This window comes from Pseudomonas sp. PLB05 (genome assembly GCF_021106615.1).
GTDB classification, from domain to species: Bacteria; Pseudomonadota; Gammaproteobacteria; order Pseudomonadales; family Pseudomonadaceae; genus Chryseomonas; species Chryseomonas benzopyrenica.
The window spans coordinates 1,089,824-1,204,075 of sequence record NZ_JAJOHO010000002.1 but is presented as its reverse complement, the minus strand read 5'-3'; the positions used below and the strand labels follow the sequence as shown (position 1 = coordinate 1,204,075).

Here is a 114,252-nt window from a genome sequence, read left to right as displayed (position 1 = left end):
GGCCAGAGCGATTGCAAGGTCAGCCCGGCTTCTTCCTCGGCTTCCCGATGAGCGACCGCCTCGACGGCCTCGCCCTGCTTGTCCACCAAGCCCGCCACCGGCTCAAGCAGCCAGGGATGAGCGGTCTTTTCCATGACGCCGACGCGAAACTGCTCGATCAGCACCACTTCGTCACGCACGGCGTCGTAGGGCAGCACGCAGACGGCATCGGGACGCACGAAGACCTCGCGCTCCAGTTCCGGGCCCAAATCACCGGAGAACTGGCGATGGCGCAGCCGGAAACGGGCCATGCGGTAGAAGCCCTGAAAGCAGATCTCGCGGCTCAGGATTTCAACGGCGGGCGCCTGGGATTCATTGGCTTCGGTCATGGGCGCTCCAGCGCTGATTGCAGGTAATCAGATCATCGTAGCGTGCCGCCTGCGCTCGTGCAGCCCCCGGCGCGCCAAGTCGCGAAAAGGACAACAAGCCGGGAAACCTGCGCCCACCCCTGGCAAACTTATGGGGCCAGACGGGTTCGAAAGCCGTCGTTCTCTGTTTCCAGGACAAGGAATCCCATGCGTATCCGCCCGCTCCTCCTGCTCGCCGGCCTGCTGCTCGGTGGTTGCCAAAGCGTCTTCGGCCCCAACCTCGACAAACCCCTCACGCCTCGCCACCAGGCCTGGGAGCACCGCCCTGCCGGCTGCCAGGGCGAAGACTGCCCACTGATCAACATCGACTACGTGGAGTTCGGCGAACCGGCGCTGGACGCCCTGGTGCAACGCCACCTGCTGGGCCTGGCCCGTGCCGAGCCGGGCGCGCCCATCCCCGCCTCGCTGGCCAGCTACGAGCAAAATTTCCTCGCCAAGGCCCAGCCGCGCTGGAGCAGCTATCTGCAGGCCAAGGTGCGCGAACAGCATGACGGCCTGGTGATCATCGAATTCTCCAGCTACCTGGCCAACGGCGGCGCCCATGGCCTGGCCGGGCGCGACTTCGTCACCTGGGATCGCCACCTCGATCGGCAGATCACCCTGGGCGACATGCTGGTGCCGGGGCAGGAAGCCGAATTCTGGCGCCTGGCGCAGCTGTCGCGGGAGGCCTGGATGCTCAGCAACGGTGTCGGCGATGCCGAATTCCGTCAGCAGTGGCCCTTCCTCAAGACCAACAACGTGGCGCTGGACTTCGGCGCCCTGACGCTCAAGTACGACATCGGCAGCATCGCCCCCTATGCCATGGGCCATCCGGAGCTGAAGATCCCCTATCCCAAGCTCAACGGCATCCTCAAGGGCGAGTATTTCCCGGGGCGCGGGAAGAGTCGCCAGCCGTAGTCCGCTGTGTTGGGCTTCGACGGTGGAGCCGTCTCAGTCCAACCTACGGTGTCACCTCGGACCGCAACCGACGTAGGTTGGGTTGAGCGCAGCGAAGCCAACAGGCCCTATTCAGCAGCGCACCGTTGGGCTTCGACGATGGAGCCGTCTCAGCCCAACCTACGCCTGCTAGGCCAGCACACTGTTCCCGTAGGTTGCGCTGAGCGTAGCGAAGCCCAACAGGCCAGACTCTAAACTCGCTTCAACCCCAGCAGCGCCTGTGCGGTACCGGCCACCACGATGGCCGGCAGGGTCGCGCCCCAGGCCGGGAGCAGCGTTGGCAGCAGGTGGTAGACGGCCACGCCTAGGGTCCAGGCGATCAGGGATTCCAGGCGCAACGCCCGTACCCGCTGCGGAGCCTTGCGGCGGCGCAGCAGGAAATGATCCACCAGCACCACGCCGAACAGCGGGGCGAACACCGAGCCGATCAGCAGCAGGAAGTGCTCGTACTGGGCCAGGGGCACCAGCAGCGCCAGCAGGGTGCAGAGGATGCCGATGGCCAGGGTCAGCTGCCAGATCTTGACCTGAGCGAGAAAGCCCGTCGCCACTGCCGCCGAATGATAGGCGGCAAAGGCGTTTTCCGATTCGTCCAGCAGGATCAGCAGCAGTGGCAGGCCCAGGCCGGCCACGGCCAGGGCGCGTAGCAGAGCGTCGGCTTCACCGCCGCTGGCGAAGGCCAGGGTGTAGGCGAAGCCCAGGCCCATCAGCCAGAGGTTGCCGCAGAAATAGCCCAGCATGACGCCCCGGCCGGCGCTGCGTCCGGTGCGGGCGAAGCGGGTGTAGTCGGCGATCACCGGCAGCCAGGACAGCGGCATGGCCACCACCAGGTCGAAGCCCAGGGCCTGGGTCAGGGAGCCATCGCCCGGGCGCTGCCAGAGCGCGGCCAGGTCGGCGCGCAGGAACAGGTCCAGGGTCAACCAGCCGCAGGCGCCCAACAGCAGCCAGATACCCCAGCGGCTGAGGAAACGGCGCACGAAGGTCAGGGGACCGGCCACCGCCAGCGCCGTGGCCAGGGCGCCGAAGACCAGGGTCCAGAGCACCGGCGAGGCCCAGCTCTGCAGGCCCCAGCTGCCCAGCAGCACACTGGCCGCCTCGCGCATCACCACCAGTTCGAAGGCACCCCAGCCGATCAGCTGGGTGATGTTGAGCACCGCGGGCAACAGCGCGCCGCGCTGGCCGAGACTCTGGCCCAGGGCGGTCATGCCGGCCAGGCCCGTGTCGCTGCCCACCAGGCCGGCAGCGGCCAGCAACAGCACCCCGACCGCGGTGCCGAGCACCAGCACCAGCAGGCCATCGGCCAGGCCCAGTCCGGGCGCCAGCAGCGCGCCGGCCTGGGCCACCATCAGGCCGATGCCGAGGGAGAACCAGAGGGTGAAGAGGTCGCGCCCGCCAAGGATGCGGCGGTCCGCCGGAACGGGGACGGTGGGGGTATAGAGGCCGGGGGCCTGGGCCATGATGGGTCTCGTGAGCAAGGGGTTGAGGACGCCCAACGTCGTTGGGTGACGCCGGGCATTGTTGGGCTTCGCTGCGCTCAGCGCCAACCTACGGTGGTTTGTCTGGAACCGTAGGTTGGGTTGAGACGGTTCCATCGTCGAAGCCCAACGGTACGAGGTCGACCTGCGCATCGTTGGGCTTCGCTGCGCTCAGCGCCAACCTACGGTGGTTTGTCTGGAACCGTAGGTTGGGTTGAGACGGCTCCATCGTCGAAGCCCAACGGTACGAGGTCGACCTGCGCATCGTTGGGCTTCGCTGCGCTCAGCGCCAACCTACGGTCGTCAGACCTGCTTGTAGATCACCCCGCCTTCGTCCTTGAAGCGCGCCGCCTGTTCCTGGAAGCCGGCCTCGATGGCCTTCTGCTCGTCGGTCAGGCCGTTTTCCTTGGCGTAGTCGCGGACTTCCTGGGTGATCTTCATGGAGCAGAACTTGGGTCCGCACATGGAGCAGAAGTGCGCCACCTTGGCCGAGTCCTTGGGCAGGGTCTCGTCGTGGAAGGCGCGCGCCGTGTCCGGGTCCAGGCCCAGGTTGAACTGGTCTTCCCAGCGGAATTCGAAACGCGCCTTGCTTAGTGCGTTGTCGCGGATCTGGGCGCCGGGATGCCCCTTGGCCAGGTCGGCGGCATGGGCAGCGATCTTGTAGGTGATGATGCCGGTCTTGACATCGTCCTTGTTGGGCAGGCCGAGGTGCTCCTTGGGCGTCACGTAGCAAAGCATGGCGCAGCCGAACCAGCCGATCATGGCGGCGCCGATGCCGCTGGTGATGTGGTCGTAGCCGGGGGCGATATCGGTGGTCAGGGGGCCGAGGGTATAGAACGGCGCCTCGTCGCAGCACTCCAGCTGCTTGTCCATGTTTTCCTTGATCAGCTGCATGGGCACATGGCCCGGGCCTTCGATCATGGTCTGGACATCGTGCTTCCAGGCGATCTTGGTCAGCTCGCCGAGGGTTTCCAGTTCGCCGAACTGGGCGGCGTCGTTGGCATCGGCGATGGAGCCCGGGCGCAGGCCGTCACCCAGGGAGAAGCTCACGTCGTAGGCCTGCATGATCTCGCAGATGTCTTCGAAATGGGTGTAGAGGAAGTTTTCCTTGTGATGCGCCAGGCACCACTTGGCCATGATGGAGCCGCCGCGGGAGACGATGCCGGTGACGCGCTTGGCGGTCAGGGGCACGTAGTGCAGGCGCACCCCGGCATGGATGGTGAAGTAGTCCACGCCTTGCTCCGCCTGCTCGATGAGGGTGTCGCGGAACAGCTCCCAGGTCAGTTCTTCGGCGACGCCATCGACCTTTTCCAGAGCCTGGTAGATGGGCACGGTGCCGATGGGGACCGGCGAGTTGCGGATGATCCACTCGCGGGTCTCGTGGATGTGCTTGCCGGTGGACAGGTCCATCACGGTGTCGGCGCCCCAGCGGATGCCCCAGGTCAGCTTTTCCACCTCTTCCTCGATGGAAGAGCCCAGGGCGCTGTTGCCGATGTTGCCGTTGATCTTCACCAGGAAGTTGCGGCCGATGATCATCGGCTCCAGCTCCAGGTGGTTGATGTTGGCCGGGATGATGGCGCGGCCGCGGGCCACCTCGTCGCGGACGAACTCCGGCGTGATCTCCTGGGGAATGCTGGCGCCGAAGCTCTGGCCGCGGTGCTGGTTGCCGAGCAGGCCGGCGGCGCGGGCCTCCTGCAGCTTCATGTTCTCGCGGATGGCGATGTATTCCATCTCCGGGGTGACGATGCCCTGGCGGGCATAGTGCATCTGGGAGACGTTGCACCCGGCCTTGGCCCGGCGCGGCTGGCGCGCCAGGTCGAATCTCAGGGCGGCGAGGCTCGGATCGGCGAGCCGCGCCTGACCGAATTCGGACGAGAGCCCGGCCAGCAGTTCGGTGTCGCCACGCTCTTCGATCCAGCGCGAACGCACGTCCGGCAGGCCCTTGCGCAGGTCGATGCGGGCGGTCGGGTCGGTGTAGGGACCGGAGGTGTCGTAGACGAACACCGGAGCGTTCTTTTCACCGCCGAACGCGGTGGGGGTATCGGCGAGGGAGATTTCCCGCACCGGCACGCGAATGTCGGGACGCGAGCCGGTCAGATAGACCTTGCGCGAATTGGGCAACGGCTGGGTGGACTGGCGGTCGACGCGGGTGAAGTCGGTGACGTTGTTCTGCTTGTTCATCGAGGCTCTCCTGGTGGGCGCGTTGCCGAGGGAAGAACCTGGACGAAGGGTGGGCACGCAGGAAGACGCAAGCCCGGACGGATGGCGACCACGGAGACGAATGCGGACGCCCTCTTGTTCCCTACGCAGGTTGACGCACCGCCATGCGGCGCGCCTAGCCTGATCAGGTTCAACGGGATCCGGGACTACCCGATCTCAGCGCCTCGTAGCGCACCCCGACAAGAACGCGGCCAGTGTAAACCCAGACCGGCAGAAACTTCGACCGCTATTTCCTCTCCTATGGCGGATTCGGACGAAGTCACTACACTGGCCCGGTCTCTCAAGGAAGGCTCCCAGAATGCGAAGATTCCTGCTGCTCGCGGCGCTCTGCACCACGGCCGGTCTGGCCCAGGCCCAGGTGGCCGGCAGTGGCCTGCTCGACGTCTACCGCGAGGCGCTGGACAACAACGCCGACCTGGCCGCCGAGCGCGCCGGTCTCGGCGCCCAGCGCGAAGCGGTGCCCCAGGCACGGGCCGGCTTGCTGCCGCAACTCGGCCTTGGCGCCCAGTTCAACGACACCCACACCAGCCTGGAGCTGAAGGACAATCCCGCGCTGGGCGTCCAGGGTGGCCGCTACAGCAGCGATCGCAGCAGCCAGCTGATCCAGGCCACCCTCAGCCAGCCATTGTTCCGCGCCGACCGCTGGTTCCAGCTCAAGGCCGCCCAGGCCGCCACCGAGCAGGCCGAGCTGCAGTTTTCCGCCGCCCAGCAGCAACTGATCCTGCAGACCGCCGAGGGCTATTTCAGCGCCCTGCGCGCCCAGGACGCCCTGGCCACCGCCCGTGCCGAGGAAAAGGCGCTGTACCGCCAGCTGGACCAGTCCCGCGAGCGCTACAAGGTCGGCCTGACCGACGACACCGACGTGCTCCAGGCCCAGGCCAGCTTCGACAATGCCCAGGCCAACCGCTCGCAGAGCGAGCAGCAGGTGGCCGATGCCTTCCAGGCCCTGACTCGCCTGACCGATCGTGACTACGGCAGCATCGCCGGCATTCGCCACGACCTGCCGATCCTGCCGCCGCAGCCCAACGATGCGCGCCAGTGGGTGGACACCGCCATGCGCCAGAATCTGCAGCTGCTGGCCGCCGGCCAGGGCGTGAACGCGGCGCAGGAAACCCTGCGCCAGCGCCGCGCCGGGCACTTGCCGACGGTGGATGCGGTGGCGCGCTACAGCCACAGCGACAACGATGCGGTGAATCTGCCCAACGCCGAGCAGCTGGCGCTGTTCGGCAGCCCGGTTAACAGTCGCAGCATCGGTATCCAGGTGGAGCTACCGCTGTACAGCGGCGGCGCCACCAGCTCCCAGGCGCGTCAGGCCTACCAGCAGCTGGACCGGAGCGAACAGCAGCAGGAAAGCCTGCGCCGCCAGGTGGTACAGAACACCCGCAATGCCCATCGGGCGATCAACACCGATATCGAGCAGGTGCGTGCCCGACGGCTGTCCATCGCCTCCAGCCAGCGCGCCCTGAGAGCCACCGAGATCGCCTACCAGGTGGGCAGCCGCACCATCGTCGACGTGCTCGACGCCCAGCGGCTGCTGTACAACGCCGTGCGCCAGTACAACGACGCCCGCTACAACTACATCCTGGATACCCTGAGACTCAAGCAGGCGGCCGGCACCCTGGCGCCCAACGACCTGCTGGCGCTGTCGGGCTATCTCGACCCCCACTACGACCCGGATCGCGACTTCCTGCCGCCGGACCTGGCCAAGACCCGCGCCGACGTCCTGCCGGCGCGTTCGGCTCAGGGCGTGAGCAATTTATCCAGTCCGGAGAGCAGGCGCTCCAGCGCGCCCTGATTGGCGGCCAATACCGCCAGGCCGGCCTGACGGCGCCGCTCGGCTTCCGCCGGCTCGGCCCACAGTCGGGCCACGGCGGCGGCGATGGCCGAGGCTTCCGCTACCGTTTCCAGGGCGCCGGCGTCGCGCAACTGGGCGACGATGTCGAGGAAGTTGAACACGTGCGGACCGCTGAGCACCGGCACGCCGAGAGCGGCCGGCTCCAGCGGATTGTGCCCGCCGCGCTCGATCAGGCTGCCACCGACGAAGGCCACGTCGGCCAGGGCGTAGAGAAACAGCAACTCGCCCATGGTGTCGCCCAGCAGGACCTGGGTCTGCGGCTGCACCGCCTCCCCCGTCGAGCGCTGGATCACGCTGAAGCCTTCGCGGCGCACCTCGGCCAGCACCTCGGGAAAGCGTTCGGGATGACGCGGCACCAGGATCAGCAGGGCATCGGGGCGGGTGGCCAGCAGTTGGCGCTGGGCCTGGAGCAGGATCTCGTCTTCGCCGGCGTGGGTACTGGCGGCGATCCACACCGGGCGACGGCCCCAGCCCTGGCGCAGCGCAGCCGCGCGGGCCGGCAGCTCGGGATCGATGCGCAGGTCGAACTTGATGGAACCGGTCACCATGACCCGCTCGGCACGGGCACCGAGGGCGCGGAAGCGCTCGGCTTCCACCGGTGTCTGCACCGCCAGCCAGGCCAGTTCCGCCAGCATCGGTCCGGTCACCCCGCCCAGTTTCCCGTAGCCACGGGCGGAACGCTCGGACAGCCGGCCATTGGCCAGGGCGATGGGAATGTCGCGGCGCGCCGCCTGGTGGATGAGGTTGGGCCAGAGCTCGGTCTCCATCACCACGCCCAGGCTTGGCCGCAGCCGGTCGAGGAAGCGCCCGGCCAGCCCCGGCAGGTCGTAGGGCAGATAGCAGTGGTGGACGTCGCTGCCGAACAGGGCGCGAATGCGCTCCGAGCCGGTGGGCGTCATGCAGGTCACGGTGATCGGCAGATCGGGATGGCGCTGGCGCAGCGCACGGATCACCGGTGCGGCGGCGATGCTCTCCCCCACCGACACCGCATGCACCCAGATGCCGCCGGGCGGCACCTTTGGCAAGCCCAGCGCCAGGCGCTCGCCAATGCGTTGCCGATAGGCGGGCGCCTTGCGGCCGCGCCAGAGCAGGCGCAGCAGGATGAAGGGCAAGGCCAGGGTGAAGATCAGGCTATAGAGGGTACGGTTCATGGCGGCAGAGCTTAATGAAGCAAGGCCGCCAGTGCGAGCCTGTTCACTCTAGTGCGAGTGCCGCGGCACCCCGCCTTCGCGGGCGATCACCTTGAGATGCAGGGTGGCCGGTTCCAGGCAGCCGCCGGTGGAAAGCTGGCCCACCAGTTGCCGATAGAGCTCCTGCCAGGGGGTCTGGGCCGGCGGCAGGTTGGGCGTCCATTCAGCGCGACGGCGCTCCAGTTCGGCATCATCCAGCAGCACATCGACGCTGCGGGCATTGAGGTCCACGCGCAGCCGGTCGTTGGTCTTGAGCAGGGCCAGGCCGCCGCCCACCGCGGCCTCCGGCGACATGTTGAGGATCGAGGGACTGGCCGAGGTGCCGCTCTGACGACCATCACCCAGGCACGGCAGGGAGTCGATGCCCTTCTTGATCAGGGCCGCTGGCGGCGCCATGTTGACCACCTCGGCGCTGCCCGGATAGCCCACCGGACCGGCGCCGCGGATCACCAGGATGCAGCGCTCGTCGATGTCCAGGGCCGGGTCGTCGATGCGCGCGTGATAGTCCTCCGGACCCTCGAAGACGATGGCTCGCGCCTCGAAGCTGTTTTCCTTGCCGGGTTCGGCCAGGTAGGTCTGGCGAAAGGCCTCGCCCACCACCGACATCTTCATGATGGCACTGTCGAAGAAATTGCCGCTGAGCACGATGAAGCCGGCGCGGTGCTTGAGCGGCGCTTCGTAGGGCTGGATCACCGCGGGATCCAAGCTGGCCGCACCTTCGGCGATGGCACCGATGGTGCGCCCGGATACCGTCAGGCAGTCGCCGTGCAGGCGCCCCGCCTTGAGCAGTTCGTGGAGTACCGCCGGCACCCCGCCGGCGCGGTGGAAGCCCTCGCCCAGGTACTTGCCGGCCGGCATGCAGTTGGCCAGCAGCGGGATGTCCTCGCCCAGGCGCTGCCAGTCGTCCAGCGACAGCTCGATGCCCATGTGCCGGGCGATGGCGATCAGGTGCGGCGGGCAGTTGCTGGAAGCGCCCAGGGCCGACGCCACCACGATGGCGTTCTCGAAGGCCTCGCGGGTCATGATCTGCGAGGGGCGGACGTCGTCCAGCACCAGCTGGCAGATGCGCTTGCCGGTGGCATAGGCCATCTGGCCGCGCTCGCGATAGGGCGCGGGGATGCTGGCGCAACCGGGTAGCGACATGCCCAGGGTCTCGGCCAGGGCATTCATCGACAGGGCCGTGCCCATGGTGTTGCAGTGGCCCACCGAAGGCGAGGCGGCGGTGGTCAGGGCCATGAAGCCCTCGTAGTCGATCTCGCCGGTCGCCAGCAGGTTGCGCGCGTGCCAGAGCACGGTGCCGGAGCCGATCAGCTCACCCTTGAAATGCCCGTCCAGCATGGGCCCACCGGACAGCACGATGGCCGGCAGGTCGGTGGTGGCCGCGGCCATCAGGCAGGCCGGGGTGGTCTTGTCGCAACCGGTGGTGAGCACTACGCCGTCCAGGGGAAAGCCGTGGAGGATCTCCACCAGGCCGAGGTAGGCCAGGTTGCGATCCAGGGCCGCGGTGGGGCGGCGACTCTGCTCGGCGATGGGATGCACCGGGAACTCCATGGGGATGCCGCCCGCGTCGCGGATACCGGCCTTGACCCGCTGGGCCAGTTCCAGGTGATGACGGTTGCAGGGGGTGAGGTCGCTGCCGGTCTGGGCGATGCCGATGATGGGGCGACCGGACTGGAGTTCGTCGCGGGTCAGGCCGTAGTTCATGTAGCGCTCGACATAGAGCGCGGTCATGTCGGCGTGGGCGGGATCATCGAACCATTGCTGGCTGCGCAGCGGGCGTTTGGCGGAAGTCATGATGGTCTCTAGTTGTTATTAGGAAAGAGCGGTTAGCGACCCAGCAGGCCGCGGGCGGCCAGGTTGTGCATCAGGGCACCGAGGCCGAAGCGCCAGGCCGGGGCCTGGTCGCTGGTGGTCACCCTATTGTGCAGGGTTCCCAGCAGCGGGCTGGCGATGCTCACCACGTCACCCACCTTGTGGGTGAAGCCGCCGCCCGGGGCGTCACGGTCCTGGGTCGGGGCGAACAGGGTGCCGAGAAACAGCACGAAGCCGTCGGGATACTGGTGGTTGGCATTGAGGGTCTGGGCGGCGAGATCGGTGGGATCACGACTGATCTGCGCCATGGAGCTGCTGCCATTGAGGTGAAAGCCGTCTTCGCCCTGGACTTCCAGGGTCACCACGCACTGGCGGACCTGGTCGAGATCGAAGGTCTCGTCGAACAGGCGGATGAAGGGCCCCAGGGCGCAGGAGGCGTTGTTGTCCTTGGCCTTGCTCAGCAGCAGGGCGCTGCGGCCCTCGATGTCGCGCAGGTTGACGTCATTGCCCAGGGTGGCGCCATGCAGGCGGCCGCGGCTGTCCGCCACCAGCACCACCTCGGGCTCGGGATTGTTCCACTGGGACACGGGGTGGATGCCGATGGCGCTGCCGCTGCCGACCGCGGCCAGCACCGGCGCCTTGGTGAAGATCTCGGCGTCCGGGCCGATGCCCACCTCCAGGTATTGCGACCACATGCCCTTCTCGATCAGCAGCGTCTTGAGCGCCTGGGCGCGCGGACTGCCCGGCTCCAGGCCCTGCAGATCCGCGCCGATCACCGCCTGCACCTGCTCGCGGATGGCCACGGCGCGCCCAGCATCGCCGCCGGCCTGCTCTTCGATCACCCGTTCCAGCATGCTGGCGGCAAAGGTCACCCCGGCGGCCTTGATCACCTGCAGGTCGGCCGGCGGCAGCAGGTGCAGGCGGCTCGGATCAGCCTGTTCGCCGCTGTTGGCCAGCAGGTCATCGAGGCTGCCGAGGTAGCGCCCGGGGGTATCGCGCAGGGTCTGCAGCGGCGCCTCTTCCTCGAACAGGGCGCTCAGCGTGGCGAAGCGTGCCGAGACATCGAAGACGCCGTCCTCGCGCAGCACCACGGGCGAGGGACCGGCCAGCGGACCGGGCACCCAGGCACGACCGACCAGGGTGCCGGCCAGGCCATCGGTGGGAAGGGTGTTGCCAGGCGAGAGACGAAGGGACATGGGCAGGACTCCAGGGCTGATGGGTCCACGCTAGGCAGCCAGACTGATAAACTCAAATGGGCTTATTTCATCATTCGATAACCTGCACTTATCGCCTGGAGGCATACGTGTCCGAGCCGTCGTTCAGCCAGATCAGCCACTGGCTCAAGTTTCGCCACCTGCTGCTGATCGACACCCTGGGGCGCACCCGCAACATGCACCTGGCGGCGCAGCAGATGAACCTCAGCCAGCCGGCCATCAGCAAGATGCTCAAGGAGCTCGAGCACCTGCTGGGCTTCGCCCTGTTCGAGCGCCAGCCGCGCAGCATGCCGCCCACGGCGCTGGGCGAGCACGTGCTGCGCTATGCCCGGGTGGCGCTCAACGATGCCCGCGACTTCGCCGAGCAGATCGACAGCCTGAGACGCGGCGGCCACGGCCAGCTCAAGGTCGGCGGCATCTTCGCCGCCACGGCGGTGGCGCTGCCGCAGGCCATCGTCGCGATCAAGCAGCGCTGGCCGCTGCTGGCCATCGAGGTGGTGGAGCAGACCAGCGATCACCTGATGGAGATGCTCGACGACAAGCTGCTGCACCTGGCGGTGGCGCGCTTCACCGACGAAGCCCAGGCCCAGCGCTTCGACTTCCAGCCCCTGGCGCCGGAGCCCTTCCGCTTCGTGGTCAACGCCGATCACCCGCTGGTGGGCAGCGGGCCCGTGGGCCTCGACCAGGTGCTGGCCTGGCCCTGGATCCTCTATCCCAAGGGCACGCCCATCCGCGGGCGCATGGAGCGAGCCTTTGCCGCCGCCGGCCTGCCGGTGCCGAGCAACACCATCGACACCATCTCCATGCAGACCTTTCTCCAGGTGCTGCGCGCCGGCCCAATGATCGGCATGCTGCCGGAGGCCATGGTCGAGCCCTATCTCGCCAGCGGCGCGCTCAGTGCCCTGGAGCTGCCACTACACCTGCCGGCGCAGGACTACGGCATCCTCACCCGCAAGGGCGAACCCCTCGGCGAGGCAGCGCGGGAATTCGCCGCCATCCTGCTGAGCCATGCCGGTCGCGAGGAGTCCGCAGCCTAGACAGCTCGATAACGCACCGTTATCGAATGATCCGCAAATGCCATTGGGAAAGAATCGCTCCCGCTCCTAGAGTGGCCAGGCGATTCAGACGGCCACCCCGCATCCCCGGCCGCCTTCGACCTCTTCAATAACAACAACGGGCCCCAAGGCCCCGAAGGTCATTCCCATGTTCGAGACCACCGCTCCCCAGGGCGCCGCTGGCGACGCCTTCGAAGAACGCACCTACCGCAAGGTGGTGCTGCGTATCCTGCCGATCCTGCTGCTGTGCTACATCGCCGCCTACCTCGACCGGGTCAACGTCGGCTTCGCCAAGCTGGACATGCTCGACGACCTGGGCTTCAGCAACACCGTCTATGCCCTCGGCGCCAGCATGTTCTTCTGGGGCTACTTCCTCTTCGAGGTCCCCAGCAACCTGCTGCTGCATCGCTACGGCGCGCGCTTCTGGATCGCGCGCATCATGCTGACCTGGGCGATCATCTCCATGGCGGTGGCCTTCACCCAGCCGCTGGCGCAATTCTTCGGCCTGCAGTCGAGCACCCTCTTCTACGTGCTGCGCTTCCTGCTGGGCGTTTGCGAGGCGGGCTTCTTTCCCGGGGTGATCCTCTATCTCAACTACTGGTTTCCGACCCGCCGGCAGAGTCGGGTGATGTCGGGCTTTCTCATCGCCCTGCCCTTCAGTCTGAGCTTTGGCGGCGTGCTTTCCGGCTGGCTGATGAGCAGCCTGCACAACTGGCACGGCCTGGCCGGCTGGCAGTGGATGCTACTAGTGGAAGGGGTGCCCTCGATCATCATGGCGGTGGTGGTGTTCTGCTGCCTGAGCGACAACATTGACAAGGCGCCCTGGCTGAACGCCCGGGAAAAGGCCCTGCTCAAGCGCAACCTGGACCAGCACAACGCTGGCAAGGCGTCGCGGCTGAGCGAGGTGTTCTTCAACCCGCGGGTCTGGCTGCTGGTGTTCATCCTGCTGACCTTCAACACCGGCTTCTATGGCCTGGCCTTCTGGATGCCCTCGATCATCAAGAACGCCGGGGTCAGCGGCAGCCTGCAGATCGGCCTGCTCACCGCCATCCCCTACAGCGTCGCCCTGGTGGTCATGCTGCTCAACGCCCGTCATTCGGCGCGCACTGGTGAGCAGCGCATGCATGCGGCGGTACCGGCCTTCGTCGGCGCCCTGGGGCTGGTGCTGAGTGCCTGGTTCATCCACAACATCGTGCTGTCGATCTTCTTCCTCACCGTGGCCGCCTCGGGGCTGCTGGCGCTGATGCCGATCTTCTGGTCGCTGCCCGGCACCCTGCTCTCCGGCGTCGCCGCGGCGGCGGGCATCGGCATGATCAACGCCATCGGCAACCTCTCCGGCTTCACCGGCTCCATGATCACCGCGACCATGGAAACCCTCACCGGCGACATCAACAACGGCACCTATGTGCTCGGCGCCTGCCTGTTCGTCAGCGGTCTGCTGATCCTGGCGATCCCGGCGTCGATGCTGCAGCGCACGCCGACCGCCGTACCGCTCGACCTCAAGCCCGCCTAGCCCGCCTCGGGCACGGCCGCGCGCCCGGCACCCGCGGCGCGCGGTCGCCCGATCCCCAGCGCCATTACCGCCGCGACGATGCCGGTCAGCCCAGCCAATACCAGGGCCTCCTGGTAGGAACCGAAGTGCTCGCGCAGGGCGCCGGCGAGAAAGGCCGCACAGGCGGCGCCGAGCATGTGCCCGCAGAATACCCAGCCGAACACCACCGGCGCGCTCCTTTCACCAAAGCTCTGGTTGGTCAGCTTGACCGTGGGCGGCACGGTGGCGATCCAATCCAGCCCGTAGAAGATGCCGAACAGCAGCAGTTGCTCGGGGGCGAAGCCGGAGAACGGCAGGTAGATCAGCGAGAGGCCGCGCAGGCTGTAGTAGACGAACAGCAGCCGGCGCGGATCGTATCTGTCGGTCAGCCAACCGGAAGCGGTGGTGCCCACCAGGTCGAAGATGCCCATCAGCGCGAGGATGCCGGCGGCCTGCACCTGGGACAGCCCGTGGTCGTGGCCCATGGCGATGAAGTGGGTGCCGATCAGGCCATTGGTGGTGAAGCCGCAGACGAAGAAGGTCAGGAACAGCAGCCAGAAATCGCGCCGCCGACTGGCCATGGCCAAGGTGCCAAGGGTCACGCGAAACAGATTGCCCGGTGCGGTGGCGACCGGCGCCTGATAGTCCGCCGGGGCGCCATGGGGCTGCAGGCCGACGTCCGCAGGACGCTCCGGCAGCAGCCAGGCCACCAGCGGGATCAGCGCCGCGCTGGCCACGGCCACGGTCAGCACCACGGTCTGCCAGCCTTCCTGACTGGCGAGATGGGCCAGCAACGGCAGGAACACCAGGTTGCCGGTGGCGGTGCTGGCCGCTAGCAGGCCCATCATCAGGCCCCGGCGGGCGACGAACCAGCGATTGACGATGGCGGCGCCCAGCACCATGGCCACGCAGCCCGTGCCCAGGCCGCTGAGCACGCCCCAGGTGGCCACCAGGTGCCAGGGTTCGCGCATCAGGGTGCTCAGGGCGGTGGCCAGGCTGATCAGGGTCAGGCCGCCGAGCAGGGTACGGCGGATGCCCAGGGTCTGCATCAGGGCGGCGGCGAAGGGCCCGACCAGGCCGTAGAGGAAGATGCCCACGGCGGCGGCGAAGGACACGCTTTCGCGGCTCCAGCCAAAGGTCTCCTGCAACGGCAGCAGCAGTACACCAGGGGTGGACCTCACCCCGGCCGAAACCAGCAGGGCGAGAAAGATCAGCGCCAGGACGACGAAGACATAGCGCTGGCCGAGGGCGGGAGGTGTGGTCATGGCGATCATCCCGGATCGAGGAGGAATGACCTGAGTATCGCAGCGCTCGCGCCTTGGCGCGGGTCAAATTACCCCACGGATCTGGCCAGGATACAACTTTCATAGGAAGAGCCCGTGGGCGAGCGCTGAAGGTCCGTCTTGTTGGGCTTCGCTGCGCTCAGCGCCAACCTACGGGCGCTCCGCGTAGGTTGGGTTGAGCACAGCGAAGCCCAACACGTCACGCTCAACCAATCGCCCGCAACTCTTCGGCCAGCCGCTGCGCCAGCCAGCGCGCGGCCGGCCCCGGCGCGGCGTTGCGGCGCCAGGCCAGCTCCACCACCAGGGCCGGCGGCACCCAGTCGCAATCCAGCTCAGCCAGCAGGTCCTGGTACGAGGGATAGCGCGCCACGTGCCGCGGCAACCAGCCCCAGCCCAGGCCGCGCATCAGCAATTCGGCGAGCAGATAGAAGCTGTCGGCGCGCCAGACCTGGGGCGCGATCTGCTCGCCACCGGGATAGGGATTCTCCAGCGGCGCGATCAGCAGCTGACGGTGGCGGGCCAGTTCGCGCCGCCCTACCCCACGCTGGCTGGCCAAGGGATGCTGGGCGCCGCAGGCGGTGACCTGGGCGACATCACCCAGGGCCTGGCGCTCCAGGGCCTGGGGCATGTGCTCATGGCGAAACAGCAGGCCGAGGTCGGCCTGGTCGGTGAGCAGCTTGCGCGCCACGTCGCCCTGGGCGCCGCTGGTAAGCTGGACTTCCAGGTGTGGGAAGGCCGCCGCCAGGGCGTCCAGCGCATCGAGCACCGGCTGGTAGGGCATGGCCTCGTCCAGCGCCAGGCGCAATAGCGGTTCCTGACCGGCACAGAGCGCCTGGGCGCGACTGTCCAGCCGCTGGCACTGGCGCAAGACCTCACGCGCCTCCTCCAGCAGCGCCAGACCGGCCGCGGTGATGACCGGCGTGCGGCCATTGCTGCGCGCGAACAGCGCGACGCCCAGATCGGTCTCCAGCAGGGCGATGGCAGTGCTCACCGCCGATTGCGCCCGTCCCAGACGGCGTGCCATGGCCGAGAAACTCGCGCCCTCGGCGATGCCGACGAAGATCTCCAACTGCTCAAGATTCCACTGCACGACCCATCTCCCTAACAGATAGGTACTAACTTTCACCTATCGGCACGCAAGGCACAATGAGGGCACTCGACAGGAGGAATCATCATGAGCGGATACATCTACCTGGCCATCGCCATCGCCGCCGAAGTCGTCGCCACCACCTCCATGAAGGCCATCAGCGGCTTCAGCAAGCCGTTACCACTGTTTCTGGTCATCACCGGCTATGGCCTGGCCTTCTGGATGCTGACCCTGGTGGTACGCAGCATTCCCGTGGGCATCGCCTACGCTATCTGGGCCGGGCTGGGCATCGTGCTGGTCAGCATTGCCGCGGCGGTGCTCTACGACCAGAAGCTGGACCTGCCGGCCATGCTGGGCATGGGCCTGATCGTCGCCGGCGTGGTGGTGATCCAGCTGTTTTCCGGCAGCACCGGGCATTGAGACCAGCGGCGGCGAGGAGCGTGTAAAATCACTCCTTTGCCGATTATCCAGCAGGCCGTTCATGTCCCAACCCTGGTCCACCGATATCCTCATCGTCGGCGGCGGCGTCGCCGGCCTCTGGCTCAACGCCCGTCTCAGACGCGCCGGCTACGCCACCGTGCTGGTGGAGACCGGCGCCCTGGGCGGCGGCCAGAGCGGCAAGTCCCAGGGCATCATCCATGGCGGCACCAAATATGCCCTGACCGGGATGCTCACCGGTGCCTCCGAGGCCATCGCCGACATGCCGCGGCGCTGGCGCGAAAGCCTGGCCGGCAGCGGCGAGCTGGATCTTTCCGGCGTGCGCCTGCTCTCCGAGGCCCACTACCTCTGGTCGCCCGGCAGCCTGGCCGGCAACCTCACCAGCTTCTTCGCCAGCAAGGCGGTGCGCGGTCGGGTGGATGCGGTCAAGGGCGACGAACTGCCACCGGCCCTGCGCGACCGCGCCTTCAAGGGCAAGGTCTATCGCCTGGCCGAGCTGGTGCTGGACGTACCCAGCCTGGTCGCACGCCTGGCCGAACTGGCCGGCGACAGCCTGCTGGCCGGGCATGACCTCCAGCCCCTGCGCGAAGACGGTGAGCTGACCGGTCTGGTGGTGGACGGCCAGGCCATCCGCGCCCGCCGCATCGTGCTCACCGCCGGCGCCGGCATGGCCGATCTGCTCCAGGCGCTCCATCTGGAACAACCGGCCATGCAGCGCCGCCCGCTGCACATGGTGGTGGTCAAGGGCCCCATGCTCAAACCCCTCTATGCGCACTGTCTGGGTGGCGGCCCCAAGCCGCGGGTGACCATCACCAGCCACCCTACCGCCGACGGCCAGTGGCTGTGGTACCTGGGTGGCGACCTGGCCGAAGCCGAGGGCGTGGCCCGTGAGCCAGCGGCGCAGATCGCCACGGCACGGGAAGAACTGCAGCGCCTGCTGCCCTGGATCGATTTCGCGGGCGCCCAGTGGGCGACCCTCCGGGTGGACCGCGCCGAACCAGCGCAATCCGGCCTGGTGCGCCCGGACAACGCCTTCCTCGCCGAGGAAGGCCGCCTGCTAGTGGGCTGGCCGACCAAGCTGGCGCTGTCGCCGGATCTGGCCGACCGGGTCCTGGCCAATCTCGACCGCGATGGCATCGCGCCGGGACAGCACCCCGCCCTGCCCGTCCATCCGCACCCACCAGTGGCCGCGCCCTTCTGGGAGGAGCTGCTGCCATGAGCCTGCGCACCCTGCACGGTCTGCAACGTCCGCTGGGCAGCACCGGTCTCGAGATTTCCCCCCTGGGCCTGGGCACGGTCAAGTTCGGCCGCGACCAGGGCGTGAAGTATCCCAATGGCTTCACCATCCCCGACGATCGCACCGCCGCCGACCTGCTCAGCCTGGCTCGCGAGCTGGGCATCAACCTGCTGGATACCGCCCCGGCCTATGGCCGCAGCGAAGAGCGTCTGGGTCCGCTGCTGCGTGGCCAGCGCCAGCACTGGGTGATCGCCAGCAAGGTCGGTGAGGAATTCGAAGGCGGACTGTCCAGCTTCGACTTCAGCCCGGCCCATACCCGCCGCTCGGTGGAACGCAGCCTGAAGCGTCTGGAAACCGACTGGCTGGACCTGGTGCTGGTGCACTCCGACGGCAACGACCTGAGCATTCTCGAAGACAGCGGCTGCTACGAGACCCTGGCCGAACTCAAGCGCGAAGGCCTGATCCGCGCCTTCGGCTTTTCCGGCAAGACCGTCGCCGGCGGCCTCAAGGCCCTGGAGCGCGGTGATTGCGCCATGGTCACCTTCAACCTCAACGAAGACGCCGAGATCCCGGTGATCCAGGCCGCCGCCGCGCAGGGCAAGGGCATCCTGATCAAGAAGGCCCTGGCCAGCGGTCACGCCGTACTCGGCGCCGGCCAGGATCCGGTGCGGGCCAGCTTCGCCCGGGTCTTTGGCGAGCCCGGGGTGAGCAGTGCGATAGTCGGCACTATCGATCCCCTGCACCTGTCACATAATGTCCGTACCCTGGCCGAAGTGATCACCGCTCGGCCCTGATCCAGAGCGTTTCGCTGAAGCCTTGCCTTCGTCCACTGGACGCCCTGCCCGATCGCCCGGGACGGCGCGTCCGCGGCACACTACAACAGGAGTCGGCCATGCCCCAGCTCATCGCCCGCCACAATCCCAAGGCGTTCAAGACCCTGCCCCTTTCGGTCGAGGCCAATCATGACGGCCTCACCTACCAGGCCCTCGGCCAACCGCTGAATTTCAGCGAGATGCTGGAGCGGCGCAAGCCGATCGAGATTGAGGATGCCCAGCACTTCAGTGCGAAGCTCGCCAACCTGGGCGTCTCGGTGCGCCTGACGTTGAACTGGCAGGGCCAGGACCACTGGCTGCTGGTGCGCCAGCGCCGGCCCGATCGGGGCGACGTGGTGCTCAAGCTGATCTCCGGCTATATCCCGACCCACGAACTGGCCCTGCCGCTGCTCACCGCCGTGCAGGAAGTGGCCGAGGAGTGCCTGATCGAGACGCCGCGCGGCTGGCTGGCCGGACGCTTCGCCGACACCTGGCTGCCGACGCCCTATGCCCCGGCCCTGCCCTATCGCGAGGACGTGGCCTTTCGCCTGACCCCGCGCTCGGGCGCGGCGCGGCCGGTGCGCTGCGGCAGCCTGGCGCTGCTGGAGCGCCCACGCGCCTATGTGCACACCCCCACCGCATCGCTGCAACTGGTCTATGACCTGCTGCTGGAGCTGCCCAAGGAGTGCAAGGCGCCGAGTCTGTTCCACGTCGACGAGAAGATCGAGAACGGCCAGTTGCTCGCGCGCCTGGCCCGCCAGCGCCCGGATCTCTATCTGGTCGCCCTGGACGACGGCAAACCCACCGGCGAGCTCTACACTCTGTCGGTCGGCCAGCGTCTGCCGGTGTCGACCCGCGGCCTCTGGCTGTCGGAAAGCTTCGCCCGCCAGGACGGCTGGCTGGTCCACGACAGCCGGGTGCGCTGGCGCGACTGGCTGGAGCGCATGGCGCCGCAGAGCGCCCTGCAACGGGCCTAGGATACAGGGAGAACTAGTCGCCACCCGCGCGGCGTTCGCCGACACCGCCGCCGGCCGCGGCCTGGACCCGGCCGGCTAATCGCGAAAAGGGCAGTGTCTGGATCCACACCGTGCCGTGACCGCTCAGGGTCGCCAGCACCAGGCCTTCGCCGCCGAACAGCATGCTGCGCAGGCCACCGGCCAGCTTGATGTTGTAGTCGATGCCACTGGTGAAGCCCACCAGGCAGCCGGTGTCCAGGCGCAGTGTTTCGCCCCTGAGTTCCTTGCGGATCACCGTGCCCCCGGCATGCACGAAGGCCATGCCATCGCCTTCCAGCCGCTGCAGGATGAAGCCTTCGCCGCCAAAGAAGCCGGCGCCCAGGCGCCGGGTGAAGGCAACGCCGATACGGGTGCCCTTGGCCGCGCAGAGAAAGGAGTCGCGCTGGCAGAACAGGGTGCCGCCCAGGGCTGCCAGATCCAGGGGGATCACCTGACCCGGATAGGGCGCGGCAAAGGCGACATGGCGCTTCCCCCGGCCTTCGTTGGTGAAATGGGTCATGAACAGCGACTCACCGCCGAGCATCCGCTTGCCGGCACCCCAGAGCTTGCCGAGCAGTCCGTCGGACCCATCGCCCATACGTGCGGTGAAATCGATGTCAGCCTCCATGTAGGTCATGGCACCGGCCTCGGCGATCACCGTCTCGCCGGGATCGAGACCGATCTCCACCGCCTGCAGGGATTCGCCGAGGATACGATGGTCGAGGATATGGCTGGCCATGGTGAGCTTTCTCGGTAGCTGCGGAAGCGTCCAGCCTAGCAGTCACCGGCCGCCTTGGCGCGCCCCTTCAGGCGGGTGAACGGCGCTTCGCTGTCCGCTCGCACTCGTCGGCCCGGCAGCCAGATGGTGGAACGCCAGCCCGCTTCCAGGGTTCACCTCTAGGTACCCGCCGGCTTCCTGTCCGGCTCAGTTCCAGAGGTGAACATGACCAAGCAATCCGCCCATTCCCCCGCTCAACCCCTGCACGGCACCCAGGAGCACGGCAGCGCCGGGGGCTGGGGTGCGCTCAATGCCGTGACCCAGCACCTGAGCCGCCAGAAGGTGTTGATGCGCGGCAACAAGGCATTGCTGACCATGAACAAGCCGGGTGGCTTCGACTGCCCGAGCTGCGCCTGGCCCGATCCGAAGACCCCGCATACTTTCGAATATTGCGAGAACGGCGCCAAGGCAGTGGCCTGGGAGGCCACCCGTAAACGCACCACCCCGGAATTCTTCGCCGCCCATACCCTGACCGAACTGCGTACCTGGACCGACCATGACCTGGAAGACCAGGGCCGTCTCACCCACCCCATGCGGTACGCCGCCGCCAGCGACACCTACCGCCCGGTGAGCTGGGCGGACGCCTTCGCCGAGATCGGCACCGAGCTGCGCGCCCTGGACGATCCCTGGAAGCTGGAGCTCTACACTTCGGGCCGCTCGTCCAACGAGTCGGCCTTTCTCTATCAGCTGTTCGGTCGTCTCTACGGCATGAATAATTTCCCCGACTGTTCCAACATGTGCCACGAGACCACCACCACCGCCATGCCAGAGAGCATTGGCGTCGGCAAGGGCACCCTGGACCTGGAGGATTTCGCCCAGGCCGATGCCATCTTCATCATCGGCCAGAATCCTGGTACCAACAGTCCGCGAATGATGAGCGAACTGCACGACGCCGTGCACCGCGGCGTGCCCATCGTCACCTTCAATCCGCTGCGGGAAAAGGCCCTGGTGCGCTTCGCCTCGCCCCAGGCCGTGCGCGACATGGCCTTACCGGGCGGCGGCGTGGCCATCAGCTCCCAGTACCACCAGGTGCGTATCGGCGGCGACATGGCGGCCATGCAGGGGCTGTGCAAGGTCGTCATCGAGGCTGACGACGAAGCGCGCCGCAGCGGCGCCCCGCGCATCCTCGACGTGGCATTCATCGAACAGCATTGCGTCGGCCTGGAAGCCTTCGCCGAACACTGCCGGGGGCTGAGTTGGGAGCGCCTGGAGCGCTATTCAGGCCTGACCCAGGCGGCCATGCGGGACGCGGCTCAGGTCTACATGAAGGCCGAGCGGGTGATCGCCTGCTGGGGCATGGGCGTGACCCAGCACCGCCGCGGCGGCGATGTCCTGCAGCAGATCATCAATCTGTTGCTGCTGCGCGGCAATGTTGGCAAGCCTGGCGCCGGCCCCTGTCCCATACGCGGCCACTCCAACGTCCAGGGCGACCGCACCGTGGGCATCTACCAGAAGCCCAAGGAACCCTTCCTGGCGAGGCTGGACCAGGCGTTCGACTTCCAGGCACCACGCGAGGGCGGCGACGACGTGGTGGAGTGCTGCGAAGCCCTGCTGCGCGACGAACCCCAGGCCTTCATCGGCCTGGGCGGCAACTTCTTCCGCGCCATTCCCGACATCGACCGGGTAGCGCCCCATGTCGCCAACCTGCGCCTGACAGTGCAGATCGCCACCAAGCTCAACTGGAGCCATACCCTGCACGGTCGCAGCACCTTCCTGCTACCCTGCCTGGGCCGCACCGAACGCGATGTTCAGACCAGCGGGGTGCAGACCATCACCGTGGAAGACTCCATGTCCATGGTGCACGGCTCAACCGGTAGCCTGGAACCGGCCTCGCCGGAACTGCTGTCGGAGATCGCCATTGTCGCCGGCATCGCCAAGGCGACTCTGGGCGAGCGCTATCCCCATATCGATTGGGACGCCCTGGTTGGCAATTACGCGCTCATCCGCGACAAGATCGAGGCGGTGCTGCCCGAACAATTCGCCGACTACAACGCCCGTATCGAACAGCCTGGCGGCTTCCGCCTGCCCAATGCGGCCCGTGAACGGAAATGGGACACCCCCAACGGCAAGGCCAACTTCCTCTTTCCCGGCGACGTGCTGGACGAGGACGACAGCCCGCCGGATGCCGAGCATCTGCAGCTGATGACGATCCGCAGCCACGACCAGTTCAACACCACCATCTATTCCAATCGCGATCGCTACCGCGACATCGACGAACGCATGGTGGCCATGCTCAGCCCGGAGGACATGCGCCGCCATGAGGTGCAGGAGGGTGACTTCATCGACTTCGTCGGTGATGCCCTGGACGGCTATCCGCGTCGGGCCGGGCCCTTCAAGGTCATCGCCTTCGACGTACCGGCCGGTTGTTGCGCCGCCTACTATCCCGAGACCAACAGCCTGGCGCCGCTGGCCAACCACGACACCCGCAGCCATACCCCGGCGTCGAAGTCCTTGCCGGTAAGAATTGAAAGGCTGAGTCAGGAACAGGCGATGCAACGGCGGGGGTTGATTGCGGCGGGATAGTCCTACGCGGCTACAGATCAACTCACGGAGTTCTCTTCACGCCGCCAGAGACTCAAGGTTTCCAGAGACTTGGTAGTCCTGAGCTGATTGGTTAAGTCAACTGCACTGCCTGGCAAAAGACCAACAAGATCCAGGCTGTGATTGCTGATCCTGGATAACCCTGGCGTAAGACGCCACATGCGGTGATAAGGAGGCCGCGGCCATGCGAGGCGCTTCCGTACGCCTGTAGTCCCCTGGCCATTGATTAAGGCTCAAGGGTAGGCGCAAATGAAGAGAGGGCGGGCTCTGGCGTTGTCGTGTCCAGAAAGGTCCCCATGCCTGCCTACGCTTCGCCTTGTTTGATCTCGAAAAACCTAGTGCGAATATGAGTTAGGGACCAATCACCTGGCTTCGGTCGGGAATGAATTTTCGCACACTTACATCAGGTCTTCTGCATATCTTGCCGGCCTAACCAGAGCCTTGTTCATAAGCTTGCGAAACAAGGAGCAACGCTCTGGATGCAACTGCGTAAACAATTGCCAAGCCTGTCATCATGAATGTTAAAAACCATGCCATCGTATTAATGGAATCAGGTGCCACCAAGTTAGTGACACCAATCATGAACGCCCCATAAAGCAGCGGGATTAATGAAAGGCAGAAGGCAATTTTAACCAGCCTCTTGAACTTTAAAATAGATTCGAATTTTTTCACCGCACTGCGCCACTCTGCCAGCAGCATTCAGCTTTAGCAAAGCTCGAATCAAATCATAAATTGAAGCGGCGCCACCTATAAAGCAAACCCAAGCCATAGGGTCGTTCAGCATAAACTTAGACTGAGAGCCGAAGAAATACAAAACCAAGTAACCAATGGGTGCAACCAATAGGAAAAACACAACACCATACATATCGAAGGCGACATCGATGAATTGCTTCCTACTGTCTCCGCTCAGCTTTCGACTAATACGCCAGTACATAAGCGGCGTGATCAATATCACTATCACAAAGACAAAGACAAAGGCTGTAGACACCTGAACCCATTCCTTGGCATAGAAGCTTTCGAACATCAGAACCTATCCTTACAGAAATACATAGAAATTAGCATCAGGAGGCACTATTGTTCTGATACAGCATGTGGTGTCTGCCTCTGACCTGTCCGTTCGCGAACCCCGTATCACCGGAGAGTAGTAGGCATTAAAAGCATGGCGCCGAGTATCATCAGCGCGGCGCCGATGACCCTGTCTAGTACGATTTGCTTGCTAAGCATCTTCTGACGGAGCATCTCTGCAGAGAAAAAGATAGCGACGAGACTGAACCAAGCCCAGTGAGAGAACGACATGAACAGACCGTAGGCGAAGTTTGTGACAAGAGAGCTGTCAGGCTTTACCACCTGAGTGTAGGTCGACACAACGAACAGCATTGTCTTCGGATTGAGGGCATTGGTAAGAAATCCCATCCGAAAGATCGACAGTAGGCGCTCAGATGTTCCAAAGCCAGCATTGAGGTCAACTCGGTTTTTGTTAGTGAATGATTTTATACCTATATATATCAGGTAGGCTGCCCCGAGCAGCTTCATAGCGAACAGTAGGCGAGGTGACTGCACAATCAACAGGGCGATACCGAATACTGTGTAGAAGACGTGTATCTGAACACCACAAGCAATACCCAAAGCTGCTGTCAGGCCGGCCTTTCGACCGTGCAGAAAGCTGTTACGGGTTACCATGGCAAAATCGGGGCCCGGGCTGATAACTGCCAATATGGTGATCAATGCTACAGCTAGAATTTCGTTCATGTCGATCCTTTATGATGGACGAGCCTGAATGGCCCGTCCATGAACGGCTCTACTTTTTATTGAAAGTAATGACCAAGACGTCTCGGTAGGCTTCTCGTTCGGTATCGAGCTGGATAATTGGCGTTACGCCGTGCATTACCCTTTCATCATTCACGATAGCAACGTCCATAGGGCTGGTGAGCGTGAAGGCAGTCAGCCGCCTCTTTTGCCTATCGTGTATAGATGTCTCACCGTTAACGACATTAACTCGATTGATCAACATCATGAATACGAAATTTACGCCGTCACGATGTACACCTTCGGGGGTGGGCGAGGAGCTCTGGCCTGGCTTGGCGTAGATCCGAAATTGATGAACCTCAATATGCCAAGAAAAAAACGGAGTGAGTTGTCCAAATGCTTCGCAGCACAGCCTCATTGAAGCGAGGAACGCTCGATTGTTGATCGTACCCGGATCAATTGGCGAAAAGTGCCGAGCGATATCGCCGTTGAGCTGATTGTAATCCAGGCTTTGATAGTGAGGCTGATGCGGAACAAGCTCGACCGATACGCCCAAAGGGTCAGCGTGAAAAGTTGCATGCCGACGATAGCGATAACTACCGCCGTCCCTCATGTAGCCATCCTGCTCCAAGAGATTCCAGCTTTCTTGAAACGCAGTCCATTCTTCCAAAAAGTCTTCATCCTGTTCAGCTAGCAGCTTGGACGTACGCCTTGCCGGCAGGTTTATAAAATCATTTTTGGCGATATTTTTGCACAGGTCCTCAACCCCTTTACGGACGCCGGCAAAGCTGTGACTGGAACGATTGGCAGATTGAGCAAAACTAGAGGTGCTATCCATATCACTGTCCTAGATGTGTTCATAGAAGCTTTTTTTCCGAGTGGCTGCTGGATGATGCCTTGTTGCTTACCGAGATAAAAACGATTTAAAATCGCCTAACCTGTTCCATTTCGTTGCCGATCGATATGAAACTGCCACCACTGAATGCTTTGCGTTTTTTTGATGTTGCAGCCAGAACCGAAAGCTTTGTGGAGGCCGCGGCTGAGCTGCATGTCACGCACAGTGCCGTGAGTAGACAGGTACGACTATTAGAGGACGATCTGGGTGTTTCCCTGTTCGACAGAAGAGGGCGATCTATATATCTGAACAAGGCTGGACGTGAGCTGAGACAGGTCACTAGTAGAATGTTCGACGAGCTCGCGCAGGTGTCAGATCGAATCCGAAACTCGGCCATGGAGAATGTTTTGACCTTGTCCTGCGAGCCCACGATAGCGATGCGTTGGCTTATTCCTAAGCTGGGGTCATTTCAATCTGCATGTCCCGATATTACTTTGCATTTGGTGGCAGCAGGCGGGGCAATCGATTTTCGACGTACCAGGGTTGATATTGCGCTCCGCCGCAATGATTTCAAATGGGATGACAGTGTCGAAGCGCTATTCATCTGCAAAGAGCGCACAGGGCCGGTAGCGGCAGGAGCTCACGCATCAAGCATTGATAATGAAGATACAGTTTTTCTTCATACGAGCTCACGCCTCAATGCTTGGCCTACCTGGGCGTCGACGGCTGGCAGATCAATAAAAAGCAAACGTAACGTAACCTACGAACACTTTTATCTCTCCATTCAGGCTGCAACTGCTGGGCTGGGTGTGGCTATAGCTTCTTTTTTGATGGTACAAGAAGATGTTGCTGCGGGACAGTTGGTGGCGCCGCATGGATTTCTCGAAGACGGATCTGCTTATTATCTTTTGTCTCCAGAACCGATTTCCGGCTGTGACAGTCGTCAGCGCTTCGCGAACTGGCTGCTAAGAGAGATCAGGAACAACGAATAAGTAGTTAAAAGACTCTATCAGGCCTTAAATCAACGCTTTCAAATGAGGGGCTGATACCACCGGCACAGTAAACATCTCGGCAGCACCATCTCAGCCGACGTGTCACATATCAGTCCCAAGGACACTGCGGTTAAGAGTCTATCTTATGTAAGAAAGGCCCCATTAGAGGCGGCCTCTGGCAATGATCGAAACTTACCTAGGCGCTGGAAACCTTACATGCGGCGTCCTCGCCCGGCCTCCGGAGAAGAACTGGGCGCTTTATTTCTTGAAGTGAGCTGAATACAGCGAAGCCCAACAACCAGACGCGGCTCCGACTGTTGGGTTCGGACGATGATGCCGGCTCAATCCACCCTACGCGGCCGGTCAGACGTCCCGCAGCTCGCCAGCGAAGCGTTCCAGGCGCCGTCGCAGCCGTTGGTTCTCCCGCCGCAGTTCTTCCACCTCATCCAAGAGGTGCAGCGCTAGAGCGGTCGCGGACCAGTCCAGGTCCAGTTCGTGGCGCAGACGCACGGCGCGGCGGGCGCGGTGCAGGGCACCGGTGTCGAAATGCCACTCGGCCGGGCGCTTGCCACGCTGGGGCGCCAGGATGCCGTGTTCGACGATTTCCACCACCACCGGCTCGCTCACCTCGCAGAGCACGCAGAATTCCTGCAGGACGATCAGACTGCTCATCAGACTTTCCTCCAGTCTTGGCGGGGATCGAAGGCCGCCCGTTCGGCCAGTTGGCGCCACAGCGCCTGGGTTGCTTCATCACCTTTGGGCGGCATCACCACCTTGAGCAGGGCATGCAGATCGCCCTGCCCGTTCTTGCCGGCCAGGCCCTTGCCCCGTACCCGCAGCCGCGCACCGTTCTGGCTGCCGGGCGGGATGCTGAGCATGATCTGCCCATCCAGCGTCGGCACCTGCACCTTGGCGCCCAAGGCCGCCTCCCAGGGGGCGAGCGGCACGCTGACCACCAGGTCCTGGCCATCCACGTCGAACAGGGGATGAGGCACCAGACGGATGACCAGGTAGAGGTCACCCGGCTCCGCGCCACCAATGCCCGGCTCGCCCTGCCCTTTCAGGCGGATACGCTCGCCGTCGGTGCTGCCGGCGGGAATCTTGACGTTGAGGGTCTTGGTGGTCTCGCCGACGCGGCGGCCTAGCTCGTCGCGCTGCGGCAGCGAAAAGCTCAGCGGCTTGGTGCTGCCGGCCTGGCTCTCTTCGAGAAATAGGGGTAATTCCAGCTCGACGTCGCGGCCACGGCGGGCGAAGCCACCCTGCTGCGAGCGTCCGGCGGCACCGAACAGGGACTCGAAGAAGTCCGAATAATCCTGGCCGAAGCCGGCATGGGGATCGCTGTAGTCGGCACCCGAGCCCGGTTGCCAATCCGGCGGCACCTGGAAGCGCTCGCCCTGTTGCTGATAGAGGCGCACCTGGTCGTATTCTGCACGCTTGTGCGGATCGCGTAGGACGTCATAGGCCTCGGCCACCTCCTTGAAGCGAGCCTCGGCATCGGCCTCCTTGCTCACATCGGGGTGGTACTTGCGCGCCAGTTTGCGGTAGGTGGTCTTGAGAGTCTTGTCGTCGACATCGGGGGCGACGCCGAGCACCTCGTAGTAGTCCTTGAAGTCCATTGCGGTCTCCAGTGGGGGTTCCCCTAGAGACCGCGCGGTGCCTGCAACGGTTGCATGACTCTGGTCAGTCGCCGCGCTTGCGGAAGGCCAGGCTACCGGCCAGCACGGTAAAGGTCGCCACCAACGCTACCAGGATCCAGAAGCCATGGGGCGAATCGGCAAGCGGAATGCCGCCGACGTTCATGCCGAAAAAGCCGGCGATGATGTTGATCGGCAGGGCCAGCACCGTGACCAGGGTAAGGGTGAACAGGGTGCGGTTGGTCTGCTCGGCGGAGGCGGCGGCGATCTCTTCCTGCAGCAGCTTGAGACGCTCCACCAGGGCGGCGAGGTCGTCCAGCACCCGGTCGAATTCCTCGGTGGCCTCGCGCAGGGTCTGGATGTCGTCGCGGCGCAGCCAGGCCGGTGGCCGGTTGAGCAGGCGCAGCAGCGAGCCCGGCTCCAGGGCCAGCAAGCGCTGCAAGCGCACCAGGGCGCGTCTCAGACTACCCAGCTCGGCGCGACTGGCGGACAGCCGCTGGGACAGCAGCCGATCCTCGATGGCATCCACCTTGACCGTGGTGTCGCGGATGATGCCGGTCAGCACATCGGCCTGGTCACGCAGCAGATGCACCAGCAGCTCCAGGGTCGAGCCGAAGCCCTCGCCCCGGCGTACCGCGTGGCGCAGGCGATCCACCGAGCGCAGCGGCTGGGCCCGGGCGGTCACCAGCAGTCCCGGACGGGCACATGCCCAGAGAGTGGCCACGTCCACCGAGACCTGCCCGTAGGCCAGGGTCACGTCGTTCACCACCCCGAGCAGGGTGTCGTCGGCTGGCTCCAGCCGGGTCGAATGGGAACCGGCGTGCAGGGATTCGAAGAATTCCTCCGGTAGCCCCAGGTGCTCGCGCATCCAGCGCTCAGCGGCGGCATGGGCCAGGTTGAAGTGCAGCCAGCGAAAGCCACCCTCTTCCGCGTCCCAGGGATCTTCCGGCGCCATGGTCAGGGCGCGCCCCGGCTGACCGGAAGTGAAATGGTAGGCGTAGAGCAGCCCCAGCCGTTCGGCAGCCGGATGCAGAGGAATCAGGGTGTTGGTCATGGCTACCTGCGGAGGGAACGCGACATCAGGGCTCTGTTAGCAGGTCCGGATGAACCTTTGATGACAGAGCCCCGAGTCTGCAGATGCCAGCGGCGCCCCCGAAAAGGAGGCGCGGCGCTTATTGCGGACGCATGTGCGGGAAGAGGATGACGTCGCGGATCGACGGCGAGTTGGTCAGCAGCATCACCAGGCGGTCGATGCCAATGCCTTCGCCGGCGGTGGGCGGCATACCGTATTCCAAGGCGTTGATGAAGTCGGCGTCGTAATGCATGGCCTCGTCGTCACCGGCGTCCTTTTCCTGGACCTGCAGCATGAAGCGCTCGGCCTGGTCTTCGGCGTCGTTGAGCTCGGAGTAGGCATTGGCGATCTCGCGACCACCGATGAACAGCTCGAAGCGGTCGGTGACGCTGGGATTGTCGTCGTTGCGCCGGGCCAGCGGCGAGACCTCGAAGGGGTACTCGGTGATGAAGTGCGGCTGCTCCAGCTTGCTCTCCACCAGCTCCTCGAAAATCATCACCTGCAGCTTGCCCAGGCCTTCGTGGCCGAGGACCTTGGCGCCGGCCTTCTTGGCGATGGCGCGGGCCTTCTGGACGTCCTGCAGGTCTTCCGCAGTGATGTCCGGGTTGTACTTGAGGATAGAGTCGTACACCGACAGGCGCACGAAGGGCTCGCCGAAGTGGAAGACCTTGTCGCCATAGGGCACGTCGGTGGTGCCGAGCACGGCCATGGCCAGTTCGCGGAACAGTTCCTCGGTGAGGTCCATGTTGTCGCGGTAGTCGGCGTAGGCCTGGTAAAACTCGAGCATGGTGAACTCGGGATTGTGCCGGGTCGAGACGCCTTCGTTACGGAAGTTGCGGTTGATCTCGAAGACCTTCTCGAAGCCACCGACCACCAGCCGCTTGAGGTACAGCTCCGGCGCGATACGCAGGAACATGGCCATGTCCAAGGCGTTGTGGTGGGTCTCGAAGGGCTTGGCCGCCGCGCCGCCGGGAATGGTCTGCAGCATGGGCGTTTCCACTTCGAGGAAACCACGCTCCATGAGGAAGCGGCGGATGTGGGCGATGACCTGGGAGCGTACGCGGAAGGTCTGGCGCACCTCTTCGTTGACGATCAGATCGACATAACGCTGGCGATAGCGCAGTTCGGTGTCGGTCAGGCCGTGGTGCTTGTCGGGCAGCGGGCGCAGCGACTTGGTCAGCAGGCGCACGTCGCTCATGTTGACGTAGAGATCGCCCTTGCCGGAGCGGGCCAGGGTACCTTCGGTGGCGATGATGTCGCCCAGGTCCCAGGTCTTGACCGCTTCCAGGGTCTCGGCCGGCAGGGTCTTGCGGTCGACGTAGACCTGGATGCGCCCGCTGGTGTCCTGCAGCACCATGAAGGCGCCGCGGTTGAGCATGATGCGGCCGGCCACCTTGACCTTGATGCCCGCGGCTTCCAGCTCTTCCTTGGTCTTGTCGGCGTACTGCTTCTGCAGGTCACCGGCCAGGCTGTCACGGCGGAAGTCATTGGGGAAGGGAATGGCCTGCTGGTCACGCAGCGCGGAAAGCTTTTCCTTGCGCTGGGCGATCAGCTTGTTGTCTTCCTGTTCCTGGGCTTGGGGGTCTAGGGGTTGTTCGCTCATGTCTGCTGTTTACCTGGGGAGTGCTTGCCGTAGGAGCGGCCCATGGCCGCGATAGATCTTTATCGCGGCCATGGGCCGCTCCTACAGGAAATGATGGATTAAACGCCCTGCTTGAGGCTGGCTTCAAGGTATTCGTCCAGATCGCCGTCGAGCACCTTGTCGCAGTCGCTGCGTTCCACGCCGGTGCGCAGATCCTTGATCCGTGAGGCGTCGAGGACGTAGGAGCGGATCTGGTGGCCCCAGCCGATATCGGACTTGGAGTCTTCCAGGGCCTGGGAGGCGGCGTTGCGCTTCTGCATCTCCAACTCATACAACTTGGCACGCAGCATCTTCATGGCGGTGTCCTTGTTGGCGTGCTGGGAGCGCTCGTTCTGGCAGGCCACCACGGTGTTGGTGGGCACGTGGGTGATCCGCACCGCGGAGTCGGTGGTGTTCACGTGCTGGCCGCCGGCACCGGAGGAGCGGTAGGTGTCGACGCGCAGATCGGACGGGTTGATCTCGATGTCGATGTTGTCATCGATCTCGGGCGAGACGAACACCGCGGTAAAGGAGGTGTGGCGACGGTTGCCCGAGTCGAAGGGACTCTTGCGTACCAGGCGGTGCACGCCGATCTCGGTGCGCAGCCAGCCAAAGGCGTATTCGCCCTTGATGTGCACGGTGGCGCCCTTGATGCCGGCGACCTCGCCTTCCGACAACTCGACGATCTCGGCGCTGAAGCCGTGCTGGTCGGCCCAGCGCAGGTACATGCGCAAGAGCATGTTGGCCCAGTCCTGGGCCTCGGTGCCGCCGGAGCCGGCCTGGATGTCCAGGTAGCAGTTGTTGGGGTCCATCTCGCCGCTGAACATGCGGCGGAATTCCAGCTTCTCGAGGATGCCGCGCAGGCGCTCCACCTCGGCCGCCACATCATCGACCGCGCTCTGGTCTTCCTCTTCGGCCGCCATTTCCAGCAGGTCGCTGGCATCGGCCAGGCCACCGTTCAGCTCGTCCAGGGTACCGACCACCTGGGCCAGCAGCGCGCGCTCGCGGCCAAGGTTCTGGGCGTATTCGGGCTTGTTCCAGACAGCGGGGTCTTCGAGCTCGCGCTCGACTTCGACGAGACGATCCTTTTTCAGATCGTAGTCAAAGATACCCCCGAATGGTCTCGGTGCGGCTGGAGAGGTCCTTGATGCTGGTGACGATCGGGTTGATTTCCATGGGGGAAACACTCGCGAGAAAAGCTGTGGAAAAGCTCGCGAGTATAACCCAATCGGCGGCGAAACTCAGAGTGCGACGGGGATTCGCCGCCTGCTGGGTCTCAATCGGCGTCGAGATCGCGGTGGCGGGTTTCCGGCAGACACAGCAGGCCTACCACCAGGCTGACGCCGGTCACCAGTACCGGGTACCAGAGGCCGTAGAAGATGTCGCCGGTATAGACCACCAGGGCAAAGGACACCGTGGGCAGGAAGCCGCCGAACCAGCCGTTGCCGATGTGGTACGGCAGCGACATGGAGGTGTAGCGGATGCGCGTGGGGAACAGCTCCACCATCAGCGCCGCCAGGGGTCCGTAGCAGAGGGTGGCGATCAGGATCAGGGCGAAGATCACCGCCACCACCATGGGCTTGTTGACCTGCGCCGCATCAGCCTTGGCCGGGTAGCCGGCGGCCTGTACCGCAGCGCGCAGAGCCGGCTCGTCATAGCCGATGATGACCTTGTCGCCGACATTGACCTGCACCGCGTCCCCCGGTGCCGCCGCCACGCTGCGGTAGGGCAGTCCGCTCTTGGCCAGCAGGGTCTTGACCCGGTCGCAGGGGCTGTCGAAACGCGCCTTGCCCACCGGATCGAACTGGAAGGTGCAGGTGGCCGGATCGGCGGTCACCACGATGGGCGCCTGCTGGCTGGCCTGGTAGATCTGTGGATTGGCGTAGTGGGTCAGGGCCTTGAACAGCGGGAAGTAGAGCACCGTGGCCAGCAGCAGGCCCAGCATCAGGATCGGCTTGCGGCCGACCTTGTCCGACAGCCAGCCGGCGATGACGAAGAAGGGGGCGCCCAGGATCACGCTGACGATCAGCAGGTTGTTGGCCAGCACCGGATCCAGCTTGAGGGTCTGGGTGAGAAAGAACATCACATAGAACTGCGACAGGTAGAAGGTCACCGCCTGGCCGCCGTTGATGCTGAACAGCGCGATCAGCACCACCTTGAGATTGCTCCAGTTGGTGAAGGAATCGCGGATCGGCGCCTTGCTCTGCTTGCCTTCGGCCTTCATGCGCAGGAAGGCCGGCGACTCGTGCATCGACAGGCGGATCCAGGTGGAGATGGCCAGCAGGAAGATCGACAGCAGGAACGGCAGACGCCAGCCCCAGACCTCGAACTGGTCACCGGTCAGGTAGCGGCAGACCAGGATCACCACCAGCGACAGCAACAGCCCCAGGGTCGCGGTGGATTGCAGCCAGCTGGTGTGGGCACCGCGCTTGCCGGGCGGCGCGTGCTCGGCGATGTAGGTGGCGGCGCCGCCGTACTCACCGCCCAGGGCCAGGCCCTGCAGCAGGCGCAGCACCACCAGGATGATGGGCGCGGCCACGCCGATGCTGGCGTAGGTGGGCAGCAGGCCGACGCCGAAAGTGGCGATGCCCATGAGGATGATGGTGGCGAGAAAGGTGTACTTGCGCCCGACCATGTCGCCCAGCCGGCCGAACACCAGGGCGCCGAAGGGCCGCACCACGAAACCGGCGGCGAAGGCCAGCAGTGCGAAGATGAAGGCGGTGGTGTCGTTGACGCCGGCGAAGAACTGCTTGCTGATCACCGCCGCCAGGGCGCCGTAGAGAAAGAAGTCGTACCACTCGAAGACGGTCCCCAGGGACGAGGCGAAGATCACCTTGCGTTCTTCGCGGCGACTGCTGGCCGCGCTGGGTTGTACCCGGGGTTGGGCATAGTCGGACATCGCACGTTCTCCTGACCCGGGATCGCCGGGCTGATTGTTGTTATGGGCGACAGCTACTACGGTGGAAACGGCGGGAGGCTCCGCCGTCGGTGGAACCGGATGGACGCAGCTAGGCCGCCGAGACGGCGCTGGCCCGGGCAACCGCGGCGGGCAGCTCGTGAATGCTCTGCTCCCGCGCCTCGGCCAGCATGAAGGTGGCCGCCTGTTCGGCGATCATCAGGGTTGGCGAACAGCTGTTGCCCGAGACCAGGGTCGGCATGATGGAGGCGTCGGCCACCCGCAGCCCGGGAATGCCATGCACCCGCAGGCGGGCGTCCACCACGGCATCGGCGCCCTGCCCCATGCGGCAGGTGCCGGAAGGATGGAAGATGGTGGTGCCGATGGCGCCCGCGGCCTGCTGCAGTTCTTCCTCGCTCTGATAGGCCAGGCCCGGTAGATACTCCTCGGGCCGGTAAGCGGCCAGTGCCGGGGCGGCGGCGATGCGCCGGGTCAGGCGGATGGCGTCGGCGGCCACCTTGAGATCCTCCGGCGCGCTGAGGTAGCGCGGCTGGATCAGCGGCGCGGCCTGGGGGTCGGCGCTGCGGATGGCCACCTGGCCACGACTGGCCGGTCGCAGGTTGCACACCGAGGCGGTAAAGGCGGGAAAGCCGTGCAGGGGCTCGCCGAAGCGCTCCAGCGATAGCGGCTGCACGTGGTATTGCAGATTGGCCGAAGGCTGCTCCGGATCGGAGCGGGCGAAGGCGCCCAGCTGGCTCGGCGCCATGGCCAGGGGACCACTGCGGCTCCAGAGGTACTCCAGGCCCATGCCCAGCTTGCCCCAGAGACTGCCGGCCAGGGCATTGAGGGTCGGCACGCCATGCACCCGATAGATCAGGCGCAGTTGCAGGTGATCCTGCAGATTGCCGCCGACCCCTTCCAGCCGATGCTGGACACCGATGCCCAGCCCTTCGAGCAGGCCGCGCGGGCCGATGCCGGAACGCTGCAGCAGGGTCGGCGAGCCGATGGCGCCGGCGCAGAGCACGATCTCCCGGCGCGCCACCAGGCGCTGGGGCTCGGCCTGGCCCGGCAGCCGCGCCAGCACCGCCCGCGCCCTGCCCTCCTCCAGCAGTACCCGCTCCACCTGGACACCCGTCAGCACCTGCAGATTGGCGCGCTGGCGGATCGGCTTGAGAAAGGCCTTGGCCGCATTCCAGCGCACCCCATTGCGCTGATTGACCTGGAAATAGCCGCAGCCTTCGTTGTCGCCGGTGTTGAAGTCCTCTACCGGCTCGATGCCAGTCTGGTCGGCCGCACTGCGAAAGGCGTCGAGCAGCGTCCAGTGCAGGCGCTGGCGCTCTACCCGCCACTCGCCCCCTGCTCCATGAAAGGTCGAGGCGCCATCGCAGTGATCTTCCATGCGCTTGAACAGCGGCAGCACGTCTTGCCAGCCCCACCCCGGATTACCGGCGGCGGCCCAGCCGTCATAGTCACGGGCCTGGCCGCGCATGTAGATCATGCCGTTGATGGAGGAGCAGCCGCCCAGCACCCGCCCGCGGGGATAGTTGAGCGCGCGGCCACCCAGGCCCGCTTCCACCTCGGTCTTGAAGCACCAGTCGGTGCGTGGATTGCCGATGCAGAACAGATAGCCGACGGGGATGTGGATCCAGGGATGGTTGTCACGGCCGCCGGCTTCCAGCAGCAGCACGCGATGGGCCGGATCGGCGGACAGCCGATTGGCCAGCAGGCAGCCGGCCGGACCGGCGCCGACGATGATGAAGTCATATTCCGCAGCAGGACTGGGCATGACGTTCCCTCGCTTTTTTGTTGTTGTGGTCCCTATCCTAGTGTCGTCATCCGCGAACAACAGTCGCAGAAAACGGGCAACGGCTGTGCATTTCTGAACAGCGCCCTGCAAGCGGCTGGTCAGACAGGCATCGACGAGGAAACAGGATGTTCGACTGGAACGATCTGCGGGTTTTTCTGGAGGTCCAGCGCCATGGCCGCCTGCTTACCGCCGCCCGCAGCCTGGGCGTCAGTCATGCGACCGTTGCCCGCCACCTGGAGGCTCTGGAACGCGCCCTGGGCAGCCAGCTGCTGGTGCAACAGGCCAGCGGCTACCAGCTCACCCCCGCTGGCCAGGCCCTGCTGGCGCACGCCCAGGCGATGGAAGAAGCCGCACTGCTGGCCCAGGAGGCGGTAACCCAGCGACTTAATCCGCTGGGCCAGGTGCGGGTAGGGGTGACCGAAGGCCTGGGCACTGGCTTTCTCGCCCAGCGCCTGGGGGCGCTGCTGCGCGACTATCCGGGCCTGGAAGTGGAGCTGGTCTCGGTGCCGCGCTTCGTCAGCGTCACCAATCGCGAGGCGGACATCGCCATCACCCTGGAAAGACCCACCGCCGAAGGCCTGATCGGTCGGCGGCTGACGCCCTATCGCCTGCGTTTCTATGCCAGTCGCGCCTACCTGGATCGGGCGCCACCCCTAGGCGCCGAAGCCGACCTGGGCGAGCAGACCTTCATCGGCTACGTCGACGACCTGCTGTATACCCGCGAACTGCAATTCATCCAGGGACTCTGTTCGGATCCGCGCATCGTCTTTCGCAGCACCAGTGTCATTGCCCAGCGCGAAGCGGCCTGCGCCGGCGTCGGCATCGCCGTGCTGCCGTGCTATCTGGTAGGTCAGGGCACGCCGCTGGAGGGCGTGTTGCCGGAGCGCTCCTTCACCCGCGAGTACTGGATCTCGACGCACCGAGAGTTGCACCGCTCAGCGCGCCTGCGCGTGGTTTGGGATTTCCTGCTGCACCTCTGCGCGGCGGAGCGGAGCGTCCTGCTGGGCGAGGAACGCCCGCTCGCCTAGCCGTCAGACCGCCGCGGCCTCGCGCTCCAGTTCGGCCCGCAGGCCCGGCTCCAGGCGCAGCTGACGCGCCAGTTCGTCCAGGTAAGCCTTTTCCATGTACTGCTGATCGTCGATCAGCATCAGGCTGGCCAGGTACATCTCGGCGGCCATCTCGGGCGTTTCCGCCGCCGTGGCGACCTTGGCCGGATCCAGCGGCTGCTCCAGTTCGCGCTGCAGCCAGCTGCGCAACTCGGGATCGTCATCCAGCTTGGCCATCTCGGCCTCGATGGCCTGGCGCTCCTGGTCATCGACATGACCATCGGCCTTGGCTGCCGCGATCAGGGCGATCAGCACCGCCCGGCCATGGGCTTCGGCTTCGTGCTCCGGTACCCGATCCACGGTACGGGGCTCGACGGCCGCCGTCCCCTGGGCCTGATTGGCCTGCCAGGACTGATAGGCCTTGTAGGCCACCATACCAAGCGCCGCCAGACCGCCATAGCCGACCGCCTTGCCACCCATGGCGCGACCGCGCTTGCTGCCCAGCAGCGCGGTCAGGGCCCCAGCCGCCAGGCCGCTGTTGCCCAGTCCGGAGAGCAGACCGCCGAGGGAATCCTTGCCGGTGGACGCCGTGCCGGGTCGGGGGGCCGAGTGACCGGTCTTCTTGGCCAGCGCCTGCTGGCCCGCCTTGAGCAATTGATCAAGCAAACCGCGGGTGTTCATGGATGACCTCCACAGAGTCAGGATTCAGCCCTTTAGGACCGCTGACCACACCGTCTGGCTCCCGGCACCTGCTTACCGAATGTTGCCGGGGTCGCCGTCGCGATCAGCCGGTTGATACAAAATATTGCTGACCGCGGGCCGCCCACGGCGCTACTCTTGCGCCTTTCCCTTGCAGTTGCCGGAGACACCCCATGCGCTCGCGTCTGGCTGTGCTGTTCGCGCTATCGCTCGCCCTCATCGCCGGCCAGGTCCAGGCCGCCGCCGAGGATGCCCGCCTCATTGCCAATCGCTATCTCGATGCCTGGAACGATCACGATGCCGAGGCCGCCAGCGCCCTGCTCGACCCCAAGGTGCAGTATTTCGACAGCGGCGCCGCCACCACCGAGACCAGCCGTACCCAGGCCCGCGACCGCATCGTCAAGGTCACCCTCAAGGCCGTCCCGGATCTGCAGGTGAAGATGGTGCACAAGCCAGTCATCGGCCCGCGCAGCATCGCCTTCGAATGGGAATTGACCGGCAACCGCGTCACCGCTACCGGTAAGCAGCCGGTCAAGATCCGCGGCGCCAGCATCATGAAGATCCGCGACGGCCGCATCTGGTACCTGGGCGACTACTACGACAGCGACGCCCTGGAGGCGATGCTGCGCCCGGTCAAGCCCTGATTCGGGGAGCCATCCGCACGGATGGCTCCTTCCCGCGCCCTATTCCTCCCCGAACGGCTTGCGCAGCGGCGTATCCCGGTGCGCGGCGCGCACGTATTGCGGCGGCCAGGAGACCTTTTCCCGTAGGACTTCGGCGGCGTTCAGCGGCCAGTAGGGATCGCGCAGCAGTTCGCGGGCCAGCAGCACCAGATCGGCCTGGCCGGTACGCAGCACGTGCTCGGCCTGGGCCGCATCGGTGATCATGCCCACCGCGCCACTGGGAATCCCAGCCTCCTTGCGCACCCGCTCGGCGAACTGGGTCTGGTAGCCGGGCCCGGTGGGAATGTCGGCCTGGGCGGCGGTGCCGCCGGAGGAGACGTCGATCAGGTCGACGCCCAGGGTCTTCAATCGGCGTGCCAGCTCCACCGTCTCATCGACATCCCAGCCGTCTTCCACCCAGTCGGTGGCGGAAACCCGCACGAACAGCGGCAACGCTTCCGGCCAGACCGCGCGGACATCGGCGGTGACTTCCAGCAGCAGGCGGATGCGATTCTCGAAATTGCCGCCGTAATCGTCCTCGCGGCGATTGGAGAGCGGCGAGAGGAACTGGTGCAGCAGATAGCCGTGGGCGGCATGGACCTCGGCCACCTTGAAGCCGGCCGCCAGGGCGCGCTCAGCGGTGTCCACGAAAGCCCGACGGATGCTGGCGATGTCGTCGCGATCCATGGCGGTGGGCCGGGTGTGCTGGGGATCGAAGGCGATGGCCGAGGGCGCCACCGGCACCCAGCCGCCCTCGGCGATGGGCACGCTGCCGTGCTTGCCGAGCCAGGGTTGCCAGGTACTGGCCTTACGGCCAGCATGGGCCAGTTGGATACCGGCGACGCTGCCCTGGCCTTCGATGAACTGGGTGATACGGCGCAGGGGCTCGATCTGCTCGTCCTTCCACAACCCCAGGTCCTGGGGCGTGATGCGCCCGTCGGCGGTGACCGCGGTAGCCTCGAAGATCACCAGGCCGGCGCCACCGGTGGCGCGACTGCCCAGGTGAACCAGGTGCCAGTCGTTGGCGAAGCCGTCTTCGCTGGAATACTGACACATCGGGGAGACCACCACGCGATTGGGCAGGGTCAGCTGACGCAGGGTCAGGGGCTGGAACAGGAGACTCATGGCGGACCTCGTCTAGTCGGGATTCACCGCATTGGAGTGTTCCCGAACAGAATAGGTCGCTGTTCCGACTAACGCGGTGCCAGGTGCACCACCAGCAACTGCACGCTCTCGTTGCCGCGGAATTCATTCACGTCCAGCCGATAGGCCAGCTCGGCCCAGCGGATGTTGGGATCGGGCCAGGTGTCACGGTCGATGTTGAAGGCGATGCCGTCCAGCTCCGGGCCGCCCTGCTCGCTGCGCAGGGTCAGCTTGAGGTGCCGTTCCTTGAGCAGGCGCTGGGAGAGGATCTCGAAGGTGCCGTGAAACAGCGGCTCGGGGAACTGCTGCCCCCAGGGGCCGGCCTGGCGCAGGGCCTGGGCCAGATCGAGCTGGAATTCGCTCGGAGCGAGGCAGCCATCGGTCTGCAGGCGCCCATTGAGGTCGTCGGCCTGCAGATGGCGACGGACCTCGGCGTCGAAGGCGCTGGCAAAGGTCTCATAATGCGCCTGGGGCAGACTGAGGCCGGCGGCCATGGCGTGACCGCCGAACTTGGTGATGAGCCCCGGATGACGGGTCGCCACGGCGTCCAGGGCATCGCGGATGTGCAGCCCGGGTACCGAACGCGCCGAGCCCTTGAGCATGCCGTTGCCACTGCCGTCGTCGGCGAAGGCCAGCGCCGGGCGGTGATACTTTTCCTTGAGGCGCGAGGCGAGGATGCCGATCACGCCCTGGTGCCACTCCGGGTCGAACAGACAGAGACCGAAGGGCAGATTGTCTTCCGGCAATTCCTTGAGCTGCTTGAGCGCCTCGCGCTGCATGCCCTGCTCGATGCTCTTGCGATCCTTGTTGAAGTCGTCCAGCTGCTGGGCATACTCCTGCGCCAGTTGCGGGTCTTCGCAGAGCAGCAATTCGATGCCGATGGACATATCGTCCAGGCGCCCCGCCGCGTTGAGCCGCGGGCCGAGGATGAAACCCAGGTCGCTGGAGGCCACCTTGCCCGGTTGGCGCCCGGCCACTTCCAGCAGCGCCTTAAGCCCCGGGCGTGCCCGACCGGCGCGGATGCGCATCAGCCCTTGGTGCACCAGGATGCGGTTGTTGGCGTCCAGCGGCACGACGTCGGCGACGCTACCCAAGGCCACCAGATCCAGCAACTCGGCCAGATTGGGCTCCGCCAGGCCCTGGCGAGCGAACCAGCCGCTCTCGCGCAGGCGACTGCGCAGCGCCAGCATCACATAGAAGATCACCCCGACCCCGGCGATGCACTTGCTGGGAAAGGCGCAGGCCGGCTGGTTGGGATTGACGATGGCATCAGCGGCGGGCAATTCGGCGCCCGGCAGGTGGTGGTCGGTGATGACCACCTGCAGCCCGGCCGCCTTGGCCACGGCCACTCCATCCAGGCTGGAGATGCCGTTATCGACGGTGAGCAGCACCTCGGGTTCGCGCTGTAGGGCCACGGCGACAATCTCAGGCGTCAGGCCGTAGCCGTATTCGAAGCGATTGGGCACCAGGTAGTCGACCCAGGCCGCGCCCAGGCGACGCAGGGCCAGCACGCCCACGGCGCTGGCGGTGGCGCCATCGGCGTCGAAATCGCCGACGATGAGGATGCGCCGGCGCTCTTCCAGGGCGCGCGCCAGCAGCTCCACCGCCGCCTCGATGCCCTTGAGCTGGTGATAGGGCACCAGCCGCGCCAGCCCCTTGTCCAGTTCTTCCGGCAGGGTCACGCCGCGGGCGGCATAGAGCCGGGTGAGCAGCGGCGGCAAGTCGCCCAGGTCGGGCAATACCGCCGGTAGCGGACGGGGCTCCAGGCGCATCAACGTTCGCCCAGCAGCCATTCCAGCTGCAATTCGTGCTGACCGCGGTCGTCGGTGACGAACAGGGTGCCTTCGCTGATCATCACCTGCCAGGAAATGCTGCGCGGCAGATCACGGGCCAGTTCGGCCAGGGGCTCGGCGGGAACCGCGGCGATGTGCAGATTCTTCAGCGTCCTGACCGCGTCCACCACCTTGGTCTGCCAGACGCGCAGGTTGCCGTAGGCCAGCAGGCTGGTGCGCTCGGTGCGACGGCTGCACCAGGTCAGGCGCTCGGCATCGGGCTGGCCGACTTCGATCCAGTGCAGCACCCGGCCATCGAGACTCTTTTCCCACAGCGCCGGCTCGTCGACGTCGGACAGGCCACGACCAAAGGCCAGCTGCTCGTTGTACCAGAGCACATAGGCCAGCAACCGCACCGCCATTCGCTCCTCGGTCTCGGAGGGATGCCGCGCCACGGTCAGGCGCAGATTCTCGTAGACCCCGCGATCCAGATCGGTGAGGTTGAGTTCGACTTTGTAGGGCGTGGCTTGCAGAGCCATGGGCGGGTCACCGGCAGGGAAAGCCGGGCATTGTACCGGAAAAGGCCGATAGGCTTGGGACCGTGGATCCGTAGGTTGGGCTGAGCGTAGCAGCGACGGTTGGAGTCTGCCTCGTTGGGCTTCGACGATGGAGCCGTCTCAACCCAACCTACGGTCGCAGGTTGGACGAACCCCTTACAGCGGCTGACCACGCTTGCCGTGGCGGCTGACGAAGGCCTGGACGGCGGCCAGGTCGTTGGGCAGCACGGTGCAGCGCTCTTCACGCTGCAGCAGATCGGCCAGGTGGGTCGGCAGGCTGAGGGTCGCGCCGATGCCGGCCTTTTCCACCGCTTCGGGGAATTTCACCGGGTGGGCCGTGCCCAGCACCACCATCGGGGTGGCCAGGCTGCGGCGGCATTCGCGAGCGGCGCGCACGCCGATGGCGGTGTGTGGATCCAGTACCTCGCCGGTGGCGGCAAAGACCTCGGCGATGGTGGCGCAGGTCTCCTCGTCGCTCACGGCCAGGGAGTCGAACAGCTTGCGCGCTTCGGTCCAGCGATCGTCCGCCACCGTCAGGGTGCCGCTGCTGCGGAAGTTCGCCATCAGCTCGGCCAGGGCCAGGCCGTCGCGACCGTGCAAGTCAAACAGCAGGCGCTCGAAGTTGGACGAGACCATGATGTCCATGGACGGCGACAGGGTGGCTTCCAGCTGCTGCTTGTCGTAGCGATTGCCGGACATGAAGCGGTGCAGGATGTCGTTGCGGTTGGTGGCCACCACCAGCTGGCTCACCGGCAGCCCCATGTTGCGCGCCAGGTAGCCGGCGAAGATGTCGCCGAAGTTGCCGGTGGGCACCGAGAAGGCAATGGAGCGCGCCGGGGCGCCCAGCTGCAGGGCCGCGTGGAAGTAGTAGACGATCTGGGCCATGATCCGCGCCCAGTTGATCGAGTTGACCGCCACCAGCGGGGTGCCCTTGAGGAAACCCTGATCGGCGAAGCTGGCTTTGACCATCTCTTGGCAGTCGTCGAAGTTGCCTTCGATGGCGATGTTGTGGATGTTGTCGCCCAGCAGCGTGGTCATCTGCCGGCGCTGCACTTCCGACACCCGCTGGTGCGGATGGAGGATGAAGATGTCGACGTTCTCACAGCGCTTGCAGCCTTCGATGGCCGCCGAGCCGGTGTCGCCGGAGGTGGCGCCCATGATCACCACGCGTTCGCCGCGCTTGGCCAGCACATGGTCGAGCAGCCGTCCCAGCAGTTGCAGGGCGAAGTCCTTGAAGGCCAGGGTCGGGCCGTGGAACAGCTCCAGCACCCACTCGTTGGCATCCAGCTGACGCAGCGGCGCGATCGAGCTATGGGCGAAACCAGCGTAGGTCTCTTCCAGGATGGCCTTGAATTCGGCATCGGCGATGGAGCCGGCGACGAAGGGCTTCATCACCCGGAAGGCCAGCTCGTGGTAGGGCAGACCGGCCCAGGAGGCGATCTCTTCCAGGGAAAAGCGCGGCAGGTTCTCCGGTACATAGAGACCGCCATCGCTGGCGAGACCCGCCAGCAGCACTTCTTCGAAATTCAGCGCGGGCGCCTGGCCGCGGGTACTGATGTAACGCATGACTCGACCTCGGGAAAGACGGCGGCGCCGGGCGCCGCCAGGCTGCTCAGTTCAGGTGCTCGACACGGATGCGGACGACATCGCCGACGACATCGTCCAGGGCTTCCAGCGCGGTGATGGCCTCGACCATGTGGCGCTCGGTCACGCGGTGGGTCAGCAGGATCATGGGCACCAGGCCGTCATGTTCCTCGGCTTCCTTCTGCATGATGGACTCGATGTTGATGCCGCGCGCCGAGAGGATGCTCGCCACCTGGGCCAGCACGCCCGGGTGATCCTTGGCCTGGATACGCAGATAGTAGGCGCTCTCGCAGGCCTCGATCGGCAGCACCGGATGGTCGGACAGCGCATCGGGCTGGAAGGCCAGGTGCGGTACACGATTCTCGGGATCCGAGGTCATGGCGCGAACCACGTCCACCAGGTCGGCCACCACCGCCGAGGCGGTCGGCTCCTGCCCGGCACCGGCGCCGTAGAACAGCGTCGAGCCGACGGCGTCGCCATTGACCATCACCGCGTTCATCACGCCGTTGACGTTGGCGATCAGCCGATCGGCTGGGATCAGCGTCGGGTGCACCCGCAACTCGATGCCCTGGTCGGTGCTACGTGCCACGCCCAGGTGCTTGATGCGATAGCCCAGCGCCTCGGCGTAGCCGACATCGGCGGTGGTCAGGCGGGTGATGCCCTCGGTGTAGGCCTTGTCGAATTGCAGCGGAATGCCAAAGGCGATGGAGGCCAGGATGGTCAGCTTGTGGGCAGCATCAATGCCTTCGACGTCAAAGGTCGGATCGGCCTCGGCATAGCCCAGCGCCTGGGCTTCGGCCAGGACATCGGGAAAGGTGCGACCCTTTTCGCGCATCTCGGAGAGGATGAAGTTGCCGGTGCCGTTGATGATGCCGGCCACCCAGTTGATGCGGTTGGCGGCCAGGCCTTCGCGCAGCGCCTTGATCACCGGGATGCCGCCGGCCACGGAGGCCTCGAAGGCGACGATCACGCCCTGCTCGCGTGCCTTGGCGAAGATCTCGTTGCCGTGCACGGCGATCAGCGCCTTGTTGGCGGTGACCACGTGCTTGCCGTTGGCGATGGCGCGCAGCACCAGTTCGCGGGCCAGGGTGTAGCCGCCGATCAGCTCCACCACCACGTCGATCTCGGGATTGTCGGCCACCGCCAGGACCTCGGCGGTGATCGGCGTACTGCCGGTATCGCACTGGGGATTGGGTCGGCGCTGGGCGATCTGCGCCACCTCGATACCCCGTCCGGCGCGCCGGGCGATTTCCTCGGCGTTGCGCTTGAGTACGTTGAAGGTCCCGCTGCCCACGGTACCCAGACCACAGATGCCTACTTTGACCGGCTTCACACCCTTATCCCCATGTCGTATGGGACCGCTCCGCGGCCCCGTTCATAGCTCTGATTGAGGCGCCTAGCGGGCGCCGATTGCCGCTTCCGCCAGCTGGTCGGCCGGCTGGTAGCCCGGGATCATCTGGCCATCGGCGAGAATGATCGCCGGCGTGCCCTGGATACCCATGTTCTGCCCCAGCGCGAATTGCTGGGCGACCGGACTCTGGCAGCTCTCGGACTTGACCTCACGCCCGGTGAACATCTGGTTCAGCGCCGCCGGCTTGTCCTTGGCACACCACACCGATTCCAGCTGCTTGGAGCCCGGCGAGCCCATGCCCTGCCGCGGGAAGGCCAGGTAGCGCACCTCGATGCCACGCTTGTTCAGCTCGGGCACCTCGGCGTGCAGCTTCTGGCAATAGGGGCAGGTGGTGTCGGTGAAGACGGTGATGTGCGCCTTGGTCTCGCCCTGGGCGGGATAGATGATCATCTGGTTGCGGTCGAGGCCGTTGATCTGCCGCGCCACGGCGACGTTCTCGGCCTTCTCGGTCAGGTTGGAGGCCTTGCCGTCCTTGACCTGGTACAGATAGCCCTGCATGACGAACTGGCCGTCGCCGCTGGCATAGAGCACCCGGCCGCCCTTGAGCTGGACCTGGTAGAGGCCTTCCAGCGGGCTCTTGGCGATGGACTCGATGGCGAGATTGGGCTGCAGCGCGGTCAGGCTCTGGCGAATGGCCTGCTCAGGTTCGGCCTGAGCCAGTTGCACGCCGAGCCCCAGGCAAGCGGCGAGCAACAGTTGGGAAATACGCATGTTTGACTCCTGTTGAGACGCCGGCAAGCCTACCACAGACCTGCCGACTACGGCGGTGGGCCCTAGCCGCGGGGATGGTGCTGGGCGTGCAGTTGCTGCAGCCGCACGCGGGCGACGTGGGTGTAGATCTGGGTGGTGGACAGACTGGTATGGCCGAGCAGCATCTGCACCGTGCGCAGATCCGCGCCGTGGTTGAGCAAATGGGTGGCGAAGGCGTGCCTGAGGGTATGCGGTGACAGCGAGGTGCGGATGCCCGCCACCTGGGCATGCAGCTTGATGCGGTGCCAGAAGGTCTGCCGGGTCATGGGCGTGCCCCGCTGGCTGGGAAAGAGGATATCGCCGGGCTGGCCGCCCAGCAGCAGCGGGCGCGCGGTCTTCAGATAGTCTTCCAGCCAGGCGATGGCCTCTTCGCCCAAGGGGATCAGCCGCTCCTTGCTGCCCTTGCCGAAGACCCGCAGCGAGCCCTCGCGCAGGTTGATCTCGTCCAGGGTCAGGCTGATCAGCTCGGTCACCCGCAACCCGGTGGCATAGAGCACCTCGAGCATGGTGCGATCGCGCAGGCCCAGGGTGTCTTCGGTATCCGGTGCGGCCAGCAAGGCTTCCACGTCCGCCTCGGACAGGCTCTTGGGCAGCGGCGCGCCCAGTTGCGGCATGCTCACCAGCAGCGTCGGGTCCTCGGCGACCCGCCCCTCGCGCACGGCATACTTGTAGAAGCTGCGCAGACCGGAGAGAAAGCGCGCCGTGGAGCGCGCCTGGTAGCCCTCGCTAAGGCGCCAGCCGAGGTGATCGAGCACGGCGTCGCGACCCAGGTTCTCCAGGGTCAGCCCCCTGCCCTCCAGCCAGCGGGCGAAGGCCAGGAGATCGGTGCGATAGGCGCTGCGGGTATGGGGCGACAGTCCCTTTTCCAGCCACAGGGCGTCGAGGAATTCCTCGATCAGCCGTTCGGCGCTCACGCGGCGAAGCCTGGCAGCACCGGCGTCGGCTTGCCCTCGTCATCGACCGCGACAAAGCTGAAGGCGCCGTTGATGGCGCGCTCGCGCCCTTCCGCCAGCATGCCTTCGACGAAGACCTCCACCTGCACCTTGATGCTGGTGTTGCCAACCTTCACCACCCGGCCGATCAGCTCGACGATGGAGCCGGCGGGGATGGGGTGGTTGAAATCGATCCGGTCAGTGGAGACGGTGACCAGTGGCTTGCGGCAGAAGCGCGTCGCGGTGATGAAGGACACCTCGTCCATCCAGGCCAGGGCGGTGCCGCCGAACAGGGTGTCGTGATGATTGGTGGTGGGCGGGAAGACCGCCTTGGCCACCCGGGTTTCCGACAGCGCCGTGCGCCGCTGGATTTCCGCTTCGCGGGTCGTCATGTCTTACCTCGAACTTCAGAAACGAAAAAAGCAGCCGAAGCTGCTTTTTTCTGGTCACGCCGCGATCAGGAAAGCTTTTCCTTGATGCGGGCAGCCTTGCCGGACAGTTCGCGCAGGTAGTACAGCTTGGCCTTGCGCACGTCACCGCGACGCTTGACGCTCAGGCTGTCGACCAGCGGGCTGTAGGTCTGGAAGGTACGCTCGACGCCAACGCCGTTGGAGATCTTGCGTACGGTGAAGGCGCTGTTCAGGCCGCGGTTACGCTTGCCGATCACCACACCTTCGAAGGCCTGCAGACGCTGACGGTCGCCTTCCTTCACCTTAACCTGGACAATCACGGTGTCGCCGGGGGCGAACGCCGGGATTTCTTTGTTCATCTGCTCAGCTTCGATCTGGGCAATGATTTTGTTGGTCATGTCACTCTGCTCCTAAGACAGGCCGTGGCCCGCCATCGATACCTAACTATCGTTCCGCTGACGAAGGTATTCCGCCAACAGGTTCTGCTCTTCCCCAGAAAGCGAGCGGCCATCCAGAAGATCGGCGCGTCGCTCCGCAGTGCGTCCCAGGGACTGCTGCAGGCGCCAGCGCCGGATATGCTCGTGGTTACCACTGAGCAACACGTCGGGTACGCGACGGCCCTCATACACCTCGGGTCGGGTGTAGTGCGGGCAATCGAGCAGGCCGTCGGTAAACGAGTCCTGCTCGGCGGAATCCACATGCCCCAAGGCTCCGGGCAGCAGTCGCGTGACCCCATCGATCAGCACCATGGCCGGCAATTCACCGCCGGACAGCACATAGTCGCCAATCGACCATTCTTCATCCACGTGCGTCTCGATGAAACGCTCGTCGATGCCTTCGTAACGCCCGGCGATGAGGATCAGATGCTCCTCCTGCGCCAGTTCCCGTACCGCCGCCTGGTCGAGCGTGCGACCCTGGGGGGACAGGTAGATCACCTTCGCCGCCGAATCACCCTTGGCATCGGCCAGGGCGCGCTCCAGCGGCTGGATCTTCATGACCATGCCGGGACCGCCGCCAAAGGGCCGGTCGTCCACGGTCTGGTGACGATCCTCGGTATAGCTGCGCGGGTTGTAGCAGGTCAGCTCCAGGAGCCCCTGCTTCATCGCGCGGCCGCTCACGCCATAGGCGCTGACGGCCTCGAACATCTCGGGAAAGAGGCTGATGACATCGATACGCATGGATCAGAAATCCGCGTCCCAGTCGACCTGCATCTCACCCTTGGCCAGATCCACCGCCAGCACGTACTGGTCAGGCAGATAAGGCAACAGACGCTCACGATCATCAAGGCTGCCAGCGCAGGGCTTGACCACCATGACATCATTGGCCCCGGTCTCCAGCAGATGATCCACCACACCCAGCCACTGGCCTTCGCGATTGATCACCTTGAGACCTTCCAACTGATGCCAGTAGTAGTCACCGGCGCCCAGCTGGGGCAATTCACTGCGCGGCACGCAGATCTCGAAACCAGCCATCAGCCGGGCTTCTTCACGATCGTCCAGGCCCTGCAGCCGTACCGTCAGGACCTTGCCGTGCAACCGACCGCCGAGCACCTTGACCTGCCGGGTCTCGCCTTCGCGCCGCAGCGTCCAGGTCCGATAGTCCAGCAGATTGTCGAGCGGATCGGTAAAGGAGTAGATCTTGAGCTCACCACGTACGCCAAAGACCGAAACTATCTTGCCCAGAACCACCAGGTCGGGGGCGGAGGTCGGCGTACTCATGGTCTTCAGGCGGTAGCCTGAGCGCTCTTCAGCAGCTGAGCGACGCGCTCGGACGGCTGGGCGCCCTGCGACAGCCAGTAATTGGCGCGCTCTTGGTCCACCGACAGACGGATTTCGGCGCCGCTGGCCACCGGGTTGAAGAAACCGATGCGCTCGACGAAACGACCATCACGCGCATTACGGCTGTTGGTCACGGTCAGGTGGTAGAAGGGGCGCTTCTTGGAGCCGCCACGGGCTAGACGGATGGTTACCATTGAACTTCGTTCCTGTAGTCGGTGCTTGTAGCTGTGGGCACACTGGGCCACATGGCCCGAAAGGCCGCATATTCTAAGGGCTGTCACCCGGTTTGCCAATGGCTTTAAACGGTGCCCTCGGCATTGCGGCAGCCTGGAGCCTCCGGCAGCGGAGCCTCATCGCTCGCGAAGGTGCATCAGCACTGGTGCCAACGCCCCACGCAGAGCCCTTTCCAATGCCGGCCATCTGGCGACGGGCGGCACCGGGAAATCACATCTTGGGCATGCCGCCGCCAGGGAACATGCTGCCCATGCCGCGCATCATCTTGGCCATGCCGCCCTTGGCGGTGACCTTCTTCATCATCTTCTGCATCTGCTTGTGCTGCTTGATGAGGCGGCCGACGTCCTGCACCTGGGTACCGGAGCCCAGGGCGATGCGCTTCTTGCGCGAGCCGCTGATCAGTTCCGGATCGCGGCGCTCGGCCGGGGTCATGGAGTCGATGATGGCTTCCATCTGCTTGAAGTGCTTTTCCGCCGCGCCCTGGGCATTGCCCATCTGCTGGATGTTCATGCCGCCCATCATGGTCGGCAGCTTGTCCATCAGCGAACCCAGGCCACCCATGTTCTTCATCTGGCGCAGCTGGTCGCGGAAGTCCTCGAGATCGAAGCCCTTGCCCTTCTTGAGCTTTTTGGCCAGCTTGTCGGCCTTCTCGCGATCCAGGGTCTGTTCGGCCTGCTCGATCAGCGAGAGGACGTCGCCCATGCCGAGGATGCGCGAGGCGACACGGTCCGGGTGGAAGGGATCGAGGGCTTCGCTCTTCTCGCCCATGCCGATGAACTTGATCGGCTTGCCGGTAATGTGGCGGACCGACAGGGCGGCACCGCCCCGGGCGTCACCGTCGACCTTGGTCAGGATCACGCCGGTGAGCGGCAGGGCGTCGTTGAAGGCCTTGGCGGTGTTGGCGGCGTCCTGACCGGTCATGGCATCGACCACGAACAGGGTTTCGGCCGGCTTGGTGGCGGCGTGGACCTGCTGAATCTCCGCCATCATCTCGCTGTCGATGTGCAGACGACCGGCGGTGTCGACGATCACCACGTCGATGAATTTGAGCTTGGCTTCGCGAATGGCGGCCTGGGCGATCTCCACCGGCTTCTGGCTGATGTCGGAGGGAAAGAAGGTCACGCCCACCTCCCCGGCCAGGGTTTCCAGCTGCTTGATGGCAGCCGGACGATAGACGTCGGCAGAGACGACCATGACGGTCTTCTTCTTGCGCTCCTTGAGGAAACGCGCCAGCTTGCCCGCTGTGGTGGTCTTGCCCGCGCCCTGCAGGCCGGCCATGAGGATGACCGCCGGCGGCGCCACGTTGAGCGCCAGGTCTTCGTTGGCCGCGCCCATGATGGCTTCGAGCTCGGCGCGCACGATCTTCACGAAGGCTTGGCCCGGGGTCAGGCTCTTGGACACCTCGGTGCCGACCGCCCGCTCCTTGACCCGGTTGACGAACTCCTTGACCACCGGCAGGGCGACGTCCGCCTCGAGCAGCGCCATGCGCACCTCGCGCAGGGTGTCCTTGATGTTGTCTTCGGTGAGCTTGGCCTTGCCGGTAATGTGGCGCAGGCTTTGGGACAGGCGGTCTGTGAGATTCTCGAACATGCGGACATCCAGGGCAGAAACGGCGGCTGACCGACAAGTATAACGAAAGAGCGCCTGACCAGGGATAGCCGCTGGGGCCGGTTACCGCGTGAATCCGTCAGCAGCGCCCGCCTTGGCGAGCAGCTGAGGAAGCAAGGACAGGCATCGGCATCAGGGCCGATGCCTGAGGGGACGGGATCAGAAAATCAGCGAGAAGATGCCGATGACCACCACCAGGCCGATCAGAAAAATGATGCCCATGGTACCGCCGAGAAATTTAAGCATGGTCGCGACCTCTTCTAGATATGTACTTCATGGGACCACCCGACAGCGGCCAGGGTTCGCCCGATCCAGCCAGCCAGCCAGCATCAGGGCGTGGCTCGGACTTTCTGTACCGCCCTGTCTGTGCCACACTCGCCTGCTTTCCGCTCTGCTGAAACCGGACCATGCACGCCCTGCTGCCCACCCTCCTGGCCGCTGCCCTCTATCTGCTCGCGACCCTCTACCAGGGCAGTTGCCTGCTGCGCAAACAGCCGTCGAGCAAGCCCCTGGTTCTGGGCGCCGGCATCCTGGCCCTGCTGCCCCACGCCCTGGCCGTCTATCTGCAGCTGATCCTCGAACCGACCCTCAGCCTGGACTTCTTCGACGCCTCCAGCCTGATCTCGGCGACCGCCATCGCCCTGATGCTGATCGGCTGCCTGCGCATGCCGTTGCAACCCTTGCTGGTGCTGATCTATCCCCTCGGCGCCATCACCGCGCTGCTGGCCGAATTCGTACCGCCCGGCACCGTGACCCCGCTGGACGTCTCGCCCAAGATCGTCGTGCACGTGCTGCTGTCGATCATCGCCTACGGCCTCTTCACCCTGGCGGTGCTGCAGTCGCTGCTGCTGCTGATCCAGGATCGCCAGCTCAAGAACAAGCATCCGTCCGGCCTGATCCGCAGCTTTCCCCCGCTGCAGACCATGGAAAGCCTGCTGTTCGGCTTTCTCTGGGCCGGCTGGGTGGTGCTGTCGCTGTCGCTGATCTCCGGCTGGTTCTTTGTCGAGGACATGTTCGCCCAGCACCTGGTGCACAAGACGGTGCTCTCCTGCATCGCCTGGGTGGTGTTCGGCATCCTGCTGTGGGGTCGCAATCGGCTGGGCTGGCGCGGCCACCGGGCGATCCGTTGGACCCTGCTGGGCTTCCTCCTGCTGATGCTGGCCTACTTCGGGAGCAAGCTGGTGCGGGAATTCATCCTGCATCGTTGACAGTCGTCATTCCGCTACCTGCATAATCAGGCGACCGAACCACGTTCGGCGCGACCCGGCCAACAGCCAGGTCGCGCCCGGCACGTCATAACAGGTCGTCACGCCCGTCCTCATCCTCGGACAGCCGCTGCCCCATCGGGCCGCTCCGGCAGACGCCTCCTACAAGAACGACTGCCCGGTATCTCTGCATGTCCACGACCGCTGCCGCCTTCGACGCGCCCACTTCCGTGCCGCGCAATTCCCCCACCCGCGTGGCCACCGCCAGCTTCATCGGCACCGCCATCGAGTTCTACGATTTCTATGTCTATGCCACGGCCGCGGCCCTGGTGATCGGCCCGGTGTTCTTTCCCCAGGGCTCGGGCATGGCCCAGACCCTCAGCGCCTTCATCACCTTTGGCATCGCCTTTCTGGCGCGTCCCCTGGGTTCGCTGCTGTTCGGCCACTTCGGTGATCGCATCGGGCGCAAATCCACCCTGGTGGCCTCGCTGCTGTTGATGGGCATCTCCACCACCCTCATCGGTCTCCTGCCCGGCTACGCCAGCATCGGTGTCTGGGCCCCCATCCTGCTGTGCCTGCTGAGATTCGGCCAGGGCCTGGGTCTGGGTGGCGAATGGGGTGGTGCGGCGCTGCTGGCCACCGAGAATGCCCCGCCCGGCAAGCGCGCCTGGTTCGGCATGTTTCCCCAGCTCGGCCCCTCCATCGGCTTCCTCATGGCCAACGGCCTGTTCCTGGCTCTGGCGCTGCTGCTGGACGATGAGCAATTCCGTGCCTGGGGCTGGCGCATCCCCTTCCTGCTCAGCGCCCTGCTGGTGGTGGTCGGCCTCTATGTGCGGCTGTCGCTGCACGAGACGCCGGTGTTTGCCGAGGCCATGGCCCGCCGCGAGAAGCTGCGCCTGCCCATGGTCGAAACCTTCGGCAAGCACGGCAAGGCGGTGCTGCTGGGCGCCCTGAGCATGGTGGTGTGCTACGCCCTCTTCTACATCTCCACGGTGTTCTCGCTGAGCTACGGGGTGAAGAATCTTGGTTACAGCCGGCAGGAATTCCTCGGCCTGCTGTGCATCGCGGTGCTGTTCATGGCCCTGGCCACGCCGCTGTCGGCCTGGCTGGCGGATCGCTTCGGCCGCAAGCCGGTGCTGGCGGTGAGCGCCATCGCCGCCCTGCTGTCGGGCTTCGCCATGGAGCCGCTGCTGACCCACGGCTCCAGCCAGGCGGTCGGCCTGTTCCTGGCGCTGGAACTGTTTCTCATGGGCATGACCTTTGGTCCCATGGGCGCCCTGCTGCCGGAAATCTTCCCGACCCAGGTGCGCTACACCGGTGCCTCGGCGGCCTACAACCTGGGCGGCATCCTTGGCGCCTCCCTGGCGCCCTATGCCGCGCAGCAACTGGTGGAAGCCGGCGGCCTGAGCTGGGTGGGCGGCTACGTCTCGGCGGCGGCGGCCATCAGCCTGGTGGCGGTGCTCTGCATGCGCGAAACCCGCGATCAGTCACTGTAGATTCTTCAGCGCATGAAAAAGGGCCCCGCAGGGCCCTTTTTCGTGGTGCGAGACGGCGTTACAGCTCGACCTTCACCGCCTGGGAAGCACGCACGGCCTTGGCACGCGCCGCCTCGATGCTTTCGTCGCGAGCCAGGGCCACGCCCATGCGCCGCTGGCCCTTGACCTCCGGCTTGCCGAACAGGCGCAGCGCGGTGTCGGGTTCGGCCAGGGCCGCGCCGAGGTTGCCGAAGGCGGTCTGCCGCGACTCGCCCTCCACCAGGATCACCGCCGAGGCCGAGGGGCCGAACTGGCGGATGGTGGGAATCGGCAGGCCGAGGATAGCGCGGGCGTGCAGGGCGAATTCGGACAGGTCCTGGGAGATCAGGGTCACCAGACCGGTGTCATGGGGACGTGGCGAGACTTCGCTGAACCAGACCTGGTCGCCCTTGACGAACAGTTCCACGCCGAACAGGCCGCGACCGCCCAGGGCCTCGGTGACGGCACGGGCGACCCGCTCGGATTCGGCCAGGGCCTTGTCGCTCATGGCCTGGGGCTGCCAGGACTCGTGGTAGTCGCCCTTGACCTGACGATGCCCGACCGGTGCGCAGAAGGCGGTGCCGCCGACATGGCGCACGGTCAGCAGGGTGATCTCGTAGTCGAAGTCGACGAAGCCCTCGACGATCACCCGGCCCTTGCCGGCACGCCCGCCTTCCTGGGCGTACTGCCAGGCGGCCTGCAGCTCATCGGCGCTGCGCAGCAGGCTCTGGCCCTTGCCCGAGGAACTCATGATCGGCTTGACCACGCAGGGATAGCCCAGCGCCTCGGCGGCGGCGGCATAGTCTTCGTAGGTATCGGCGAAGTGATAGGGCGAGGTGGGCAGGCCCAGCTCCTCGGCGGCGAGGCGACGGATGCCTTCGCGATTCATGGTCAGCTGGGCCGCGCGGGCAGTGGGCACCACGGTGTAGCCCTCGCCTTCCAGCTCCACCAGGGTGGCGGTGGCGATGGCTTCGATTTCCGGCACGATGAAGTGCGGCTGCTCGCGCTCGATCACCGCGCGCAGGGCGGCGCCGTCGAGCATGTCGATGACATGGCTGCGGTGAGCGACCTGCATGGCCGGGGCATCGGCGTAGCGATCCACGGCGATGACCTCGACGCCCAGACGTTGCAGCTCGATGACGACTTCCTTGCCCAGTTCGCCGGAGCCGCAGAGCAGCACGCGGGTGGCGCTGGGGGACAGGGGGGTACCGATACGGGGCATGACAGATCTCTCCGGCTGATATCAGGTCAGGAAGGCCGCACCGCCCGCCCGCGCCCGCTCGTCGCAGCGCACCAGCACCTCGCGGCGCTCGCTGTCGCTCATGGACATCCAGCGGGTGATCTCGGCGGCGCTGCGCTGGCAACCGATGCAGATGTCCTGTTCGTCCAGGGCACAGACATGGACGCAGGGCGAACGCACGGGTGAATCGGCGGTGGTCATGCGGCTTCCCTCGAATGGCCGCGCATTGTGCCCGTTAATGCCCGACTTGGCATGTGCCTTTACCTTGTCGCTAGGCTCTGCACGAAAAGGCCTGCGCTCGGTGATGCTTCGTTGAAAAACGCCTGGATCGCCAGCCCGGTCGGAATGCTCATTTACCACTCGTAAACTCGTTCGCGAGCCCGGTCCGCTTCCTCAGCGCTTTTCTCCTCGCCTGACCTTCGCTCGGCGACTTTTCTTACAGAGCCTACCGCTCAATCCCGCCTGGGCGGTGCCTTGAGCACGATACCGGCGTCGTACAGCAGGTTGACCAGCTCGACGATGATCACTGCCGTCAGCCCCCAGATGCGGTGCTCGCCATACTGATAGCTGGGCACCTGCCAACGCAGGCCGTCGTGGTCGACCCTGAGGGTGTAATCCGGCGGCACCTCGCAGAAGAACTGCAGGGGCACGGTAAAGATCGCGGCGATCTCGGCTTCGCTGGGGACGTATTCGAGCTGATCGGGAATCAGGGCGACGATGGGCGTCACCGCCAGGCCGTAGCGTGACACCAGCGGACTCAGGGGCGCGATCACCTCCACCAGGCCTGGCGGCAGCCCGACCTCTTCCTCGGCCTCGCGCAGGGCGGTGGCGATCAGATCGACGTCCTCGGGATCGCGCCGGCCGCCCGGCAGGGCCACCTCGCCGCCATGGGTGGACAGGTTGCTGGCCCTCAGGGTGAGCAGCAACTCGGGATGCTCGCCACGAATGATGGGCACCAGCACCGCCGCTTCCTGATGGCTCTCGGTGCCGCTCAGGGTGCGCGGCCGATAGTGACGCAGGCGCTGGAGCAACTCATCCACGCCGGAATTCTCCCTTGCTCATCGTATCCCCTGGATCATGGCACGCCCGCCGGGCAATCCCAAGCCCAGCCATCGCTTGCGAGGCCCGCGACCGCCCCGGCACACTGCAGCAAAACGAGGATGAATCATGAAGCATTGCAACCACTGTGGCGGCCTGCTGGAAGAACGCATTCCCGCGGGCGACAACCGCATGCGCCTGGTCTGCAGCCAGTGCGGCGCGGTGCATTACCAGAACCCACGGGTGGTGGCCGGCTGTCTGGCAACCTGGGAAGGCCGGGTGCTGCTCTGCCAGCGCGCCATCGAGCCGCGCAAGGGCTACTGGACGCTGCCGGCGGGCTTCATGGAAAACGGCGAGACCACCACCGAGGCCGCCGCCCGCGAGACCTTCGAGGAAGCCGGCGCGCAGGTGCAGGATCTGGAGCTCTATACGCTCTTCGATCTGCCGCACATCGACCAGATCTACATGCTGTTCCGCGGCGAGCTGGTTGACGGACGCTTTGGCGTCGGCGAGGAAAGCCTGGACGTGCGCCTTCTGGACGAAGCCGACATCCCCTGGTCGTCTCTGGCTTTTCCGACCATCAAGCGAACACTAGAATGCTTTTTCGCTGACCGCCGCCGTGGCGAGTTTTCACTGCGCCATGAGGGCATGGCGCCCATGGTGGTCGCACCCAAGCCTGCCTAAGGGCCTGTTCAACGTCTGCTCGCGAGACCTTGAACAGGCTCTGAGCTCTTCCGAGGATCTTCTCGACATGCGTCCGTTGCACCTGTTGTTGGCGCTCTGCTATGTGCTGTGCGGTTCGTTGCTTCCCCAGCTGGCCCAGGCCAGTACCAGCGTCACGGTGATCCGCCAGCCGGCCGCGCCGCTGATCGACAAGGTGCTGGTCATCAAGTCGCGCAATCAGCTGCAACTGCTCAGCGGCGACACCGTGATGAAGTCCTACCGCATCTCGCTGGGCAAGAATCCCCGCGGTCCCAAGTTGCGCGAGGGCGACAAGCGCACCCCGGAAGGCTTCTATTGGATCGACTGGCGCAAGACCAGCGACAAATTCAACCTGGCCATGCACATCTCCTATCCCAATCGCGAGGACCTGGCGCGCGCCAGCCAGGCCGGCGTGCGTCCCGGCAGCATGATCATGCTGCACGGCACCCCCATCGACGAGGAGTACCCGGAATGGTACTTCAACTCGCTGAACTGGACCGAGGGCTGCATCGCCATGACCAACCACGACATGCGCGAGGTCTGGGGGCTGGTCAAGGACGGCACCATGATCGAGATCCGCCCCTGAGAGCCTTTGAACAGACTCTGCGCCGCTAGGCTTCCCGTGCCCTACCCCGCCACCTGCTCCGCGGGCGAGACGATGGTGGTCTTGCCCCGCGAACGACCACTGCTGAGGTAGTCGGCGATGGATTCCTGGGTGACCTCGCCGAGGAAGTCGTTGTCGGCGCTGAGCACCGGCAGCCAGGAAGTGTTGAACTGGTACATGCGCGACAAGAGGATGCGCAGGTGCTCGTCGAAGGCCGCGGTGGCCTTGAACGGGGTGACGAAGGGCGCCACCGGCCCGCTCTGGCCGCGCAGGTCGCGGCGGCGCACGTAGCCCAGGCCCTTGTTGGCCGCATCCGTCACCACCAGGTAGCGGCGATCGTGCTCTTCCATCAATTCCACGGCATCGCCGATCAGCGTCTCGGCCTGGATCGCGGGCGCGTTGTCGGCGGCGTCCTCGGCACGAATCAGCAGCAGCCGCTTGAGGGTGCTGTCCTGGCCGACGAAGTTGCTGACGAACTCATCCTTGGGATGGGCCAGCAGGGTGTCCGGATGATCGAACTGCACCAGGCGCCCGCCGCGGAACACGGCGATCTTGTCGCCCAGGCGGATGGCCTCGTCGATGTCATGGCTGACCATGATCACCGTCTTGTTCAGCGCGCGCTGCATCTGGAAGAACTCGTTCTGGATGGCGTCGCGATTGATCGGGTCCACCGCGCCGAAGGGCTCGTCCATCAGCAACAGCGGCGCCTCGGCCGCCAGGGCACGGATCACCCCGATGCGCTGCTGCTGGCCACCGGACAGTTCGCGTGGATAGCGCGAGAGGTACTGCTTGGGCTCCAGCTGCACCATGCTCATCAGCTCGGTGGCGCGCTCGCGGCATCTCTTCTTGTCCCAGCCCAGCAGCTTGGGCACCACGGTGATGTTTTCCTCGATGGTCATGTTGGGAAACAGACCGATCTGCTGGATCACATAGCCGATATGGCGTCTGAGGGTCACCTCGTCGATGCCGGTGGTGTCCTCGCCATTGATCAGCACCCGCCCGGAGGTGGGCTCGATGAGACGGTTGATCATCTTCAGGGTGGTGGTCTTGCCGCAGCCGGAGGGGCCGAGGAAGACGCAGATCTGGCCCTCCTCCACGGTGAGGCTCACGGCATCCACCGCGGTCACGTCCTTGCCGTGCTGCTTGAAGGTCTTGGTCAGGCGGTCGAGTTCGATCATCTGGAGCTCCTTAAAGGGCGCTGCGCAGGCCGCGCGGGGTGAGGCGGCGTTGCAGCCACTGCAGGACGAGGTCGGCGACGATGGCCAGCAGGCTGACCAGCACGGCGCCGACGATGAGGGTGGCCATGTCACTGCGGCTGATGGCGGTAAGGATGAGCACGCCCAGGCCGCCGGCGCCGATGGTGGCGGCGATGGTCATGACGCCGATGTTCATGACCACGGCGGTGCGTACCCCGGCGAGTATCACCGGCAAGGCGATGGGCAGTTCGACCATGCGCAGGCGCTGCCAGAAGGTCATGCCGATGCCGGCGCCCGCCTCGCGGATGCCGGGCTCGACGCTGGTCAGCGCCAGGTAGGTGTTTCTCAGGATCGGCAGCAGCGAATAGAGGAACACCGCGGTGATGGCCGGCAGCGGACCGAGGCCCTGGCCAAACTTGGAGTAGAAGGGCAGCAGGAGGCCGAACAGGGCGATCGAAGGCAGCGTCATGACCACCGTGGCCACCGCCTGCAGTGGTCCGGCCAGCGCGGGGTAGCGGGTCATGAGGATGCCCAGGGGCACGCCTACCAGGATCGCCAGGGTCACGGCGATGCCCACCAGGGTGATGTGCTGGCGGGTCAGGTCGAGGACCTGCAGCCAGTCGATGTGATTGAAGGAGGTGACGAAATCCATGGAGTCATTGCCCTCCGCTTAGGGGGTGCTGGGCGAGAAAGTCGCGGGCCACCTGGGCCGGCGTCTGCCGCTCGATGTCCACCTTGGCGTTGAGCTGGCGCATGGTGGCCTGATCGAGGCTTTCCGCCAGGGGCCTCAGCAACGCGGCGAGATCCGGGTGCTTGGCCAGGTACCCGGCGTTCACCACCGGCGCGGCGGTGTAGTCGGGGAAATAGCCCTTGTCGTCTTCCAGCACCTTGAGCTTGAAGGCATCCAGGCGGCCGTCGGTGGTGTAGACCAGTCCGGTGAACACCTGGCCGTTGCGCAGGGCGGTATAGACCAGTCCCGGATCCATCTGGCGGATATCGTCACGGGTGTAGTTCAGGCCATAGGCCTTGACCAGGCCGGCGAGGCCGTCGGAACGGTTGGCGAATTCGATGTCCAGCGCGGTCAAGTGGCGCTTGCCGGCCTCGGCCTTGAGCAGCCGGGCCAGGTCACTGACGCTGTTGAGTTCGGGATGCTGCTGGGCGACCTTTTCCGGTAGCGCCAGGGCGTAGGTGTTGTTGAAGCGGGTGGGCGCCAGCCAGGTCAGCCCGACCTTGGCGTCCAGCTGCTTGACCCGCTGGTAGGAGGCGTCCTTGTCCAGCCGCTCGGTGACATGGTTGTAGGCCACCAGCGAGGTACCGGTGTATTCCCAGGTGAGGTCGAGCTGGGCGTTCTTCACGCCGTTCCAGGCGATGGTGCTGCCCAGGCCGCCGACGATCTCCGGCTGGTAGCCGTGGCGGGACAGGTACTGCCCGGTGAGCTCGGCGAGAATGGCCTGCTCGGTAAAGACCTTGGCACCGATGCGGATGGGCTCGGCCCGGGCACCACTGGCCAGCGTCAGTCCGAACCAGGCGACGCCCAGGGCGATAAGCAACTTCTTCATCTCGTCTCCTTAGCGGGCCAGGCCGCGTTCCAGCCAGAGGCGACTGGCGAGCAGCACCAGGCCATCCAGCAGCAGCGCCAAGAGCGCCGTGGCGGCCGCGCCCAGCAGCAGCTGCGACTGGTTCTCCAGGGCGATGGCGGGAAAGATCAGACTGCCCAGGCTGTTGGCGCCGATGAGAAACACCAGCGGCGTGGTGCCGACGTTGATCGCCAGGGCGACCCGCACCCCACCGATGATGATGGGCACGGCATTGGGCAACTCCACCTTGGTCAGCACCTGGGTAGGCGTCATGCCGATACCGGTGGCCGCTTCCTTGAGCGAGCCCGGCACGTTCTTCAGCCCCTCGTAGGTGTTGCGCACGATGGGCAGCAGCGAAGCGAGAAACAGCGCCAGGATCGCCGGCCCGTCACCGATGCCGACGACGCCCAGGGCGATGGCCAGCACCGCGAGCGGCGGCACGGTATTGCCGATGTTGAACACCTGCATGAAGCGCTCGGCACTGCGGGCGAACCGTGGCCTGCTGAGCATTACCCCCGCGGGAATGCCCACCAGCAGCGCCAGGACCATGGAGACGGCCACCAGGTAGAGGTGGGCCTGGAGATAGAACAGCAGATCCGCGCGATAGGTACTGAGGGTATCCCTACCGATCCAGTGCACCAGCAGTGCCAGGATCACCACTCCCACGGCCGAGCCGAGCAGGAGGGTCTTGAACTTCGCCATGTCAGGCTCCTTCAACGGGCGGACAGGCCGCATGCCTTCCGAGTGCGGACCTCGCGACAGGGGCGAGGCGCAGGACGGCTGTCCGGGTTCAGGGTCGAGACACAGCAGGGCATGGCGGGTATGCCGGCTGGACCAACGGGGCGGTGCGGATCTCGGGATCTGCCTAGCCCTTGGGTGTCGCTCTCTCGTAGCGACATGGCGCTTTGCCTCGACCGAAGAGATTGACGTCCATCGCAGTCGATAGTTCGTCAGCTCCTTTTCAGGCTAACCCAATAGACTCGCTCAATGCCAACCCGATCGTGCAAACGGAACACCTTGACAGGGTGAAAGGCCCAGGCGAGAGGCTCGGATACCCGGAAAAAAGCGAGAATCGCGTGCTAGAGCAGCCGGCGAATGTGTGACGATAAATTTAATACCTTTACTGTTAGCTGCTTTGCAGACTCGACGCGATATCTGTCACAGATGCCATGGCAGACCGGCTCGGTTTCGTGGAGCGTGACACGGCTCAGCTGACGTACGGTCATAACTGAAACATCTTTCTGTGAGCCAGTGCGATGCCGATGTTTTGGCACCTCTTTATCATGCCGACGAGTGGCTGACGCTTTGAGGGATCATTCAGCCATAACACGGTCAATAGGTGGCCCAGTGATAGCACCAAGCGCCGTTTCTGGAACCGCTATAAAAACAGACTATTCACCGAGCTAACTTCAAAGGGAACGTTATGAATGACATGACGGCTTGTGCATCGTTGGACTCCGCTGTTCTATCCTCTGCCCCCGTAATGCTGCTGCAACCCAAGGTGGAAAACTGGGTAGTGGTGTATCCGCACGGTGGCCTGATCGCCGACTTCGATGACGAGGCCTCAGCCCGCCGCGAAGCCGAGCAGTGGGCTGGAATCTGCCTGCGTCGCTAAAGACCGCTTTCGAATGATCTGCCTGCGCCATGGAAAGATGGAAAGCAGTCACAGGCAGTTCATTGCTCGCTCCAATGCCCTTTCCCTCCGTTCGGCTGATCGTCCCTCCGGGATCTAGACCCCGCGTCGTCCTGGCACAGGCTAACCTCCAGCCCTACCTAGCTCGCATTTCTGCGGCTTTCGCCTGGCATTAACGTCGCCTGGCGCACCTTCTGAGCAATACAGCGCAACTTCCTGACGTCTCTTCGGGCCTCATGGCGAATCGGGTCACCGCGACCCGTGCTCCTACCGTCTTCCGTCACTGTCCGGGACCTTGCCGATGACGCTACGCCTGAAAACCGCTCTCACGACCCTGCTCACTCTCTTCTGCCTGGCCGTCGCGCCGGCCACCCGTGCCGATACGCCTGACTTCCCCACCGACCTGGTCGGACTGAATTTCTCCGGTGCCGGCTTCGCTCCTCATGTATTGCCGGGCAAGCCCGGCACCAACTACTTCTTTCCCGACGCCGGTCACTACCGACGCTGGGCGGCCAAAGGCATCCGCGTGATCCGCTTTCCGGTCATCTGGGAACGCCTGCAGCCCCGCCTGGGACAGCCGCTGGATTCTGCCTATGCCAAGCTGATCGATAAGACCCTGGACAATGCCAAGCGCTATCGCATGCACGTGATCCTGGATCTGCACAATTACATGAGATACCGCGGACAGATCATCGGCAGCGCAGCAGTGCCCTACCCGGCCTATGCCGATGTCCTGCGGCGGATCGCCCAGCGCTGGCACGAGCACCCCGCCCTCACCGCCTACGACATCATGAACGAGCCCCACGATGCGGTTGAGCAATGGCCGATCGCGGCGCAGCACGGCATCGATGCGGTACGCGACGTGGACCGGGCGCGCCCGATCCTGATCGAGGGTAATGGCTGGTCCAGCAGCTATCTCTGGCCGCGCTACAACGCCAAGCTGCTAGGCCTCAAGGACCCGGCCGACAACCTGATCTATTCGGCGCACGTCTATTTCGACAACGACGGTGGCGGCAAATACCTCAAGAAGGACATGACCGACTTCGACCCGGACGTCGGCATCCGCCGGGTCGAGCCCTTCATCGCCTGGCTCAAGCAGCACGGCAAGCGTGGCCATATCGGCGAATTCGGCGTACCGGACAACGATCCCCGCTGGCTGGCGGCAATGGACCGGCTGCTGGCCCGTCTGCGCAAGGAATGCATTCCGGCCATGTACTGGGCAGCCGGCCCCAACTGGGGCGACTATCCGCTGGCGATCGAGCCGGTCAAGGGCAAACCCCGACCGCAATGGACCGTGCTGCAGAAGTACGTGAAGCCGGCCGACTGCACCGACCTGGGTCCTCGCTGAGACAAGGGCGCCACGGCCGAAGCCGAACGGCGCCCACTGCCACCCGTCAGCGATTTGCCTGAAAACAGGTGATTGCCGTCACAAAAGCCAAGGCCATGGACGGCCAGGCAAGAACTTGCTGGCTTTATGCGATCAAATTGTTACAGCAAGTAATAGTTCGACTATTAAGACGCTTGCACGACCACAAGAGCTAGGATGCCATGCCACCGTTCCCCCCTCCGCTCCCTTCTCTTTCCCCCTAGCGGCTGCGCTGCCTCCGCTTGCCTCGTCCTGCTGCACCGTCAGGGAATTCCCATGGAAAGATTCGTCGCTCTGGATAGCTTTCGCGGTCTATTGGCCGTCGCCGTTGTCCTCTTCCACACCTATGTTGCTCAGGCTGCCTCGGAAAATCCGCTGATAGCCAATGCCTACCTGTTCGTCGAATTCTTCTTTGTGCTGAGCGGCTTCGTGCTGATGCACACCTACGAAAATCGGCTGCGCACCCTGGACGACTATCGCGACTTCGCCATCAGTCGCTCGGCGCGGATCCTGCCGCTGCACCTGGCCATGCTGGGCCTCTATGTGCTGCTGGAGAGCGGTCGCCTGTTGGCGGAAAAACTGGGGATCGGCTTCAACGATCCGGCCTTCAGCGGCGCCACCGCGCCCGAACAATTCCTACCCAATCTGCTGCTGCTGCAATCCTGGCTGGGCGAGGCCATCACCGGCTCCTTCAACTACCCCTCCTGGAGCATCAGCATCGAGTACTACCTCTATCTGGTATTCGGCCTGCTGGTACTCAAGGGCCAGGGTCATCAGCGCCAGTGGTTCCTTGCGATCGCCCTGCTGGCCTTCGTACAGCTACTGTTTCCCATCCTGCCGCTGAAGACCGAGATCTTCCGTGGCCTGTCGTGCTTTTTCGCCGGCGCCTGCACCTATCGCCTCTATGTCTGGATCAAGCAGCACAATCAGGGGCAATTCGGTGGCACCCTGCTGGAGCTGGCGTGCCTGATCGCGGGTGTCGCGGTGATGACCTCGGATCTGCCGGTGCCCAAAAAGGGCGTGCTGGCGACCCTGGTGTTCTGCGTCACCATTCTTACCTTCGCCTTCGAGCGCGGCTTGGTCTCCAGCGTGCTGCACCAGGGGTTCTTCGTCCGCCTGGGCGTGCTGTCCTATTCGATCTACCTCTGCCACGCCGCGGTGATCTTCGTGTTCAAGAGCGCCTTCATCGTGCTGGGCAAGCTGCTGCACCATGATCTCACGGTGGTGGCGCCCTCCCATGATGTGCCGGTGCCCTTCATGATCCGCTACATCGCCACCGGCAGCCCCGTGCTGGACAACCTGGTGGTACTGCTGGAACTGGGAGTGGTCTTCGCCTTCGCCTGCCTGACCCACAGGTACATCGAGATCCCGGGCATGGCCCTGGGCAAGCGCCTGGTCCGCCGCAAACGCACCCCATCCTGCTGCGACGGCACCATCCAGCCGCAGCGTTGAGCGGAGCCCCGGCAGCCCCACCGACCCAAGTCGGTGGGGCTGCGCTCTGCTATACTCCGCCCCCTCTTTTTTCTTCCCGCCCAGGTTCATCCATGACCACCCAGGCCGCCGAAGTCGCCAAGCGCCGTACCTTCGCCATCATTTCCCACCCCGACGCGGGCAAGACCACCATCACCGAAAAGCTGCTGCTGATGGGTCAGGCCATCGCCGTCGCGGGTACGGTGAAGTCGCGCAAATCCGATCGCCATGCGACTTCCGACTGGATGGAGATGGAAAAGCAGCGCGGCATCTCCATCACCACCTCGGTGATGCAGTTCCCCTACCGCGAGCACATGATCAACCTGCTCGACACCCCCGGCCACGAAGACTTCTCCGAAGACACCTACCGCACCCTGACCGCGGTGGATTCGGCGCTGATGGTGCTTGACGGCGGCAAGGGCGTCGAACCTCGCACCATCGCCCTGATGGACGTCTGCCGCCTGCGCGACACCCCCATCGTCAGCTTCATCAACAAGCTCGACCGCGACATCCGCGACCCCATCGAACTGCTCGACGAGATCGAGGCGGTGCTCAAGATCAAGGCCGCGCCCATCACCTGGCCGATAGGCAGCTACCGCGACTTCAAGGGTGTCTATCACCTCTCGGACGACCGCATCTACGTCTACACCCCCGGCCATGGTCACGAACGCATCGCCACCAAGACCATCGACAAGCTGGACTCCGATGAAGCCCGCGCGCACCTGGGCGATCTCTACGACCGCTTCGTCGAGGAGCTGGAACTGGTACAGGGCGCCTGTCACGAATTCGATGGCGAGGCCTTCCTGCGTGGCGAGATGACCCCGGTGTTCTTTGGTACCGCCCTGGGCAACTTCGGTGTCGACCAGGTGCTCGACGCCGTGGTGGATTGGGCCCCGCGCCCGCTGTCGCGCGCCGCCCACGAGCGGGTGGTGGAGCCGGTGGAAGAGAAATTTTCCGGCTTCGTGTTCAAGATCCAGGCGAACATGGACCCGAAGCACCGCGACCGCATCGCCTTCATGCGCATCTGCTCGGGCAAGTACGAGAAGGGCATGAAGCTGCGCCACGTGCGCATCAAGAAGGACCTGAAGATCGCCGACGCCCTGACCTTCTTCTCCAGTGAGCGTGAGCACCTGGACGAGGCCTTCGCTGGCGACATCATCGGTCTGCACAACCACGGCACCATCCAGATCGGCGACACCTTCACCGAAGGTGAGCTGCTGGGCTTCACCGGGATCCCGCACTTCGCCCCGGAACTGTTCCGCCGCGTGCGGCTCAAGGATCCGCTGAAATCCAAGCAGCTGCGCCAGGGTCTGCAGGAACTGGCCGAGGAAGGCGCCACCCAGGTGTTCTTCCCCGAGCGCAACAACGACATCGTGCTGGGCGCGGTGGGCGTGCTGCAGTTCGACGTGGTCGCCAGCCGGCTGAAGGAAGAATACAAGGTGGAGTGCGCCTACGAGGCCATCAACGTCTGGTCGGCGCGCTGGATCGAGTGCGATGACAAGAAGAAGCTCGAAGACTTCAAGAACAAGGCCTTCGAGAACCTGGCGGTGGATGGCGGCGGTCACCTCACCTACCTGGCGCCAACCCGGGTCAACCTGGCGCTGATGGAAGAGCGCTGGCCGGAGATCAAATTCCGCGCCACCCGCGAGCATCACTAAGCGCTATCGTCCTGACCGGTGCGCCTGATACCGGTCAGGCGTACCTGCCCTCCCCCTGAACCCGTAGCGCCAGCTCAGCCCTGTTCGGAAGATTCGGCGGCGGCTTCCAGCTCGACCATCGTCAGCTCCAGCTCCGCCCGCTCGGTCCACTGACCGTCCAGTTCGGTGCGTACCGCCACGCCCAGCTCCTTGAAGTCGGCCACCTGCTTGACCAGGTTGCCCGGGCCGCCCACCAGTTGGCCGCAGGCCTTGCGATAGGCTTCGCCGGCCTTGTCCAGACTCTTGCCGATGCCGTCCATGCTGCCGAGAAAGGTACGCAGCTTGTCGTAGACCTTGCTCGCGCGCTCGGCCAGCTCAGCGGTATGGCGATTCTGGTCCTCGAAGCGCCAGAGCTGGCGGACGATGTTGAGGCTGGTCAGCAGGGTGGTCGGCGTGGCCACCAGCACGTTCTGCTCGATGGCACGCTGGAACAGACTCTCGTCGGCCTTGAGCGCTTCGACGAAGGCCGATTCGATGGGAATGAAGAGAAAGACCATCTCCGGCGAATTCAGCCCCGGCAGGCTGAAGTACTCGCGATCGGCCAGTTCACGGATGCGGTCGCCCACGGCGCGCACGTGCTCGCCCAGGGCCAGGCGACGCTCGCCTTCGTCCTCACTGTTGACGTAGCGGGTATAGGCATTGAGCGACACCTTGGCGTCCACCACCAGGTGCTTCTTCTGCGGCAGATGGACCAGCACGTCCGGCCGCCGCCGCCCAGTCTCGGTGGTGAAGCTGCGTTCGCGGACGAAGTCGCGACCCTCGCGCAGGCCGGAACGCTCCAGCACATTTTCCAGGATCAGTTCACCCCAGTTGCCCTGGGCCTTCTTCTGGCCGCGCAGGGCGGTGGCCAGGTCATGGGCTTCCTGGGTGATCTGCCGGTTGAGTTCCTTGAGATCGAGCAGTTGCTGGCCGAGGGCCGCCTGCTGCTGGACATCCTTGTGGTGGATGTCCTCGACCTTGGCGCGAAAGCCTTCGATCTGCTCGCGGAACGGCCGGAGCAGCGCATCCAGCGATTGCTGGCTGTGCTGGGCAAAGGCCTGGCCCTTGGCGTCGAAGATGCGCCCGGCCAGTTGCTCGAACTCCAGCTTGAGTTGCTCGCGACTCTCGCGCAGCAGCAGCTGCTGCGCCTGGAAGTGCTCTTCCTTCTGCTCCAGGGTGGTCCTGAGCGTCGCATGCTCTTCGGCCAGGCGCGCATGGCGCTCCTGTACCTCGGCGTGCAGCTGTTGCTCGCGGTGCTGGCGTTCGCGCAGTTCGGCGAGCTGCTCCTGGCTACCCTGCAGCTGGGCGCGGGCGGCCTCGGCCAGGGCGTGTTGTTCGGCGGCCTGCAACTGGGCCTGGCGGGTCTGCTGGCGCAACTCGGCTTCCAGCTCGCGATTGGCCTCCAGTTGGCGCTGCAGGGCGGCGGTGCGTTCGCGCTCGGCGCCCAACTCCACCACCTGGCGACCATTGGCCAGCTCGGCCCGCTGCAGGTCGTCGCGCAGCATGTCGTAGCGCTCGGCGGCGCTGTCGAGTTGCTGTTGCAGATAGCGCTGGCGCCCGGTCAGCCAGACGGCCGAACCCGCCCAACCGGCCAGCAGCAACAGGGGAAGCACAAGGGAAACGAAAGGCAGGGAAGTCATGGCGCTCTCATCGCGGACGGCTCCCCTCACCTTAGGCAGACGCGAGGGGAGCGTCCAGCGTTTATCTGTACATTTACACAGTGTTTCGCAAATCCAGGTCCAGCCCGCTGACGCGACGGACCCGACGGGCCACGGCCTCGGCGAAGATGCCGCCACGGGCCTCGATCAGGGTGAAATCATCGCGCGCGCGGGTGATGCCGGTATAGACCAGCTCCTTGGTCAGCACCGGACTGAGCTGCTCGGGCAGCAGCAGCGCCGTGTGGGCGAATTCCGAGCCCTGGGACTTGTGCACGGTCATGGCGAACACCGTCTCCACCGCCGCCAACCGGCTGGGCAGGACGAATCTCAGACCGCCGCTGCCATCGCCGCGGGGAAAGGCGACCCGTAGGACCTTGCGCCCCGGCTGGTTGGCATCCGGCAGGCAGAGGGTGATGCCGATGTCACCGTTCATCAGGCCCAGGCTGTAGTCGTTGCGCGTCACCAGCACCGGGCGGCCCTCGTACCAGCCGTGCTCGCTCGTGAGCAAACCGGCGGTCAACAGGGCGTTGGCGATGCGCAGATTGAGGCCCTCCACGCCCCAGGGGCCCTTGCGCACGGCGCAGAGCAGCTGGAAGTCGTCGAAGGCGGCCAGCACCTGGCCGGCCCAGCGCGTCCAGGCCGGATCCTCCAGAACGGTGTCCAGTTGCGGCCGTATCCCATGCAGGACCTCCAGGTAATGACGATAGCCGCGGGCGCGCCCGCGCCCTTCCAGCACCAGGCGTTCCAGGGCGCGATCTTCCGGTCCCTTGAGCAGCACCCGGTGCAGGTCGGCGTAGCCGCCGTCGACCAGCACCTGCTGCGCGCCCATGCCGTCCTGGGCATTGACCCGCCGCGCCAGTTGGCCGATACCGCTGCCGGCGCCGAAGCGCCGCGAGCGCCTGAGCATCACCACCTGCTGGGCCAGGGCGTCACCCTGGTCGTCGCCGACCGCCAGCGCCGCCTGGGCCAACGACTGACCGCTCACCCCTTCCAGCCAGGCCCGGGTCGCCGGGCTGTAGCGCCCGGCTTCGGCATCCCGGCAGAGATCGCCCAGCACCGCGCCCGCCTCCACCGAGGCCAGCTGGTCCTTGTCGCCGAGCAGCACCAGTCGCGCTCGCGGCGGCAGGGCCGCCAGCAAGCTGGCCATCATCTCCAGGTCGATCATCGAGGCTTCGTCCACCACCAGCACGTCCAGCGGCAAGGGATGCCCGTGGTGATGGCGGAAGTGGCGGGTATTGGGTCGACTGCCCAGCAACCGGTGCACCGTGGTGACCCCGGTGGGGATGTGCCGGCGCAGCTCGTCGTCCACCGGCAGGCGACTGACCTGGCCGCCGATGGATTCGGTGAGCCGCGCGGCCGCCTTGCCGGTAGGCGCGGCCAGGCGGATACGCAGGGGGCGACCGGCTGCCAGCGCCGGCGCCTGGAGCAGCGCCAGCAGCCGTACCACGGTGGTGGTCTTGCCGGTCCCGGGGCCGCCGGTGACGATGCTGAAGGCACCACGCACCGCCAGGGCGCAGGCCAGCTTCTGCCAGTCGGGTTCGCCGCCCGCGTCGGGGTCCGGCGGAAACAGCCGGTCGAGGCGCTCGGCGAGATCCGCCGGCAGCGGCTCGGGGGTGGCCAGGCGCTGGCGCAAGCTGGCCGCCACCGCGCGCTCGTAATTCCAGTAGCGCCGCAGATAGAGGCGCTCACCGCCGAGCACCAGCGGTCGCTCCGGACAGCTGCCGTCGGCATCGACCAGCACGCTGGCCAGCAGCGCCTGCCGCCAGGCCTCCAGGGTATGGCCGTGCAGCAACTGGGACGGCAACAGCGAGGCGCGCGCCTCGTCGCCCTCGGGCGGCAGCGACAGGGCGGCATCGGGATTGCGCAGGGTGGCGGCGAGATCCAGGCAGACATGGCCATGGCCGAGCTGATGGCTGGCCAGGGCCGCGGCCAGCAGCACCGCCGAGTCGCCCTGGGGATCGAGTTCACCGAGAAAGCTGGTGAAGGCCCGGTCCACCTGGCGCAGCCAGCCGCGCTGCACCCAGAGTTCCAGCAGGCGAAAGAGGTCATCGCGCTGTTCGAGCGGTGCCAGGGGGCGCTCCTGGGCCAGGGACGCCAGGCGCAGCAGCCGTTCGGTAGCGGGGCTGAAATCAGACATGGGCAATCTCCGCACCGCTGAACAGCAGATCCAGAGTCTCGATCAGGGCCTGGGCGGGACGCTCGACGAAGACGCCGTGGCCGGCGGGATCGCAGCCGCGCAGGAAGAGGTAGACGGCGCCGCCGAAATGGCGCTCGTAGCTGTAGCCGGGCAGCCGCGCCTTGAGCAGCCGGTGCACGGCCAGGCTGTAGAGCACGTACTGCAGGTCGTAACGCTTGGCCAGGACGGCGGCTTCCATGGCCGCGCGGGTATAGGCGCCGGCCTCGGCGCCCAGCCAGTTGGACTTGTAATCCACCACGAAATAGCGCCCCTCATGCTCGAACACCAGGTCGATGAAGCCCTTGAACAGACCATTGAGCTGGCCCGGCTCCAGCATCGGCCGTGCCTGGCCGCCATGGGTGCCGCGGCGAACCAGATCGTCCAGTCGCTCCAGATCGACGCCATGGGTGGCGAACCAGAATTCCATCTCCACCTGATAGCGCGCCAGTTCGCCCAGGCGCTGACCTCCCCCCGGCAAGGGCAGCGGCAGCTCCAGCAACTGGCGCAGCCAGCCCTGCAGGATGGGAATCCAGTGATTCCAGCCGCGTCGCTGGCAACGCCGGGCGATCAGGTCGTCCAGCCGCTCAGGCGCGGCCTGGATGGCGGTGAAGCCCTCCTCGCCGACCCACTCCAGCAGGCTGTGCAGAAAGGTGCCCGGACCGGGGCCGCGGGGAAAGCGATGCAGGTCTTCGCCAGCCGCGGGCTGGCGAGCCTCGTCCGGGGCGAGACGGTCATCGTCGAACAGCTTCTGGGCTGCCGGGGTGTCCAGGTCCAGCTCCAGGTTCAGCTGGCCTTCCTCCCGCGCTTCGCCCAGGCGCGTACCGATGCGCAGGGCGCTGTAGGAGGCGATCCACCAGTCCTCGCGGGCCGCCCGCCGGGCTGTCAGCGCCCTGAGGGTCACCGGGGCCTCGCGGGCCTCGGGCAGGCGGGCCGGATTGGCCTCGGGCAGCGGCAGGATCAGGGTGTCGGATTGCGCGCCGATCAGGGTGGCCAACGCCGTTCCCAGGGCTGCTGAACTGGCCAGGGGCTCGCCGCCGGTGGCCAGATAACCCAGGGCGCTGCGGGCGAAGCCAGACTCCTTGCTGCGGCCACGCTTGAGATCGGCCACCCCGACCCAGCAGGCGTGCCGGGCCCGGGTCAGGGCGACATAGAGCAGCCGCAGGTCTTCGGCCAGGCGCTCGTCGTCGGCGCGGGCCAGCTCCACGGCGGAGGGTTTGAAGGTACGGCGCAACTGGCCCTGGTCGTCGTGATAGCGCAGTGGCAGGCTGGCGCCCTCCTCGGCGCGATAGGCGCAGGCGAAGGGCAGGAACACCAGCGGATACTCCAGGCCCTTGGACTTGTGCACCGTCACCACCTTGACCAGCTCGGCGTCGCTCTCCAGGCGCAGGATCTGTTCGTCGGCGGCGCCCTGGGCGGCCAGCTGCTCGGCCAGGTGGCGGATCAGCGCCTGTTCGCCGTCCAGCTCGCCGGCGGCGCGCTGCAGGAGTTCGGCGAGGTGCAGCAGATTGGTCAGCACCCGCTCGCCGTCGGCGCGGGCCATCAGCCTTTGTGGCAGACGGAAGTCCTGCAGCAAGCGGCGCAACATGGGCAACACGCCCTGGGTGCGCCAGAGCTGGCGATAGCCACGGAATTGCAGCACCCGCGACTCCCAGGCCTGCTCGTCGTGGTTGAGGGCATCCAACTCGGCCAACGGCAGGTCGAGGGTCAGGCTGCCCAGGGCCGCGCGCAGCCGGCGATCCACATCGGGCTCGGCGCAGGCCTTGAGCCAGTCCAGCAGGCAACGGGCTTCCTGGGCGGTGAACACCGAATCCTTGTCCGACAGATAGACGCTGCGCACCCCACGGCGCACCAGGGCCTGGCGTACCGCCTGGGCCTCACTGCCGGCGCGCACCAGGATGGCGATGTCGGCCGGCCGCAGGGGCACCAGTTCGGCGTCTTCACGGCGAAAGCCGGCCTTGCCCTCGGCCGCCAAGCACAGCAGTCGGACGATCTCGCTGGCGGTGCTCTCGGCCAGGGTGGCGCGATAGGCGGTACCGGCCAGGGGTTCGTCGCTCGCCAGCTGCCAGAAGGTCAGGGCTGCGCCCGGTACGCCGTCAATCTCCAGAGCTTCGCGCCGGCCCTGGGCACGGACCGGTTCGAAGGGCACCGGATTGTCCTCGCCCTGGCGGAACAGGAAGGCGGCGCGCCGTGCCGTCATCTCGCCATGCTGGAATACCTGGTTGACCGCCGCAACCATGGCGGCGGTGGAGCGGAAGTTGGTGTCCAGCGAATGCAGGTGGCCGGCATTGGCGCGGCGGGCCTGCAGATAGGTATGGATATCGGCGCCGCGGAAGGCATAGATGGCCTGCTTGGGATCGCCGATCAGGAACAGCCCGGTGCCCACTTCTGCGCCGTAGACGGTGCTGAAGATTCGGTACTGCACCGGATCGGTGTCCTGAAATTCGTCGATCAGCGCCACCGGAAACTGCTCGCGGATCAGCGCCGCCAGTCGTGCGCCAGCGCCATCGGCCTGCAATGCCCGATCCAGACGGGTGAGGATGTCGTCGAAGCCCAGCTCGGCGCGACGCAGTTTCTCGCGCTCGAACTTCTGCTGCACCCAGGCCGCGGCATGTTCCAGCAGGGGCACCTCGGGGCTGGGCAGCTCGGCCAATTGCCCGGGCAGGCGCGCCATGGCTGCCAGGGCCGGATGATCCGGCGGGCTGGCCTTGGTCCAGACCTCGGCGAAGCCCTCCTCGGTCAGCCGGATGAAGCCGGTGCCGATATCGAGGTCTTCACTGGCGGGGTTGTCCGCCCAGGCGACCAGCTTGTCGCACCAGGGCCCGAAGAATCGCTTCTGCAACTTGCGGCCGTCGACCACCTTGGCGTCGCAGCCGGCCTGGCAGAGTTCGCGCAACTCTTCCGCCCACTGGGCCCAGGGCGCCTTGAGCCGTGCCAACCGCGCCTGGCGTTCGGCCAGGGCGGTGGCCAGCAAGGCGGCGGGTTCGCCCTGGGGCGCACCCAAGGCCTCGCTCAACAGGGGTCGCAGGCGCACGGCCAGGGCGCGGGGTTCGCCCCAGTGCTCGATCACCCAGTCCAGCGCTTCCCCTTCGAGGGGATAGCAGAAGCGCCGCCAGTAGTCGCGCACCACCTGGGCCAGCAATTCGCTCTGGTCCTGCTCCAGGTTCTGCACGAAGAGACTGCCGCTGTCGAAGGCGTGCTCGCGCAGCATGCGTTGGCACCAGCTGTGGATGGTGGAGACGGCCGCCTCGTCCATCCACTGGGCGGCGATGTCCAGGCGCCGGGCGCAATCGGCCCAGGCCTCGACTGAAAAATCCTCGCGCAACTCGGCGAGCAAGGGATCGGGCGCCACGATCTCGTCACGGAAGAAGCGCGCCGCCTCGGCCAGGCGATGGCGAATGCGGTCGCGCAATTCCTGGGTGGCGGCCTCGGTAAAGGTCACCACCAGGATCTGCGGCGGCAACAGGTCGCGGCCGAAAGCCGTCTCGGGTGTACCGTGCCCCAGCACCAGACGCACATAGAGCGCGGAGATGGTGAAGGTCTTGCCGGTGCCGGCACTGGCCTCGATGAGCTGATTGCCCCGCAGCGGAAAGCGCAGGGCGAGCGGGCGCTGGCTCATGCCTGTCCCTCCCCGCCAACCACCTGCCAGCCAGCGGTATGCACCGGCGCATAGAGGGTCTGGCACCAGCCGTCGAATTCCTCGTCGGCTAGCAGCGCGGCGAAATCCGGATACTGCCGACGCAGCGCCGGATGGGTCGCCGCCTCGCCCTGATAGGCCTGCTCGGCCGCGGCCAGGGCCTTGTCCGGCTCATTGGCCAGCCAGGCGAAGGCGGTGCGCGGCGCCACCGGCAGCGGACGCCGCTGGCCCAGTGCCCAGGCGTCCAGCAATTCATCCAGCTGCCGCCGGGCCAACTCGGCGTCCAGCGGCGCCAGCAGCAGGGTCAGATCGGTCGCCACCACCGCGGTGGTCAATTTCAGGCCACCCGCCGCAGCGACCAGATGCTGCACCCAGGGCCGTAGCAATCGGTGCCATTTGCGGGTACGGGTGCTGCCCAGGCCATTGGCCTGAGCGGTCAGGGCCAGCAGCCCCTCAGGACCGCGGCGCAGGCGTTCGAGATTAGCCACCAATTGCAGCTCTTTGTGTTCGAGATCCAGGGTCACGGCCTCTTCCAGGGGTTCGGGCCAGCGCAGCGTCAGGGCCTCGACCTGGGCGACCACGGCAGGCAGAGGCTCGCGCAAGGCCCGCCCGGCCCGCTCGCCAAAACCCGCCAGCGGCAAGCGACCACTGCCGCGCAGGCGCTCCGCGGCGGCCATGAGCGCCTGGTCGGCCTCGGCAGGCTCAGCCAGTGCCGCCGCCAGCAGGTCTTCGCCCAACTGGTAGCGGGTCAGGGCATCCAGACCGAAGGGCTCTTCGTCTTCCGCCGGCGCATCGGGCGCCGCGAAATGCACCTTGAGTCGATTGGCGAAGAACAGATCCACCGGTCCGCGCAGAAAGCGGGCGAGATCATCGAGGCCCAGGGGCTCTTCGGGTACCAGCGGCGGCAGCAGGGCGTCCTCATCGCGCGTGGTGCGGTCATGCACGCCCAGCCACTCGGCGGCAAAGCTGAAATAGCCGCGCTCGCCGCGAAAATAGCGGGCGCTGAAGGGTTGCAGCGGATGTTCCTGGGTCAGGGCCGCCAGGAGGCGCTCCGGCTCCTCTTCATGCCCCGCCAGCCGCCAACCGGTCTGGAGATGGTCACGCAACTGGGCGACCAGTACCGACGGCGGGCGCTCGCTATTGTCGCGGATGCTGCGCCCCACCCAGCTGACATAGAACTGATCGCGTGCCGAGAGCAGCGCCTCCAGCAGCAGATAGCGATCATCCTCGCGCCGCGAGCGGTCACCGGGGCGATAGTCCTGGGCCATGAGATCGAAATCCAGCGGCGACTGGATGCGCGGATAGGCACCGTCGTGCATGCCCAGCAGACAGACCACGCGGAAGGGGATGGCGCGCATGGGCATCAGGGTGCAGAAGTTGACCGCCCCGGCGAGAAAGCGCTGGGCCAGGCCCCCGCTGTCCAGTCCGGCCAGCCAGGCCTCGCGGACCACGGTGAGCGGCAGCTCTTCGTCCAGGGCGACGTCCTCGCACAGTTCGAGCCAGCGCTCGCGTAGATTTTCCAGCTGCTCCAGCAGGTATTCGTCATGCTCGTCCTGGACGCTGAAGAACAGCGCCAGCAGCGCCTGCAGGCGGGCGCCCCACTCCGCCGGCCGGGCCGGCTGGGCCAGCGCCGCCTGGGCCGCATCCAGCGCATCGAGCAGATCCACCAGCGGCCCGACCAGCGCCGCGTCCAGGCCACCCACCTCGTCGAAGGGTTCGATATCGCCCAGGGCCGCGCCACTGCCTACGGCATAGCCCAGCAGCATGCGCCTCAGGCCAAAGCGCCAGGTGTTCTGCGTCAGGCCTTCAGGCAGGTCGAGGCGACTGCGTTGCTCGGCATCCAGCCCCCAGCGCACGCCGGCGCCCTCCAGCCAGAGGTGCAGGGTCGGCAGATCGCCCTCACGCAGGCCGAAGCGAGCACGCACCGCCGGCACGTCCAGCAGGTCGAGGATCTCGCTCAGGGCGAAGCGGCTGTCGGGCAGCTGCAGCAGATGCTCCAGGGCGATCAGCAACGGCTGGAAGCCGCGCTGGTGCTGGTCGGCCAGGCTGAAGGGGATGAAGCGCGGATCCTGGCGGTCAAGCTGACCGAACACCGCACGGATGTGCGGCGCATAGGCATCGATGTCCGGCACCATGACGATGACGTCGCGCGGCCTCAGGCTGCCATCGCTGTTGAAGCGCGCCAGGAGCTGATCGTGGAGGATCTCCACCTCACGCTGCGGACTATGGGCCACATGGAAACGCATGGACCTGTCCCGCGCCGGATCTACTGCCGGCCAGCGTTCACGGGTCTCGGTCAGCGGACGCAATTCGAGGATGTCGTCCTGCAACTGGCCGAGCAGATGCTGGGGTTCGGTGTCGGCGAAGAGATCGATACGGCCGCCGTTGAGGTCCTCGAACAGCCGACGATAACCGTCGGGCTCGTCGAATTCGTCCAGCAGGTGGATGTAGTCGCGGCCCTGCTTGCCCCAGCTCGCCAGCAGCGGCTGACCGTGCTGATGCAGCGCCTCGGCATCCAGCGTCTGGGGCATGCCCGGCTTGCGCTGTTGGCGGCGATAGTTCTGTCGCAAGAGATCCTGGTCAGCGACGATGTCGGACCAGTGATGGCGACAGGGATTGTGCACGCAGAGCAGCACCTGGCTGAAGCGCGCCAGCGCGGCCAAGGCTTCGAGGGTCTGCGCCGGAATCGCCGACAGGCCAAAGATCACCACCCGCCGCGGCAGACCAGCCGGCGCTTCGGTGGCCGCCTGCATTACCTCCAGAAAGCGCCGGTGCACCCCGGCCCGGCTGCGGGCCAGGCCACCGTCGCCCACGTCGGCCAGCAGCGCCCGCCACAGTTGCGCCTGCCAGCGACAGCTCTCGGGCAGGGGACGCCGGCCGTCGCGCAGGCTGGCCAGCAGATCGCGGCCCGCTGCCCAGTCGTTGAGCCAGTCGGCGCGGTAGACCTGGTAGCCGTCATAGAGATCGGCCAGACGCTCGGCCAGTTGGTAGCGCTTGCGCAGATCGCCGTCATCGTCGAGAAAACGCCGCAGTGCGGCGAAGTCGGGCTGCAGGAGCAGGGTCGGCAGGAGTCGCATCAGGCGCCAGGTCAGGGGTGCGCGGTCCAGCGGCGAGGATGGCGGTACCTGGTCACGACCCAGTACCTGGCGATAGGTCCGCCAGAGAAAGGCCGCCGGCAACTGCACCTCAAGGGCTGCGGCCACCCCGCAGCCACCCTCGTCGTCCCCGCGCGGATCCTCGGCCAGAGCCAGCTTGAGCCATTGGGCGATGCCATTGCTCTGCACCAGCACCTGTTCGTTTTCCAGTGGCGCCAGGGGATAGCGCCGCATCCAGCCGACCGCCAGGCCGCGCAGCTCTTCGAGCCGGTTGCCGTGTACCACCATGAATCCGGGAGTGAGCGCCTCGGACATCCTACGCCTCGCTGTTCGCTGTCTGCGGCCAGGGTAAGGATCACCCGCGCCGGATACCAGTCCGCAATGTGCTGACCGACGCATGACGCAGCGCACAGCCGCTCCCGTCTCCCCGCCTGAGACGGGGCTCCAGCCGGTAGACTCGGCCTCTATCGGCCGCTGGCCATCGACAGGATGTTTTCATGCGTTTCCTCGTTGCCCTCCCCCTGCTCCTGGGCGCTGCCCTCGCCCATGCCGATAATGGCGAACCCGTCGACTGCGCCAGCCTGCAGGCCCAGTTGCCACTGCCGCTGCTCCAGCAGACCTCCGGCCTGCCCCTGGCCTATGCCCGGCAGATCGCCGGCGGCTGCGCCTTCACCGATCGCGACACCGGCCAGCCGGCCAACTATCTGCTGGGCCTGTCGGCGGGCTACGAGAACGGTGGCAGGGCGCTGCCCAAGCTGCGGCGACAGGTGCAGTCGCTCAGCGAGCAACTGGAGTGCAAGGCCATCGACGGCCTCGGCGAAGGCGCCAGTGCCTGCAGCAAGCCCTTGCTGGGCACCCAGGTGTTCTTTATCAAGCGCGACCGCATCCATACGGTGACGGCGTCGAGTCCGCTGGAATACGAAAAGCCCGAACTGGCGGCCAAGTTGCGTCAGGCCGCCCTGGCGACTGCCAAGGCTTGGTCGCAACGGCTGTAGCGCACGACCTAGTGGCCGCGCCGATTGAGGTCTTCCGAATAGAGATCGTCTTCCAGCTCATTGCCCGGGATGGCATGTTCTTCCGCCGCCCAGGCACCCAGGTCGATCAGTTTGCAGCGGTCGGAACAGAAGGGCCGATTGGCGCTCTTCTCGCTCCATTCCACGGGTGCGCCGCAGGTGGGGCAGTCCACGGTGAGAGTGCTCATGCTTGGCCTCCGTCAAGAGTCAGATAAAAGGAATGCAGGCGCTCCACCTCGGTGTGGAGCGTGGCGAGATCGCCGTCGTTGCAGATGACGTCATCCGCCTTGGCCAGCCGCTCGGCACGCGGCAGCTGGGCCGCCAGGATGGCTCGTACCTGAGCCTCTTCCACTCCGTCACGGTGCATGGCTCGCTCAAGCTGGAGCGCTTCCGGCGCGTCTATCACCAGCCCGCGGCGAACCAGTGCCCGTTGCCCGGATTCGAACAGTAGCGGCGACACCAGGATGGCATAGGGCGACTCGGCCCGGGCCAGGGCCGCCAGGATCTCCTGGCGAATCAGGGGGTGCAGCAGGGCTTCGAGCCAGCGCCGCTCGGCCGGATCGGCAAAGATCGCGGCCCGTAGCGCCGCCCGGTCCAGGCTGCCATCCGGCTGCAAGACAGCCGATGAAAAATGCCCGGCGATCTCGACCAGTGCCGGTCGTCCCGGCTCGACCACCCAACGGGCGGCCTGGTCGGCGTCGACACAGGTGATGCCCAACTGGGCGAAATGCTCGGCAGCGGCACTCTTGCCACTGCCGATGCCCCCGGTCAGGCCGAGGGTCCAGGCAGAAGTCATCGGAATCCGGCGAAGTTCAGGTACAAGCCGGTTATTTGATCACCCCAGAGCAAGGCAATCCACCCCGCCACGGCCAGATAGGGACCAAAGGGCAAGGGCGTGCTGGTTTCCGCCCGCCGTAGGCGCAAGGTGATGACACCCAGGATGGCACCCACCAGCGAAGACAAGAGGATGGTCAATGGCAGGATCTGCCAACCGCCCCAGGCGCCGAGCAGGGCCAGCAGCTTGAAGTCGCCATAGCCCATGCCTTCCTTGCCAGTAAGCAGGCGAAACAACTGGAACACCAGCCAGAGACTCAGATAGCCGGCTACCGCCCCCCAGACGGCATCGCCGAGGGTGGTGAACAGCCCGAACTGATTGGCGATCAACCCCAGCCACAACAGCGGCAGGACGATCACGTCCGGCAACAGCTGGTGATCGGCATCGATCAGACTGGCCGCCAGCAGCCCCCAGGTCAGCAGCAGGAAGGCTCCACCCTGCCAAGTCACGCCCAGATGCCAGATGACCCAGGCCGACAGCAGTCCACAGGCCAACTCCACCAGCGGATAGCGCAGGCTGATCGTCGCCTGGCAGCCCTTGCAACGACCGCGCAGGAGCAGATAACTCAGCACCGGCACGTTTTCCCAAGGCCGCACGGCACGTTGGCAATGGGGGCAACGGGAAGCGGGTCGCGCCAAGTTGAAAGGCGTTCCCGCCGGTTCGGGCGGCAATTCCAGCACCTCGCGCGCCTCCGCCTGCCAGTCGCGCCTCAGTATCACCGGCAGGCGATAGACCACCACATTGAGAAAGCTGCCTACCAGCAACCCCAGGACCAGCGCGCCGGCCAAGAATTCCAGCAGCGCCATCAGACCACCGAGCCGAGCTGGAAGATGGGCAGGTACATGGCAATGATCAAACCACCGACCAGGACCCCGAGGACCGCCATGATCATCGGCTCCATCAGGGTGGTGAGGTTGTCGACCATATTGTCGACTTCGTCTTCATAGAAGGTCGCGACCTTGGACAGCATCTCGTCCAGAGAGCCCGACTCCTCGCCGATGGCCGTCATCTGGATGGCCATGGACGAGAACACCCCGGTAGTACGCATGGAAAAGTTGAGCTGCATACCGGTGGAAACATCGCCCTTGATCTTCTCCACGGCATTGCGGAATACCACGTTGCCGGTCGCACCAGCCACCGAATCAAGAGCATCCACCAGCGGCACACCGGCCGCGAAGGTGGTAGCCAACGTGCGGGCATAACGGGCAATGGCCGACTTATAGAGAATGGAGCCGATCAACGGGATCTTCAGCAACCCACGGTCCGTGGCGTCACGGAATTTCTCGGACTTCTTGTAGAAGTGCCGGAGGACGAAAGCGAGCAAGAAGATTCCGCCGAGCACCAACAACCACCACTCCTGCAGTGCCTCAGAAATGGCAATAACAAAGAGCGTAAACGCAGGTAACTGAGCACCGAAGCCTTCGAATACAGATTGGAACTGGGGGACCACCTTGATCAGCAGAATGGCCGAGACGATTACCGCCACGACAACTACTGCCGCTGGGTAGGTCATGGCCTTCTTGATCTTCTTTTTCAGCGCCTCGGTCTTTTCCTTGTAGGTCGCTACCCGATCCAGCAGGGTCTCCAAGGCACCGGATTGCTCACCGGCATCCACTAGGTTGCAATAGAGGTCGTCGAAATATTGCGGCTGCTTGCGCAAGGAGTTGGCCAGGCTATTACCCGCGGCGACGTCCTGCTTGATGTCGTCGACCATCTTGCGCATGTTGGGATTGTCGAAGCCCTCGCCAATGATGTCGAAGGCCTGCAGCAGGGGCACACCGGCACTCATCATGGTCGCCAGCTGCCGGGTGAACAGGGCGATATCCATGGGCTTGATCTTCTTGCCCTTGCCGAACAGCGATACCGACTTCTTGCGGACCCGGGTCGGATTGATGCCCTGCTTGCGCAATTGCGCCTTGATCAGCGCAGGATTCAGGCCTGTCATCTCGCCCTTCACCTTGGTCCCTTTGCGATCAGTCCCCTCCCAGGTGAAGCTGCCCATCTTGATAGCTTTATCGGCCATGGCCTTGACTCGTCAAAGACTTGGCCCGCCTTGGCGGACCTGTCAAAAGAATGCTCTGTGCAGAGCGGGTTGTGGCTTTAGAGGCAAGCATCGCGCCATATGCCGGAGTTATAGACGCCCTGTGATGCTGAGGCCTTATGCGCGATCAACAACCGACGCTCCGATCAAGTCCCCTCTCCCTCTGGGAGAGGGCTAGGGTGAGGGAAAACCATCAGTCTTTGGTCACCCGATTGATCTCTTCCAGACTGGTAATCCCCTGCATGGCCTTCACCAGCCCCGACCGCCGCAGATCATTGAAGCCCTCTTTCCGCATCCGCGCCGCGATCTCGATGGAGTTGCCCTCCTCCATGATCATCTGCTGCAGCGCCGGAGTGACCTTCACCACCTCGTAGATTCCCACCCGCCCGCGATAGCCCGCATTGCAGTCCTCGCAACCGATAGGCTGGTAAAGGGTAAAACTGCCGATCTCTTCCTCGCGATAGCCTTCGGCCAGTAGGGACTCGCGGGGCACCTCATGGACTCTCTTGCACTTGTTGCACAGCTTACGTGCCAGGCGCTGAGCGATGATGAGATTGACCGAGGTCGCCAGGTTGAAGGCGGGCACCCCCATGTTCCGCAGGCGCGTCAGAGTTTCCGCCGCACTGTTGGTGTGCAGGGTCGACATAACCATGTGACCGGTCTGGGCTGCCTTGATGGCAATCTCCGCCGTTTCCAAGTCTCGGATTTCACCGACCATGATCACGTCAGGATCCTGACGCAGGAAGGCCCTCAGCGCCTGGGAGAAGTCGAGCCCTTGACGCGGATTGACGTTGACCTGGTTGATGCCTTCCAGGTTGATCTCCACCGGATCCTCGGCGGTGGAAATATTGATGTCTTCGGTATTGAGGATATTGAGGCCGGTATAGAGAGATACCGTCTTGCCCGAACCGGTAGGCCCGGTCACCAGGATCATCCCCTGCGGCTGCTTGAGCGCCTGCAGATAGAGCTCCTTCTGCACATCCTCATAGCCCAGAGCATCGATCCCCATCTGGGCGCTGGAGGAATCCAGAATCCGCATCACGATCTTCTCGCCCCAGAGGGTGGGCAGGGTGTTGACCCGGAAGTCGATGGACTTGGTCTTGGACACCTTGAGCTTGACCCGGCCATCCTGGGGCTTACGGCGTTCGGAAATGTCCATATTGGACATTACCTTGAGCCGCGCCGAGATCCGCGACACCAGCTGCACTGGCGGCCGCGCCGCCTCGTGCAGGACACCGTCTGTACGAAAGCGCACCCGGTACATCTTTTCATAGGGCTCGAAGTGCAGGTCGGAGGAGCCCTTCTTGATGGCATCCAGCAGCATCTTGTTGACGAACTTCACCACCGGCGCATCGTCGGCATCGGTACCGGCTACGGCTTCCTGAGGTCGCTCACCGCCCTCGGTTTCCAAGTCGAGATCGATATCGCCCAGATCCAAACCACCGGTGCCAGTATCCAGATACCGCTCGATGGCCTGGTGCAGCTTATCGTCTTCGACCAGCACAACCTCGACGGCCAGCTTGCTGCCAAAGGACACATCGTTGATGGCCTGCTGATTGGTCGGGTCAGACAGCGCGATGAAGAGCTTGTTGCCTCTCTTGCTCAATGGCAGAAAGTGATGCTGCTGCATCAACTTTTCGTTGACGATGTCCTTGGGCAACTGCTCCTTGTCGATGGCCGACAGATCGAGAAAGGGCACGCCGAATTCCTGAGCCGCTAGTTCAGCCAGAGGCCGGCTCTGCACCAACCGCTGCTGAACGAGATAGGTCACCAGCGGCACCTTGGCCTGCTTGGCCTTGACCACCGCCTGTTGCGCCGCCACCTCCGCTAGCAACTGCGCATCCACCAGTTGCCGCGCCAGTCCCGACAGCATCACCGTCTCGTTCATCGTTATTCCCACCCATGGCTACAGCAGGCGTTATAGCACCCCCCCAAGGTGCCCGCAAAATGGCGCCAGACAGCTGACATTTTTTGTCATCACCTGCCCCTTTGTTGACGCCCATCGCGCACGAAGCGTGCTGTAGTAGGCATTTTTCTTTGGCACGGCCTATGCTTTAGTCCTGACAGGCACGTTGGCCTGACCCAACTTCGGAGATTTGGAATGAAAGCTCAAAAAGGCTTTACCTTGATCGAACTGATGATCGTGGTGGCGATCATCGGTATTTTGGCAGCGATTGCTATTCCCGCTTATAGTAACTATCAAGCAAGGGCCAAGTTGACTGCCGGCCTTGCCGAAATTACTGCAGCAAAAACCGTAGCGGATGATAGAGCGAATAACGGCCAAGCTTCGTCAACTGCGGCAGACTTGAACCTAGCGAGCCTTACAACTACTAACTGTACTATTACAGCGGCTATTACTACGGCCGGCACAGGTACCATTCGTTGCGCTGTACGAAATGCTCCATCCCAAGTCAACGCAGCAACTATGACCTGGACTCGTACTGCAGATGGCGGCTGGACTTGCGCAACTGCTAGCGCAAGCAATGCAAGCCTTGCTCCTACCTCTTGTCCCCAGGCAGCGGCTGCCGCAACTACTACTCCTTAAGCCCCTACAGCTTTCCACATAAAGGCGCTAGAAATAGCGCCTTTATTATCTAGTGAACACCGCCTTGACAGCCGGACCTCACACATTTCGAATCAGCATACAAAAGACATTAAAGAATAAACTTTTGCGGCAACTCCGCTGCTGCCAGTTATTACTTCACGGCATCCCCTTTCCCCCAAACGCCCCCACCACCGTCCCCGTACTAAAACTCGCATCCTCTTCCGCTAGGGCCACATACAATCCCGCCAACTCCGCCGGCTGCCCTGCCCTTCCTAGCGGCGTGTCCTGGCCGAACTTCTTCATCTGCCCTTCCAATTGCCCACCCGCCACCTGCAGCGGTGTCCACACCGGCCCCGGTGCCACGGCGTTGACGCGGATGCCCTTCTTGGCCAATTGCTTGGCCATGCCTTTGGTGAGATTGAGGATGGCGGCCTTGGTCGAGGCGTAGTCGATCAATTCTTCGCCGGGATCGTAGGAATTCACCGAGACGGTATTGATGATGCTGGCGCCCGGCGGCAGGTGCGGGATGGCGGCCTTGCTGAAGCGGAAGACGTGATAGACGTTGGTCTTGAAGGTTCGGTCGAATTGCTCGTCGGTGATTTCGAGGATGTCGGCCTTGCTCTGCTGGTAGGCCGCATTGTTCACCAGCAGATCCAGGCCACCGAGCTGCTGGATGGCCTTGTTCACGACGTCTTCGCAAGCCTCCTGGGTACGGATGTCGGCCGGCAGGGTAATGGCCTTGCGACCGGCCTCCTGGATCAGCTTGACCACTTCCTGGGCGTCGGACTCTTCGGAGGGGTGATAGTTGATGGCCACATCCGCCCCCTCGCGGGCGAAGGCGATGGCCACGGCGCGACCGATACCGCTATCGCCGCCGGTGATGAGCGCCTTGCGCCCGGCCAGGCGACCCGAGCCGTGATAGCTGGTCTCACCATGGTCGGGACGCGGTTCCATCTTGCTGGTCAAAGCCGGCCATTCCTGGCGCTGCTCCTTGAAGGGCTCGCGGGTGTACTTGGTCCGCGGGTCCTGTAGCGGCTTGGCTGGACGTGTAGTGCTAATACCTTCCTGGGCAACGGCAGCGCCTGAAGCCGCAGCGGCTAGCCCCACGGCGGAGCCGACGAGGACGTTACGACGGGTGAGGGAGTAATCAGTCATCGGGGCTCTCCGCATGGGCAGCTATCAGCTTGCAGTATTGGTGGGGCGAAGCTGCGGCAAGGCTGGATCCGCGAAGGATTAGGTAGGACGACTTCAATAAAGGTTTCCTGAATGAGTCATACCCTGACCATTGACCTCCCTCTCAACCAATATCGTCAGGCCGAGAGGCGTTGGCGAATCCCGAAATTCGCAGCAGGCAGCAGTGCGACACATCGCCACAGGCCATCGCACAGGGGCAGCGACCAGGGTTGCACAGCAGATAACCGAAGACTTATCATTGAAAGCTTCGTGCCGGTGTAGCTCAGTTGGTAGAGCAGCGCATTCGTAATGCGAAGGTCGTAGGTTCGACTCCTATCTCCGGCACCATCCTTCCGCGTCGTCCTCTCCTCATCTTTCCAAAGCCTTCAAGGCCTTAGCCGCCTTGGGCCGCGCCTTCCTGGGTCGCCTGCTGGTCTCTCCTCCTGCCTTCGAGCAGCCCGTTACCTGCTCCGAGAACTGACGACTCCGCAACCCTCGACTACTCTTACCCAGCGCATGACAGTGCCTTACCCCGCCTGTTTTCGGCTTTCTTGACGACCGGCAAGACCTGAACGGCGGCTGACCAAAGGGTCGAATATCCAGCCCCTCTGTGGCACCATACCGCGCTGCGAAATCCCGCAATTTCTGCAATCCATCAGCCTGCCGCACGGATGCCTGTCCGTTGCGGAGCATGAGGCTGGCGACAGGCACGTTGAGAGAATAACCACGATGAGCCGCTCTACTGAGGTCGTGAGATGAAACTAACGAAGTATCTAAAACCAACCGGTTGGCTTCTGGCCGGTGCCGCCGCGCTGCTGCTCAGCGGGTGCGACGCCGTGCTGCTGGATCCGAAAGGCTCCATCGGCGTGCAAGAACGCAACCTCATCTACACAGCGTTCGGCCTCATGCTGATCGTGGTGATCCCGGTCATCGTGATGACCTTCCTGTTCGCCTGGAAGTACCGCGCGACCAACAAGGACGCCAAGTACACCCCGAACTGGGCTCACTCCTACAAGATCGAAGCCGTGGTCTGGCTGGTCCCCCTGGCCATCGTGGTGTTCCTGAGCATCCTGAACTGGAAGACCTCCCACGAGCTGGATCCCTTCAAACCGCTGGATCATCCTGAGCAGCCGCTGGTGATCGAAGCGGTCTCGATGGACTGGAAATGGCTGTTCATCTATCCCGAGCAGGGCATCGCCTCGGTGAACGAGATCGCCATCCCGGTCAATCGTCCGGTGCAGTTCAAGATCACCTCCGAGTCGGTCATGAACACCCTGTCCATCCCGGCCCTGGGCGGCATGATCTACGCCATGTCCGGCATGCAGAGCCAGTTGCACCTGATCGCCGATCATCCCGGCGAATTCGAAGGTCGCTCGGCCAACTACAGCGGCGCCGGCTTCTCCGACATGATCTTCGCCGTACACGCGGTACCCACCGCCGGTGATTTCGACGCCTGGGTCAACAAGGTCAAGCAGTCGGGTGGCAAGACCCTGGACCAGGCGAGCTACACCGAGCTGGCCAAGCCCAGCGAGAAGCAGCCGGTCGCCTACTACTCGACGGTCGAGCCGGATCTGTTCAGAACGGTCATCAAGAAGTTCATGAAGTCCGACTTCAGCAAGCAGACCGATCACGTGATGGACATGAGCCAGCACGGCGGTCAACACGGTACCGAGGAATAAGTCATGTTCGGTAAATTAACTCTCGCGGATATTCCGTATCACGAGCCGATCATTCTCGTGACGTTCGTCGTGGTCGCCCTGGGTGGCCTGGCGCTCATCGGGGCACTCAGCTACTTCGGCAAGTGGGGCTACCTCTGGAAAGAGTGGCTGACCACCGTCGACCACAAGAAGATCGGCGTGATGTACTTCATCGTCGCCCTGATCATGCTGCTCCGTGGCTTCTCCGATGCCATCCTGATGCGTAGCCAGCAGGCCATCGCCTCCGGCGGCGCCGAGGGCTACCTGCCACCCCATCACTACGACCAGATCTTCACCGCCCACGGCGTGATCATGATCTTCTTCGTGGCGATGCCCTTCGTGGCCGGCCTGATGAACGTGGTGACACCGCTGCAGATCGGTGCCCGCGACGTGGCCTTCCCCTTCCTGAACTCGCTGAGCTTCTGGCTGTTCGTGGCCGGCGCCGTGCTGATCATGATGTCGCTGTTCGTGGGCGAGTTCGCCGCGACCGGCTGGGTGGCCTATCCGCCGCTGTCAGGCATCCAGTACAGTCCAGGCGTAGGGATGGACTACTACATCTGGGCGCTTCAGCTCTCCGGTATCGGTACGACCCTGACCGGCGTCAACTTCTTCGTGACCGTGCTGAAGATGCGCACCAAGGGCATGACCCTGATGCGCATGCCGATCTTCACCTGGACCTCCTGGTGTACGGCCATCCTGATCATGGCGGCCTTCCCGATCCTGACCGTGACTCTGGCACTGCTGACCCTGGACCGTTACCTGGGCTTCCACTTCTTCACCGCGGAAGCTGGCGGCAACCAGATGATGTACACCAACCTGATCTGGGCCTGGGGCCACCCCGAGGTATACATCCTGATCCTGCCGGCCTTCGGCGTGTTCTCGGAAGTGACCTCCACCTTCAGCAAGAAGCGTCTGTTCGGCTACGTCTCGATGGTCTGGGCCACGGTAGCCATTACCGTGCTGTCCTTCATCGTCTGGCTGCACCACTTCTTTACCATGGGCTCGGGCGCTAACGTCAACGCCTTCTTCGGCATCGCGACCATGATCATTGCGATCCCGACAGGGGTGAAGATCTTCACCTGGCTGTTCACCATGTACCAGGGTCGCATCCAGTTCACCTCGCCGATGCTCTGGACCCTGGGCTTCATCGTGACCTTCAGCATCGGCGGCATGACCGGCGTCCTGCTGGCGGTACCGGGTGCCGACTTCGTCCTGCACAACAGCCTGTTCCTGATCGCTCACTTCCACAACGTGATCATCGGCGGCGCCGTGTTCGGCTACTTCGCCGGCATGATCTACTGGTTCCCGAAGGTCTTCGGCTTCAAGCTGAACGAGAAGCTGAACAAGCAGGCCTTCTGGTGCTGGCTGATCGGTTTCTATGTCGCCTTCATGCCGCTGTACATGCTGGGCTTCATGGGTATGACCCGTCGTCTGAACCACTACGACAACCCCGACTGGCACCCCTTCCTGGTGACCGCCGCCATCGGCGCCGGCATCATCGCCCTCGGCATCCTGAGTCAGCTGTGGATGTTCTACGTCAGTATCCGCGATCGCCATCTGCCGGAGAACGTGGACGTGACGGGCGATCCGTGGGATGGCCGTACCCTGGAGTGGTCGACCTCCTCGCCGCCGCCCTTCTATAACTTCGCCGAAGTGCCGGAAGTGCACGACATCGACGCCTACTGGGGCATGAAGGAAAAAGGCATCACCGAGAAGAAGGATGCGGACTACAAGCAGATCCACATGCCGCGCAATACCGCTGCTGGCATCGTGATCAGCCTGTTCGCCCTGGCGCTTGGCTTCGCTCTGATCTGGCATATCTGGTGGCTGGCCATCGCCAGCTTCGTGGGTTCGATCGTCGCCTTCGTTATCCGTAGCTACGACGAAGACACCGACTACTACGTACCGGCGGAAGAAGTGGCGCGCATTGAAAACGCACGCATTCAGTCCCTGGCGAAATTGAAGCAGGCCTAACCAATGGCGAATCAAGTTATGCATAACGAAGTCGCCCATGCCGAGGAGCATGGGCACCACGACGCGGGATCCTTGACCACTTTCGGTTTCTGGTCCTACCTGATGACCGACTGCATCCTGTTCGGAACCCTGTTCGCGACCTATGCAGTGCTGAGCAACGCCTATGCGGGCGGCCCGACCCATCACGACATCGTGCAACTGCCGTTCGTGCTGGTCGAAACCTTCCTGCTGCTGTTCTCCAGTATCACCTACGGCTTCGCCATGATCGCCCAGCACAAGGGCAGCAAGGGCGGCGTCCTGGGTTGGCTGGCGGTCACCTGGCTGTTCGGCGCCGGCTTCATCGGCATGGAGCTCTATGAGTTCAACCACCTGATCCACGAGGGCTGGGGCCCGGATCGCAGTGCCTTCCTGTCGTCGTTCTTCGCGCTGGTCGGCACCCATGGTCTGCACGTGAGCTCGGGTCTGATCTGGATGATCGTGTTGATGCTGCAGATCTCTTCCAAGGGTCTGACCACCACCAACGTGACCCGCCTGTCGTGCCTAAGCCTGTTCTGGCACTTCCTGGACATCATCTGGATCTTCGTCTTCACCATCGTCTACCTGATGGGGGTTCTGTAATGGCGCACGATCATAATGCCCACGGGCATACCGCCGAGAGCCATGGCACTTTCAAGAGCTACATGGTCGGCTTCATCCTGTCGGTCATCCTGACGGTCATTCCCTTCGGCCTCGTGATGTTCCCCACCTTCTCCAAAGGCGCGACCCTGGCGATCGTGGTGATCATGGCGGTGGTACAGCTGCTGGTGCACCTGTACTTCTTCCTGCACCTGAACACGTCCGAAGAACAGCGTTGGAACGTGATCTCCTTTGGTTTCACCGTGGTCATCGTCGGTATCTTGGTCGTGGGATCCCTGTGGATCATGTACCACATGCACCACAACATGATGATCCACTGAACCGGGCCGACGTGATGATCAAGAAGTACCTTCTCGTGACCAAGCCGGGCATCATCTTCGGCAACCTGATCTCGGTTGCCGGCGGGTTCTTCCTGGCGTCCAAAGGGAGCATCGACCCGCTGTTGCTGCTGGCGACGGCTATCGGGGTGTCGTTGGTCATTGCTTCCGGCTGTGTGTTCAACAACGTGATCGATATGGACATCGATCAGAAGATGGAAAGAACCCGCAATCGTGCCCTGGTTCAGGGCACGATCTCCTCGAAGGTGGCGCTGGCCTATGCCACCCTCCTCGGCCTGGCCGGGGTGGGGCTGCTGTACCTGGCGACCAATCTGGTCGCCACCGCCTTCGCGGTGATGGGTTTCGTGGTATACGTGGGGCTCTACAGCCTCTGGCTCAAGCGCGCCTCGGTCCACGGCACCCTGGTCGGCAGCCTGTCCGGTGCCGCTCCGCCGGTGATCGGTTATTGCGCCGCCAGCGGCCAGTTCGACAGCGGTGCTGCGGTGCTGCTGCTGATATTCTGCCTCTGGCAGATGCCGCACTCCTACGCTATCGCCATCTTCCGTCTCAAGGACTACACCGCGGCTTCGATTCCGGTGCTGCCAGTGGCCAAGGGCATCTCGGTGACCAAGCGTCACATCGTCTGGTACACCGTAGCCTTCCTGGCCGCCACCCTATTGTTGACCGTGCTTGGCTATGCCGGCTATGTCTACCTGGCGGTGGCCGCCGTGATCGGTGCCTGGTGGCTGCGCCTGGCCTTCATGGGCTATCAGGCCGAGAACGACGTGCAATGGGCACGCAAGCTGTTCGGGTTCTCCATCATCGCCATCACCGCCCTGAGCGTGATGATGTCGGTGGACTTCCAGATCCCGGGCGACGTGCTGCTGACCTACGCGCGTTGAGACGCACCGTTCCATGAAAAAGCCCGGCCTAGTGCCGGGCTTTTTCATGCCTGCGTGAAAATCACCTCAGCTAGTCCTGGTTGGTAATGACGCGCCAGGTCTGGCGGCGACTGGCGGGCAGATCACCCTGCAAGCCATTCGGCGACTTGCCGTCGCTGCCATAGATCGCCGCATTCGCTAGGGTACCCTCCATACTGAAAGTGCCGTCACCGTAGACGAAGGGCACGATCCCACCGAGCAGACCATCAAGCTGGATACGTCCATAGACCGTATCGGTCCCCAGATTGAACAGGCCGCTGTTGTTGCCGCCGGTGTAGGGATCCAGGGCATAAAGGTAGGTGGTGACTCCGGCGGTACAGGCGTCGGTGCTGGGGATCAGGGAGCTCATCAACAGGGTGCCGCTAAACAGTTGGGGCCTGTTGATCACCAGCTCGCCATTCAAGGGCAGGTTCAGATACCAGCCTTGTTTGCCATTGGCCGTCGTATTGGCGTCATAGCTGACCGACGCCGTGGAGATGGTGTTCGCCGTACTGCTGACGCTGGAACCGGCAGAGCTGGTGTAGCTGATGCGCTGATTGGTACCCAGGGTCTGCTGCTGCAGACTGGCGATCGTCAGTGCCGGAGTACTGCGGGCCGCCGATCCATCGGTCTGGCGATCCCAGATCCCATAGAGGGTCATGGCCTTGCTGGTATTGGCCAGGGCGTCGTTGGCCTCGAGGTATTTGCCGGTACCAAAGAGCACCAGATGTCCCGTTCCACTGGGATGAGCCACGACCGCAGGACTGGCGGTGATCGGCTGGACCAGATTGGTGGTACCGGGCGCCACGCTACTGGCCTGGGCGGTATAGAGGGGTCGACCACCGAAGGCGACACGGAAGTTGTCCGCAGTGGCCGTCGCGGTCAGGGAGGTGCTGATCAGATCGAAGCGCCAGAGATTGCCGTGCAGGTCACCGGCATAGGCATAGTCGGCGATGAGATCGCCATCGACATCGGCCACGAAGGCCGAACTCAGGCCGTTGGGTGTGGCGATGTTATCGCTGGCCGGCAAGGCCTTGATCAGGCTGCCATCGGCCACGTTCATCACATAGAGCACGGCATTGTCCTGCGCACTGTTGTACCCGTTGCTGACCACCACGCCCCAACCGCCGGTATGCAGCCGGGTGATGATCGGCTGCGCGTAGGTGAAGCCCAGGTCCTTGTAGCTGGCATCGACGTCCGACTTTTCCCAGAGCAGCACCGGGGTATTGGGATTGGTGATGTCCAGCGCAAAGATGCCCCGCCCTCCCCCGCGCAGCGTGCCGATCAGTACAGTGCGCCAGGCCCCATTGAAATAGACGTCGCCCACCACCGGCGTGTTGTCGACATAGGACTGATGGCCCCCACCGTTATAGCTGCGCTCGGTCAGTCGATTGAGAGTGCCGATGACCACGCTGGGAACGAAGGCATAGACCTCCTGCCCCTGGTCATTGAAGGCATGCAGCATGCCGTCGTTGGCGCCGACGTAGATACGTCGCTCACGGGACGCATTGGTGGTGCGGAACGTCGCGTAGGAGTTGTCGCCGACGGTCGCATTCATCAGGGCGATGGGACTATTGGGGCCGTCCACCACCACCGGAGAAGAATTCACGATGTCCCCGAGGATATGGCTGCGCGGCCGGAATGCCGGCGTGGCTCCGGGCGCCTCCTGGCCGCGATCCCCGCGCAGATAATCCACCCGGCGACTGCCATAGGTGTCGGTGGCACCACCGGAGGTCTTGTTGAGGCTGAGTTGTTGATCGGTATTCAGATTCGCCCAGGCGAAATCGGTCAAGGCGCCTCCCTTGGCCATGTAGATCTTGCGGGTGCCGAAGCCGGTATTACCCGTAGCGAATCTGCCATCGAGTTGTTGAGCGGCACTCCAGATCCTCATCTGGGTGGTACCCGTGCGCTGGTACTTGATGACATCCCCGCTCCAGTCGGTACTGGAAAAAGAAGGCGCATAGGTGAAGAGCGCGGTGGTATCCCCTACCTGGGTAGGCGATACGGTCTGGCTCGCGCCGACACTGGTGGACTGGGTGATCCGCGTGACGACCTTGCCAAGGGAGGTGATCAGATCGCTGGCGTTTTCCGCGCTGAAGAACTCGCCCCGCGAATTGATCGCCGCATGCCAGAGGTCATAGACATTGTTCTGGTTGACCGAGTTATCCGCACCCGCTACTGGCCAGGGTGTGCTACCGGCCGCCAGCCCGGAATAGCCTCCAGAGAAGGTATCGCCACCCCAGGCCGGATTGACCAAGGCGCTGCTCAGCCCAATGCCGACGTAGAAGCCGGTCAGATGCTGCCAAGTAGCCGGATCGTTTCGCGGATTCCAATAGGGGGCAAGCGTTCGAGTGCCCTGGATCTCGTTGCTGTTGACCGAGTTGTAGGGAGGCACCTTATTGTCCAGGCCAGGCTGGGCATCGGTACGCCAATAGAGAAAGGCCACATCCGCCAGAGTACTTGCCGTAACGTCCTGGAATGGCGCCTGGGGTGAGTACTGCTGGCCGTCCGGAAGGGTCACGGCGGTACCGTCAAGGTTGCCGGCGTTCAGTGCGGAATTCCAAATGCCATCGGTGACAACCAGACTATAGCTGGCGCGACAGCCATAGACGGGGGTATCGGTCGTACCCGGCTGAAAGGCATAGGGACTCTCAATGCCTGTGGTCTTGAGTAACTCTCCGACACGAGCAACCGCTTGAAGTAAAGGCGTACTCTGGTTGTAGTAGACATCGCCGAGCCAGGCAAAGAAGGCTGCCCGATGTGCGCCAGTGAAAGGCCTCAGCCGATTGTCATAGGTGGTCGAGCTAGAGTTACTGATACCGCGGCAATTTGCATTAGCCGTAACCAGGATGCAGCTGTCGCTGGTACCCAGAGCCTGCCATCCAAGCCGGAGATTTTCCGAGGCATCCGCCAATGCCAAGTTGGTCGATGTCTGAGCAGCCAGAGCCCGACTGCGATAGAAGGAATACCAATTGGCGAAATTCTGCCGCTCGTCCGTCCCGTTGGGACCGGAATTGGCGCTAACGAAGACACGGCGATAGCACTCGTCGATCTGAGTAGACGCAGGCGTACAGCCTGCGAGTGCAGTATCGTAGACGTAGTAGTATGCAGAAACACCGGTGACCTTGTTACCGAAAGACGCAGTGATAGTGTACGACAGCGATGAAATAATAACGCCGGTGATAAGCCCGCTGTAGACGACGTTGCGGGTGCACGTCACGGCACTGTAGCTAGGGTCAGCTATGTTGGCCGTACATCCTGAACCAGGAGAAAGAAGATCTTCTACCAGTGATTGATCCGAAATAGTGACAGTGACACCATTGATCGTTTCGGTGAAACTACCGGCGAACCTAATATTTCCCAACGTCAGCGTAGTACGGACAGAGCTAGTTCCTCGATATGTACTGTCAGTGAAATCCTGCGACGGGTTTTCTGCCAACACGCTGTCGCTGTCATTCCGCAGTCCTGGCATGTCATAGGTCGTTCCACGCGCTACATTAGGGTCGGTCGTGACCAGATTCGGGTTGTAGCTCCAACTCACTCGGTAGTCGCTAGCCAGATTGACGGTGCCTTGACCGGGTCGAAAGCCATTGACGTAAGCGCTGGTAAAACTGGTAGTCAATCGCGTCCGACTTAGCCCGCCGGTGCTGCTATAGCTCACGCTGTAAGGCGCTGGGTAGGTAATCGCCGGATTGTAATAAAGGCTGTTGAAGGCAGCGGACTTCGCTCGCCGAGTAGGTCTGATTTCCTTGGTATTCGACGCATCCGGTACCACCGCCATCTGCATGCTGGTGGAGTTATCCAGGGTCACGAACAGATTGGGACCGACACTGTTGGTCAGGAACAGTGGCTGCTGACTCAGGTTCAGGGCCGCCGCCTGGGCCGCAGGTGAGGCCAGGGTCAGCAGCAGGGCCAGAGACCCGATACCCGATGCAGCTCGACTCATGGCACCTCCAGGGCGACGACACTTTGCAGGATCACTGGAAAGCGCCGGCCTCTGTCTTGGGCAATGGCGGTGATCCGAAACAGGTTGGTAGCTGGCGCCGCGACATCGACCGAGCTGCTACCAATGGCCGTCACTACCCAACGGGGTGTCTGGGCGAAAGAAGCGCTGCCGTCGGAACCGCGATAGGCGACGGTACGCGCAGTAGGATCGGTCCCGCTCGCCTGAAGCGCCGCGGCTGCCCAGGTCTGGGTCAAGGCACCGGTATTGAGATCGCTCGCCTTGGTCAGGATGCACAGGTCGCCCGTAGGCGGCTTGACGAAAGCACTGCGTACCGCTGGCACACTTTCCGAACAACTGGCGAAGCCGGCACTGAAGGCGGTGAAGGACGGTTGCTGACTGAGAGCCACCAATCGCCGCTCACCTTCGCGTAACGCCGCTTCCGCGGCATTGAAGGCTTGGGTGTTCTCCAGGGCGGCGCCGCCACTGCGGGCCTGCAGCAGCGTCTGACGCATGCTGGAGGCCGCCAGTAGCGACAGCAGCAACAACATCACCAGGGCGATCAGCAAGGTCGCGCCGCGCTGCCTGCCAATGACCGGCCTCATAACGCGAGATTCCTCAGGGTAACAGTACTCTGCAGTATCTGCATGGGTCGACTGGCGTCCGCGACCTGTAGTCCGGTCAGGGTCTGCCAATTGGCAGCGGTGTTACTGGCCACATCACTGGTTAATGCCTCAGTGGTGCTGAGCAACGCCGCGTAGCGCACGGCCGGTGCATCCGCCTTGGGTGGAATGGACCAGCGGAAGTCCTGCAGCCCCTGCACCAGCACCGCACTGCCCTTGCGTGTCAGCGCGCCCCCACGCTCGCCCCAGACGGTGCAGCTAAGGGTGCCGCTGCCAGGGGTATTTCCTGCCGTGTAACGCAGCTTGAGCAGGACGTTGCCGCCCGTATTGAGATTCACCCGCGGGATGGGGTTGCCCAGGCAGTCCTGATCCTTGCTGTCCAGTGCCCCCTGATAGCGAATGCAGACGCCGGTGGGCGCGTTGGCACTGTCCGTGGTCGCCGCGAAGGTGGCGCCGGCGGCAAAGGCTGGACAGCTGATGTCATCGGCATCCTTGACCTCCCCCACCGCCGGAAAGGCTGCCTGGAGGCTACCCTGGTAACGGATTTCGGCGCGGAAGCCGGTCCGTGCGAGTTGCCGGTCGAGCACCTGCAAGGTCAGCTGGGCGTTGTTGCGATTACCGGTCTGGCCCTGCTGGAAGAGAAAGCTGCGCTTGTTGTTGATATAGATCTGCGAGACGCCAAGCACCAGGAAGGTACCCACGGTCAGGGCGATCATCATCTCGATGAGGGAAAAGCCCCTCTGTCTACGCGGCTTGCTATGCGGCTTGAGCTCCATGGCCTACAGCTCCGAGCGCAGGGCGTAGTAACAGACGCCCTTGGGGCAATTCAGCGAATCGTTGCTGACATCCTGCCAGGCCACCACCACCATCACCGGTGCCACCGCATTGGCCTCGCAAGCACCCAGCGGCGTAGTGTTGCCCGCGGGATCGCTGGACGGCAGTTTCGGTACGCCAGACGCCGGACAGACCGCGAAACTGCTGGCGATCAAGGCATCCGTCACCGGCAGCAAGGCCTTCACCTGATTCAACCAGCACCCCAGGTCCTGCCCCGCCACCGTCTCCCCGCCCGCGGAGCGATCCCGGTTCAGGCAGGTCTTGCCGGCATCGAGGGCCTTGGTGCGAAAGGTGGTCCCGGGTTGCTTGATGTAGGCCCCGTCGATCTTGACCTTGTCACTGGTTACCACCTGGTCGCGATTGCTGCGCATCAGTTCGAGCAGGTCGTTGGCCAGAACCATCGCATTGCTGCGCTGTACCGAATCCTGGGACAGGGCCACGCTGCGCGTCTGCAAGGCTACCATGCCCAGCACGCCGATGCAGATGATCACCAGACTGACCAGTACCTCGATCATGCTGAACCCACCTTCGCGGTGCTTCATCTAGCTGCACCCCACGGCACTTGGGCGACTGGGCACATAGTCGCCCACGCTCAGCACGCCACCCTGACTGAGGGTGAATTGCTTGCCCTGGGTAAGCGCACTGGTGGCGCAGACGCGAATGGTGGCTTCGCCGCTGAGTTTCAGACTGCCATTGGGCTGGAAGGTCAGACTGGTCAGAGGAGCACCTCCCACGGATCCGGTTCCGTTGACGCCGTTGCCCAGCCCTCCGCTGTATTGCCGCAGGACTTCGGCATTCGGCAGCACCACCGTCTTGGCTGTAGTGATTTTCAGCGCGCCCATCCAGCCGTTGGCATCTTCTGGATCGGTGGTGACGACGACATTCACCCCCCGACTCATGGCTTCACTGCGCGCGTAATAGAGCGCGCGCTGCAACTCCCCCGCTGCCGCCTGGACGCGGTTGCTTTGCACCAGGCTCGCGAAGCCGGGTGCCGCCAGCGCCGTGACGATGCCCAGCAGCGCTATGACGACCAGAACCTCAATGAGCGTGAAACCCGAGAGGCGTTTCAACTGCATTCCCACCGCCTGAAAACCCATTACTTAACCTGATAGTAGTAAGGGCTCAGGCAGCCGCTATGACCGGCTATCGCTTCGATTCGTCGCGGAAGCTACCTGGATCAAGGTGTTCGCTAGAGATGAGCGAAGTAGAGCGCGGCGTGATGAGCCGAGGATGACAAGCCGAAATACTGCTTGTTTGCAGTCGGAAGCAGAAAGATTCCGGGATGACACCCGGCTGGGCGCCGAGTCCCAAGAGAAAATAACGGCCTGGAAACGCAAAAACCCTCCTTGCGGAGGGTTCCTGGTAAAAATGGTGGGTCGTGCAGGATTCGAACCTGCGACCAATTGGTTAAAAGCCAACTGCTCTACCAACTGAGCTAACGACCCAAATATGGTCGGGGTAGGGGGATTCGAACTCCCGACATCCTGCTCCCAAAGCAGGCGCGCTACCGGGCTGCGCTATACCCCGAGAATGGAAGTGGCTCCGCGACCTGGACTCGAACCAGGGACCCAATGATTAACAGTCATTTGCTCTACCGACTGAGCTATCGCGGAATTTCGATCTTCCAACCCCTCTTACGTCAGTGCCTTTCGAGCTTTGCCGTAAGTGAGGTGCGCCATTTTACGGAAGTAGAAACAGACGTCAACACCTAGCCTGCTGTTTTTTCACAAATTTATGCGGAAAGCCGGGCAACCCCGAGGTCACCCGGTCTTTTCCTAGGCGAAGACGATCTCGTCGCCCTCTACGCTGCCATGGATCCGCGCGTTTGGCGCGAAGGCACCCGACAGGATGCGCTGCGCCAGGGGGTTCTCGATCCAGCGTTGGATAGCCCGCTTGAGCGGACGCGCACCATAGACCGGGTCGTAGCCCACGGCGACCAGCTTGTCCAAGGCCTCCGGCGTCAGTTCCAGTTGCAGATCGCGCTCGGCCAGGCGCTGCCGCAGGTGCTGCAGCTGGATCTCGGCGATCCCCGCGATCTGTTCGCGACCCAGGGGCTCGAACACCACCACCTCATCGATACGGTTGATGAACTCGGGGCGGAAATGACCGGCCACCGCATCCATCACCGCGGCGCGCTGGGCATCGGGATCGCCCACCAGCTCCTGGATCTGCGCCGAGCCCAGGTTCGAGGTCATGACGATCACCGCATTGCGGAAATCCACGGTACGGCCCTGGCTATCGGTCAGGCGCCCATCGTCGAGCACCTGCAGGAGGATGTTGAAGACATCCGGATGGGCCTTTTCCACCTCGTCCAGTAGGACCACCGAGTAAGGCTTGCGCCGCACGGCCTCGGTCAGATAGCCGCCCTCCTCGTAACCGACGTAGCCGGGCGGTGCACCGATCAGACGAGCCACGGAGTGCTTCTCCATGAATTCGGACATGTCGATACGCACCATGGCGTCCTCGGTGTCGAAGAGGAATTCCGCCAGCGACTTGCACAGCTCGGTCTTACCCACCCCGGTCGGGCCGAGGAAGAGGAAGGACCCGCTGGGCTTGTTGGGGTCCGACAACCCGGCCCGCGAGCGGCGCACGGCATTGGCCACGGCCGTGACCGCCTCGTCCTGGCCGATCACCCGGTTGTGCAGGGCCTCTTCCATGCGCAAGAGCTTGTCGCGCTCGCCTTCGAGCATCTTGCTGACCGGGATACCGGTCCACTTGGAGACCACCTCGGCGATCTCGTCTTCGGTGACCTTGTTGCGCAGGAGCTGGTTGGCCGGCTTCTCGTGCTGGTCGACCATCTGCAGACTGCGCTCCAGATCGGGAATGGTGCCGTACTGCAGCTCGGCCATGCGATTGAGATCACCCTTGCGGCGAGCGGCCTCCAGCTCGGTGCGGGCCTGCTCGATGCGCTGCTGCAACTGGGCGGAATCCTGGACCTCGGCCTTCTCGGCCTTCCAGATTTCCTCCAGATCGGCGTACTCCTGTTCGAGGCGGGCGATGTCCTCGTCGAGCTTTTCCAGCCGCTTGCGCGCCGCCTCGTCTTCTTCCTTCTTCAGCGCCTGGCGTTCCACCTTGAGCTGGATCAGCCGGCGATCCAGGCGATCCAGAGCCTCGGGCTTGGAGTCGATCTCCATGCGGATACGGCTGGCCGCCTCGTCGATCAGGTCGATGGCCTTGTCAGGCAACTGGCGGTCGGTGATGTAGCGATGGGACAGCTTGGCCGCGGCGATGATGGCGCCGTCGGTGATGGCTACCTTGTGGTGCACCTCGTAGCGCTCCTTGAGGCCACGCAGGATGGCGATGGTGTCCTCTTCGCTCGGCTCGTCCACCAGCACCTTCTGGAAGCGCCGCTCCAGGGCCGCGTCCTTTTCGATGAACTGGCGGTACTCGTCGAGGGTGGTGGCGCCCACGCAATGCAGCTCGCCGCGGGCCAGGGCCGGCTTGAGCATATTGCCGGCATCCATGGCGCCTTCGGCCTTGCCGGCACCGACCATGGTGTGCAGCTCATCGATGAACAGGATGATGCGCCCTTCCTGTTTGCTCAGTTCGTTGAGCACGCCTTTCAGGCGCTCCTCGAATTCACCGCGGAACTTGGCGCCGGCGATCAGGGCGCCCATGTCGAGGGCGAGCAGGCGCTTGTCCTTGAGGCCGTCGGGCACCTCGCCGTTGATGATGCGCTGGGCCAGGCCTTCGGCGATGGCGGTCTTGCCGACGCCGGGTTCGCCGATCAGCACCGGGTTGTTCTTGGTGCGGCGCTGCAGGACCTGGATGGTGCGGCGGATCTCGTCGTCCCGGCCGATCACCGGGTCGAGCTTGCCGTCCTCGGCGCGCTTGGTGAGATCGACGGTGAACTTGTCCAGCGCCTTGCGGCTGTCTTCGGCATTGGGGTCATTGACCGCTTCGCCGCCGCGCAGGTTGTTGATGGCGTTCTCCAGCGCCTTGCGCGAAACGCCCTGCCCCAGCAGCAACTTGCCGAGACGGGTGTTCTCGTCCATGGCGGCGAGCAGGACCAGTTCGCTGGAGATGAACTGGTCACCCTTCTGCTGGGCCAGGCGATCGGCCTGGTTGAGCAGGCGCGCCAGGTCCTGGGACAGGTTCACGTCGCCGGTGGGATTCTGGATCTTGGGTAGCTTGTCCAGCTCTTCGCCGAGAGTCTTGCGCAGGCTGGCGAGGTCGAAGCCGACCTGGCGCAGCAGCGGGGAAATGGAGCCACCCTGCTGGTCGAGCAAGGCGGAAAACAGGTGCAGCGGCTCGATGGCCGGATGGTCGTGGCCGACGGCCAGGGATTGGGCATCCGCCAGGGCGAGCTGCAGTTTGCTGGTGAAACGGTCTATACGCATGGGCAAGGTCCTTATCTGAAACGCGGGATGGCGCAGCAGAAGGCGCTCTCAATTACCCGCGGGAATGACCTTTAGATAGGGGCGATGCGTAACGATTCAAGCCAGGAAGGCTTGACATCCCAAAAAAATGCCTAGGGCTTGATCCAGATCAGGCTGGCAAAGCGACCGGTGCGAGAGGCGCGCCGGTAGGAGAAAAAGCGCTGGTGATCGACAAAGGTATCGAAGCCACCCCCATAGACCGCCGTGATGCCCTGGGCGGCGAGACGCAGACGGGCCAGGGCGTAGAGATCGCCCAGGTACTTGTCCCCGCCCTTGGCCACGAAGCACTGCCCGGCGTCACCGTGCTGGGCGAGGAAAGCCTCACGCACCTCGACACCCACCTCGAAGCTGGCTGGGCCAATGGCCGGCCCCAGCCAGACCAGCACCTCGGCGGGCGGCACGGCCAGACTGGCGGCAGCCGCTTCCAGCACCCCACCGGCCAGACCGCGCCAGCCGGCGTGGGCCGCCGCGACGCGGGAACCGTCCCGCCGGCAGAACAGCGCCGGCAGGCAGTCGGCGGTCATCATGGTCACGGCGATACCAGGCGTAGCACTCCAGGCCGCATCGGCACGCAGCACCTGGGTCGGGTCGGCTTCGACCACCGCGGTGCCATGAACCTGTTCGAGCCAGGCCGGCTGGCACCCCAGGGCCTCGCCCAGCCGTCGACGGTTCTCGGCGACCGCCGCCGGGTCATCCCCGACATGGGTGCCCAGATTGAAGCTGTCAAAGGGCGTCTGGCTGACACCGCCCATGCGGGTGGTGACGCAGGCCTGGACGCCGACCGGCGCCGGCCAGTCCGGCCGCAGCCAGTCGGCGCCTGTCACTCGAAGGACTCCCGGTCCTGGCGCAACAGATCCAGCAGCCAGACCAGGTCTTCCGGCAGCGGCGACTCCCAGCGCAGCCGTTCACCGGTCACTGGGTGATCCAGTTCGAGGAAACGCGCGTGCAGCGCCTGGCGCGGAAATTCGCGCAGGGTCTTGATCAGGGTCGGATTGGTCGCTGGCGGAATCTTGAAGCGACCGCCATAGACCGGATCGCCGACCAGCGGGAAACCGACGTGGGTCATGTGCACGCGGATCTGGTGGGTACGGCCGGTCTCCAGCTTGACCCGGGTATGGGTATAGGCGCGGAAGCGCTCCAGCACCCGATAGTGACTGACGGCTGGCTTGCCCCCGGCGATCACCGCCATCTGCTGACGACGCTGGGAATGGCGGCCGATGGGCGCATTGACCGTGCCGCCGGCAACGATCACCCCGGCAACGACGGCTTCGTAGATGCGGCTCACCGAGCGTGCCTGCAACTGGGCGACCAGATGGGTATGGGCCTCCAGCGTCTTGGCCACCACCATGAGCCCGGTGGTGTCCTTGTCCAGGCGATGGACGATGCCGGCGCGCGGCACGCTTTCCAGTCCCGGTACATGGTGCAGCAAGGCATTGAGCAGGGTGCCGTCGGCATGGCCGGCGGCCGGATGCACCACCAGCCCGGCCGGCTTGTCGAGCACCAGCAGGTGATCGTCTTCGTAGACGATGTCCAGCTCGATGTCCTGGGCCACCCACTCGCCCTGGGCCTCGCGCTCGGCACGCAGCGCCAGCTGGGCGCCGCCATGGACGGAGTCACGCGGACGCAGCACGGCGCCGTCGACGGTCAGGCTACCGTCCTTGATCCAGGCGGCGAGACGCGAGCGGGAATGTTCGGCGAACAGCTGGGCAGCGACCTGATCGAGGCGCTGGCCACCGAGTTCGTAGGGGACTTCGGCATTGAGAACGATGGATTCGGACATGGATCTGCGCGGGCAATGGCGGGGCTTTTGGAATCGGCCCGACCCTGTGGTTAAATACGGCGACTTTTTTGCCCCGGCATTCCGGGTCGATCATCATAACAGGACGGTTCCGGCCCCGTCACAGGCTAGGTGAACGCTCTCCGCGCTCATCCCTGCACCGCCGACCGTTTCGGGGAATCCAAGCCGCCATGCAATTGAAGCACCTGCTGCTGGTCACCAGCCTAGTCCTCACCGCCGCCTGCTCCTCGAAAGCGCCCGACGTTCCGGAAAATCTGCCGGAAGGCGAGCTCTATACCCAGGCTCAGCGCGATATCTCCAACAGCAGCTACACTGACGCCATCAGCAAGCTGAAGGCCCTGGAGTCGCGGTATCCCTTCGGTCGCTATGCCGAACAGGCCCAGCTGGAGCTGATCTACGCCAACTACAAGAATGGCGAGCCCGAGGCGGCGCGTACGGCGGCGGATCGCTTCATCCGCCTGCATCCGCAGCACCCGAACGTCGATTACGCCTACTACATGAAGGGCGTGTCCTCCTTCGAACAGGATCGCGGCCTGCTGGCGCGCTTCCTGCCGCTGGACATGACCAAGCGTGATCCGGGCGCGGCGCGCGACTCCTTCAACGACTTCGCCCAGTTCACCAGCCGCTTCCCCAACAGCCGCTACGCCCCGGACGCCAAGGCGCGCATGGTCTACCTGCGCAACCTGCTGGCGGCCTACGACGTCCACGTCGGCCACTACTACCTGACCCGCAAGGCCTATGTGGCCGCCGCCAACCGCGGTCGCTACGTGGTCGAGAACTTCCAGGGCACCCCGTCCGTAGGTGACGGCCTGGCAATCATGACCGAGGCCTACAAGCACCTGGGTCTCAACGACCTGGCGGCCACCAGCCTGGAAACCCTCAAGCTCAACTACCCGGACAACGTCAGCCTCAAGGATGGCGAATTCCAGCTGCGCGAGCCGGACGACAAGGATCAGCAGCGTTCCTGGCTGACCCGCGCGACCCTGGGCCTGATCGATCGCCCGAGCGATCCGCTGCCGCCCGGCGAGACCCGCGCCAGCCAGGACATCCAGCGCAAGTACCAGGAAGAGCGTGACAACCTGGCGCCCGAGCTGCGCATCGTCGACCCGGCCGAAGCCGAGAAGGCCGGCGGCGCGACCCCGGCTCCGGCCAAGCGCTCCTGGTTCAGCCGCCTGACCTTTGGTCTGTTCGACTGATCCGGCAGCAGATGTGCAAAGGGGAAGCCACTGGCTTCCCCTTTTTTATTGCGTCAGAACCGGCGGATTAGTCGCCGATCCGCCAGCCCGAGGTGATCGGGTAGCGCCGGTCGCGACCGAAACCGCGCTGGGTCACTCGTGCACCGACCGCCGCCTGGCGTCGCTTGTACTCGTTGAGATCCACCAGACGCAATACCTTGCGCACCGTTTCCTCGTCGAAGCCGGCGGCGACGATGTCCGCGGCCGAGAGATCCTGCTCGACGTACAGCCGCAGGATCTCGTCGAGCACCGGATAGGGCGGCAGCGAGTCCTCGTCCTTCTGGTCCGGCGACAGCTCCGCCGACGGCGGCCGGTCGATCACCCGCTGGGGAATTACCTCACCGTGGCGATTGCGGTACGCGCAGAGGCGGAACACCAGGGTCTTGGGCACGTCCTTGAGTACATCGAAGCCACCGGCCATGTCGCCATAGAGGGTGGCGTAACCCACCGCCATCTCGCTCTTGTTGCCGGTGGTCAGCACCAGATAGCCCTTCTTGTTGGAAATGGCCATCAGCAGGGTGCCACGGCAGCGCGCCTGCAAATTCTCCTCGGTGGTGTCGCGCCCAAGTCCGGCGAATTCGCCGGCCAGGGTTTGCTGAAAGGCTTCGACCATGGCCGCGATGGGCAGCACCCGGTAGCGCACGCCTAGCGTCCGCGCCTCGGCCTCGGCGTCTTCGAGGCTGATCTGGGCGGTGTAGTGGTAGGGCATCATCACCGCCTCCACCTGTTCCGCGCCCAGGGCATCCGCCGCGACTGCCAGGACCAACGCCGAGTCGATGCCACCGGACAGGCCCAGCACCACACCCTTGAAGCCGTTCTTGCGCACATAGTCGCGCACCCCGAGCACCAGAGCCTCATAGACGCTGGCTTCCAACGAAGCCACGGGGGCGAGTTCGGCCGGCTGCGGGGTCAGGTACTGGTCGAAGCTGACCGGATAGAGCCCCTCGACGAAGGCCGGCGCGCGCTGGCTGACCTGCCCCTGGGCATCCACCACGAAGGAGTGGCCATCGAACACCAGTTCGTCCTGGCCACCCACCTGGTTGACGTAGACCACCGGCATGCCGCCCTCCCGGGCACGTTCGCCTACCACGGCCTCACGTTCCGGCTGCTTGCCGCCATGGAAGGGGGAAGCGTTCAGATTGAGCATCAGCCGCGCCCCGGCGGCACGGGCCTTGGCCATGGGCTCGGCGAACCAGATGTCTTCGCAGATGGTGACGCCGATGGGCACGCCCTGATAGTCGAACACGGCGGCACTGTCGCCCGGCTCGAAGTAGCGTTTTTCGTCGAACACCTGATAGTTGGGCAGTTGCTGCTTGCGATAGCAGGCCAGCTCGGCGCCATCGCGATAGACCGCACAGGCGTTGTAACGCCGCCCCTCTTCCAGCCAGGGAAAGCCCACCAGCACATGGATGCCGGCGATCTCCTGGCGGATCCGCTGCAAACCCTGCTCGATGCGGCGCTGCATGCTCGAACGCAGCAGCAGGTCCTCCGGCGGATAACCGCACAGCGACAACTCCGGGAAGACGATGAGATCCCCCTGCAACCGGTCCCGGGCCTCATGGGCCGCGGTGATGATCCGTTCCACATTGCCGTGGATGTCGCCGACCTTGAGGTTCACTTGCGCCATCACGACCTTCAGCAGCTGACTCATGCACTCTTCCTTGCCCGATTCATCGCTGCATTTTCCTGCATGCAGCGAAGCGGGACAATCGATGCCCTGCGGGGGGCTCACCCACTGCGGCGGCCCTGCTAAACTCTACCTTCCTTCACGCTGCGAGATCGCCATGGGTCTGCTTCGCCTGCTGTTGTGGCTCGTCCTCCTGGGCGCGCTGTTCTGGATGATCAGACGCTGGTGGCGCGGCAAGATGCAGAAGCCCGCTGCCAAGGCGCCTCCGCTGCCGCCCAATGTCATGGTGCGCTGCGCCCACTGCGGCGTGCATGTGCCCCAGGAAAGAGCCCTGGCCGATGGCGAAGGCCAGCGCTGGTATTGCAGCGCCGAACATCGCCGGTTGCAGCATGAGCACCGCGACTGATCCAGGCATCCTGAGAGCCGACGCGGTCCTGCGGCTCTATCATCTCTATCGCATCGTCATCGGTCTGGCGCTGGTGGTGCTGATTTCCAGCGATCTGGATCAGCACTGGCTGCGCACCGTCGACGGCCTGCTGTTCCGTCAGGCCAGCTGGGCCTATCTGGCCACCAACGTAGTGCTCGCGGTCGGCCATCGGCTGCTGCGCGGTCGCGCCTTCGCCCTGGCACTGATCGATATCCTCGCCCTGGGCGGCCTGTTCTTCCTGGCCGGCGGCATCGCCAGCGGCATGGGCAGTCTGCTGGTGGTGACCGTCGGGGTCTCCAACGTCCTGATCCGCGGACGCCGCGGCTTGCTGATCGCTGCCCTGGCCGCCATCGCCCTGCTGCTGGCGACCGGCTACCTGGACCTGCGTCGTGGCGACAGCGGCAGCGGCTATGTGCAGGCGGCAGGTCTGGGTACCCTTTGTTTCGCCACGGCACTGCTGGTACAGGGCCTGGTCCGGCGGCTGCTGGACAGCCAGGCCCTGGCCGAAACCCGCGCCACTGCGGTGGCCGAATTGGAAGCCCTCAATGCCCTGATCCTCGAACGCATGCGTACCGGCATCCTGGTGTTCGATGCCGAGTACCAGGTGCTGCTGGCCAATCCAGCAGCCCGGCGCCTGCTCGGGGTGGACGACGAGGCCACCATCACGCCCCTGACCCTGGGCCTCGCCCAGCGGCTGGAGGAATGGGAGCGCAATCCCAGCATCCGTCCCACGCCCTGGCGCGCCCATGCCAACGGCCCGCTGCTGCAACCCAGCTTCGCCCGGCTGCAGCAAGGCGAAGGCGAACGGGTACTCACCTTTCTCGAAGACGTCTCGCGCATCGCCCAGCAGGCCCAGCAACTCAAGCTCGCCTCCCTTGGTCGTCTCACCGCCGGCATCGCCCACGAGATCCGCAACCCGCTGGGGGCCATCAGTCACGCCGCGCAACTGCTGCAGGAATCCGAAGAACTGACTACACCGGATCGGCGCCTGGCGCAGATCATCCAGGACCAGTCACGGCGAATGAATCGGGTGGTGGAAAACGTCCTGCAACTGTCTCGCCGCCAGCAGGCCGCCCCTCAGCTGATCGACCTGCGCTACTGGGCGCACCGCTTCGCCGGGGAGCTGCGCCCTACCCTGCCCGCCGGCCAGACGCTGCACGTCAAGACCGAGCCGGGCACCCTGCAGACGCACATGGATCCCCACCAGCTGGGCCAGATCCTGACCAACCTGGTGCAGAACGGCCTGCGCTACAGCTGCCAGAAGCACGGCATAGGCCAGGTCTGGCTCAGCACCTACCGCGACCCGGAAAGCGACCTGCCCATCCTCGAGGTGGTCGATGACGGCCCAGGCGTCGCCGCCGAACAACTCGACCACCTGTTCGAACCCTTCTTCACCACTGAGAACAAGGGGACCGGGCTAGGCCTGTACATATCCCGTGAGCTTTGCGAGAGCAACCAAGCCAGACTTGGCTATCATCCTTTGGCGAACGGCAGCTGTTTTCGCATCACCTTCGCCCATCCCCGCACAATGAGCTGAGCATGGCCCGACAGAAAGTCCTGATCGTCGACGATGAACCCGATATCCGCGAACTCCTGGAAATCACCCTGGGGCGGATGAAACTCGACACTGCCAGCGCCAAGAACATCGCCGACGCCCGGGCCATCCTCGAACGGGAAAGTTTCGATCTCTGCCTGACCGACATGCGCCTGCCCGACGGCTCGGGCCTCGACCTCATCCAGTTCATCCAACAGCGGCTCCCGCAACTGCCGGTGGCTATGATCACCGCCTTCGGCAGCCTGGAAACCGCCGTCCAGGCACTCAAGGCCGGCGCCTTCGACTACCTGACCAAGCCGGTGGATCTGCCGCGCCTGCGCGAGCTGGTGGGCACCGCCCTGCGCCTGTCCGGGTCCACCCCGGCGGCAGCCGGTGCCAGTGAAACCCAGCTGCTCGGCGAATCGCCCCCCATGCGCGCCCTGCGCGGCCAGATCGCCAAGCTGGCGCGCAGCCAGGCGCCGGTCTACATCAGCGGGGAATCGGGCAGCGGCAAGGAGCGTGTGGCGCGGCTGATCCATGAGCAGGGTCCGCGCGCGGGCCGCCCCTTCGTCCCGGTCAACTGCGGCGCCATCCCTTCGGAACTGGTGGAAAGCGAATTCTTCGGCCACCGCAAGGGCAGCTTCACCGGCGCCATCGAAGACAAGCAGGGCCTGTTCCAGGCCGCCCAGGGCGGCACCCTGTTTCTCGACGAGGTGGCCGACCTGCCACTGCCGATGCAGGTCAAGCTCTTGCGCGCCATCCAGGAAATGGCCGTGCGCCCGGTAGGCAGCCAGCAGGAGATCAGCCTGGACGTGCGCATCCTCAGCGCCACCCACCGGGATCTCGCCGCCGAGGTTGCCGCCGGCACCTTCCGCCAGGATCTCTACTATCGCCTCAACGTCATCGAATTGCAGGTACCGGCCCTGCGCGAGCGCCGTGAAGACATCGGCGTCCTGGCCAATCACATGCTCGAACGCCTGGCGCGGGACTCAGGCCTCGCCCCGGCCACGCTGGGCGAAGATGCCCTGGCCAGGCTCAAGAGCTACCGCTTTCCCGGCAACGTGCGCGAACTGGAAAACATGCTGGAGCGGGCCTACACCCTCTGCGAAGGCGATGTCATCCGCCCGGCCGACCTGCGCCTGGCCGACGCCCCGGCGGCCACCGCCACCGGCGAAGCCAGCCTGGCCAACATCGCCAACCTCGAAGACCACCTGGAGTCCATCGAGCGCCAGCTGATCATGCAGGCGCTCGAAGAGACCCGCTGGAACCGCACCGCCGCCGCGGAACGCCTGGGCCTATCCTTCCGTTCGATGCGCTACCGCCTGAAAAAGCTCGGCATCGACTGATCAGCCCACTGCCAGCCGCGCGCCTGGCGCATAGGGCGCCGGATCGATGATCGGCGTGCGCTCGGTGAGCAGATCGGTCAGCAACTGGCAGGAGGCCGGTGCCAGTACCAAACCATTGCGATAGTGCCCGCAGTTGAGCCACAGCCCGGGCATTTCCGGCACCGGCCCGATGAAGGGCACGCCATCCGGCGACCCTGGCCGGAGTCCTGCCCAGTGCCCCACCGGTGCCTGGCCGGCGAGCGCCGGCAACAATTCGGCCGCCGACGCCTGCAAGCTGGCCAGCGCCTCGGCGGTTGGCGTCTTGTCGAACTCTGCATGTTCCAGGGTACTGCCGATGAGGATATGGCCATCGCGCCGCGGTATCGCGTAGCGCCCCTTGGCCAGCACCATGCTGGTCAGATAGCCGACAGGCTGGCGATACAGCAGCATCTGCCCCTTCACCGGCCGCACCGGCACCGCCAGTCCCAGGGTCTGCAGCAGCTCACCACTCCAGGCGCCCGCACAGACGACGACCGACTCGGCATGGATAACCTCGCGCGCCGTCTGTACCCCCATTATGCGCTCACCCTGGCGCAGGAACCCGGTCACCGGCGACTCGCTCACCAGTGTCACATTCGGCATGCGCCGCAGGGCTTCGTGCAGGGAGCGCACCAGCCGGGGATTGCGCACATTGGCCACTCCCGCCATGAAGACCGCCCGTTCATAGCCCGGCCCCAGTACCGGCACCCGCTGCCGCACCTCCGCGACCGATACCGCAGCCAGCGGCCGCACATTGCGCCGCGCCCATTCCAGCGCCTCGGCCTCGTCCTCCAGATCGAGCCAGTACAGCCCGGTCACCTCGACCTCGGGGTCCACGCCCGTCTCCTGCCGCAACCGCTCCCCCAGCACCGGATAAAAATCCTGCGACCAGTGCGCCAGCGCCGTCACCGCGGGCTGGTAGCGCCACGGATACAGCGGCGAAACAATTCCGCCACCGGCCCAGGACGCCTCCCGCCCCGGCTCGCCCCGCTCAACCAACACCACCCGCCGACCGCTCAAGGACAGGTGATAGGCCGACATCAGCCCTATCGCACCCGCCCCGACCACTGCTACGTCATAGATCACGTCACACCCTCATCATCTAGCCTTGACACTCTCTACCGATACGAGCAAAAAGGCCTTCCAGGACGGCGTCTACCTTTTTCTCAAGGATGAGAATGAAAAGAACCTCTGAACTCGGACTGAGCCTGTTCGAGATGCTTTTAACGCTAAGCATACTTGCCATTCTGGCAGCTGTGGCTGCGCCCATCGCCTCGGATTGGCTCGAACGGGTCCGTAGTCAGGCGACGGCCAATACTCTCCTCAGGCATTTGCAGGCAGCCCGTACCTTGAGCATTGAGCGTGGCCATACCGTGGTGCTCTGTCCGATTGATGAATCAGGATGTGGAGACAGCTGGGCACGCGGATGGCAGGTGCGGGATACCGATACCGATGAGGTGCTGCTACGGCAATCGGACATGCCCCCTGGCTTGAAGATCAGATGGAACCGGACGAGTGCCATTACCTATCGCCACAACGGTACCAGTGCTGGACTCAACGGCACTCTTTCCCTGTGTAATACGCGTGGCAAGGAAATCTCTCGAATTGCCATCAACAATCATGGCCGTGCGCGCCTTGCCAGAGCAAAGGATCGCCCCATGTGCCTTGAGCAAGCGGCAGATTGATCATTCCGGAGCCGGGTAACCGGCCATCCAAGATCTCCTCCCGACTGTCCTTTCCCAGGCGACAGCTGCAGAGCTCGGCAAGAAACTAACCTCTGGCTGAGTATAGGACGTCACCATGCACCGCGCCGCTGCGCTGAAGGGATTCACATTACTCGAGATGCTGACGGTAGTGACCCTGCTGGGCATTTTCGCAGCTATCGCTGTACCGAGCTTTACCAGTCTCATCAATCAGACGCGGACCAGCAGCGTAGCGGACAATGTTTTTGGCTTGATCATGCATGCGCGATCAGAGGCCGTACTCAGACGTGCAACCGTTTCCCTTTGTCTATCTGAAACGCAGTTGATATCGGTTCTCGGCTCTTGTGACGCTCCCACCGCACAGGTGCGTACGATGGCTATCAGTCCGACCCAGGTGGCTGTCCGGGCAAGCCAGGCAAATCTGAGCTACTTCGCCGACGGAACCACCAACGGCGACGTCGCATCCCGCGTCAGTTATTTCGTCTGCCATGACCTAGAGGTGGCTTACGGCTACAAGATCGACATCCAACGCAACGGTATGACCAGGCGTTACGCCAAGGGCAAGGCAGACGAAACGGGCAACGCCCTGGCCGTGTGCAAACCATGAGCAGATCAATCATCAAGTCAGGCGGTTTCAGCCTGATCGAAGTGCTGGTGACCCTGGTACTCATCACCATTGGCATGCTCGGCATGGTCGCACTCCAAGGCAAGTCCATTGCCTTTACCCAGGACACCACGCAGCGTAACACGGCAGCGATGCTGGCTCAGGACGCGCTCGAACTGATGCGTGCCCAGGGCAAGGTCTCTGAAAAGATGGCTGGAGAAGCCTTTCCGGCAATCGACGACTGTACCAGCACGCCCAGCGAAGCAGACAAGCAGCTGAGCTGCTGGTCCAAGGAAGCTGCTCGCTTACTCCCAGGCGTGGATGCCGATTTGCTGAAGAACGAATTTCATGTGTGTAAAGCGAAAGCTGCCAATACCTGCGATGCGGGTGGCACCACCATCGAGATTCAGCTGGCTTGGAGAGTCAGAAACGGAGAGTGTATGGATAGCCAAGATGCCGCTAACCCTGAGTCGGACAAAGGCATCTGCCGTTATCGCTTGCGGTCGGAGCTCTAAGCCATGACCCATCGTCAACGGGGTCTTTCTCTTATCGAACTGATGATTGCCTTGGTCATCAGCAGCTTTCTTATATTGGGCGTAACCCAACTCTATATTTCCAACAAGCAAAACTACCTATTCCAGCAAGGCCAGGCCATCAACCAAGAGAATGGGCGCTATTCGCTCCTGATGCTGGAACAGCAGCTGTCCAAAGCCGGATTCAGAAGACGTCCCTTCGTCGACGTCACCGCAGAATTTCCTGCGAAAGATTACAAATTTTGCAAGTTTGCAGCCGGAGAAACCATCAACACCCCTGACAGCCAGACCCTGTGTATCAGATACAAGCCCAGGGATACAGCCGAACTGGACTGTCTTGGCTATGGTGCATCCGATAGCGCAAACCTGAAAATACCCTATACCAGTACTACTGCTGAATTGGTTGAGCGCTACACCTTGACGAAGAATGCGGATGAAGACCTTCCCGGGCTCACCTGCCAGACCCCAAAAGGTATCGGTACTCTGATCGATGGCGTAGCCGATGTGCGATTCGACTTCGGAGCAAGCACCAGTGCAAGGAAGGTTTCCAGCTACAGTGACAAACCAGCCGCCGGCCAACAGATCGGTGCAGTTCGTTATCGACTCCTACTCGCAAGCAGCAAGAATCTGAATACAGGCGTCAACCCTATCATCGCCAGCTGGAATGACCGCTACAAAACAGACTTCAAAGATGGCGATAGCCGTATCTACCAAATTGCCGGCAGCACCATCAGCCTGAGAAATCTGATGCCATGAAACGTCGCTCCCAACAAGGCGCCTCGCTGCTGATCGCGCTGATCATGCTGATCCTCATCACGCTACTGGCAGTGTCGAGCATCCAGGAAAGTACGCTGCAAACCCGGATCACCGGCAATCTGCTTGAAGAGAAGAATCTGCTTGCCGCCGCTGAAGCCGGTCTCCGTGATGCTGAACGCCGACTCAGTAAAAACGGCGCGCCCGATGGCTGTCCGAATCCTCTAACGCAGAAGCCCTGTATTCAGGGCTTCGTTCCCAGCACTGCCGATGGTTACAAAACCGACTTTGTCGCTAAGTCGCTGGCCTATGGAGATACCAGCAATCCGACGACATTGGACAGAAACGTTCATTGGTACTTGCGTGATATTCCTCAGGGCGCCAATAGCAGCTGCAGCGATCCAGATAAAAATGCCAGGGGTGAGGGCTGCGTGTCCTATTACGAGGTCAACGCTCAGGCTTACAAATCAGACGCCAGTTCAGCCGATGCCAAGCCTTGTTCGGTTGACGTGGTTTGCTTGCGAGCGGTGATCTCCAGGCAATTCTAGACAGCAGGGAATTGATAATGAAAACCTTCTTGGCGAGATCGCTGATAACCGTTGGCGCCCTAGTATCGCCTTTGCTGTCGAATGCCGCGGATGATGTCAACGTGGCGCAAAGTCCTTTATTCGTGACCGACTCCGTTCCGCCACTAAATCTCCTGGTAATGGGGCGTGATCATAAACTTTTCTATGAAGCCTACAATGATGCCTCCGACCTGAACGGCGACGGCATTCTAGACATCGGCTACAAAGGTTACAAAACCAAGGCCGACAAGGGCATAGATTACTACGGCTATTTCAACTCCAAGCTCTGCTATACCTATACCAGCAATCGCTTTGTTCCCACCGGTGTAGGCTCAGGTACCACAGGCAAGGAATGCACTGGCCAATGGAGTGGCGATTTCCTGAACTATATCGCCACTTCCCGTATGGATGCGCTGCGCAAGGTGCTTTTTGGCGGCTATCGCAGTACCGATGACGCTACCACTACAGTTCTGCAAGGCGCGCACATTCCTCAGGACGCTCATACCTGGGGCAAGGAATACACCAGCGTTGCCGTTGATGGCTACGACATCAGCAAGTTCACCCCGCTCAAGGCGCCAACGGTAGGCTATCGCCACTTGATAGCCGTGGCATCTCTGAGTGAAACCGGCGTTCCACAAATTCGGGTATTGACCAATGTCAATCTACGGATTTGGAACTGGGTATCCATTGAACGCCCCGTGGGCGGCGACGAATGTGTCAATGCCAGCGGCGCTCGGATCATCTGTACGAATGCAGGCCCCAAGAACGGCTGGACGCTGATACCGCCTGAGACGTTTACGAACCTAAAGATTTCGACCTGGGCAAAGTCCAACAATACTCACCCCACCAATGCCGCCGGCATGACGACCCTGTTCAATACCGATGCGCTAGGCAGCAGACTGTGTGGATCTAAAGCAATGAGCAGTGGCATCTACGCACCCGGCTCAAACAATAACCCTTTCAACGGCGCCGTAACCCCAGGAAAGCAGACCTGCAGTAATGACTATTACATAACTGAAATTGCCGGAAAAATAAAAGTCGATACAACAGGACTCTACAAACTTTCGGTCGACGGTGATGATGCTGTTGAGGTGAAGCTAAATGGCACTACTGTAGGTTGGTACGGCGGCCATGGCCCTCTCGATAGTGGCAGTGACGCCCACTCTGGAAGTGTCAATCTTCAAGCAGGCCTCAGCTACGATATCGTCTTCCGCCATGAAGAAGTGGATGGCGGTGACTCCTGGGGATTGTATTGGCAAACACCGGCAGGCATACCCGAGAACGCCAAAAGGGTTGACTACAACGTCCAGGTAGAGGTATGCCCTAATGACGTGGGCAATACCAGTAATTCCACCCTGCGCGAGAGCAACTGCCGCCTTTATCTTAGAGGAAACTACAAACCGACCGGCATCCTTCATGACTACGGCGAAACCGACAAGATGTACTTCGGCTTGCTGACCGGGTCGTACAAAAACCACTTTTATGGCGGTGTGCTGAGATCCAACATCCAGAGCTTTGCCCGGGAGCTCACCCTAAGCACTGGGCAGTTTTGTCTCAATGGCAATTGTGGTGCTGGCAATGACGTCAGTGGCATCGTCGACACGATCAACAAATTCCGGACTGTTGGTTTTACCTACTACAATTCCAACGGTACGAATAACTTCCAGTACGACCAGGACGGCTGTGGTTACAACCGCAACCCTACCAGCAACCTGGCAACCGACCCCTGCTATATGTGGGGCACACCTACCGCGGAAATGATGTATGAGGCGCTGCGCTACTTTGCTGGCGCCTCAGGTCCGACGCCAAGCTTCGCTTATTCCAAAACGACCACCACTCCTGATTCCAGGCTTGGACTTTCACAACCGGATTGGCTACCGCCTTATTCCAAAGGCAATGGCGGTTCTGGCTATCCGCGCTGCTCCGTCCCGGCCATGACGGTTCTGAGTGATATCAATCCCAATTACGATTGGAAACTGCCGGGCAGTCGCTGGGACAACACGACGGACGGCAGCGGTAATCCCAAATCCATCAGCGATATCAACGTAAGCACCGAAACGGATGCAATCGGCGCCGCAGAGGGCCTGAACGATACCAAGGTCTTTATCGGCGAAACCGAATCGGCTGCCGACAGTGCACCCACGCAAAAAACGCTGACGGCGCTGTCTAGCGTTCGTGGCCTGGCGCCCGAAGAGCCGGGCAAGCAGGGCACCTACTATTCGGCTGGAATAGCCCGCTTTGGCGCCATGCACAATATAGGTGGCAGCAAGCCCTTGCTGACCTATGCGGTTGCCCTCGCTTCGCCTTTCCCCAAGATCGAATTTCCCGTTGGTGACAATAAGATCACGCTCGTTCCCTTCGCCAAATCCGTACAGAATCCGGGGCAGAATCAGTATCAGGCCACTAATCAGATCGCTGATTTCTACGTGCAGAAGCTGGCCAACACTACGACGGCAAATACCGACAGTACCGTCAACGGTGGCCGTCCCTATGCAGAGTTTCGAATCAACTGGGAGGACAGTGAAGAGGGCGCTGACTTCGACATGGACGCTATCGTACTCTATACCCTCGCGGTGGCTCCCGATCCGAATGAGGGGGGAAAGCTCAAGCTCAATATAACCCTGACCTCCGAATACGCGGCGGGCGGCGCCCAGCAGCACATGGGTTACACGATTTCCGGCACCGATAAGGACGGACTCTATCTCGAGGTCTGTGACCTAAGAGACGGCACCGTCAATAACGGCCAAAGGACTGTATGCGATAGTCAGACGGCCTACCGTCTCAACACCCCTCCCAACCGGCCTGCGGGCTGGTGTATCGCCAACCTGGATAATCCCGAGTGCAAGGGCCTGCCGCCGACTGCGGTACGCCAATTCAGTGCGACCGGCGTAGGTGCTGGGGTACTCAAGGACCCGCTGTGGTACGCCGCGAAATACGGTACTACTGGCAACTGGGATACAGATGGTGACCAGGTACCTGATAATTATCTTCTGGTAACCAATGCCCTTACGCTAAAGGACCAACTGGCCAAGGCCTTCAACAGCATCGTCCAGAAGAACTCTTCCGTTACCCGCATTACCGTTCAAGGCGGCCAGACCGACGATACCGGGCTGGGAAATCGGGTCGTCTATCGGACGTCCTTTAACGCAGACGGCTGGACCGGAGACCTGATCAAGGACACTTACAAGAGCGATGGCAAGACCATCAACTCAACCATCAGAGCCAATTTTCCCGATGGTCGCGTCGTCAAGATGGCCGGTGCCGACGGCAAGAGCCTGCAAGATTTCTCTTATGAGAATCTCAAAGACAGAAGCTTCGACGGTACAAATCTTCGGGACTCGC

General features: G+C 64.1%; 98 protein-coding genes, 4 tRNA genes and 1 riboswitch (2 of these 103 only partly in view). Of the genes, 38 read left to right on the top strand and 64 right to left on the bottom strand.

Annotated elements, in window-relative coordinates:
• Nucleotides 1-368: the 5' portion of an NUDIX domain-containing protein gene (locus LRS53_RS12185; protein ID WP_064308570.1), read on the bottom strand. It extends 253 nt beyond the left edge of the window; the window shows 368 of its 621 coding nt (coding positions 1-368); the start codon lies at nucleotides 366-368; the stop codon falls past the left edge of the window.
• Between the two features lie 186 nt (nucleotides 369-554).
• Between LRS53_RS12185 and LRS53_RS12180 the strand changes: the two genes are divergently transcribed.
• Entirely contained in the window at nucleotides 555-1,304 is a 750-nt protein-coding gene (locus LRS53_RS12180) for an RsiV family protein (protein WP_017640757.1), read from the top strand.
• 230 nt (nucleotides 1,305-1,534) lie between these two features.
• Here LRS53_RS12180 and cytX read toward each other — a convergent pair whose 3' ends face one another.
• On the bottom strand, nucleotides 1,535-2,797 hold the full coding sequence (gene cytX / locus LRS53_RS12175; protein ID WP_231356049.1) for a putative hydroxymethylpyrimidine transporter CytX: 1,263 nt from the start codon (nucleotides 2,795-2,797) through the stop codon (nucleotides 1,535-1,537).
• A gap of 321 nt (nucleotides 2,798-3,118) precedes the next feature.
• On the bottom strand, nucleotides 3,119-4,996 hold the full coding sequence (gene thiC, locus LRS53_RS12170) for a phosphomethylpyrimidine synthase ThiC (RefSeq protein WP_231356048.1): 1,878 nt from the start codon (nucleotides 4,994-4,996) through the stop codon (nucleotides 3,119-3,121).
• 101 nt (nucleotides 4,997-5,097) lie between these two features.
• Nucleotides 5,098-5,224: riboswitch (TPP riboswitch) on the bottom strand.
• Between the two features lie 109 nt (nucleotides 5,225-5,333).
• Here thiC and LRS53_RS12165 point away from each other — a divergent pair.
• Entirely contained in the window at nucleotides 5,334-6,830 is a 1,497-nt protein-coding gene (locus tag LRS53_RS12165; RefSeq protein ID WP_068383422.1) for a TolC family outer membrane protein, read from the top strand.
• Here LRS53_RS12165 and waaA read toward each other — a convergent pair.
• From waaA to LRS53_RS12150, 3 genes are read right to left on the bottom strand one after another with little or no spacing between them, the layout of a single operon-like run.
• Complete coding sequence (gene waaA / locus LRS53_RS12160; RefSeq protein WP_231356047.1) at nucleotides 6,776-8,041, bottom strand: lipid IV(A) 3-deoxy-D-manno-octulosonic acid transferase; 1,266 nt, start codon at nucleotides 8,039-8,041, stop codon at nucleotides 6,776-6,778. The two genes, LRS53_RS12165 and waaA, sit on opposite strands and share 55 nt — an antisense overlap.
• 48 nt (nucleotides 8,042-8,089) lie before the next feature.
• The gene (locus tag LRS53_RS12155) at nucleotides 8,090-9,874 is read right to left on the bottom strand and encodes an IlvD/Edd family dehydratase (protein ID WP_068383429.1); all 1,785 of its coding nucleotides are present in this window, start codon (nucleotides 9,872-9,874) and stop codon (nucleotides 8,090-8,092) included.
• 32 nt (nucleotides 9,875-9,906) lie between these two features.
• Nucleotides 9,907-11,088, bottom strand: coding sequence for a fumarylacetoacetate hydrolase family protein (locus tag LRS53_RS12150; RefSeq protein ID WP_231356046.1), 1,182 nt, complete (start codon nucleotides 11,086-11,088; stop codon nucleotides 9,907-9,909).
• A gap of 107 nt (nucleotides 11,089-11,195) precedes the next feature.
• Here LRS53_RS12150 and LRS53_RS12145 point away from each other — a divergent pair, with 107 nt between their 5' ends.
• Together LRS53_RS12145 and LRS53_RS12140 are read left to right on the top strand one after the other, a co-directional pair.
• Nucleotides 11,196-12,143 carry a LysR family transcriptional regulator gene (locus tag LRS53_RS12145; RefSeq protein WP_133862595.1) on the top strand — a complete coding sequence of 316 codons (948 nt, stop codon included), beginning with the start codon at nucleotides 11,196-11,198 and terminating at the stop codon, nucleotides 12,141-12,143.
• A gap of 166 nt (nucleotides 12,144-12,309) precedes the next feature.
• Nucleotides 12,310-13,674: an MFS transporter gene (locus LRS53_RS12140; protein ID WP_231356045.1), complete on the top strand. Its 1,365-nt coding sequence runs from the start codon at nucleotides 12,310-12,312 to the stop codon at nucleotides 13,672-13,674.
• Here LRS53_RS12140 and LRS53_RS12135 read toward each other — a convergent pair.
• Nucleotides 13,671-14,957 (bottom strand): MFS transporter, encoded by a 1,287-nt coding sequence (locus tag LRS53_RS12135; protein ID WP_231356044.1) that lies wholly within the window; start codon nucleotides 14,955-14,957, stop codon nucleotides 13,671-13,673. The genes LRS53_RS12140 and LRS53_RS12135 overlap by 4 nt on opposite strands.
• 223 nt (nucleotides 14,958-15,180) lie before the next feature.
• The gene (locus tag LRS53_RS12130) at nucleotides 15,181-16,065 is read right to left on the bottom strand and encodes a LysR family transcriptional regulator (RefSeq protein ID WP_231356043.1); all 885 of its coding nucleotides are present in this window, start codon (nucleotides 16,063-16,065) and stop codon (nucleotides 15,181-15,183) included.
• A gap of 84 nt (nucleotides 16,066-16,149) precedes the next feature.
• On the opposite strand from LRS53_RS12130, the gene LRS53_RS12125 reads away from it, so the two are divergent.
• The 4 genes from LRS53_RS12125 to LRS53_RS12110 all read left to right on the top strand — a co-directional run bounded on the left by LRS53_RS12125 (nucleotide 16,150) and on the right by LRS53_RS12110 (nucleotide 19,526).
• Nucleotides 16,150-16,482: a DMT family transporter gene (locus LRS53_RS12125; RefSeq protein ID WP_068383440.1), complete on the top strand. Its 333-nt coding sequence runs from the start codon at nucleotides 16,150-16,152 to the stop codon at nucleotides 16,480-16,482.
• Nucleotides 16,483-16,543: 61 nt separating this feature from the next.
• The gene (locus tag LRS53_RS12120) at nucleotides 16,544-17,719 is read left to right on the top strand and encodes an NAD(P)/FAD-dependent oxidoreductase (protein WP_231356042.1); all 1,176 of its coding nucleotides are present in this window, start codon (nucleotides 16,544-16,546) and stop codon (nucleotides 17,717-17,719) included.
• Nucleotides 17,716-18,531, top strand: coding sequence for an aldo/keto reductase (locus LRS53_RS12115; protein WP_231356041.1), 816 nt, complete (start codon nucleotides 17,716-17,718; stop codon nucleotides 18,529-18,531). The genes LRS53_RS12120 and LRS53_RS12115 overlap by 4 nt, the downstream gene beginning before the upstream one ends.
• A 98-nt stretch (nucleotides 18,532-18,629) precedes the next feature.
• Nucleotides 18,630-19,526, top strand: coding sequence for a metal ABC transporter ATPase (locus LRS53_RS12110; protein WP_231356040.1), 897 nt, complete (start codon nucleotides 18,630-18,632; stop codon nucleotides 19,524-19,526).
• Nucleotides 19,527-19,539: 13 nt separating this feature from the next.
• Here the strand turns inward: LRS53_RS12110 and LRS53_RS12105 are convergent, their stop codons facing one another.
• Complete coding sequence (locus LRS53_RS12105) at nucleotides 19,540-20,283, bottom strand: TIGR00266 family protein (protein WP_231356039.1); 744 nt, start codon at nucleotides 20,281-20,283, stop codon at nucleotides 19,540-19,542.
• Nucleotides 20,284-20,487: 204 nt separating this feature from the next.
• Here LRS53_RS12105 and LRS53_RS12100 point away from each other — a divergent pair, with 204 nt between their 5' ends.
• Complete coding sequence (locus tag LRS53_RS12100) at nucleotides 20,488-22,845, top strand: FdhF/YdeP family oxidoreductase (RefSeq protein ID WP_231356038.1); 2,358 nt, start codon at nucleotides 20,488-20,490, stop codon at nucleotides 22,843-22,845.
• A gap of 646 nt (nucleotides 22,846-23,491) precedes the next feature.
• Here LRS53_RS12100 and LRS53_RS12095 read toward each other — a convergent pair.
• The 3 genes from LRS53_RS12095 to LRS53_RS12085 all read right to left on the bottom strand — a co-directional run bounded on the left by LRS53_RS12095 (nucleotide 23,492) and on the right by LRS53_RS12085 (nucleotide 25,447).
• Nucleotides 23,492-23,887 carry a hypothetical protein gene (locus tag LRS53_RS12095; RefSeq protein ID WP_231356037.1) on the bottom strand — a complete coding sequence of 132 codons (396 nt, stop codon included), beginning with the start codon at nucleotides 23,885-23,887 and terminating at the stop codon, nucleotides 23,492-23,494.
• 107 nt (nucleotides 23,888-23,994) lie between these two features.
• Nucleotides 23,995-24,612, bottom strand: a complete 618-nt coding sequence (locus LRS53_RS12090; protein ID WP_017640775.1) for a LysE family translocator — start codon at nucleotides 24,610-24,612, stop codon at nucleotides 23,995-23,997.
• A gap of 49 nt (nucleotides 24,613-24,661) precedes the next feature.
• Entirely contained in the window at nucleotides 24,662-25,447 is a 786-nt protein-coding gene (locus tag LRS53_RS12085) for a 2OG-Fe dioxygenase family protein (RefSeq protein ID WP_231356036.1), read from the bottom strand.
• A 125-nt stretch (nucleotides 25,448-25,572) separates the two neighbouring features.
• On the opposite strand from LRS53_RS12085, the gene LRS53_RS12080 reads away from it, so the two are divergent.
• Nucleotides 25,573-26,436 (top strand): LysR family transcriptional regulator, encoded by an 864-nt coding sequence (locus LRS53_RS12080; protein ID WP_231356035.1) that lies wholly within the window; start codon nucleotides 25,573-25,575, stop codon nucleotides 26,434-26,436.
• Nucleotides 26,437-26,799: 363 nt separating this feature from the next.
• Here LRS53_RS12080 and LRS53_RS12075 read toward each other — a convergent pair whose 3' ends face one another.
• The 7 genes from LRS53_RS12075 to LRS53_RS12045 form a co-directional block, all read right to left on the bottom strand.
• Entirely contained in the window at nucleotides 26,800-27,108 is a 309-nt protein-coding gene (locus LRS53_RS12075) for a chaperone modulator CbpM (protein WP_017640778.1), read from the bottom strand.
• On the bottom strand, nucleotides 27,108-28,052 hold the full coding sequence (gene cbpA, locus LRS53_RS12070; RefSeq protein ID WP_017640779.1) for a curved DNA-binding protein: 945 nt from the start codon (nucleotides 28,050-28,052) through the stop codon (nucleotides 27,108-27,110). The genes LRS53_RS12075 and cbpA overlap by 1 nt, the downstream gene beginning before the upstream one ends.
• Nucleotides 28,053-28,116: 64 nt before the next feature.
• On the bottom strand, nucleotides 28,117-29,124 hold the full coding sequence (locus LRS53_RS12065; RefSeq protein ID WP_059316035.1) for a transporter: 1,008 nt from the start codon (nucleotides 29,122-29,124) through the stop codon (nucleotides 28,117-28,119).
• 118 nt (nucleotides 29,125-29,242) lie between these two features.
• Nucleotides 29,243-30,745 (bottom strand): lysine--tRNA ligase, encoded by a 1,503-nt coding sequence (lysS, locus tag LRS53_RS12060; protein WP_231356034.1) that lies wholly within the window; start codon nucleotides 30,743-30,745, stop codon nucleotides 29,243-29,245.
• A gap of 98 nt (nucleotides 30,746-30,843) precedes the next feature.
• Nucleotides 30,844-31,939, bottom strand: a protein-coding gene (gene prfB / locus LRS53_RS12055; RefSeq protein WP_143075288.1) for a peptide chain release factor 2 whose coding sequence is annotated in 2 segments (ribosomal slippage) — nucleotides 30,844-31,866 and nucleotides 31,868-31,939 — 1,095 coding nt in all. Because the reading frame shifts where the segments join, the coding sequence is not laid out codon by codon here.
• 100 nt (nucleotides 31,940-32,039) lie between these two features.
• Nucleotides 32,040-33,662, bottom strand: a complete 1,623-nt coding sequence (locus LRS53_RS12050) for an MFS transporter (RefSeq protein ID WP_231356033.1) — start codon at nucleotides 33,660-33,662, stop codon at nucleotides 32,040-32,042.
• A 109-nt stretch (nucleotides 33,663-33,771) separates the two neighbouring features.
• Nucleotides 33,772-35,445 (bottom strand): GMC family oxidoreductase, encoded by a 1,674-nt coding sequence (locus LRS53_RS12045; protein ID WP_231356032.1) that lies wholly within the window; start codon nucleotides 35,443-35,445, stop codon nucleotides 33,772-33,774.
• A 146-nt stretch (nucleotides 35,446-35,591) separates the two neighbouring features.
• Between LRS53_RS12045 and LRS53_RS12040 the strand changes: the two genes are divergently transcribed.
• Nucleotides 35,592-36,494, top strand: coding sequence for a LysR family transcriptional regulator (locus LRS53_RS12040; protein WP_231356031.1), 903 nt, complete (start codon nucleotides 35,592-35,594; stop codon nucleotides 36,492-36,494).
• Between the two features lie 3 nt (nucleotides 36,495-36,497).
• Here the strand turns inward: LRS53_RS12040 and LRS53_RS12035 are convergent, their stop codons facing one another.
• The gene (locus LRS53_RS12035; RefSeq protein WP_231356030.1) at nucleotides 36,498-37,193 is read right to left on the bottom strand and encodes a tellurite resistance TerB family protein; all 696 of its coding nucleotides are present in this window, start codon (nucleotides 37,191-37,193) and stop codon (nucleotides 36,498-36,500) included.
• Nucleotides 37,194-37,384: 191 nt separating this feature from the next.
• Between LRS53_RS12035 and LRS53_RS12030 the strand changes: the two genes are divergently transcribed.
• Nucleotides 37,385-37,855 carry a nuclear transport factor 2 family protein gene (locus tag LRS53_RS12030; RefSeq protein WP_017640787.1) on the top strand — a complete coding sequence of 157 codons (471 nt, stop codon included), beginning with the start codon at nucleotides 37,385-37,387 and terminating at the stop codon, nucleotides 37,853-37,855.
• A 39-nt stretch (nucleotides 37,856-37,894) separates the two neighbouring features.
• Here the strand turns inward: LRS53_RS12030 and LRS53_RS12025 are convergent, their stop codons facing one another.
• From LRS53_RS12025 to LRS53_RS23920, 14 genes are all read right to left on the bottom strand, one after another.
• Entirely contained in the window at nucleotides 37,895-38,998 is a 1,104-nt protein-coding gene (locus tag LRS53_RS12025; protein WP_231356029.1) for an NADH:flavin oxidoreductase/NADH oxidase, read from the bottom strand.
• Nucleotides 38,999-39,066: 68 nt separating this feature from the next.
• Nucleotides 39,067-40,788: a single-stranded-DNA-specific exonuclease RecJ gene (gene recJ, locus LRS53_RS12020; RefSeq protein WP_231356028.1), complete on the bottom strand. Its 1,722-nt coding sequence runs from the start codon at nucleotides 40,786-40,788 to the stop codon at nucleotides 39,067-39,069.
• Nucleotides 40,788-41,327, bottom strand: a complete 540-nt coding sequence (locus tag LRS53_RS12015; RefSeq protein ID WP_007160963.1) for a YaeQ family protein — start codon at nucleotides 41,325-41,327, stop codon at nucleotides 40,788-40,790. Before LRS53_RS12015 ends, recJ begins: the two co-directional genes overlap by 1 nt.
• Before the next feature lie 174 nt (nucleotides 41,328-41,501).
• Complete coding sequence (gene thrC / locus LRS53_RS12010) at nucleotides 41,502-42,911, bottom strand: threonine synthase (RefSeq protein WP_231356027.1); 1,410 nt, start codon at nucleotides 42,909-42,911, stop codon at nucleotides 41,502-41,504.
• A gap of 46 nt (nucleotides 42,912-42,957) precedes the next feature.
• Entirely contained in the window at nucleotides 42,958-44,262 is a 1,305-nt protein-coding gene (locus LRS53_RS12005; protein ID WP_017640791.1) for a homoserine dehydrogenase, read from the bottom strand.
• Between the two features lie 63 nt (nucleotides 44,263-44,325).
• Nucleotides 44,326-45,051: a thioredoxin fold domain-containing protein gene (locus tag LRS53_RS12000; protein WP_064307871.1), complete on the bottom strand. Its 726-nt coding sequence runs from the start codon at nucleotides 45,049-45,051 to the stop codon at nucleotides 44,326-44,328.
• 62 nt (nucleotides 45,052-45,113) lie between these two features.
• Nucleotides 45,114-46,004 (bottom strand): site-specific tyrosine recombinase XerD, encoded by an 891-nt coding sequence (xerD, locus tag LRS53_RS11995; protein ID WP_017640793.1) that lies wholly within the window; start codon nucleotides 46,002-46,004, stop codon nucleotides 45,114-45,116.
• Entirely contained in the window at nucleotides 46,001-46,414 is a 414-nt protein-coding gene (locus LRS53_RS11990; RefSeq protein ID WP_007160958.1) for an acyl-CoA thioesterase, read from the bottom strand. The genes xerD and LRS53_RS11990 overlap by 4 nt, the downstream gene beginning before the upstream one ends.
• Before the next feature lie 65 nt (nucleotides 46,415-46,479).
• Nucleotides 46,480-46,830 carry a 50S ribosomal protein L19 gene (gene rplS, locus LRS53_RS11985; RefSeq protein ID WP_007160957.1) on the bottom strand — a complete coding sequence of 117 codons (351 nt, stop codon included), beginning with the start codon at nucleotides 46,828-46,830 and terminating at the stop codon, nucleotides 46,480-46,482.
• A 42-nt stretch (nucleotides 46,831-46,872) separates the two neighbouring features.
• Nucleotides 46,873-47,610, bottom strand: coding sequence for a tRNA (guanosine(37)-N1)-methyltransferase TrmD (trmD, locus tag LRS53_RS11980; RefSeq protein ID WP_231356026.1), 738 nt, complete (start codon nucleotides 47,608-47,610; stop codon nucleotides 46,873-46,875).
• Between the two features lie 3 nt (nucleotides 47,611-47,613).
• Nucleotides 47,614-48,150 carry a ribosome maturation factor RimM gene (rimM, locus tag LRS53_RS11975; RefSeq protein WP_184290457.1) on the bottom strand — a complete coding sequence of 179 codons (537 nt, stop codon included), beginning with the start codon at nucleotides 48,148-48,150 and terminating at the stop codon, nucleotides 47,614-47,616.
• 5 nt (nucleotides 48,151-48,155) lie between these two features.
• The gene (gene rpsP / locus LRS53_RS11970; RefSeq protein ID WP_007160954.1) at nucleotides 48,156-48,404 is read right to left on the bottom strand and encodes a 30S ribosomal protein S16; all 249 of its coding nucleotides are present in this window, start codon (nucleotides 48,402-48,404) and stop codon (nucleotides 48,156-48,158) included.
• Between the two features lie 250 nt (nucleotides 48,405-48,654).
• Nucleotides 48,655-50,034, bottom strand: a complete 1,380-nt coding sequence (gene ffh / locus LRS53_RS11965) for a signal recognition particle protein (RefSeq protein WP_007160953.1) — start codon at nucleotides 50,032-50,034, stop codon at nucleotides 48,655-48,657.
• A 177-nt stretch (nucleotides 50,035-50,211) separates the two neighbouring features.
• Nucleotides 50,212-50,298, bottom strand: coding sequence for a hypothetical protein (locus LRS53_RS23920; protein ID WP_108582491.1), 87 nt, complete (start codon nucleotides 50,296-50,298; stop codon nucleotides 50,212-50,214).
• Between the two features lie 161 nt (nucleotides 50,299-50,459).
• Here LRS53_RS23920 and LRS53_RS11960 point away from each other — a divergent pair, with 161 nt between their 5' ends.
• Entirely contained in the window at nucleotides 50,460-51,260 is an 801-nt protein-coding gene (locus LRS53_RS11960; RefSeq protein WP_231356025.1) for a cytochrome C assembly family protein, read from the top strand.
• Nucleotides 51,261-51,448: 188 nt separating this feature from the next.
• Nucleotides 51,449-52,753, top strand: coding sequence for an MFS transporter (locus LRS53_RS11955; RefSeq protein WP_064307867.1), 1,305 nt, complete (start codon nucleotides 51,449-51,451; stop codon nucleotides 52,751-52,753).
• A 58-nt stretch (nucleotides 52,754-52,811) separates the two neighbouring features.
• On the opposite strand, the gene purT is transcribed toward LRS53_RS11955, so the two are convergent.
• From purT to LRS53_RS11940, 3 genes are all read right to left on the bottom strand, one after another.
• Nucleotides 52,812-53,993, bottom strand: coding sequence for a formate-dependent phosphoribosylglycinamide formyltransferase (gene purT, locus LRS53_RS11950; protein ID WP_231356024.1), 1,182 nt, complete (start codon nucleotides 53,991-53,993; stop codon nucleotides 52,812-52,814).
• Nucleotides 53,994-54,014: 21 nt separating this feature from the next.
• Entirely contained in the window at nucleotides 54,015-54,212 is a 198-nt protein-coding gene (locus LRS53_RS11945; protein WP_231356023.1) for a DUF1289 domain-containing protein, read from the bottom strand.
• 251 nt (nucleotides 54,213-54,463) lie between these two features.
• Complete coding sequence (locus tag LRS53_RS11940) at nucleotides 54,464-55,051, bottom strand: CoA pyrophosphatase (protein ID WP_068383471.1); 588 nt, start codon at nucleotides 55,049-55,051, stop codon at nucleotides 54,464-54,466.
• Nucleotides 55,052-55,178: 127 nt separating this feature from the next.
• Here LRS53_RS11940 and LRS53_RS11935 point away from each other — a divergent pair, with 127 nt between their 5' ends.
• Complete coding sequence (locus LRS53_RS11935) at nucleotides 55,179-55,733, top strand: NUDIX hydrolase (protein WP_064307865.1); 555 nt, start codon at nucleotides 55,179-55,181, stop codon at nucleotides 55,731-55,733.
• 130 nt (nucleotides 55,734-55,863) lie between these two features.
• Nucleotides 55,864-56,337 carry a L,D-transpeptidase family protein gene (locus LRS53_RS11930; RefSeq protein WP_371099786.1) on the top strand — a complete coding sequence of 158 codons (474 nt, stop codon included), beginning with the start codon at nucleotides 55,864-55,866 and terminating at the stop codon, nucleotides 56,335-56,337.
• 41 nt (nucleotides 56,338-56,378) lie between these two features.
• On the opposite strand, the gene LRS53_RS11925 is transcribed toward LRS53_RS11930, so the two are convergent.
• From LRS53_RS11925 to LRS53_RS11910, 4 genes are read right to left on the bottom strand one after another with little or no spacing between them, the layout of a single operon-like run.
• Complete coding sequence (locus tag LRS53_RS11925; protein ID WP_231356022.1) at nucleotides 56,379-57,533, bottom strand: ABC transporter ATP-binding protein; 1,155 nt, start codon at nucleotides 57,531-57,533, stop codon at nucleotides 56,379-56,381.
• Between the two features lie 10 nt (nucleotides 57,534-57,543).
• Entirely contained in the window at nucleotides 57,544-58,203 is a 660-nt protein-coding gene (locus LRS53_RS11920; RefSeq protein WP_068383475.1) for an ABC transporter permease, read from the bottom strand.
• Nucleotides 58,204-58,207: 4 nt separating this feature from the next.
• A complete protein-coding gene (locus LRS53_RS11915) occupies nucleotides 58,208-59,110 on the bottom strand; it encodes a glycine betaine ABC transporter substrate-binding protein (protein ID WP_231356021.1) in 903 nt (300 codons plus the stop codon).
• A gap of 9 nt (nucleotides 59,111-59,119) precedes the next feature.
• Nucleotides 59,120-59,830, bottom strand: a complete 711-nt coding sequence (locus LRS53_RS11910; RefSeq protein WP_231356020.1) for an ABC transporter permease — start codon at nucleotides 59,828-59,830, stop codon at nucleotides 59,120-59,122.
• Nucleotides 59,831-60,611: 781 nt separating this feature from the next.
• Between LRS53_RS11910 and LRS53_RS23640 the strand changes: the two genes are divergently transcribed.
• The 4 genes from LRS53_RS23640 (at nucleotide 60,612) to LRS53_RS11895 (ending at nucleotide 65,255) form a co-directional block, all read left to right on the top strand.
• On the top strand, nucleotides 60,612-60,743 hold the full coding sequence (locus LRS53_RS23640; protein WP_269216692.1) for a hypothetical protein: 132 nt from the start codon (nucleotides 60,612-60,614) through the stop codon (nucleotides 60,741-60,743).
• Between the two features lie 319 nt (nucleotides 60,744-61,062).
• Entirely contained in the window at nucleotides 61,063-62,109 is a 1,047-nt protein-coding gene (locus LRS53_RS11905) for a glycoside hydrolase family 5 protein (protein ID WP_231356019.1), read from the top strand.
• 294 nt (nucleotides 62,110-62,403) lie between these two features.
• Nucleotides 62,404-63,579: an acyltransferase family protein gene (locus tag LRS53_RS11900; RefSeq protein ID WP_173149041.1), complete on the top strand. Its 1,176-nt coding sequence runs from the start codon at nucleotides 62,404-62,406 to the stop codon at nucleotides 63,577-63,579.
• Nucleotides 63,580-63,671: 92 nt separating this feature from the next.
• Complete coding sequence (locus tag LRS53_RS11895; protein ID WP_064307861.1) at nucleotides 63,672-65,255, top strand: peptide chain release factor 3; 1,584 nt, start codon at nucleotides 63,672-63,674, stop codon at nucleotides 65,253-65,255.
• Between the two features lie 74 nt (nucleotides 65,256-65,329).
• Here the strand turns inward: LRS53_RS11895 and rmuC are convergent, their stop codons facing one another.
• From rmuC to recC, 4 genes are all read right to left on the bottom strand, one after another.
• On the bottom strand, nucleotides 65,330-66,913 hold the full coding sequence (rmuC, locus tag LRS53_RS11890) for a DNA recombination protein RmuC (RefSeq protein ID WP_231356018.1): 1,584 nt from the start codon (nucleotides 66,911-66,913) through the stop codon (nucleotides 65,330-65,332).
• 73 nt (nucleotides 66,914-66,986) lie between these two features.
• On the bottom strand, nucleotides 66,987-69,068 hold the full coding sequence (gene recD / locus LRS53_RS11885) for an exodeoxyribonuclease V subunit alpha (protein ID WP_231356017.1): 2,082 nt from the start codon (nucleotides 69,066-69,068) through the stop codon (nucleotides 66,987-66,989).
• Nucleotides 69,061-72,723 (bottom strand): exodeoxyribonuclease V subunit beta, encoded by a 3,663-nt coding sequence (recB, locus tag LRS53_RS11880; RefSeq protein ID WP_231356016.1) that lies wholly within the window; start codon nucleotides 72,721-72,723, stop codon nucleotides 69,061-69,063. The genes recD and recB overlap by 8 nt, the downstream gene beginning before the upstream one ends.
• Complete coding sequence (gene recC / locus LRS53_RS11875; protein ID WP_231356015.1) at nucleotides 72,720-76,151, bottom strand: exodeoxyribonuclease V subunit gamma; 3,432 nt, start codon at nucleotides 76,149-76,151, stop codon at nucleotides 72,720-72,722. The genes recB and recC overlap by 4 nt, the downstream gene beginning before the upstream one ends.
• 182 nt (nucleotides 76,152-76,333) lie before the next feature.
• On the opposite strand from recC, the gene LRS53_RS11870 reads away from it, so the two are divergent.
• Nucleotides 76,334-76,831, top strand: coding sequence for a hypothetical protein (locus LRS53_RS11870; RefSeq protein ID WP_068383484.1), 498 nt, complete (start codon nucleotides 76,334-76,336; stop codon nucleotides 76,829-76,831).
• 8 nt (nucleotides 76,832-76,839) lie between these two features.
• Here LRS53_RS11870 and yacG read toward each other — a convergent pair whose 3' ends face one another.
• The 5 genes from yacG to pilB all read right to left on the bottom strand — a co-directional run bounded on the left by yacG (nucleotide 76,840) and on the right by pilB (nucleotide 81,613).
• A complete protein-coding gene (gene yacG / locus LRS53_RS11865) occupies nucleotides 76,840-77,037 on the bottom strand; it encodes a DNA gyrase inhibitor YacG (RefSeq protein ID WP_007160931.1) in 198 nt (65 codons plus the stop codon).
• Nucleotides 77,034-77,645 (bottom strand): dephospho-CoA kinase, encoded by a 612-nt coding sequence (gene coaE / locus LRS53_RS11860; RefSeq protein ID WP_231356014.1) that lies wholly within the window; start codon nucleotides 77,643-77,645, stop codon nucleotides 77,034-77,036. Before coaE ends, yacG begins: the two co-directional genes overlap by 4 nt.
• Nucleotides 77,642-78,490, bottom strand: a complete 849-nt coding sequence (locus LRS53_RS11855) for a prepilin peptidase (RefSeq protein WP_231356013.1) — start codon at nucleotides 78,488-78,490, stop codon at nucleotides 77,642-77,644. The genes coaE and LRS53_RS11855 overlap by 4 nt, the downstream gene beginning before the upstream one ends.
• Nucleotides 78,490-79,707, bottom strand: a complete 1,218-nt coding sequence (locus LRS53_RS11850; protein ID WP_231356012.1) for a type II secretion system F family protein — start codon at nucleotides 79,705-79,707, stop codon at nucleotides 78,490-78,492. The genes LRS53_RS11855 and LRS53_RS11850 overlap by 1 nt, the downstream gene beginning before the upstream one ends.
• 211 nt (nucleotides 79,708-79,918) lie before the next feature.
• Entirely contained in the window at nucleotides 79,919-81,613 is a 1,695-nt protein-coding gene (gene pilB / locus LRS53_RS11845) for a type IV-A pilus assembly ATPase PilB (protein WP_231356011.1), read from the bottom strand.
• 213 nt (nucleotides 81,614-81,826) lie between these two features.
• On the opposite strand from pilB, the gene LRS53_RS11840 reads away from it, so the two are divergent.
• Nucleotides 81,827-82,270: a pilin gene (locus LRS53_RS11840; protein ID WP_231356010.1), complete on the top strand. Its 444-nt coding sequence runs from the start codon at nucleotides 81,827-81,829 to the stop codon at nucleotides 82,268-82,270.
• Nucleotides 82,271-82,426: 156 nt separating this feature from the next.
• Here LRS53_RS11840 and LRS53_RS11835 read toward each other — a convergent pair whose 3' ends face one another.
• The gene (locus LRS53_RS11835; RefSeq protein ID WP_231356009.1) at nucleotides 82,427-83,425 is read right to left on the bottom strand and encodes an SDR family oxidoreductase; all 999 of its coding nucleotides are present in this window, start codon (nucleotides 83,423-83,425) and stop codon (nucleotides 82,427-82,429) included.
• Nucleotides 83,426-83,715: 290 nt separating this feature from the next.
• Here LRS53_RS11835 and LRS53_RS11830 point away from each other — a divergent pair.
• From LRS53_RS11830 to cyoE, 6 genes are all read left to right on the top strand, one after another.
• Nucleotides 83,716-83,791 (top strand) — tRNA-Thr (locus LRS53_RS11830).
• A gap of 407 nt (nucleotides 83,792-84,198) precedes the next feature.
• Complete coding sequence (gene cyoA / locus LRS53_RS11825; RefSeq protein ID WP_017640824.1) at nucleotides 84,199-85,122, top strand: ubiquinol oxidase subunit II; 924 nt, start codon at nucleotides 84,199-84,201, stop codon at nucleotides 85,120-85,122.
• A 3-nt stretch (nucleotides 85,123-85,125) separates the two neighbouring features.
• Nucleotides 85,126-87,114 (top strand): cytochrome o ubiquinol oxidase subunit I, encoded by a 1,989-nt coding sequence (gene cyoB, locus LRS53_RS11820; protein ID WP_231356008.1) that lies wholly within the window; start codon nucleotides 85,126-85,128, stop codon nucleotides 87,112-87,114.
• 3 nt (nucleotides 87,115-87,117) lie between these two features.
• A complete protein-coding gene (locus LRS53_RS11815; protein WP_064307850.1) occupies nucleotides 87,118-87,732 on the top strand; it encodes a cytochrome o ubiquinol oxidase subunit III in 615 nt (204 codons plus the stop codon).
• Nucleotides 87,732-88,070, top strand: coding sequence for a cytochrome o ubiquinol oxidase subunit IV (gene cyoD, locus LRS53_RS11810; protein WP_064307849.1), 339 nt, complete (start codon nucleotides 87,732-87,734; stop codon nucleotides 88,068-88,070). Before LRS53_RS11815 ends, cyoD begins: the two co-directional genes overlap by 1 nt.
• A gap of 11 nt (nucleotides 88,071-88,081) precedes the next feature.
• Entirely contained in the window at nucleotides 88,082-88,969 is an 888-nt protein-coding gene (cyoE, locus tag LRS53_RS11805; protein WP_231356007.1) for a heme o synthase, read from the top strand.
• A gap of 70 nt (nucleotides 88,970-89,039) precedes the next feature.
• On the opposite strand, the gene LRS53_RS11800 is transcribed toward cyoE, so the two are convergent.
• The 11 genes from LRS53_RS11800 to rluD form a co-directional block, all read right to left on the bottom strand.
• Nucleotides 89,040-92,933 carry a pilus assembly protein gene (locus tag LRS53_RS11800; protein WP_231356006.1) on the bottom strand — a complete coding sequence of 1,298 codons (3,894 nt, stop codon included), beginning with the start codon at nucleotides 92,931-92,933 and terminating at the stop codon, nucleotides 89,040-89,042.
• Nucleotides 92,930-93,535: a pilus assembly PilX family protein gene (locus tag LRS53_RS11795; protein WP_231356005.1), complete on the bottom strand. Its 606-nt coding sequence runs from the start codon at nucleotides 93,533-93,535 to the stop codon at nucleotides 92,930-92,932. Before LRS53_RS11795 ends, LRS53_RS11800 begins: the two co-directional genes overlap by 4 nt.
• On the bottom strand, nucleotides 93,532-94,329 hold the full coding sequence (locus LRS53_RS11790; protein ID WP_231356004.1) for a PilW family protein: 798 nt from the start codon (nucleotides 94,327-94,329) through the stop codon (nucleotides 93,532-93,534). Before LRS53_RS11790 ends, LRS53_RS11795 begins: the two co-directional genes overlap by 4 nt.
• A gap of 3 nt (nucleotides 94,330-94,332) precedes the next feature.
• Nucleotides 94,333-94,929, bottom strand: a complete 597-nt coding sequence (gene pilV, locus LRS53_RS11785) for a type IV pilus modification protein PilV (protein WP_231356003.1) — start codon at nucleotides 94,927-94,929, stop codon at nucleotides 94,333-94,335.
• Nucleotides 94,930-95,463: a GspH/FimT family pseudopilin gene (locus LRS53_RS11780; RefSeq protein ID WP_231356002.1), complete on the bottom strand. Its 534-nt coding sequence runs from the start codon at nucleotides 95,461-95,463 to the stop codon at nucleotides 94,930-94,932. It lies immediately after the preceding gene.
• A gap of 293 nt (nucleotides 95,464-95,756) precedes the next feature.
• Nucleotides 95,757-95,832, bottom strand: a tRNA-Lys gene (locus LRS53_RS11775).
• 5 nt (nucleotides 95,833-95,837) lie between these two features.
• A tRNA-Pro gene (locus tag LRS53_RS11770) sits at nucleotides 95,838-95,914 on the bottom strand.
• A 10-nt stretch (nucleotides 95,915-95,924) separates the two neighbouring features.
• A tRNA-Asn gene (locus LRS53_RS11765) sits at nucleotides 95,925-96,000 on the bottom strand.
• Between the two features lie 162 nt (nucleotides 96,001-96,162).
• A complete protein-coding gene (gene clpB / locus LRS53_RS11760; protein WP_160923889.1) occupies nucleotides 96,163-98,727 on the bottom strand; it encodes an ATP-dependent chaperone ClpB in 2,565 nt (854 codons plus the stop codon).
• A gap of 131 nt (nucleotides 98,728-98,858) precedes the next feature.
• A complete protein-coding gene (pgeF, locus tag LRS53_RS11755; protein ID WP_173149067.1) occupies nucleotides 98,859-99,590 on the bottom strand; it encodes a peptidoglycan editing factor PgeF in 732 nt (243 codons plus the stop codon).
• Nucleotides 99,587-100,546, bottom strand: a complete 960-nt coding sequence (gene rluD, locus LRS53_RS11750) for a 23S rRNA pseudouridine(1911/1915/1917) synthase RluD (RefSeq protein WP_017640836.1) — start codon at nucleotides 100,544-100,546, stop codon at nucleotides 99,587-99,589. Before rluD ends, pgeF begins: the two co-directional genes overlap by 4 nt.
• Nucleotides 100,547-100,734: 188 nt before the next feature.
• Between rluD and LRS53_RS11745 the strand changes: the two genes are divergently transcribed.
• Nucleotides 100,735-101,760, top strand: coding sequence for an outer membrane protein assembly factor BamD (locus LRS53_RS11745; protein ID WP_231356001.1), 1,026 nt, complete (start codon nucleotides 100,735-100,737; stop codon nucleotides 101,758-101,760).
• Nucleotides 101,761-101,827: 67 nt separating this feature from the next.
• Here the strand turns inward: LRS53_RS11745 and LRS53_RS11740 are convergent, their stop codons facing one another.
• Nucleotides 101,828-103,450, bottom strand: coding sequence for an NAD+ synthase (locus tag LRS53_RS11740; RefSeq protein WP_231356000.1), 1,623 nt, complete (start codon nucleotides 103,448-103,450; stop codon nucleotides 101,828-101,830).
• A 133-nt stretch (nucleotides 103,451-103,583) separates the two neighbouring features.
• Between LRS53_RS11740 and LRS53_RS11735 the strand changes: the two genes are divergently transcribed.
• From LRS53_RS11735 to LRS53_RS11725, 3 genes are read left to right on the top strand one after another with little or no spacing between them, the layout of a single operon-like run.
• A complete protein-coding gene (locus tag LRS53_RS11735) occupies nucleotides 103,584-103,832 on the top strand; it encodes a PP0621 family protein (protein ID WP_231355999.1) in 249 nt (82 codons plus the stop codon).
• The gene (locus LRS53_RS11730; protein ID WP_231355998.1) at nucleotides 103,816-105,390 is read left to right on the top strand and encodes a sensor histidine kinase; all 1,575 of its coding nucleotides are present in this window, start codon (nucleotides 103,816-103,818) and stop codon (nucleotides 105,388-105,390) included. Before LRS53_RS11735 ends, LRS53_RS11730 begins: the two co-directional genes overlap by 17 nt.
• 2 nt (nucleotides 105,391-105,392) lie before the next feature.
• A complete protein-coding gene (locus tag LRS53_RS11725; RefSeq protein WP_231355997.1) occupies nucleotides 105,393-106,733 on the top strand; it encodes a sigma-54-dependent transcriptional regulator in 1,341 nt (446 codons plus the stop codon).
• Here the strand turns inward: LRS53_RS11725 and thiO are convergent, their stop codons facing one another.
• On the bottom strand, nucleotides 106,734-107,837 hold the full coding sequence (gene thiO / locus LRS53_RS11720) for a glycine oxidase ThiO (RefSeq protein WP_231355996.1): 1,104 nt from the start codon (nucleotides 107,835-107,837) through the stop codon (nucleotides 106,734-106,736).
• A gap of 92 nt (nucleotides 107,838-107,929) precedes the next feature.
• Here thiO and LRS53_RS11715 point away from each other — a divergent pair, with 92 nt between their 5' ends.
• The 6 genes from LRS53_RS11715 to LRS53_RS11690 form a co-directional block, all read left to right on the top strand.
• On the top strand, nucleotides 107,930-108,436 hold the full coding sequence (locus tag LRS53_RS11715) for a GspH/FimT family pseudopilin (protein ID WP_231355995.1): 507 nt from the start codon (nucleotides 107,930-107,932) through the stop codon (nucleotides 108,434-108,436).
• 115 nt (nucleotides 108,437-108,551) lie between these two features.
• Nucleotides 108,552-109,061 (top strand): GspH/FimT family pseudopilin, encoded by a 510-nt coding sequence (locus LRS53_RS11710; RefSeq protein WP_231355994.1) that lies wholly within the window; start codon nucleotides 108,552-108,554, stop codon nucleotides 109,059-109,061.
• Nucleotides 109,058-109,573 (top strand): type IV pilus modification protein PilV, encoded by a 516-nt coding sequence (gene pilV / locus LRS53_RS11705; protein ID WP_231355993.1) that lies wholly within the window; start codon nucleotides 109,058-109,060, stop codon nucleotides 109,571-109,573. Before LRS53_RS11710 ends, pilV (LRS53_RS11705) begins: the two co-directional genes overlap by 4 nt.
• 3 nt (nucleotides 109,574-109,576) lie before the next feature.
• The gene (locus LRS53_RS11700; RefSeq protein ID WP_231355992.1) at nucleotides 109,577-110,347 is read left to right on the top strand and encodes a PilW family protein; all 771 of its coding nucleotides are present in this window, start codon (nucleotides 109,577-109,579) and stop codon (nucleotides 110,345-110,347) included.
• Nucleotides 110,344-110,892: a pilus assembly PilX family protein gene (locus LRS53_RS11695; protein WP_231355991.1), complete on the top strand. Its 549-nt coding sequence runs from the start codon at nucleotides 110,344-110,346 to the stop codon at nucleotides 110,890-110,892. Before LRS53_RS11700 ends, LRS53_RS11695 begins: the two co-directional genes overlap by 4 nt.
• A gap of 17 nt (nucleotides 110,893-110,909) precedes the next feature.
• A protein-coding gene (locus LRS53_RS11690) for a PilC/PilY family type IV pilus protein (protein WP_231355990.1) crosses the window boundary here: on the top strand, nucleotides 110,910-114,252 show its 5' portion. Its footprint extends 1,793 nt past the window's final position; only the first 3,343 of its 5,136 coding nucleotides appear in the window; it begins with the start codon at nucleotides 110,910-110,912; the stop codon falls past the right edge of the window.

Bases quoted from the DNA above. Each gene is read 5' to 3' on its own strand.
- LRS53_RS12180 (WP_017640757.1), top strand. From the start codon at position 555: ATGCGTATCCGCCCGCTCCTCCTGCTCGCCGGCCTGCTGCTCGGTGGT.
- cytX (WP_231356049.1), bottom strand. From the start codon at position 2,797: ATGGCCCAGGCCCCCGGCCTCTATACCCCCACCGTCCCCGTTCCGGCG.
- thiC (WP_231356048.1), bottom strand. From the start codon at position 4,996: ATGAACAAGCAGAACAACGTCACCGACTTCACCCGCGTCGACCGCCAG.
- LRS53_RS12165 (WP_068383422.1), top strand. From the start codon at position 5,334: ATGCGAAGATTCCTGCTGCTCGCGGCGCTCTGCACCACGGCCGGTCTG.
- waaA (WP_231356047.1), bottom strand. From the start codon at position 8,041: ATGAACCGTACCCTCTATAGCCTGATCTTCACCCTGGCCTTGCCCTTC.
- LRS53_RS12155 (WP_068383429.1), bottom strand. From the start codon at position 9,874: ATGACTTCCGCCAAACGCCCGCTGCGCAGCCAGCAATGGTTCGATGAT.
- LRS53_RS12150 (WP_231356046.1), bottom strand. From the start codon at position 11,088: ATGTCCCTTCGTCTCTCGCCTGGCAACACCCTTCCCACCGATGGCCTG.
- LRS53_RS12140 (WP_231356045.1), top strand. From the start codon at position 12,310: ATGTTCGAGACCACCGCTCCCCAGGGCGCCGCTGGCGACGCCTTCGAA.
- LRS53_RS12135 (WP_231356044.1), bottom strand. From the start codon at position 14,957: ATGACCACACCTCCCGCCCTCGGCCAGCGCTATGTCTTCGTCGTCCTG.
- LRS53_RS12125 (WP_068383440.1), top strand. From the start codon at position 16,150: ATGAGCGGATACATCTACCTGGCCATCGCCATCGCCGCCGAAGTCGTC.
- LRS53_RS12120 (WP_231356042.1), top strand. From the start codon at position 16,544: ATGTCCCAACCCTGGTCCACCGATATCCTCATCGTCGGCGGCGGCGTC.
- LRS53_RS12115 (WP_231356041.1), top strand. From the start codon at position 17,716: ATGAGCCTGCGCACCCTGCACGGTCTGCAACGTCCGCTGGGCAGCACC.
- LRS53_RS12110 (WP_231356040.1), top strand. From the start codon at position 18,630: ATGCCCCAGCTCATCGCCCGCCACAATCCCAAGGCGTTCAAGACCCTG.
- LRS53_RS12105 (WP_231356039.1), bottom strand. From the start codon at position 20,283: ATGGCCAGCCATATCCTCGACCATCGTATCCTCGGCGAATCCCTGCAG.
- LRS53_RS12100 (WP_231356038.1), top strand. From the start codon at position 20,488: ATGACCAAGCAATCCGCCCATTCCCCCGCTCAACCCCTGCACGGCACC.
- LRS53_RS12095 (WP_231356037.1), bottom strand. From the start codon at position 23,887: ATGTTCGAAAGCTTCTATGCCAAGGAATGGGTTCAGGTGTCTACAGCC.
- LRS53_RS12090 (WP_017640775.1), bottom strand. From the start codon at position 24,612: ATGAACGAAATTCTAGCTGTAGCATTGATCACCATATTGGCAGTTATC.
- LRS53_RS12085 (WP_231356036.1), bottom strand. From the start codon at position 25,447: ATGGATAGCACCTCTAGTTTTGCTCAATCTGCCAATCGTTCCAGTCAC.
- LRS53_RS12080 (WP_231356035.1), top strand. From the start codon at position 25,573: ATGAAACTGCCACCACTGAATGCTTTGCGTTTTTTTGATGTTGCAGCC.
- LRS53_RS12075 (WP_017640778.1), bottom strand. From the start codon at position 27,108: ATGAGCAGTCTGATCGTCCTGCAGGAATTCTGCGTGCTCTGCGAGGTG.
- cbpA (WP_017640779.1), bottom strand. From the start codon at position 28,052: ATGGACTTCAAGGACTACTACGAGGTGCTCGGCGTCGCCCCCGATGTC.
- LRS53_RS12065 (WP_059316035.1), bottom strand. From the start codon at position 29,124: ATGACCAACACCCTGATTCCTCTGCATCCGGCTGCCGAACGGCTGGGG.
- lysS (WP_231356034.1), bottom strand. From the start codon at position 30,745: ATGAGCGAACAACCCCTAGACCCCCAAGCCCAGGAACAGGAAGACAAC.
- LRS53_RS12050 (WP_231356033.1), bottom strand. From the start codon at position 33,662: ATGTCCGACTATGCCCAACCCCGGGTACAACCCAGCGCGGCCAGCAGT.
- LRS53_RS12045 (WP_231356032.1), bottom strand. From the start codon at position 35,445: ATGCCCAGTCCTGCTGCGGAATATGACTTCATCATCGTCGGCGCCGGT.
- LRS53_RS12040 (WP_231356031.1), top strand. From the start codon at position 35,592: ATGTTCGACTGGAACGATCTGCGGGTTTTTCTGGAGGTCCAGCGCCAT.
- LRS53_RS12035 (WP_231356030.1), bottom strand. From the start codon at position 37,193: ATGAACACCCGCGGTTTGCTTGATCAATTGCTCAAGGCGGGCCAGCAG.
- LRS53_RS12030 (WP_017640787.1), top strand. From the start codon at position 37,385: ATGCGCTCGCGTCTGGCTGTGCTGTTCGCGCTATCGCTCGCCCTCATC.
- LRS53_RS12025 (WP_231356029.1), bottom strand. From the start codon at position 38,998: ATGAGTCTCCTGTTCCAGCCCCTGACCCTGCGTCAGCTGACCCTGCCC.
- recJ (WP_231356028.1), bottom strand. From the start codon at position 40,788: ATGCGCCTGGAGCCCCGTCCGCTACCGGCGGTATTGCCCGACCTGGGC.
- LRS53_RS12015 (WP_007160963.1), bottom strand. From the start codon at position 41,327: ATGGCTCTGCAAGCCACGCCCTACAAAGTCGAACTCAACCTCACCGAT.
- thrC (WP_231356027.1), bottom strand. From the start codon at position 42,911: ATGCGTTACATCAGTACCCGCGGCCAGGCGCCCGCGCTGAATTTCGAA.
- LRS53_RS12000 (WP_064307871.1), bottom strand. From the start codon at position 45,051: ATGCGTATTTCCCAACTGTTGCTCGCCGCTTGCCTGGGGCTCGGCGTG.
- LRS53_RS11990 (WP_007160958.1), bottom strand. From the start codon at position 46,414: ATGACGACCCGCGAAGCGGAAATCCAGCGGCGCACGGCGCTGTCGGAA.
- rplS (WP_007160957.1), bottom strand. From the start codon at position 46,830: ATGACCAACAAAATCATTGCCCAGATCGAAGCTGAGCAGATGAACAAA.
- trmD (WP_231356026.1), bottom strand. From the start codon at position 47,610: ATGCGTATCGATGTCATCAGCCTCTTTCCCGAGATGTTCGAGGCCGTC.
- rimM (WP_184290457.1), bottom strand. From the start codon at position 48,150: ATGAGTACGCCGACCTCCGCCCCCGACCTGGTGGTTCTGGGCAAGATA.
- rpsP (WP_007160954.1), bottom strand. From the start codon at position 48,404: ATGGTAACCATCCGTCTAGCCCGTGGCGGCTCCAAGAAGCGCCCCTTC.
- ffh (WP_007160953.1), bottom strand. From the start codon at position 50,034: ATGTTCGAGAATCTCACAGACCGCCTGTCCCAAAGCCTGCGCCACATT.
- LRS53_RS23920 (WP_108582491.1), bottom strand. From the start codon at position 50,298: ATGCTTAAATTTCTCGGCGGTACCATGGGCATCATTTTTCTGATCGGC.
- LRS53_RS11960 (WP_231356025.1), top strand. From the start codon at position 50,460: ATGCACGCCCTGCTGCCCACCCTCCTGGCCGCTGCCCTCTATCTGCTC.
- LRS53_RS11955 (WP_064307867.1), top strand. From the start codon at position 51,449: ATGTCCACGACCGCTGCCGCCTTCGACGCGCCCACTTCCGTGCCGCGC.
- purT (WP_231356024.1), bottom strand. From the start codon at position 53,993: ATGCCCCGTATCGGTACCCCCCTGTCCCCCAGCGCCACCCGCGTGCTG.
- LRS53_RS11945 (WP_231356023.1), bottom strand. From the start codon at position 54,212: ATGACCACCGCCGATTCACCCGTGCGTTCGCCCTGCGTCCATGTCTGT.
- LRS53_RS11935 (WP_064307865.1), top strand. From the start codon at position 55,179: ATGAAGCATTGCAACCACTGTGGCGGCCTGCTGGAAGAACGCATTCCC.
- LRS53_RS11925 (WP_231356022.1), bottom strand. From the start codon at position 57,533: ATGATCGAACTCGACCGCCTGACCAAGACCTTCAAGCAGCACGGCAAG.
- LRS53_RS11920 (WP_068383475.1), bottom strand. From the start codon at position 58,203: ATGGATTTCGTCACCTCCTTCAATCACATCGACTGGCTGCAGGTCCTC.
- LRS53_RS11915 (WP_231356021.1), bottom strand. From the start codon at position 59,110: ATGAAGAAGTTGCTTATCGCCCTGGGCGTCGCCTGGTTCGGACTGACG.
- LRS53_RS11910 (WP_231356020.1), bottom strand. From the start codon at position 59,830: ATGGCGAAGTTCAAGACCCTCCTGCTCGGCTCGGCCGTGGGAGTGGTG.
- LRS53_RS23640 (WP_269216692.1), top strand. From the start codon at position 60,612: ATGCTGCTGCAACCCAAGGTGGAAAACTGGGTAGTGGTGTATCCGCAC.
- LRS53_RS11905 (WP_231356019.1), top strand. From the start codon at position 61,063: ATGACGCTACGCCTGAAAACCGCTCTCACGACCCTGCTCACTCTCTTC.
- LRS53_RS11900 (WP_173149041.1), top strand. From the start codon at position 62,404: ATGGAAAGATTCGTCGCTCTGGATAGCTTTCGCGGTCTATTGGCCGTC.
- LRS53_RS11895 (WP_064307861.1), top strand. From the start codon at position 63,672: ATGACCACCCAGGCCGCCGAAGTCGCCAAGCGCCGTACCTTCGCCATC.
- rmuC (WP_231356018.1), bottom strand. From the start codon at position 66,913: ATGACTTCCCTGCCTTTCGTTTCCCTTGTGCTTCCCCTGTTGCTGCTG.
- recD (WP_231356017.1), bottom strand. From the start codon at position 69,068: ATGTCTGATTTCAGCCCCGCTACCGAACGGCTGCTGCGCCTGGCGTCC.
- recB (WP_231356016.1), bottom strand. From the start codon at position 72,723: ATGAGCCAGCGCCCGCTCGCCCTGCGCTTTCCGCTGCGGGGCAATCAG.
- recC (WP_231356015.1), bottom strand. From the start codon at position 76,151: ATGTCCGAGGCGCTCACTCCCGGATTCATGGTGGTACACGGCAACCGG.
- LRS53_RS11870 (WP_068383484.1), top strand. From the start codon at position 76,334: ATGCGTTTCCTCGTTGCCCTCCCCCTGCTCCTGGGCGCTGCCCTCGCC.
- yacG (WP_007160931.1), bottom strand. From the start codon at position 77,037: ATGAGCACTCTCACCGTGGACTGCCCCACCTGCGGCGCACCCGTGGAA.
- coaE (WP_231356014.1), bottom strand. From the start codon at position 77,645: ATGACTTCTGCCTGGACCCTCGGCCTGACCGGGGGCATCGGCAGTGGC.
- LRS53_RS11855 (WP_231356013.1), bottom strand. From the start codon at position 78,490: ATGGCGCTGCTGGAATTCTTGGCCGGCGCGCTGGTCCTGGGGTTGCTG.
- LRS53_RS11850 (WP_231356012.1), bottom strand. From the start codon at position 79,707: ATGGCCGATAAAGCTATCAAGATGGGCAGCTTCACCTGGGAGGGGACT.
- pilB (WP_231356011.1), bottom strand. From the start codon at position 81,613: ATGAACGAGACGGTGATGCTGTCGGGACTGGCGCGGCAACTGGTGGAT.
- LRS53_RS11840 (WP_231356010.1), top strand. From the start codon at position 81,827: ATGAAAGCTCAAAAAGGCTTTACCTTGATCGAACTGATGATCGTGGTG.
- LRS53_RS11835 (WP_231356009.1), bottom strand. From the start codon at position 83,425: ATGACTGATTACTCCCTCACCCGTCGTAACGTCCTCGTCGGCTCCGCC.
- cyoA (WP_017640824.1), top strand. From the start codon at position 84,199: ATGAAACTAACGAAGTATCTAAAACCAACCGGTTGGCTTCTGGCCGGT.
- cyoB (WP_231356008.1), top strand. From the start codon at position 85,126: ATGTTCGGTAAATTAACTCTCGCGGATATTCCGTATCACGAGCCGATC.
- LRS53_RS11815 (WP_064307850.1), top strand. From the start codon at position 87,118: ATGGCGAATCAAGTTATGCATAACGAAGTCGCCCATGCCGAGGAGCAT.
- cyoD (WP_064307849.1), top strand. From the start codon at position 87,732: ATGGCGCACGATCATAATGCCCACGGGCATACCGCCGAGAGCCATGGC.
- LRS53_RS11800 (WP_231356006.1), bottom strand. From the start codon at position 92,933: ATGAGTCGAGCTGCATCGGGTATCGGGTCTCTGGCCCTGCTGCTGACC.
- LRS53_RS11795 (WP_231356005.1), bottom strand. From the start codon at position 93,535: ATGAGGCCGGTCATTGGCAGGCAGCGCGGCGCGACCTTGCTGATCGCC.
- LRS53_RS11790 (WP_231356004.1), bottom strand. From the start codon at position 94,329: ATGGAGCTCAAGCCGCATAGCAAGCCGCGTAGACAGAGGGGCTTTTCC.
- pilV (WP_231356003.1), bottom strand. From the start codon at position 94,929: ATGAAGCACCGCGAAGGTGGGTTCAGCATGATCGAGGTACTGGTCAGT.
- LRS53_RS11780 (WP_231356002.1), bottom strand. From the start codon at position 95,463: ATGCAGTTGAAACGCCTCTCGGGTTTCACGCTCATTGAGGTTCTGGTC.
- clpB (WP_160923889.1), bottom strand. From the start codon at position 98,727: ATGCGTATAGACCGTTTCACCAGCAAACTGCAGCTCGCCCTGGCGGAT.
- rluD (WP_017640836.1), bottom strand. From the start codon at position 100,546: ATGTCCGAATCCATCGTTCTCAATGCCGAAGTCCCCTACGAACTCGGT.
- LRS53_RS11745 (WP_231356001.1), top strand. From the start codon at position 100,735: ATGCAATTGAAGCACCTGCTGCTGGTCACCAGCCTAGTCCTCACCGCC.
- LRS53_RS11740 (WP_231356000.1), bottom strand. From the start codon at position 103,450: ATGAGTCAGCTGCTGAAGGTCGTGATGGCGCAAGTGAACCTCAAGGTC.
- LRS53_RS11735 (WP_231355999.1), top strand. From the start codon at position 103,584: ATGGGTCTGCTTCGCCTGCTGTTGTGGCTCGTCCTCCTGGGCGCGCTG.
- LRS53_RS11730 (WP_231355998.1), top strand. From the start codon at position 103,816: ATGAGCACCGCGACTGATCCAGGCATCCTGAGAGCCGACGCGGTCCTG.
- LRS53_RS11725 (WP_231355997.1), top strand. From the start codon at position 105,393: ATGGCCCGACAGAAAGTCCTGATCGTCGACGATGAACCCGATATCCGC.
- LRS53_RS11715 (WP_231355995.1), top strand. From the start codon at position 107,930: ATGAAAAGAACCTCTGAACTCGGACTGAGCCTGTTCGAGATGCTTTTA.
- LRS53_RS11710 (WP_231355994.1), top strand. From the start codon at position 108,552: ATGCACCGCGCCGCTGCGCTGAAGGGATTCACATTACTCGAGATGCTG.
- pilV (WP_231355993.1), top strand. From the start codon at position 109,058: ATGAGCAGATCAATCATCAAGTCAGGCGGTTTCAGCCTGATCGAAGTG.
- LRS53_RS11700 (WP_231355992.1), top strand. From the start codon at position 109,577: ATGACCCATCGTCAACGGGGTCTTTCTCTTATCGAACTGATGATTGCC.
- LRS53_RS11695 (WP_231355991.1), top strand. From the start codon at position 110,344: ATGAAACGTCGCTCCCAACAAGGCGCCTCGCTGCTGATCGCGCTGATC.